Origin of the sequence: Arthrobacter sp. V1I7 (assembly GCF_030817015.1) — a bacterium.
In the GTDB taxonomy this organism is placed as follows: domain Bacteria; phylum Actinomycetota; class Actinomycetes; order Actinomycetales; family Micrococcaceae; genus Arthrobacter.
Window position 1 is genome coordinate 3,022,689 of sequence record NZ_JAUSYS010000001.1, and the last position, 114,375, is coordinate 3,137,063.

The 114,375-nt window shown below is 67.6% G+C and carries 101 protein-coding genes, 3 tRNA genes and 2 riboswitches (2 of these 106 running past the window's edge); of the genes, 28 read left to right on the forward strand and 76 right to left on the reverse strand.

All coding sequences use genetic code 11. The features are described from left to right. From QFZ69_RS13945 to QFZ69_RS14010, 14 genes are all read right to left on the reverse strand, one after another. Positions 1-713, reverse strand: the 5' portion of a protein-coding gene (locus tag QFZ69_RS13945) for a TSUP family transporter (protein WP_306919694.1). Its footprint begins 82 nt before the window's first position; only the first 713 of its 795 coding nucleotides appear in the window; its start codon is at positions 711-713; its stop codon lies off the left edge, out of view. A 19-nt stretch (positions 714-732) separates the two neighbouring features. Beyond that, entirely contained in the window at positions 733-2,544 is a 1,812-nt protein-coding gene (locus QFZ69_RS13950; protein ID WP_306918993.1) for a proline--tRNA ligase, read from the reverse strand. A 143-nt stretch (positions 2,545-2,687) separates the two neighbouring features. Next, positions 2,688-3,575: a DUF4081 domain-containing GNAT family N-acetyltransferase gene (locus QFZ69_RS13955; RefSeq protein WP_306919695.1), complete on the reverse strand. Its 888-nt coding sequence runs from the start codon at positions 3,573-3,575 to the stop codon at positions 2,688-2,690. Further along, the gene (gene ispG / locus QFZ69_RS13960; protein WP_306918995.1) at positions 3,538-4,704 is read right to left on the reverse strand and encodes a flavodoxin-dependent (E)-4-hydroxy-3-methylbut-2-enyl-diphosphate synthase; all 1,167 of its coding nucleotides are present in this window, start codon (positions 4,702-4,704) and stop codon (positions 3,538-3,540) included. Before ispG ends, QFZ69_RS13955 begins: the two co-directional genes overlap by 38 nt. A gap of 49 nt (positions 4,705-4,753) precedes the next feature. Further along, entirely contained in the window at positions 4,754-5,047 is a 294-nt protein-coding gene (locus QFZ69_RS13965) for a YciI family protein (RefSeq protein WP_306918996.1), read from the reverse strand. 104 nt (positions 5,048-5,151) lie between these two features. After that, positions 5,152-5,715: a hypothetical protein gene (locus QFZ69_RS13970; RefSeq protein WP_306918997.1), complete on the reverse strand. Its 564-nt coding sequence runs from the start codon at positions 5,713-5,715 to the stop codon at positions 5,152-5,154. Beyond that, positions 5,712-6,497 (reverse strand): MarR family transcriptional regulator, encoded by a 786-nt coding sequence (locus QFZ69_RS13975; protein ID WP_306918999.1) that lies wholly within the window; start codon positions 6,495-6,497, stop codon positions 5,712-5,714. Before QFZ69_RS13975 ends, QFZ69_RS13970 begins: the two co-directional genes overlap by 4 nt. Before the next feature lie 161 nt (positions 6,498-6,658). Continuing rightward, on the reverse strand, positions 6,659-7,990 hold the full coding sequence (locus tag QFZ69_RS13980; protein ID WP_307000183.1) for an RIP metalloprotease: 1,332 nt from the start codon (positions 7,988-7,990) through the stop codon (positions 6,659-6,661). Positions 7,991-8,008: 18 nt separating this feature from the next. Then, positions 8,009-9,193, reverse strand: a complete 1,185-nt coding sequence (dxr, locus tag QFZ69_RS13985) for a 1-deoxy-D-xylulose-5-phosphate reductoisomerase (RefSeq protein ID WP_306919001.1) — start codon at positions 9,191-9,193, stop codon at positions 8,009-8,011. A 357-nt stretch (positions 9,194-9,550) separates the two neighbouring features. Continuing rightward, positions 9,551-11,308, reverse strand: coding sequence for a thiamine pyrophosphate-dependent enzyme (locus QFZ69_RS13990; protein WP_306919002.1), 1,758 nt, complete (start codon positions 11,306-11,308; stop codon positions 9,551-9,553). A 268-nt stretch (positions 11,309-11,576) separates the two neighbouring features. After that, a complete protein-coding gene (locus tag QFZ69_RS13995; protein ID WP_306919004.1) occupies positions 11,577-13,091 on the reverse strand; it encodes an amino acid permease in 1,515 nt (504 codons plus the stop codon). Positions 13,092-13,165: 74 nt separating this feature from the next. After that, complete coding sequence (locus QFZ69_RS14000) at positions 13,166-14,110, reverse strand: glutaminase (protein WP_306919006.1); 945 nt, start codon at positions 14,108-14,110, stop codon at positions 13,166-13,168. Further along, positions 14,107-15,705, reverse strand: a complete 1,599-nt coding sequence (locus QFZ69_RS14005) for a CdaR family transcriptional regulator (RefSeq protein WP_306919008.1) — start codon at positions 15,703-15,705, stop codon at positions 14,107-14,109. The genes QFZ69_RS14000 and QFZ69_RS14005 overlap by 4 nt, the downstream gene beginning before the upstream one ends. A gap of 204 nt (positions 15,706-15,909) precedes the next feature. Further along, the gene (locus QFZ69_RS14010) at positions 15,910-16,653 is read right to left on the reverse strand and encodes a sulfite exporter TauE/SafE family protein (protein ID WP_306919010.1); all 744 of its coding nucleotides are present in this window, start codon (positions 16,651-16,653) and stop codon (positions 15,910-15,912) included. Between the two features lie 122 nt (positions 16,654-16,775). Here QFZ69_RS14010 and QFZ69_RS14015 point away from each other — a divergent pair, with 122 nt between their 5' ends. Beyond that, positions 16,776-18,251: a lipase maturation factor family protein gene (locus tag QFZ69_RS14015; protein WP_307000185.1), complete on the forward strand. Its 1,476-nt coding sequence runs from the start codon at positions 16,776-16,778 to the stop codon at positions 18,249-18,251. 116 nt (positions 18,252-18,367) lie between these two features. Here the strand turns inward: QFZ69_RS14015 and QFZ69_RS14020 are convergent, their stop codons facing one another. The 3 genes from QFZ69_RS14020 to QFZ69_RS14030 are packed head-to-tail and all read right to left on the reverse strand — an operon-like array spanning position 18,368 to position 21,433. Next, positions 18,368-19,900: a tripartite tricarboxylate transporter permease gene (locus QFZ69_RS14020; RefSeq protein WP_307000188.1), complete on the reverse strand. Its 1,533-nt coding sequence runs from the start codon at positions 19,898-19,900 to the stop codon at positions 18,368-18,370. Beyond that, positions 19,893-20,414: a tripartite tricarboxylate transporter TctB family protein gene (locus tag QFZ69_RS14025; protein ID WP_307000190.1), complete on the reverse strand. Its 522-nt coding sequence runs from the start codon at positions 20,412-20,414 to the stop codon at positions 19,893-19,895. Before QFZ69_RS14025 ends, QFZ69_RS14020 begins: the two co-directional genes overlap by 8 nt. A gap of 2 nt (positions 20,415-20,416) precedes the next feature. Continuing rightward, entirely contained in the window at positions 20,417-21,433 is a 1,017-nt protein-coding gene (locus QFZ69_RS14030) for a tripartite tricarboxylate transporter substrate binding protein (RefSeq protein ID WP_306919018.1), read from the reverse strand. Positions 21,434-21,605: 172 nt separating this feature from the next. Between QFZ69_RS14030 and QFZ69_RS14035 the strand changes: the two genes are divergently transcribed. Both QFZ69_RS14035 and QFZ69_RS14040 read left to right on the forward strand, forming a co-directional pair. Then, on the forward strand, positions 21,606-23,186 hold the full coding sequence (locus QFZ69_RS14035; RefSeq protein ID WP_306919019.1) for a sensor histidine kinase: 1,581 nt from the start codon (positions 21,606-21,608) through the stop codon (positions 23,184-23,186). Next, complete coding sequence (locus QFZ69_RS14040) at positions 23,183-23,956, forward strand: response regulator (protein WP_306919021.1); 774 nt, start codon at positions 23,183-23,185, stop codon at positions 23,954-23,956. The genes QFZ69_RS14035 and QFZ69_RS14040 overlap by 4 nt, the downstream gene beginning before the upstream one ends. Here QFZ69_RS14040 and QFZ69_RS14045 read toward each other — a convergent pair. The 7 genes from QFZ69_RS14045 to QFZ69_RS14075 all read right to left on the reverse strand — a co-directional run bounded on the left by QFZ69_RS14045 (position 23,953) and on the right by QFZ69_RS14075 (position 32,132). Beyond that, positions 23,953-24,795 (reverse strand): CoA ester lyase, encoded by an 843-nt coding sequence (locus tag QFZ69_RS14045; protein ID WP_306919023.1) that lies wholly within the window; start codon positions 24,793-24,795, stop codon positions 23,953-23,955. The genes QFZ69_RS14040 and QFZ69_RS14045 overlap by 4 nt on opposite strands. Before the next feature lie 31 nt (positions 24,796-24,826). Next, positions 24,827-25,384, reverse strand: a complete 558-nt coding sequence (locus QFZ69_RS14050; protein WP_306919025.1) for a MaoC family dehydratase — start codon at positions 25,382-25,384, stop codon at positions 24,827-24,829. After that, on the reverse strand, positions 25,381-26,133 hold the full coding sequence (locus tag QFZ69_RS14055; protein ID WP_306919027.1) for a CoA transferase subunit B: 753 nt from the start codon (positions 26,131-26,133) through the stop codon (positions 25,381-25,383). The genes QFZ69_RS14050 and QFZ69_RS14055 overlap by 4 nt, the downstream gene beginning before the upstream one ends. Before the next feature lie 2 nt (positions 26,134-26,135). After that, on the reverse strand, positions 26,136-26,951 hold the full coding sequence (locus QFZ69_RS14060; protein ID WP_306919029.1) for a CoA transferase subunit A: 816 nt from the start codon (positions 26,949-26,951) through the stop codon (positions 26,136-26,138). A gap of 39 nt (positions 26,952-26,990) precedes the next feature. Further along, positions 26,991-28,154, reverse strand: coding sequence for an acyl-CoA dehydrogenase family protein (locus tag QFZ69_RS14065; RefSeq protein ID WP_306919030.1), 1,164 nt, complete (start codon positions 28,152-28,154; stop codon positions 26,991-26,993). 125 nt (positions 28,155-28,279) lie between these two features. Then, complete coding sequence (locus QFZ69_RS14070; protein WP_306919031.1) at positions 28,280-30,517, reverse strand: biotin carboxylase N-terminal domain-containing protein; 2,238 nt, start codon at positions 30,515-30,517, stop codon at positions 28,280-28,282. A gap of 7 nt (positions 30,518-30,524) precedes the next feature. Continuing rightward, positions 30,525-32,132: a carboxyl transferase domain-containing protein gene (locus QFZ69_RS14075; protein WP_306919032.1), complete on the reverse strand. Its 1,608-nt coding sequence runs from the start codon at positions 32,130-32,132 to the stop codon at positions 30,525-30,527. Positions 32,133-32,396: 264 nt separating this feature from the next. Here QFZ69_RS14075 and QFZ69_RS14080 point away from each other — a divergent pair, with 264 nt between their 5' ends. Continuing rightward, entirely contained in the window at positions 32,397-33,068 is a 672-nt protein-coding gene (locus QFZ69_RS14080) for a TetR/AcrR family transcriptional regulator (RefSeq protein ID WP_306919696.1), read from the forward strand. A 381-nt stretch (positions 33,069-33,449) separates the two neighbouring features. On the opposite strand, the gene QFZ69_RS14085 is transcribed toward QFZ69_RS14080, so the two are convergent. Genes QFZ69_RS14085 through pdhA form a run of 3 tightly spaced genes read right to left on the reverse strand, consistent with a single transcriptional unit; the run spans position 33,450 to position 37,170 of the window. Next, positions 33,450-34,985 (reverse strand): dihydrolipoamide acetyltransferase family protein, encoded by a 1,536-nt coding sequence (locus QFZ69_RS14085; RefSeq protein WP_306919034.1) that lies wholly within the window; start codon positions 34,983-34,985, stop codon positions 33,450-33,452. Continuing rightward, entirely contained in the window at positions 34,982-35,992 is a 1,011-nt protein-coding gene (locus QFZ69_RS14090; protein ID WP_306919035.1) for an alpha-ketoacid dehydrogenase subunit beta, read from the reverse strand. Before QFZ69_RS14090 ends, QFZ69_RS14085 begins: the two co-directional genes overlap by 4 nt. Then, positions 35,992-37,170, reverse strand: a complete 1,179-nt coding sequence (gene pdhA / locus QFZ69_RS14095; RefSeq protein WP_306919037.1) for a pyruvate dehydrogenase (acetyl-transferring) E1 component subunit alpha — start codon at positions 37,168-37,170, stop codon at positions 35,992-35,994. The genes QFZ69_RS14090 and pdhA overlap by 1 nt, the downstream gene beginning before the upstream one ends. A gap of 196 nt (positions 37,171-37,366) precedes the next feature. Here pdhA and QFZ69_RS14100 point away from each other — a divergent pair, with 196 nt between their 5' ends. Further along, a complete protein-coding gene (locus QFZ69_RS14100) occupies positions 37,367-37,840 on the forward strand; it encodes an Lrp/AsnC family transcriptional regulator (protein WP_306919039.1) in 474 nt (157 codons plus the stop codon). Between the two features lie 178 nt (positions 37,841-38,018). Here the strand turns inward: QFZ69_RS14100 and QFZ69_RS14105 are convergent, their stop codons facing one another. Both QFZ69_RS14105 and QFZ69_RS14110 read right to left on the reverse strand, forming a co-directional pair. Continuing rightward, complete coding sequence (locus QFZ69_RS14105) at positions 38,019-39,638, reverse strand: cation acetate symporter (protein WP_306919041.1); 1,620 nt, start codon at positions 39,636-39,638, stop codon at positions 38,019-38,021. Further along, complete coding sequence (locus tag QFZ69_RS14110) at positions 39,635-40,015, reverse strand: DUF485 domain-containing protein (RefSeq protein ID WP_306919043.1); 381 nt, start codon at positions 40,013-40,015, stop codon at positions 39,635-39,637. Before QFZ69_RS14110 ends, QFZ69_RS14105 begins: the two co-directional genes overlap by 4 nt. A gap of 209 nt (positions 40,016-40,224) precedes the next feature. On the opposite strand from QFZ69_RS14110, the gene QFZ69_RS14115 reads away from it, so the two are divergent. The 4 genes from QFZ69_RS14115 to QFZ69_RS14130 are packed head-to-tail and all read left to right on the forward strand — an operon-like array spanning position 40,225 to position 44,103. Then, a complete protein-coding gene (locus QFZ69_RS14115; RefSeq protein WP_306919044.1) occupies positions 40,225-41,442 on the forward strand; it encodes a histidine kinase in 1,218 nt (405 codons plus the stop codon). Positions 41,443-41,490: 48 nt separating this feature from the next. Further along, a complete protein-coding gene (locus QFZ69_RS14120; protein WP_306919046.1) occupies positions 41,491-42,210 on the forward strand; it encodes a LytTR family DNA-binding domain-containing protein in 720 nt (239 codons plus the stop codon). Next, positions 42,207-42,629 carry a hypothetical protein gene (locus QFZ69_RS14125; protein ID WP_306919048.1) on the forward strand — a complete coding sequence of 141 codons (423 nt, stop codon included), beginning with the start codon at positions 42,207-42,209 and terminating at the stop codon, positions 42,627-42,629. The genes QFZ69_RS14120 and QFZ69_RS14125 overlap by 4 nt, the downstream gene beginning before the upstream one ends. 7 nt (positions 42,630-42,636) lie before the next feature. Further along, on the forward strand, positions 42,637-44,103 hold the full coding sequence (locus QFZ69_RS14130; protein ID WP_306919050.1) for a cation acetate symporter: 1,467 nt from the start codon (positions 42,637-42,639) through the stop codon (positions 44,101-44,103). Positions 44,104-44,115: 12 nt separating this feature from the next. Here the strand turns inward: QFZ69_RS14130 and QFZ69_RS14135 are convergent, their stop codons facing one another. The 6 genes from QFZ69_RS14135 to rpsB all read right to left on the reverse strand — a co-directional run bounded on the left by QFZ69_RS14135 (position 44,116) and on the right by rpsB (position 49,264). Beyond that, positions 44,116-44,694: a DivIVA domain-containing protein gene (locus QFZ69_RS14135; RefSeq protein WP_306919052.1), complete on the reverse strand. Its 579-nt coding sequence runs from the start codon at positions 44,692-44,694 to the stop codon at positions 44,116-44,118. Positions 44,695-44,785: 91 nt separating this feature from the next. Next, complete coding sequence (locus tag QFZ69_RS14140) at positions 44,786-45,706, reverse strand: phosphatidate cytidylyltransferase (RefSeq protein WP_306919054.1); 921 nt, start codon at positions 45,704-45,706, stop codon at positions 44,786-44,788. Next, on the reverse strand, positions 45,706-46,263 hold the full coding sequence (gene frr, locus QFZ69_RS14145; protein ID WP_307000193.1) for a ribosome recycling factor: 558 nt from the start codon (positions 46,261-46,263) through the stop codon (positions 45,706-45,708). Before frr ends, QFZ69_RS14140 begins: the two co-directional genes overlap by 1 nt. Positions 46,264-46,394: 131 nt before the next feature. After that, positions 46,395-47,132 carry a UMP kinase gene (gene pyrH / locus QFZ69_RS14150; protein ID WP_306919056.1) on the reverse strand — a complete coding sequence of 246 codons (738 nt, stop codon included), beginning with the start codon at positions 47,130-47,132 and terminating at the stop codon, positions 46,395-46,397. A gap of 218 nt (positions 47,133-47,350) precedes the next feature. After that, positions 47,351-48,187, reverse strand: coding sequence for a translation elongation factor Ts (gene tsf / locus QFZ69_RS14155; RefSeq protein WP_306919058.1), 837 nt, complete (start codon positions 48,185-48,187; stop codon positions 47,351-47,353). 156 nt (positions 48,188-48,343) lie between these two features. Next, positions 48,344-49,264: a 30S ribosomal protein S2 gene (rpsB, locus tag QFZ69_RS14160; protein WP_306919060.1), complete on the reverse strand. Its 921-nt coding sequence runs from the start codon at positions 49,262-49,264 to the stop codon at positions 48,344-48,346. Positions 49,265-49,866: 602 nt separating this feature from the next. Between rpsB and QFZ69_RS14165 the strand changes: the two genes are divergently transcribed. Next, positions 49,867-50,499 carry a M23 family metallopeptidase gene (locus QFZ69_RS14165; RefSeq protein WP_306919062.1) on the forward strand — a complete coding sequence of 211 codons (633 nt, stop codon included), beginning with the start codon at positions 49,867-49,869 and terminating at the stop codon, positions 50,497-50,499. A 66-nt stretch (positions 50,500-50,565) separates the two neighbouring features. Here the strand turns inward: QFZ69_RS14165 and QFZ69_RS14170 are convergent, their stop codons facing one another. The 6 genes from QFZ69_RS14170 to QFZ69_RS14195 all read right to left on the reverse strand — a co-directional run bounded on the left by QFZ69_RS14170 (position 50,566) and on the right by QFZ69_RS14195 (position 56,119). Next, positions 50,566-51,756 carry an acyl-CoA dehydrogenase family protein gene (locus tag QFZ69_RS14170; protein ID WP_306919064.1) on the reverse strand — a complete coding sequence of 397 codons (1,191 nt, stop codon included), beginning with the start codon at positions 51,754-51,756 and terminating at the stop codon, positions 50,566-50,568. 400 nt (positions 51,757-52,156) lie between these two features. Further along, positions 52,157-52,230: transfer RNA gene (locus tag QFZ69_RS14175), tRNA-Ile, on the reverse strand. Between the two features lie 100 nt (positions 52,231-52,330). Beyond that, the gene (locus tag QFZ69_RS14180; protein ID WP_306919066.1) at positions 52,331-53,527 is read right to left on the reverse strand and encodes a glycosyltransferase; all 1,197 of its coding nucleotides are present in this window, start codon (positions 53,525-53,527) and stop codon (positions 52,331-52,333) included. A 102-nt stretch (positions 53,528-53,629) separates the two neighbouring features. After that, positions 53,630-54,535: a DMT family transporter gene (locus QFZ69_RS14185; protein ID WP_306919067.1), complete on the reverse strand. Its 906-nt coding sequence runs from the start codon at positions 54,533-54,535 to the stop codon at positions 53,630-53,632. Next, positions 54,535-55,185, reverse strand: a complete 651-nt coding sequence (locus QFZ69_RS14190) for a CDP-alcohol phosphatidyltransferase family protein (protein ID WP_306919069.1) — start codon at positions 55,183-55,185, stop codon at positions 54,535-54,537. Before QFZ69_RS14190 ends, QFZ69_RS14185 begins: the two co-directional genes overlap by 1 nt. A 55-nt stretch (positions 55,186-55,240) precedes the next feature. Then, positions 55,241-56,119, reverse strand: a complete 879-nt coding sequence (locus QFZ69_RS14195) for a phage holin family protein (protein WP_306919071.1) — start codon at positions 56,117-56,119, stop codon at positions 55,241-55,243. Positions 56,120-56,300: 181 nt separating this feature from the next. On the opposite strand from QFZ69_RS14195, the gene QFZ69_RS14200 reads away from it, so the two are divergent. Both QFZ69_RS14200 and QFZ69_RS14205 read left to right on the forward strand, forming a co-directional pair. Next, positions 56,301-57,524 carry a multidrug effflux MFS transporter gene (locus QFZ69_RS14200; RefSeq protein WP_306919073.1) on the forward strand — a complete coding sequence of 408 codons (1,224 nt, stop codon included), beginning with the start codon at positions 56,301-56,303 and terminating at the stop codon, positions 57,522-57,524. A gap of 420 nt (positions 57,525-57,944) precedes the next feature. Then, positions 57,945-58,352 carry a hypothetical protein gene (locus QFZ69_RS14205; protein ID WP_306919076.1) on the forward strand — a complete coding sequence of 136 codons (408 nt, stop codon included), beginning with the start codon at positions 57,945-57,947 and terminating at the stop codon, positions 58,350-58,352. Positions 58,353-58,534: 182 nt separating this feature from the next. On the opposite strand, the gene QFZ69_RS14210 is transcribed toward QFZ69_RS14205, so the two are convergent. From QFZ69_RS14210 to QFZ69_RS14240, 7 genes are all read right to left on the reverse strand, one after another. Next, positions 58,535-58,607 (reverse strand) — tRNA-Asn (locus tag QFZ69_RS14210). Between the two features lie 136 nt (positions 58,608-58,743). Beyond that, positions 58,744-58,816, reverse strand: a tRNA-Asn gene (locus QFZ69_RS14215). Positions 58,817-58,892: 76 nt separating this feature from the next. Then, the gene (gene dnaG / locus QFZ69_RS14220) at positions 58,893-60,830 is read right to left on the reverse strand and encodes a DNA primase (RefSeq protein ID WP_306919077.1); all 1,938 of its coding nucleotides are present in this window, start codon (positions 60,828-60,830) and stop codon (positions 58,893-58,895) included. Between the two features lie 64 nt (positions 60,831-60,894). Beyond that, positions 60,895-62,184, reverse strand: coding sequence for a deoxyguanosinetriphosphate triphosphohydrolase (locus QFZ69_RS14225; RefSeq protein WP_306919079.1), 1,290 nt, complete (start codon positions 62,182-62,184; stop codon positions 60,895-60,897). Then, entirely contained in the window at positions 62,177-63,358 is a 1,182-nt protein-coding gene (gene dusB / locus QFZ69_RS14230) for a tRNA dihydrouridine synthase DusB (RefSeq protein ID WP_306919081.1), read from the reverse strand. Before dusB ends, QFZ69_RS14225 begins: the two co-directional genes overlap by 8 nt. Before the next feature lie 65 nt (positions 63,359-63,423). Next, positions 63,424-64,953 (reverse strand): YibE/F family protein, encoded by a 1,530-nt coding sequence (locus tag QFZ69_RS14235; RefSeq protein WP_306919083.1) that lies wholly within the window; start codon positions 64,951-64,953, stop codon positions 63,424-63,426. Between the two features lie 27 nt (positions 64,954-64,980). Next, positions 64,981-65,139 (reverse strand): hypothetical protein, encoded by a 159-nt coding sequence (locus QFZ69_RS14240; protein WP_306919085.1) that lies wholly within the window; start codon positions 65,137-65,139, stop codon positions 64,981-64,983. A 67-nt stretch (positions 65,140-65,206) separates the two neighbouring features. Here QFZ69_RS14240 and QFZ69_RS14245 point away from each other — a divergent pair, with 67 nt between their 5' ends. After that, a complete protein-coding gene (locus QFZ69_RS14245) occupies positions 65,207-65,965 on the forward strand; it encodes an alpha/beta hydrolase (RefSeq protein ID WP_307000195.1) in 759 nt (252 codons plus the stop codon). A gap of 147 nt (positions 65,966-66,112) precedes the next feature. Here the strand turns inward: QFZ69_RS14245 and QFZ69_RS14250 are convergent, their stop codons facing one another. From QFZ69_RS14250 to QFZ69_RS14260, 3 genes are all read right to left on the reverse strand, one after another. Beyond that, entirely contained in the window at positions 66,113-67,114 is a 1,002-nt protein-coding gene (locus tag QFZ69_RS14250) for a GNAT family N-acetyltransferase (protein ID WP_306919088.1), read from the reverse strand. Between the two features lie 2 nt (positions 67,115-67,116). Then, the gene (locus QFZ69_RS14255; RefSeq protein WP_306919090.1) at positions 67,117-68,502 is read right to left on the reverse strand and encodes a glycine--tRNA ligase; all 1,386 of its coding nucleotides are present in this window, start codon (positions 68,500-68,502) and stop codon (positions 67,117-67,119) included. A 167-nt stretch (positions 68,503-68,669) separates the two neighbouring features. Then, the gene (locus QFZ69_RS14260; protein ID WP_306919092.1) at positions 68,670-69,638 is read right to left on the reverse strand and encodes a DMT family transporter; all 969 of its coding nucleotides are present in this window, start codon (positions 69,636-69,638) and stop codon (positions 68,670-68,672) included. Between the two features lie 33 nt (positions 69,639-69,671). On the opposite strand from QFZ69_RS14260, the gene QFZ69_RS14265 reads away from it, so the two are divergent. Next, positions 69,672-69,908 (forward strand): RNA-binding S4 domain-containing protein, encoded by a 237-nt coding sequence (locus QFZ69_RS14265; protein WP_306919094.1) that lies wholly within the window; start codon positions 69,672-69,674, stop codon positions 69,906-69,908. Between the two features lie 128 nt (positions 69,909-70,036). On the opposite strand, the gene QFZ69_RS14270 is transcribed toward QFZ69_RS14265, so the two are convergent. Next, positions 70,037-70,690 carry an alpha/beta hydrolase gene (locus tag QFZ69_RS14270; protein WP_307000197.1) on the reverse strand — a complete coding sequence of 218 codons (654 nt, stop codon included), beginning with the start codon at positions 70,688-70,690 and terminating at the stop codon, positions 70,037-70,039. Between the two features lie 94 nt (positions 70,691-70,784). Between QFZ69_RS14270 and QFZ69_RS14275 the strand changes: the two genes are divergently transcribed. The 3 genes from QFZ69_RS14275 to QFZ69_RS14285 all read left to right on the forward strand — a co-directional run bounded on the left by QFZ69_RS14275 (position 70,785) and on the right by QFZ69_RS14285 (position 73,464). Next, entirely contained in the window at positions 70,785-71,636 is an 852-nt protein-coding gene (locus QFZ69_RS14275) for an SGNH/GDSL hydrolase family protein (protein WP_306919698.1), read from the forward strand. Between the two features lie 25 nt (positions 71,637-71,661). Then, on the forward strand, positions 71,662-72,768 hold the full coding sequence (locus QFZ69_RS14280) for a winged helix DNA-binding domain-containing protein (protein WP_306919096.1): 1,107 nt from the start codon (positions 71,662-71,664) through the stop codon (positions 72,766-72,768). Positions 72,769-72,846: 78 nt separating this feature from the next. Then, positions 72,847-73,464, forward strand: a complete 618-nt coding sequence (locus QFZ69_RS14285) for an SHOCT domain-containing protein (protein ID WP_306919097.1) — start codon at positions 72,847-72,849, stop codon at positions 73,462-73,464. 72 nt (positions 73,465-73,536) lie between these two features. Here the strand turns inward: QFZ69_RS14285 and QFZ69_RS14290 are convergent, their stop codons facing one another. Both QFZ69_RS14290 and mmsB read right to left on the reverse strand, forming a co-directional pair. Continuing rightward, a complete protein-coding gene (locus QFZ69_RS14290) occupies positions 73,537-75,021 on the reverse strand; it encodes a CoA-acylating methylmalonate-semialdehyde dehydrogenase (protein ID WP_306919099.1) in 1,485 nt (494 codons plus the stop codon). 47 nt (positions 75,022-75,068) lie between these two features. Continuing rightward, complete coding sequence (mmsB, locus tag QFZ69_RS14295; protein WP_306919101.1) at positions 75,069-75,971, reverse strand: 3-hydroxyisobutyrate dehydrogenase; 903 nt, start codon at positions 75,969-75,971, stop codon at positions 75,069-75,071. Positions 75,972-76,133: 162 nt separating this feature from the next. Between mmsB and QFZ69_RS14300 the strand changes: the two genes are divergently transcribed. Next, complete coding sequence (locus tag QFZ69_RS14300) at positions 76,134-77,033, forward strand: LysR family transcriptional regulator (RefSeq protein ID WP_306919699.1); 900 nt, start codon at positions 76,134-76,136, stop codon at positions 77,031-77,033. Positions 77,034-77,189: 156 nt separating this feature from the next. Here the strand turns inward: QFZ69_RS14300 and QFZ69_RS14305 are convergent, their stop codons facing one another. The 3 genes from QFZ69_RS14305 to QFZ69_RS14315 all read right to left on the reverse strand — a co-directional run bounded on the left by QFZ69_RS14305 (position 77,190) and on the right by QFZ69_RS14315 (position 81,504). Beyond that, a complete protein-coding gene (locus QFZ69_RS14305; RefSeq protein ID WP_306919102.1) occupies positions 77,190-78,569 on the reverse strand; it encodes an MFS transporter in 1,380 nt (459 codons plus the stop codon). Positions 78,570-78,769: 200 nt separating this feature from the next. Beyond that, the gene (locus QFZ69_RS14310; protein ID WP_306919104.1) at positions 78,770-79,948 is read right to left on the reverse strand and encodes a homoserine O-acetyltransferase; all 1,179 of its coding nucleotides are present in this window, start codon (positions 79,946-79,948) and stop codon (positions 78,770-78,772) included. Between the two features lie 10 nt (positions 79,949-79,958). Further along, positions 79,959-80,074: riboswitch (SAM riboswitch) on the reverse strand. A 113-nt stretch (positions 80,075-80,187) separates the two neighbouring features. Next, the gene (locus tag QFZ69_RS14315; protein ID WP_306919106.1) at positions 80,188-81,504 is read right to left on the reverse strand and encodes a bifunctional o-acetylhomoserine/o-acetylserine sulfhydrylase; all 1,317 of its coding nucleotides are present in this window, start codon (positions 81,502-81,504) and stop codon (positions 80,188-80,190) included. A gap of 62 nt (positions 81,505-81,566) precedes the next feature. After that, positions 81,567-81,682: riboswitch (SAM riboswitch) on the reverse strand. Between the two features lie 204 nt (positions 81,683-81,886). Here QFZ69_RS14315 and QFZ69_RS14320 point away from each other — a divergent pair. Then, on the forward strand, positions 81,887-82,525 hold the full coding sequence (locus tag QFZ69_RS14320; protein ID WP_306919108.1) for a VOC family protein: 639 nt from the start codon (positions 81,887-81,889) through the stop codon (positions 82,523-82,525). 85 nt (positions 82,526-82,610) lie between these two features. Here QFZ69_RS14320 and QFZ69_RS14325 read toward each other — a convergent pair whose 3' ends face one another. Further along, a complete protein-coding gene (locus QFZ69_RS14325) occupies positions 82,611-83,402 on the reverse strand; it encodes a CPBP family intramembrane glutamic endopeptidase (RefSeq protein WP_306919110.1) in 792 nt (263 codons plus the stop codon). Positions 83,403-83,490: 88 nt separating this feature from the next. On the opposite strand from QFZ69_RS14325, the gene QFZ69_RS14330 reads away from it, so the two are divergent. Further along, a complete protein-coding gene (locus QFZ69_RS14330) occupies positions 83,491-84,171 on the forward strand; it encodes a histidine phosphatase family protein (protein ID WP_306919111.1) in 681 nt (226 codons plus the stop codon). A 36-nt stretch (positions 84,172-84,207) separates the two neighbouring features. On the opposite strand, the gene hutI is transcribed toward QFZ69_RS14330, so the two are convergent. From hutI to tdh, 4 genes are all read right to left on the reverse strand, one after another. Continuing rightward, a complete protein-coding gene (gene hutI / locus QFZ69_RS14335) occupies positions 84,208-85,416 on the reverse strand; it encodes an imidazolonepropionase (protein ID WP_306919113.1) in 1,209 nt (402 codons plus the stop codon). 11 nt (positions 85,417-85,427) lie between these two features. Further along, positions 85,428-86,555, reverse strand: a complete 1,128-nt coding sequence (locus QFZ69_RS14340) for an FAD-binding oxidoreductase (protein WP_306919115.1) — start codon at positions 86,553-86,555, stop codon at positions 85,428-85,430. A gap of 79 nt (positions 86,556-86,634) precedes the next feature. Continuing rightward, positions 86,635-87,843, reverse strand: coding sequence for a glycine C-acetyltransferase (locus QFZ69_RS14345; protein ID WP_306919117.1), 1,209 nt, complete (start codon positions 87,841-87,843; stop codon positions 86,635-86,637). 81 nt (positions 87,844-87,924) lie between these two features. Next, positions 87,925-88,971, reverse strand: coding sequence for an L-threonine 3-dehydrogenase (tdh, locus tag QFZ69_RS14350; RefSeq protein ID WP_306919119.1), 1,047 nt, complete (start codon positions 88,969-88,971; stop codon positions 87,925-87,927). Between the two features lie 160 nt (positions 88,972-89,131). On the opposite strand from tdh, the gene QFZ69_RS14355 reads away from it, so the two are divergent. After that, positions 89,132-90,037: a LysR family transcriptional regulator gene (locus tag QFZ69_RS14355; protein ID WP_306919120.1), complete on the forward strand. Its 906-nt coding sequence runs from the start codon at positions 89,132-89,134 to the stop codon at positions 90,035-90,037. A 22-nt stretch (positions 90,038-90,059) separates the two neighbouring features. Here QFZ69_RS14355 and gatB read toward each other — a convergent pair whose 3' ends face one another. The 4 genes from gatB to QFZ69_RS14375 all read right to left on the reverse strand — a co-directional run bounded on the left by gatB (position 90,060) and on the right by QFZ69_RS14375 (position 95,173). Beyond that, a complete protein-coding gene (gene gatB / locus QFZ69_RS14360; protein WP_306919122.1) occupies positions 90,060-91,565 on the reverse strand; it encodes an Asp-tRNA(Asn)/Glu-tRNA(Gln) amidotransferase subunit GatB in 1,506 nt (501 codons plus the stop codon). Continuing rightward, positions 91,565-93,157, reverse strand: coding sequence for an Asp-tRNA(Asn)/Glu-tRNA(Gln) amidotransferase subunit GatA (gene gatA / locus QFZ69_RS14365; RefSeq protein WP_306919124.1), 1,593 nt, complete (start codon positions 93,155-93,157; stop codon positions 91,565-91,567). Before gatA ends, gatB begins: the two co-directional genes overlap by 1 nt. A 4-nt stretch (positions 93,158-93,161) precedes the next feature. After that, on the reverse strand, positions 93,162-93,458 hold the full coding sequence (gatC, locus tag QFZ69_RS14370; RefSeq protein ID WP_175323093.1) for an Asp-tRNA(Asn)/Glu-tRNA(Gln) amidotransferase subunit GatC: 297 nt from the start codon (positions 93,456-93,458) through the stop codon (positions 93,162-93,164). Between the two features lie 242 nt (positions 93,459-93,700). Next, the gene (locus tag QFZ69_RS14375) at positions 93,701-95,173 is read right to left on the reverse strand and encodes a CitMHS family transporter (protein WP_306919127.1); all 1,473 of its coding nucleotides are present in this window, start codon (positions 95,171-95,173) and stop codon (positions 93,701-93,703) included. A gap of 172 nt (positions 95,174-95,345) precedes the next feature. Here QFZ69_RS14375 and QFZ69_RS14380 point away from each other — a divergent pair, with 172 nt between their 5' ends. Further along, a complete protein-coding gene (locus tag QFZ69_RS14380) occupies positions 95,346-97,124 on the forward strand; it encodes an ATP-binding protein (protein WP_306919129.1) in 1,779 nt (592 codons plus the stop codon). 12 nt (positions 97,125-97,136) lie between these two features. After that, positions 97,137-97,808 carry a response regulator gene (locus tag QFZ69_RS14385; RefSeq protein WP_306919131.1) on the forward strand — a complete coding sequence of 224 codons (672 nt, stop codon included), beginning with the start codon at positions 97,137-97,139 and terminating at the stop codon, positions 97,806-97,808. On the opposite strand, the gene QFZ69_RS14390 is transcribed toward QFZ69_RS14385, so the two are convergent. From QFZ69_RS14390 to QFZ69_RS14435, 10 genes are all read right to left on the reverse strand, one after another. Continuing rightward, positions 97,805-98,188: a RidA family protein gene (locus QFZ69_RS14390; protein ID WP_306919133.1), complete on the reverse strand. Its 384-nt coding sequence runs from the start codon at positions 98,186-98,188 to the stop codon at positions 97,805-97,807. The genes QFZ69_RS14385 and QFZ69_RS14390 overlap by 4 nt on opposite strands. Positions 98,189-98,314: 126 nt before the next feature. After that, complete coding sequence (locus QFZ69_RS14395; protein ID WP_306919136.1) at positions 98,315-98,836, reverse strand: hypothetical protein; 522 nt, start codon at positions 98,834-98,836, stop codon at positions 98,315-98,317. Positions 98,837-98,977: 141 nt separating this feature from the next. Continuing rightward, positions 98,978-99,481, reverse strand: a complete 504-nt coding sequence (locus tag QFZ69_RS14400) for a GNAT family N-acetyltransferase (RefSeq protein WP_306919137.1) — start codon at positions 99,479-99,481, stop codon at positions 98,978-98,980. Between the two features lie 111 nt (positions 99,482-99,592). Beyond that, a complete protein-coding gene (locus tag QFZ69_RS14405) occupies positions 99,593-100,432 on the reverse strand; it encodes an inositol monophosphatase family protein (protein ID WP_306919139.1) in 840 nt (279 codons plus the stop codon). Then, entirely contained in the window at positions 100,429-102,741 is a 2,313-nt protein-coding gene (gene ligA / locus QFZ69_RS14410) for an NAD-dependent DNA ligase LigA (protein WP_306919142.1), read from the reverse strand. Before ligA ends, QFZ69_RS14405 begins: the two co-directional genes overlap by 4 nt. A 14-nt stretch (positions 102,742-102,755) precedes the next feature. Next, positions 102,756-103,547: a PP2C family serine/threonine-protein phosphatase gene (locus QFZ69_RS14415; RefSeq protein ID WP_306919144.1), complete on the reverse strand. Its 792-nt coding sequence runs from the start codon at positions 103,545-103,547 to the stop codon at positions 102,756-102,758. A gap of 124 nt (positions 103,548-103,671) precedes the next feature. Then, positions 103,672-105,057 (reverse strand): adenylate/guanylate cyclase domain-containing protein, encoded by a 1,386-nt coding sequence (locus QFZ69_RS14420; protein WP_306919145.1) that lies wholly within the window; start codon positions 105,055-105,057, stop codon positions 103,672-103,674. Then, entirely contained in the window at positions 105,047-105,655 is a 609-nt protein-coding gene (locus tag QFZ69_RS14425) for a PH domain-containing protein (protein ID WP_307000200.1), read from the reverse strand. Before QFZ69_RS14425 ends, QFZ69_RS14420 begins: the two co-directional genes overlap by 11 nt. Continuing rightward, complete coding sequence (locus QFZ69_RS14430; protein WP_306919149.1) at positions 105,648-106,592, reverse strand: biotin--[acetyl-CoA-carboxylase] ligase; 945 nt, start codon at positions 106,590-106,592, stop codon at positions 105,648-105,650. The genes QFZ69_RS14425 and QFZ69_RS14430 overlap by 8 nt, the downstream gene beginning before the upstream one ends. An 82-nt stretch (positions 106,593-106,674) precedes the next feature. Beyond that, positions 106,675-107,565, reverse strand: a complete 891-nt coding sequence (locus QFZ69_RS14435) for an NAD(P)-dependent oxidoreductase (RefSeq protein ID WP_306919151.1) — start codon at positions 107,563-107,565, stop codon at positions 106,675-106,677. A 207-nt stretch (positions 107,566-107,772) separates the two neighbouring features. Here QFZ69_RS14435 and QFZ69_RS14440 point away from each other — a divergent pair, with 207 nt between their 5' ends. From QFZ69_RS14440 to QFZ69_RS14460, 5 genes are all read left to right on the forward strand, one after another. After that, on the forward strand, positions 107,773-109,356 hold the full coding sequence (locus QFZ69_RS14440) for an acyl-CoA carboxylase subunit beta (protein WP_306919153.1): 1,584 nt from the start codon (positions 107,773-107,775) through the stop codon (positions 109,354-109,356). Continuing rightward, positions 109,353-109,616 carry an acyl-CoA carboxylase subunit epsilon gene (locus QFZ69_RS14445; RefSeq protein WP_306919154.1) on the forward strand — a complete coding sequence of 88 codons (264 nt, stop codon included), beginning with the start codon at positions 109,353-109,355 and terminating at the stop codon, positions 109,614-109,616. Before QFZ69_RS14440 ends, QFZ69_RS14445 begins: the two co-directional genes overlap by 4 nt. A gap of 71 nt (positions 109,617-109,687) precedes the next feature. After that, a complete protein-coding gene (locus tag QFZ69_RS14450) occupies positions 109,688-111,379 on the forward strand; it encodes a DUF885 domain-containing protein (RefSeq protein ID WP_306919156.1) in 1,692 nt (563 codons plus the stop codon). Positions 111,380-111,670: 291 nt separating this feature from the next. Continuing rightward, complete coding sequence (locus QFZ69_RS14455) at positions 111,671-113,239, forward strand: glycoside hydrolase family 71 protein (RefSeq protein ID WP_306919158.1); 1,569 nt, start codon at positions 111,671-111,673, stop codon at positions 113,237-113,239. A 183-nt stretch (positions 113,240-113,422) separates the two neighbouring features. Next, positions 113,423-114,375, forward strand: the 5' portion of a protein-coding gene (locus QFZ69_RS14460; RefSeq protein ID WP_306919160.1) for a dicarboxylate/amino acid:cation symporter. 499 nt of this gene lie beyond the right edge of the window; 953 of the gene's 1,452 nt are visible here — the first part of the coding sequence; it begins with the start codon at positions 113,423-113,425; the stop codon falls past the right edge of the window.

Consider the following 114,375-nt stretch of genomic DNA (forward strand, 5'->3'; position numbering starts at 1 on the left):
AACCTGCTCCCTTGCTTGACCGCCGTCCGGGCGCCAAGGTAACCACCGGCCATGTTCGCCAGACCCAGTACCAGCCCGAGTCCCCACAGCAGTGAACCATGCGGAAGGAAGAACAGCAGGGCGCCGGCGTTGGTGGCCATGTTCACGATCTTGGCCTTGGCACTGGCCTCCAGGAACGCATAGCCCATCGCCGAAACAAGCGCGATGATGAGGAATGAGCCTGTTCCCGGGCCGATCAGTCCGTCGTAGAAGCCGATCACGCCTCCGATCAGGCAGGCCACCACATAGTGCCGGTGGCCTTCATGGCGCAGTCTGGTCAGCTCCCCCACGCTCGGGCGGAGCGCCGTGAACAATGCGACGGCGACGAGCGCGGCCACGATGATCGGTTTGAAGACGCTTGCCGGGAGCGTGGCCGCGAGGACTGCCCCGCCGAAGCTCCCGGCCAGCGCGATCGCCGCCATGGGCAGGGCCGTGCGCAGGTCCGGCCGGACCCGCCGGTAGAACGTCACGGCACTCGTTGTGGTGCCGAAGATCGATCCCATTTTGTTGGTGGCCAGTGCCTGCACCGGGCTGATGCCCGGTACCAGCAGCATGGCCGGGAGCTGGATCAGTCCGCCGCCGCCCACGACGGCATCGACCCAGCCCGCGGCGAAGCCGGCCACCACGATCAGGATGAGGGTGCTGAGCTCGATCGACTCGAGTCCCGAGATCACGCCTGCCTGGGAGGGCGGGTCAGCTGTTGCGGACGGCGTTGACCACGTAGTCAACCGCCTTCTCAACGGCAATGTTTTCGGCATCACCGCTGCGGCGGTCCTTGATCTCCACGACGCCGTCCACCAGCCCGCGCCCGACGGCGAGGATGGTCGGCACGCCGACGAGCTCGGCGTCGCCGAACTTCACGCCCGGGGACACCTTGGGACGGTCGTCGTAGATGACGTCGAGGCCGGCGGCTTCGAGCTCGAGGGAGAGCTTTTCGGCAGCGGCGAAAATCTCCTCGCCGCGGCCGACGGCCACCACGTGGACATCTGCCGGGGCGACGGCCCGCGGCCAGACCAGGCCCCTGTCATCGTGGTTGGATTCTGCCAGGGCGGCAACGGCGCGGGTGACACCGACGCCGTAGGAGCCCATGGTCACCACGACCTGCTTGCCGTTCTGGTCCAGGACCTTGAGGTCGAGGGCTGCGGCGTATTTGCGGCCGAGCTGGAAGATATGGCCCATCTCGATGCCGCGTGCGGTTTCCAGCGGACCGGATCCGTCCGGGGCCTCGTCGCCGGCGCGCACCTCGGTGGCTTCGATGACGCCGTCCCAGCCGAAGTCGCGTCCGGCGACCAGGCCGAAGACGTGCTTGCCGGCCTCGTTGGCGCCCGTGACCCAGGCGGAGCCGCTCACGACGCGGGGATCCACGAGGTACAGCAGCTTGGCGGCGCCTTCGGTGCCCAGCAGGGGCGCGTCGATGGACAGGCCCGGGCCGAGGTAGCCCCTGACGATGAGCGGCTGCTTCTTGAGGTCTTCCTCGTTGGCGGCCTCGAGCGTGATTTCGCCGGCAATCGGCAGGAAGGACCCGATGTTCGCCTCCACGCGCTTGAGGTCGACGCCGCGGTCGCCGGGCACGCCGATGACGAGGATCTGGCGTTCCCCGGTCGGCAGAGTCACGGCGAGCACGACGTTCTTGAGCGTGTCCGCGGCAGTCCACGCGCCGCCGTCGGCCTCGGTGCGGGGCACCAGCGCGTTGGCGGCGTCCACGAGCGTCTCGATCGTGGGGGTGTCCGGGGTGTCCCGGACTTCGGCTGCGGGGGCGTTGCTGAAGTCGATGTCCGCGGGGACCACCGTGGTGACGGCTTCGACGTTGGCGGCGTAGCCTCCGGCGGAACGGACGAAGGTGTCCTCGCCGATCTCGGTGGGGTGCAGGAATTCCTCGCTCTTTGAGCCGCCCATGGCGCCGGCGGTGGCGGACACCGGCACGACCTCGAGGCCCAGGCGCGCGAAGATGTTCAGGTAGGCGCCGCGGTGCGCCTCGTAGCTGGCGTCCAGGCCGGCGTCGTCGACGTCGAAGGAGTAGGAGTCCTTCATGATGAACTCGCGGCCGCGCAGCAGGCCCGCCCGGGGACGTGCCTCGTCGCGGTACTTGTTCTGGATCTGGTAGAGGCTCAGCGGCAGGTCCTTGTAGGACGAGTACAGGTCCTTGACCAGCAGGGTGAACATTTCCTCGTGGGTCGGCGCCAGCAGGTAGTCGTTGCCCTTGCGGTCCTTGAGCCGGAAGATACCCTCGCCGTACTCGGTCCAGCGGTTGGTGGCCTCGTAGGGCTCCTTGGGCAGCAGCGCCGGGAAGTGGACTTCCTGGGCGCCGATGGCGGACATTTCCTCGCGGATGACCTGCTCCACCTTGCGCAGCACGCTCAGTCCCAGCGGCAGCCAGGTGTAGATGCCCGGGGCGGCCCGGCGGATGTACCCGGCGCGGACCAGGAGCCGGTGGCTGGCCACTTCGGCGTCGGCGGGATCTTCACGCAGGGTGCGCAGGAACAGCTTGGAAAGTCGAAGGACCACTGGAGGGATTTCCGTTTCTGGGAGGTGCCGGGAAACTCAGTAAAACCGAGCAGAACTGGGGGGAAAAGCATCTACGTACTAATCTACCGTCAGCCCGGACGCAGCAGAGCCACGCCCCGACCGGTGGCCGATGCAGGGCCGAATTAGAAGAGGACAGTCGCGAATGTTCCCACCTGGCGGAAACCCACCCGCTCGTAGGAGGCACGGGCCCGGGCATTAAAGTCGTTGACGTAGAGGCTGGTGACCGGGGCGAGGATCCGGGCAAGGTCCACGACGGCGGCCATATAGCCGGCACTCTGACCCCGTCCACGGTAGGCCGGATTCATCCAGACCCCCTGGACCTGTGTCACTTCCCGGGTGACCGCGCCCAGCTCGGCCTTGAAGACGACCTCGCCGTCGGGGTTCAGGTGGACCAGCGAATGTCCCTGGCGGATCAGGCCCTTCACCCGGCGGCTGTAATACTCCCGTCCGCCAAGATAGGGCGAGTAGCCCACTTCCTCCTCGAACATCGCCGCGCAGGCGGGCAGGATCCTGTCAAAATCCGCGAGCTGCCCGAAGCCCAGCGCCGGGTTCGCCGGGATGGCAGGCGGACCGGAGATGGACATCAGCGGCTGATCATCCCGGAGTTCGTGGGCCTGGTGGCCCAGCTGCGCCAGGCCGGCATTGAGGGCCAGGACCGTCTCGGCCGGACCGAAGATGGACGCATAGCGACGCCCGGAGGTGTGCGCGGACATCGCCACGAGGCCGGCGAATTCCGGGTCGAGCTGCACCGGCACCAGGTTTGCACCGGCCCAACAGGCCCCCAAAAGGATCGTTCCGTCAAACACGCCGAGGATGCTGGCTCCGCCGGCCGTGGGAGCAGCCGAGCCGGCGCCCTCCAGGTGGGAGAGGATGAAGACGTTGGCGACAGGGTCCTGCTCGGCCAGGTCCAGCAGTTGTTGGGTGTCCGAACCGGTCAGGGTCCGGACGGCGACGCCGGAAGCGGCGCCGTCCCTACGAGACGCTAACCACGGGGCTACCCTTGACAGCATCTTCGCCATCGGCCTCCCCCATCTCTTCAGCGATACGCATGGCTTCTTCGATCAGTGTCTCAACAATCTGGTCCTCGGGGACAGTCTTGATGACCTCGCCCCTGACGAAGATCTGGCCCTTGCCGTTACCGGAGGCCACACCGAGATCGGCCTCCCGGGCTTCGCCGGGGCCGTTTACGACGCAGCCCATGACGGCTACGCGCAGCGGGATCTCCATGCCCTCGAGCCCCGCCGTGACCTGCTCGGCGAGGGTGTACACATCCACTTGGGCCCGGCCGCAGGAAGGGCAGGACACGATCTCGAGCTTGCGGGGCCGCAGGTTGAGCGACTGCAGGATCTGGTTGCCGACCTTGATTTCCTCGACCGGCGGTGCGGACAGGGAGACCCGGATGGTGTCTCCGATGCCGCGCGAGAGCAGGGCACCGAAGGCGGTGGCTGACTTGATCGTGCCCTGGAACGCCGGACCCGCCTCGGTGACGCCGAGGTGCAGCGGCCAGTCGCCCTTCTCGGCAAGCATTTCGTAGGCTGCAACCATGATCACCGGATCATTGTGCTTCACCGAGATCTTGAAGTCGTGGAAGCCGTGTTCCTCGAACAGCGAGGCTTCCCAGACAGCGGATTCCACGAGGGCTTCGGGGGTTGCCTTGCCGTACTTCTTGAGGATGCCGGGCTCAAGGGAACCGGCGTTGACGCCGATCCGGATCGAGGTGCCGTGGTCCCTGGCGGCCCGGGCGATTTCCTTGACCTGGTCATCGAACTTCCGGATGTTGCCCGGGTTCACGCGGACCGCGGCGCACCCGGCTTCGATCGCGGCGAAGACGTACTTCGGCTGGAAATGGATGTCCGCGATCACCGGGATCTGGGACTTCCGGGCAATGATGGGCAACGCCTCGGCGTCGTCCGCGGACGGGCAGGCAACACGCACGATATCGCAGCCGGAGGCGGTGAGCTCGGCGATCTGCTGCAGCGTGGCGTTGATGTCCGTGGTCGGCGTGGTCGTCATCGACTGCACGCTGATCGGGGAATCGGAGCCGACACCTACCGAGCCCACCTTGATCTGGCGGGTCTTCCGGCGAGGAGCGAGGACGGGGGGCGGTGCCGACGGCATTCCCAGGCTGACCGAGGTCACATGGACTCCTTAGAGAGCGAAAAATCGATGGTGTCTGTGGCGGAACCGGTCAGGCAGCGTGGCCGGCCAGGAGGCCGGTCAGGGGCGCCCAAACAGTCGTGCGCGTGCCGGAGATGGCGCCGGCGGCGGCGAACGGATCCTGCTTGAGGATCTCGTTCAGGGCCGCCTCATCGGCCGCCTTGAAGATAAGGAGCGCGCCCGCGCCGTCGCCGTAGGGGCCGCTGGCGAGCAGCGTGCCCTCCTGCGCCAGTCCCGCGGTCCATTCGCGGTGCGCAGGGCGGCTGGCGTTGCGGGCTTCGGTGGATTCGGCGTCGTACACATACTCAACAGCAAAAACAGTCATACGGATACACTATCGCCCCGGCGGCCAGGTACCCATCCGGCAGCCGGCCAGGCGGCACAGGCTGTAGCTGCAGAGACCGCGGCCGAACCCGGGCACACCCGCGATCAGCCCAGGAAGAACACCTTGGCCAGCGCGGCGATCCCCGCCGCCCACAGCATGGAGGTCAGAGTTCCGATAATGAATCTCTCGGCTGCCACCGGCGTCTCCTTAAGCTCGGCGAAACGCCCCAGACCCTTGATGGCGACGACATACGCGATCGCGACGGGCTGGCCGGCCAGGATGGCCAGGCAGACAGCCAGCCGTTCCAGGATGCCGATAATCGCCCCTCCACGCAGGATCCGGGCGGTGCTGACTATGTCTGTGCCGGCCGCTGCTTTCCCCGCGGAGCCTGTGCCGGCGGCCGCAGCGGAGCCGGCGGCGCCGGCAGCGGCACTTTTGTCGGCGTCGGCGTCCTGACGGTCCGGCTGTGCGCTGACGGCGTCGGTTGTAGAGTCGGCCGCGGGATCCTCGGCGCCGGCGTCCTCGGCTGACGGCTGGCCGACGGCGTCACCGGCGCCGGCGTCGGCCCGTTCGTCGATGGTCCGGGCCAGGCGGAAGACCAGGGCCGTGACGGGCCAGCCGACGAATCCGGCCGCGAGCAGGGCCAGGGTGATCCAGAGGGCGTTCACCGGTCTCCTTCTGCGTTGCTGTCTGCACCGGGGCGGTCCGTTCCGGCGATCAATCCGTGTGCGAGGGACAGCAGCATCTCGGCGGCCGGCCTCGCCGCCCATTCTTCCTGCCAGCCGGAGCGCAGGAGTGCGCGGCTCACCGATTGTTCGGTGATTCCGAGTTTTCGGGCCGCGATTTTCTGGGTGCCATGGGTGCTCGACTGGCCGTGTTGGACAGAGCGCAGCATGTCCGCAACTTTCCACTGCGCGTCGGTCCGGTCCTGGACGAGGCGGCCGATCAGTCGCAGCACAGCTTCGGCGTTGGCGCAGGCCCTGGCGCCGTCTCCCCCGGTTCCGGCTCCAGCTCCGGCGTCGGCTCCGGCTCCGGTTCCGGTGCCTCCGGCGCCGTCTCCTCCGGTGGATGCTTCGGAAGACGGCGGAGTCTGTCCCCGGCGGGCGCCGCCGGGGACGACCGCGAGCGGCACGCGGGCCGCCGAGGCCTTGGCGCGGTCCACCGCGAGCCGGGCCGCGACGAAGGCCGGTCCGGATCCTTCGCGCGGGCTGGCCGGCAGCGGCAGGTCCACGGCTCCCACTCCGATCCCGACATACCAGCGGTCGCCCCGCAGGGCATGCAGGGCGATTTCCACGACGTCCGCAGGGCGTTCAAGAACGCCCTGCACCTCGTCGCCGACCGAGCGTTCGAACCGCCCGGCACTGGAGAGAGCAGACAGTTCGGCGAGCAGCCCCGGAACACGGTCGACGTCGGAAGTGCTCCCGCGCTGGTCGATGGTCATTACGTACATGGGCTTAGCCTAAACGGCTGATTCTCTATGATCAATCGATTTCAACTGATTAGCCAAAATTAGCCACTTTGGGCTGATAATCGGATATCAGCCGTCTTCCGGTTCGACACCGGCGTCCGGAACCGGAAGGGGCCGGATCCTCCCGCGCTGGGCGGGCCAACCTAGCCGAAGAGGTTGACCGGCTTGACGATGTCCGCGTAGATCAGCAGCGCGCCCATGCCCATCAGCAGCACCGCGACCACGTAGGTCACCGGCAGCAGCTTGGCGATGTCGAAGGCGCCGGGGTCCGGGCGGCCGAAGAGCCTGGCGATCCTGCGCCGGGCGCCCTCGTACAGCGCGCCGGCGACGTGGCCGCCGTCGAGCGGCAACAGCGGAATCAGGTTGAACACGGCCAGGGCGAAGTTGAGTCCGGCCAGCAGGCCGACCAGGGCGGCCAGCCGGGACTGCAGCGGGACCTGTTCCATCGCGGCGACCTCACCGGCCACCCGGCCCACCCCCACCACGCTGATGGGTCCGTTCGGGTCGCGGGGTACTTCGCTGAAGGCGGCCTGCGCCACGCCGGCCACCCGCGCCGGGAGGTTCACCACGACGCCGGCGACCTGCCTGATGTTCTCGCCCGCCATCGGAAGCACCGCCGTCGCCGGCTGCTGCACGAGCGTGGTCTGCGCGCCGATGCCCAGGAAACCGACGTCCTGGTAGAGCAGTGTCCCGTCGGCGTCCTTGGCCTGCCGGCCGTCGTCGCCGATCACCGGACGGGCCGAGAGGACAGGGGTGACGCTGGTGCTGACGGGGGCGCCGTCGCGCTGCACCGTGATGCTGACCTGCCTGTCCGCCGACGCGCGGATCCAGCCGGTCAGCTCATCCCAGCTGCTCACCGTCTTGCCGTCGAAAGCCGTGATGACGTCGTTGGGTTTGAGCCCGGCGGCCGCGGCGGGCGTGAGCTTGCAGTCGGCGGAGTCCGGGTCCACAGTCTCGCCGGCCTTGACCTGGCACTTGGAGACATCGGCGATGGTGGTGGTCTGCGTTGCGATGCCGAAGCCCATCAGCAGCACGGCGGTGAGGACCACGCCGATCAGGAGGTTCATGACCGGGCCGCCGAGCATGACGATGACCTTCTTCCAGACCGGGAGCCGGTAGAAGACACGGTTCTCGTCCCCGGGGCCGACTTCCTCGTGCGCCATGGAGCGGGCGTCGCTGGCGAGCGACTCGAACATGCCGGTGCTGGAGGGGCGGACGGTTCCGTCCTCCTTGTTCGGCGGATACATGCCGATCATGGAGACGAAGCCGCCCAGGGGGATGGCCTTGAAGCCGTATTCGGTCTCGCCCTTCTTCCTGGACCAGAGCGTGGTGCCGAAGCCGATCATGTACTTGGTGACGCGGACCTTGAACAGCTTGGCCGGCAGCAGGTGGCCCACCTCGTGCAGGGCGATGGACACGGCGATGCCGATCGCCACAAAGACGACACCGAGGATAAAGAGGAGGACGGGGCTCATGCTTGAATCTGCTGCTTCCTAGACGCTTCTGACGGCTAAACGTTCGTGGGTGCGGGCGCGTGCCCATCCTTCAGCATCCAGCACGGAGTCCACCGTCAGCCCGGAGGAACCTGTGTGTTCGCTGAGTACGGCTCCGATGGTATCGACAATGTCGGTGAAGCGGATCCTGCCCGCATGGAACGCCATCACGGCCTCCTCGTTGGAGGCGTTGAACACTGCGGGGTAGGTGCCCCCCCGCCTGGCGGCGTCCTTGGCCAGCCCGACGGCGGGGAAGGCCGCCGTGTCCAGCGGTTCGAAGGTCCAGCTGGTGGCCCGGCTCCAGTCGCAGGCCCGGGTGGCTCCGGCGACGCGGTCCGGCCAGCCCAGGCCCAGCGCGATGGGCAGGCGCATGTCCGGCGGGGAGGCCTGGGCGATGGTGGAGCCGTCGATGAACTGGACCATGGAGTGCACCACGGACTGCGGGTGGACCACGACGTCGATCCGGTCCAGCGGGATGTCGAAGAGCAGGTGCGCCTCGATCACTTCGAGGCCCTTGTTGACCAGGCTGGCGGAGTTGGTCGTGACCATCAGGCCCATGTCCCAGGTGGGGTGGGCGAGGGCGTCCTGCGGGGAGACATCGTGGAGCTCCTCGCGGGTCTTGCCGCGGAAGGGTCCGCCGGAGGCCGTGAGGATCAGCCGGTCCACTTCGGCGGCGGTGCCCGAGCGCAGGCACTGGGCGATCGCCGAATGTTCGGAATCCACCGGGACAATCTGCCCTTCGCGGGCGGCGGCCTTGACGAGGGAGCCGCCGACGATCAGCGATTCCTTGTTGGCCAGCGCCAGGGTTGCGCCGGATTTGAGCGCGGCAAGGGTAGGGGCCAAGCCGATCGAGCCGGTGATGCCGTTCAGCACGACGTCGGCATCGGTCTCCGCGATCCGGGTCGAGGCGTCGGGGCCGGTGATGATCTCCGGACGGTAGCCGTGCACTCCGGCCGCGCGCGCGGCGTCGTCAATCAGTTCCTGGAGCGCGGCCGCATCGCCGCTGGCGACGCCGACCGCCTGGGCGCGGGTGTGCACCGCCTGCCGGGCGAGGAGCTCGGGGTTGCCGCCGCCGGCGCTGAGGGCCACGACGTCGAACAGGTGCGGGGCGCCGTCGACGACGTCAATCGCCTGTGTGCCGATGGAACCGGTGGACCCGAGGAGGACGATCTTGCGCGGCTGCATGGCTTAAGTATCCCGCACCCGGTGTTTTTGCGACGCCTGGCACTCCCCCGGCCTGCGTCGACCCATGCCCGGCCGCGGCCATTTGGAAGCCTGGGACCGCGGCCATTTGCCACATCTGGCCGCTACCGGCCCGTCCGTTCCGGCCAATTGTGGCGAATCGCTGGCCACGGAGTGCCCCGGTGTGCCCCGGTGTGCCCCGGTGTGCCCCGGGGGCCCGGAGTAGTCCTGGGCCCCGGGAAGGCCTAGCTAGGCCGATACCGCCGAGGACGGCACCGCAGAGGACGACGGCGTCCCGCCGTCGTCCTCCTTGCGTTGCGTCCGGGCCGGCCGTGCTGTCCGGGCCGGCGCGCGGAACGGTCAGTAGGCTTTTACGCGCTGTTCCACGATGAGGTGGATCAGGGCAAACACCCCGTCCTGGTCGATGGTCTGGAACGCGGCGTCGAGGGCCGCCGGCACGTCCTGGTCGCGGGTGACCGTGATGCCGAAACCGCCGAAGGCCTGGGCCATGAGGCCGAAGTCGGGGTTTTTCAGCTGCGTGCCCGAAACCCGGGACGGGTAGTGCCGTTCCTGGTGGGTCCGGATGGTGCCGTATTCCTGGTTGTCCATCACGATGATGAGCGGCGTGGCCCCGTACTGTGCGGCGGTGGCCAGCTCCTGGCCGTTCATGAGGAACTCCCCATCACCGGCGATGGTGACCACCCGCCGCTGCGGACTGGCCAGTGAGGCGGCGATGGCCGACGGAACCGAGTAGCCCATTGAGCCGTTCCTGGCACTGATCATGGAGGCGTAGCGCCGGGTGGGGAAGTACCGGTGCGCCCAGTTGGTGTGCTCGCCCGCCCCGAATGTCACCATGGCGTCCTCGGGCAGCCGCGGGACCAGGTTCGCCATGAGGGTGTCCATCTTTGCCGGCCCGTCGCCGGGTGTGGCCGGAGGCAGGCTTGCGAAGGACGTCTGCTCGGCGCGCATCCTGGCCGTCCACGCTTTCCACTCCTCTTTCACGGGCAGGTCGACTTCAAGCAGGTCCCGGACGAAGGCGTCCGGTTTTGCCACAATCTGCCGTGAGACCGGGCCGGAGCGGCCGCGCAAAGAGGGATCTATGGTGACCAGGAAGTTCGTCTTGTTCCAGTCCTGCCTGCAGACAAAACCGTCCGTGATCACATCGCCCGGGACCGTCCCGACGAAAACGAGCAGGTCGGTTTCCTCGAACAGGTCGTACGTGGGGCGGGGGCGGCCGTAGCCGATCGGGCCCACATAGGACGGGGAGTCGAAGGGTACTGTTCCCTGCGTGCGCCATTCCGCGGCGGCCGGGATATGGTGCTTTTCGAGCCATCCGGTGAGCTGATCGGCCGCGTCCTGGGTCCAGTCGTTGCCGCCCGTGACAAAAAGGGGCTTCGAGGACTTTGCAAGGGCGGCGGCCAGTGCTGCGGCATCGGTGGTGCTCATGCCGCCCGTGGCCACCGGGACGGTGGGGTGCAGGGCAGGATCCACCAGTTGGCGGATGATGTCTTCCGGCAAGCCCACCACAACCGGGCCGGGCCGACCGCTCATTGCCGCGAACATGGCTTCGGCAACGATCTCGGACGCCCGCTCGGCGTGATCGAGGACCATGACGCGCTTGGCTCCTGTGTCGAACCAAGCCTTGATATCAAATTCCTGGAACGCTTCCCGGTCCCGGTGCGCAAACGGGATCAGCCCGACGAAGAGCAGCATCGGGGTGGAGTCCTGCCAGGCCGTGTGCAGGCCAACGTGGGCGTTTGCCGCGCCAGGCCCGCGGGTGACCATGGCCACGCCCGGACGCTGGTTCATCTTGCCGTCCGCTTCGGCCATGTAGGCGGCGCCGCCCTCATGGCGGCAGACCACGGTCTCGATGTCGGAACCGTGCAGCCCGTCGAGGACGTCCAGGAAGCTCTCGCCGGGAACAACGAAGGTGCGTTCGACGCCGTGGGCCACGAGGGAGTCAACAATTACGTGCCCGGCGGATTTCAGGGTACCGCCGCCATTCAGGTTCGCCGGGATAGTCGATGGGACGGGCTGTACGGGGCCTTGGTTGATAGTGTCGCCTTCGAACGGCTGCGTGTCGGTTGCGGTCATGATTGCTGCGGACTCCGTTGTCATCACTTCTTGTCTTCTCGGATTGGGTTGGGTTTGGTTGCGTTGAGTGAGGGTGCAGGGCAGTTCCGCTGGAACCAGCGGAACGATTGGTGGTGCCTAGTCTGTTTCCGGTCCGGTGCAGAAGAAGCAGCCGTCCTCGCAACTGTCTGTCGCCTGGCTTTCCGTAGGCGAAGTGTTGGGACTCAGCGGATTTAGTAGCTTCATGGGGGCTTTCAGTCCTTTGGTGAGGGGATTGGGCAGCCGAACCGGGGGGCGGTGGCAGGGTAATCGCTTAGCGGATTGGAGTCCGGTTGGCCACCACGGGGGCGGCGCCCGTATAGCCCTTCCGGGTCTCGGCGATCTCGTGGACCCGCTTCCGGCAGGCATACCAGCCGGCCACCATCAGGGCAGAGGCCACGAGGGTCACCAGCAGCGTGAGCGGCGAATCGATGAAGACCATGATCAGCACGCCGAGCAGGAACAGAAGCGACAGATAGCCGGTGTAGGGCGCACCGAACATCCGGAAGGAGGGGCGTTCCACCCAGCCCCTGTCCGCCCAGCGCTTGAGCTGGATCTGGCACACCACGATGGTGGCCCACGTGACGACGATTCCCACCGAGGCCACGTTCAGCACGATCTCGAAGGCCTGCGCGGGCACCAGATAGTTCAGCGGCACACCCAGCAGCGAGACCACTGCCGTGAGGGCGATGCCGCCGTAAGGGACGCCTGCCCTGTTCATGCGCTGGGCGAACTTCGGCGCCGAGCCGGCCATGGACATGGAGCGGAGGATGCGGCCCGTGGAGTAGAGGCCCGCGTTGAGCGAAGACAGGGCGGCGGTGAGGACCACCAGGTTCATGATGACGTCCACGCCCTGGATCCCCAGCGAGCCGAAGAACGTCACGAAGGGACTCACACCCTTCTCGTAGGACGTGTACGGCAGCAGCAGCGCCAGCAGGATGACGGAGCCCACGTAGAACACGGCGATGCGGAACACCACCGAGTTGATGGCCTTGGGCATGATCTTTTCCGGGTTCTCGGTCTCACCCGCGGCCGTGCCCACCAGCTCAATCGAAGCGTAGGCGAACAGCACACCCTGCATCAGGATGATCATCGGAAGCAGGCCGTTGGGGAAGATGCCGCCGTTGTCGGAGAGCAGGCTCAGCCCGACATCCTGGCCGTCCACCGGCGTGCCGAAGATGACAAAGTACGTGCCGATGATGAGGAACGCCCCCAGCGCCGCCACCTTGATCAGGGCGAACCAGAACTCGAGTTCGCCGAAGACCTTGACCGAGACGAGGTTGAGGCAAAGAACCACCACCAGCGCGATCAGTGCCCAGGCCCACTGCGGCACCGCCCCCATCCAGGGGACGTACTTGCCGAAGAAGTTCATGTACAGCGCGGCGGCGGTGATGTCCACGATGGTGGTGGTGGCCCAGTTGATCCAGTAGAACCAGCCCGAGATGAAGGCTGCCTTCTCACCGAAGAACTCACGGGCGTAGGACACGAACGAGCCCGACGACGGGCGGTGCAGCACCAGTTCGCCCAGCGCACGCAGGATCAGGAAGGCGAAGAATCCGCAGACCGCGTAGGCGATGACCAGCGACGGGCCGGCGGCGTTGAGCCGTCCGCCCGCGCCGAGGAACAGGCCGGTGCCGATCGCGCCGCCGATGGCGATCATCTGGATCTGGCGCGCCTTGAGGCCCTTGTGGTAGCCGGCGTCTTCGGCATGGATCAGGGCATCCGGGGCATGGGCGTGGCCGCCGTCGGCCTCGTACAAACCAACCGCGTCATTGGGGTTGCTGGGCATGGGTGTTCCTTTCGACCTGTCAAAGATCTAAATGGGGGTACTAGCGGGAAATTGTGGGGACAGCTGGGGTCAGGTCAGAAGACTGACCACCCGGTGCGGTCGGACAGATCAGCGAGGGCCGCTGTCCCGGCCAGGGAATTGCCTTTGGAATCCAGCCGGGGGCTCCAGACACAGATGGCGCACTCGCCGGGGACGATGGCCAGGATGCCGCCGCCCACGCCGCTCTTCCCGGGAAGCCCCACGCGGTAGGCGAACTCGCCGGCCGCGTCATACATGCCGCAGGTCAGCATGATGGAGCCGATGCGTTTGGCCTCGCTCCGGGAGACCACGGTTCCCCGCGCTCCCCGCCCGTCCTGCGCGAGGAAGAGCCCGGCCTGGGCCATTTCCACGCAGCTCATCATGATGGAGCACTGCCTGACGTAGTTTTCAACCACTGCCTGGGCGGGCCGCCGCAGGTTGCCGAAGTCCTTCAGGAAGTGGGCGAGGGCCAGGTTGCGGCTGCTGTTGGCGAGCTCACTCTTTGCGGCCACCTCGTCGATGAACGGACTCTGTCTTCCATTCTGGTGACCCACCTGACCGGCGAGGAAGCGCAGGACCTGGCCGGCGGCGTCGGGAAATCTTTCCATCAGATGGTCCGTGACCACCAGGGCGCCCGAGTTGATGAACGGGTTCCGCGGGATGCCGTGCTCCACTTCAAGCTGCACCAGGGAGTTGAAGGACGTTCCTGACGGTTCGCGGAGCACCCGGGACCAGAGCGCATCGGGGTCATCGGCGCTGAGCGCCATGGCCAGGGTGAAGACCTTCGAGATGCTCTGGATGGAGAAGGGAAGATCGGCGTCACCGGAGCTGAACACGTCCCCGGACGTGGTGGCCACCGCAATTCCGAAACGGTCGAACGGCGGCGATGACAGGTGGGGGATGCTGGCGGGAACCGACCCTGCTTCACTCCGGGGCCGGTGGCTGCGGACAATTTCATCCAGGACCAGGCCAAGGGGCGGCGAATCGAGTGCTGTCATCATTTCTTGCCCAGATGCTCCTTATGCGTGCCGGCCCACTCCTGAATGTGAAGGAGGGCGACCAATGAATGGCGGGGATCGCTGAAATTCAGACCGGTAACCCGGCTGACCTTGCTGATCCTGTAGTAGACGGTGTTCTTGTGCAGCTTCATCCGCTGGGCGCATTCGGCCACATCCAGCGACACCTCGAAATAAGCCCGAAGCGTTTCGGCCAGCTCGCCATCGTCGCGGAGGAGAGCCCAGAGGCTGCGATGGCGGAAGTCCGAGGCCGTGAAGTTCTCAACTGCTTCGTGGAAAAGGATGTCCGTTTCGAAATCGTCCACAGTGGCCACGGAAGCGGTCCCCGAGCGCCGCATGCAGCCGAGCAGTGCCTCCGTTTTGGCGGTCACCGAATGAATCGACAGCAGATCCGGTGCGATTGGTCCCACCGCTGCGAACGGAGTGATGCCAAGGTGCTTCCCGGCGTCCCTGACGACGGCCTCGGCAAGGCTCCGAAGCCCGGCTTCGGCATTGGAGGACTGGAGTGCCGGGATGATCACGGCGGTGTCGCCGTTGAACTGTCCTACGATGGCTGACGATTTGTAGGCTGCCGCATGGATGGATGCGAGGTTGGCGAGTTCCCCATGTTTGAGGGCTGCATCGTCTTCCTGCGCTTCAGCGGCCGACATTCCTATCAGGATAAGGGCTGTTGGGCGGTCCGCGGGGATTTTCTCGCTGTGGGCGCTCGCCGCGGCTTCTGCCGCGCCGGAGAGGATCCGGACAATCCGGTCCTCGCGCATGTGCACCGACTGCTGGTTGCGGTAGCGGATCAACTCGGCCGACGCCCGAGCGGCTGATCCGTTCAGCACATAGTCAACGTCGGCGCCGAAGCCGTCCCCGGTTTCCTGCAGCCAGATGTACCCCATGATCCGGTCGCCTGCGAACAGGGTGATGGCGACGCGCTCCCGCAGCCCGTCCTGGGGCCGGGCCGGAACCCGGACAGGCAGGCGGGTCCGGTGCAGTTCACGGTAGGCACCCAGGTCCTTGAGGAGGAGTTCGTATTTGCGCGGACCGCGCCGGGCCAGAATCGACGCCTTCCGCAGTTCGTCGATGTCATTCGTCACCGTGGAGTACGCCAATACCTTGTTGGCGGCGTCCTCGATGACCACGTGGCTCGACGTCAGGCGGGCGGTCGTCTGCGCAATGGCGAACAGGTCCTCTTCCAGCAGCGTGAGCACTTCGCTCTGGTAGCTGCGTGGCTGGATGCGGTCCTTGGCAATTGAGAGGAGCCGGTCCCAGTCCGCGGCCGGGTCCACCAGAAGGAGGCCCGTTCCGGCGGCCCGGAGCAGCTCTTCGGCTTCCCCGAGTTCCCCGGGACTGCCTTTGACGGCCAGCACCAGGGGAGGATTCTTCAGAAGGCGCCGCAGCGCCGGCAAGGCGGAGCGTCCGCGAACGCCGATCAGCAGGACGAACGCCGCCCCGCCGTCGGAAGTCTCGTCGTCGGCGTCAACGATCAGAAATCGTTCGATCGGAGAATCAGCGCGGGACGGCCGGAGCATGAGGCTGGCGAAACCCAGAGGGAGATCCGACAGGATGTCGTCCACTGTAGCTGCGGCCATGAGCTTCCTTCTGACATCGACACCAGACCGGACGGCTCTGTCCGGTCACCCAATGCTATCCAGTGCAAATCCCGGAAAATATGGAAGCCGACCTAAAATCAGTGGCGTCTTTTAGGTCGCGGGACCAATGCACGCAGTAAAGCGGACGACGGCGGGAGGTCCCGCCGTCGTCCGCCTACTTGGTGGCCAGCGCCGTCCGACTAGCTAGCCGAACGCCAACTCCAGCACGCCCTTGGCCATGGTGGAAACGGCACCGGCGTAGGCAACGCCGACAACAATTCCCCGGACGACCCCGGGGCGGATCCGTCCGGACAGGACATCACCGGCCGCGATGCCGACCACCATGGCCGTCAGGATGCCCAGCCATTGCCAGGTCTCCAGGGCCGGAAGGTGGCCGCCGGAAAAGAGGTATTTACTGAGCAGCGAGGACAGGCCGGTGGTGACGAAGTAGGGCTGCAGGGTCGCACCGAAACTCTTCTGCTCCCAACGGGTGGCGACGGCATACGCGGTGATCGCCGGGCCGCCGACACCGGCCGCCGCATTCATGAGTCCGCTGGAAAATCCCAGGGCAACCATGGGGACCGGGCCGGTGGCGCGCCATGAGCTGCGCTTCAGCCGCTGCGATGCCAGCAGGGCAATGACGAGCAGCACCCCGATGCAGATTTCCAGCGGCGCCTCCGGGACGTTGCTGGCCAGCCACGCACCGGGAACCACCCCCAGCAGCGCAGCGAGGGCAAGGCCTGCGTAGCGCCGCCAATCAACGTGCCGCCACACCCTGGACAGGATCAGCAGCGACGACGCCGCACCACAGAGGTTGATGATCATGACGCCGTCAAAGGGGCCCAGCAGCACCACGAGGACCGGGGATACGAGGAGGCCGAAGCCGAGGCCGGCCAGCCGCTGAGCCAGTGCCCCGGCCACCACGGCGATGAGTACCAGGGCAAACATGATTCGATCCTAGCGCCGTGGCTGCTGGCCCGGCTTGACCAGGCGGACCGACGCAGGCGGACCGACTCCGGATAGTCCGCCCGCGGATTGACGGCCTGCGCGGCAGGCGTAACGTGTGACTCGTGGAGTGGACCGCATGGTTCGACGCGCCGGACTACGAGTTCGCCCGGCAGGTACTGCAGCGCGGCATCGCGACCATCTACTTCGTGGCCTTCCTCTCCTCGCTCAACCAGTTTCCTGCCCTCCTCGGCGAGCGCGGCCTGTTGCCGGTGCCGGAGTATCTGGAGGGGTTCCGCCGCCTGGGCAGGCCCAGCCTGTTCCGCTGGCGCTACTCGGACCGGCTGCTGCGGGCGGTCTGCTGGAGCGGCATGGCCATCGCGGCCACCCTGGTCCTCGGCCTGCCGCAGCTCGGCCCGCCGTGGGTTCCGCTGCTGGCGTTCCTGGCCCTGTGGCTGTTGTACATGTCGGTGGTCAATGTCGGCCAGACGTTTTACGGCTTCGGCTGGGAGATGCTGCTGCTCGAGGCAGGGTTCACGGCGGCCTTCCTGGGCTCTGACCAGACTCCCCCGCCATGGCCGATCCTGATCCTGCTGGTGTGGCTGGTGTTCCGCCTGGAATTCGGCGCCGGCCTGATCAAAATCCGGGGCGGGTCCGAGTGGCGGGATCTGACGGCCCTGTACTACCACCACGAGACCCAGCCGATGCCGGGGCCGTTGAGCCGGCAGGCGCATCTGCTGCCCAAGGCGTGGCACCGGCTGGAGGTCCTGGGCAACCATTTCGCCCAGCTGGTGGTGCCATTCTTCCTTTTCGCCCCGCAGCCGCTGGCGAGCGCCGCGGCCGGGATCATCATCTTCACCCAGCTCTGGCTCGTGGCCAGCGGGAACTTTGCCTGGCTCAACTGGATGGCAATCCTGCTCGCCTTCGCCGCAATCAGCGACCCGGTGGCGCACGCCGTGGTGCCGGCGATCCCGCTCGACTGGCACGCCGCGTCCGCAGGAGTGGCCGGTGCACCGGCCGGCAGCCAGGCGCCCGTGCCGTGGCTCGTGGTAGTCCTGTTCGCCACCGTGCTGCACGTGGTGTTGAGCTACCGGCCGATCGAGAACCTCTTCTCGCACTATCAGCTGATGAATGCCAGTTTCAACCGCTGGCAGCTGGTCAACACCTACGGCGCGTTCGGCACGGTCACTAAGCGGCGGATCGAGATCGTGGTGGAGGGAACCCTCGACGCGGACCCGGGGGACGACGCCGACTGGCGGGAATACGAATTCAAGGGAAAGCCCGGGCACGTCCGCCGCCTTCCGCGGCAGTACGCGCCCTACCACCTCCGGCTTGACTGGCTGATGTGGTTCCTGCCGCTGCGTACGGTGCACGAGGAGTGGTTCTACGCGTTCCTGGCCAAGCTGCTGGAGGCCGACCGGCCGATGTTGCGGCTGCTGCGCCACGACCCGTTCGACGGCGGACGCCCCCGCTGGGTGCGGGTCCGCAGTTACCTCTACCGCTTCTCCACGCGGGCCGAGTTCCGCGCTACCGGCCAGCGCTGGATCCGGACCCCGCTGTATGTGGCCATCCCGCCGGTGTCCCTGCCCGCGAAAGATTGATACCGGCCGGCCGTCTGACGCAAATGGCCGGAATGGATTCACCATTCCGGCCATTTGCGGCAGATACTGCGGGTCCGGGCCGACGCGACCCGGGCACCAACTTCCCGGCTAGACGCCTAGACTGACACGTCGTCCTTCACGGGCAGGGCCTCAAGCGCGGCCTGGCGGCGGCGAAGCCACCAGGAACCGGCGAAGATCAGGGCCATGCAGAGGTACACAACCACCGCGAAGGGTGAGGAGAACAGCGTCATGGGGTCGTTCTGCGAGAGCTGCAACGAGCGGCGCAGCTGCACTTCGAACATCGGCCCCAGGATCATGGCCACGACCATCGGCGCCACTGGATAGCCGTAGCGGCGCATGAAGTAGCCCAGGATGCCCACCACCAGCAGGATGCCCACGTCGGTCGCGGCGAAGTTCACCGAGAAGGCGCCCAGCGCGGCAAAGACCAGGATGCCCGCATACAGGTAGGGCCGCGGGATCTGAAGAATCTTCACCCACAGGCCCACCAGCGGCAGGTTCAGCACCAGGAGCATCAGGTTGCCCACGTACAGCGAGGCGATCAGGGTCCAGACGAGGGCACCCTGGTTCTCGAAGAGCAGGGGTCCGGGCTGGATCTGGTAGCGCTGGAACGCGGTCAGCATCATGGCTGCCGTCGCCGTCGTCGGAATGCCGAGGGTCAGCAGCGGCACCAGGACACCCGCGGCCGCGGCGTTGTTGGCCGCTTCCGGACCCGCCACGCCTTCGATCGCGCCCTTGCCGAACTGCGCCTTGTTGGCGCCCTTGGCCAGCTTCCGCTCCGCGGCGTAGGACAGGAAGGTGGAAACGTCCGCCCCGCCCGCAGGCACCGTCCCGATCGGGAAGCCGATGAAGGTACCGCGCAGCCAGGGCTTCCAGGACCGCCTCCAGTCCTCCTTGGACAGCCAGGCGTTCTTGCCTTTGCTGACCGGGATGACCTCGATCGGCCCGTGCCGCAGCTTGGACGCGACGTAGAGGGCTTCGCCGAGGGCAAAGAGCCCCACAGCCACAAGGACCATGTCCACGCCGTCCACCAGGGTGGGGTTGTCGAAGGTGAAGCGCTGCTGCGCCGTGCTGTCGTCGATGCCGATCATCCCGATGAAGAGCCCGAGCCCCAGGGAGGCCAGGCCCCGCAGTACGGACGCCCCAAGCAGTGCGCCGACGGTGAGGAAGGCCACCACCATGAGCGCCACGTAATCCACCGGCCCGAGGCCGACTGCAAGCTCCGCGATGACGGGAGCCAGGAAGGACAGCAGCACAGTGGCGATGGTGCCGGCGATGAACGAACCGATGGCCGCCGTCGCCAGAGCCGCGGCGCCGCGCCCTGCCTTGGCCATCTTGTTGCCCTCCAGCGCCGTGACAATCGAGGAGGACTCCCCCGGCGTGTTCAGCAGGATGGACGTCGTGGAGCCGCCGTACATGCCGCCGTAATAGATACCGGCGAACACGATCAGCGCGGCCGCCGGATCCAGGGCGTACGTGATCGGCATGAGCAGGGCCACCGTCATCGCCGGACCGATGCCCGGCAGGACACCGACGGCGGTGCCGACGAAGACGCCGCCCAGGGCGTAGAGCAGGTAGACCGGCTGCAACGCCGTCGTAAAGCCCTCAAGGAGCAGCATGAAACTATCCATGGAAGAACGGCACCCCCTCAAGCAACGGTCCCGGCGGCAGGGAAATGCCCAGCAGCCCGCCGAAGACGTACTGCAGCACGAGTGCCAGGACAACGGAAATGATGATCGCCTTCCAGAGCGGCTTCGCCTCGAGGGACCAGGCGGCCCCGCTGAACAGCACCGCGGCGGCCACGGGCCAGCCTGCCGGCTCGATCAGGAAGATGTGCAGGACGACGAAGCCGACGAGCTTTGCCAGCGCCACCCAGTCGGTCTTGGCGGTCACGTCCAGGTCCTCGCCCTCTTCGGCCTGCCCGACCTTGCCGCGGAGGACCTGTACGACAATGCCGGTCCCCACGATCACGAGCAGCCCGCACACGATGTAGGGGAACGCCCGCGGGCCGATCCCCGTCTCCGACGGCGGGATCGGGATGGAGCCCGCCGTCAGGAGACCGGCTGCGCCCACGCTGACGAACAACAGGGCGAACAAAATCTCCCCGATCGGCCGTTTGGCGGGCATTGCTGCATGAGCGGACATTGTTACTTGACCAGGCCGATCTCGGTCAACGTGGTCTTGACCTTGGCGATGTCCTCGGTCAGGAAGGTCTTGAAATCGTCACCCGTGAGGAAGGCATCGTCCCAGTTGTTCTTGGCCAGGGTGGACTTCCAGGCCTCCGACTCGTGCAGCTTCGTGACCACATCGGTCAGCTTGGCCTTCTGGGCCTCGTCAATGGAGCCCGGTGCCACGACTCCGCGCCAGTTCGTCAGCACGACGTCGACGCCCTGGTCCTTGAGCGGCTTGACGCCCGGCAGCGCCGGCGCCTCGGCCGGGCCCGAGACGGCGAGAGCGCGGACCTTGCCGGCCTTCACCTGTTCGGCGTACTCCCCCACACCGGAAATGCCGGCCTGGACCTTGTTGCCGAGCAGCGCCGCGATCGATTCGCCGCCGCCGGAGTAGCCGATGTAGTTCAGCTTGTCCGCCTCGACGCCCTGGGACTTGAGGATCTGACCGGCCAGGATGTGGTCCGCGCCGCCGGCCGAGCCGCCGGTGATGGCGACGCCCTTGCCGTTGGCTTTGATGTCTTCCACGAGGTCGGTGACCGACTGGTACTTCGACGATGCCGGCACCACCAGCACCAGCGGCTCTTCGGTGAGCCGCGCGATCGGCGTGGTGTCTTCCAGCCGGGTCTTTGCGGCGTTGGTCTCGACGGCACCCACCATGACGTAGCCCATGACCATGAGGGTGTTGACGTCCTTCTCGGTCGCGAGCTTGGCGAGCCCGTTGGTCCCGCCGCCGCCGCCGATGTTCGTGACCTGGGCAGAGGTGACGAGCTTGTTCGACTGCAGGTCCTGCTGCATCGCGCGTCCCGTCTGGTCCCAGCCGCCGCCCGGGTTGGCGGGGACAATGATACTGAGTTTCTTGAGCGGCTCAGCGGCTGCGGACTGGGTGGAAGCGGCGCCGCTTCCACCGCCGGCACAAGCGGACATTGCCAGGACGACGCCGGCAGCTCCCGCGGCGAGGGCGGCCCGGCGGGTGAAGTTGAACTGGGAAGTCATTTCTCTCCTTGAATGAATGTGATGCACGTCATCGTCAATCACTTCCCCGACCTTAAACGCGGACTTCGGCCGTGGCCAGAATTTGGCCGTAGAGATAATAGTGGTCATATTGGTCACAGCAGGAGCACGCTTTTTGGCGGATAGCAACAATTTTAGATGGGAAACTTGTGACATGCTTCACACGATTCCGCTCCGTTTCCAGCTGATCGCGCTGCAGTTGGGCATCGTCCTGGCTGTTCTCACCGCGGTCGGGGCCGTGACCATCCGGATGCAGGAGCAACAGCTCAGGGATGCCTACAAGGGCCGGCTGATCGGCGTGGCCGAAAGCGTGGCCCGGCTGCCGTCCGTGGTCGACGCCTTCGGCACGCCGGTCCCGGCGGAGACCATCCAGCCCATCGCCGAAGTCATCCGGCAAGCCTCCAACGTCACCTACGTCGTCGTGACCGACCGCAACGGGGTCCGGCAGTCGCACCCCAACCCGGCCGAAATCGGAAAGCCCGTCTCCACGGACCCCTCGGTCCCGCTGTCCGGGGAAATCTACGTCGGCACCCAGACCGGGACGCTGGGCGAATCCTGGCGGGTGAAGGTGCCGATCTTTAATGGCACCGGCACTGTGATCGGCTCGGCCTCGGTAGGGGTGCTGGAGAGCACCCTCGCCCAGGACCTCCACGAGGACCTGCCGCAGTTGTTCGGCTGGCTGCTGGTGGCAGCCGTGCTGAGTTCGCTGGGGGCTATGTACATCTCGAAAATGGTGTGGCGGCGGATCTACAAGCTGGAGCCCGAGGACATTGCGGCCCTGCTGGAAACCCGGGACGCCATGCTGCACGGCCTCGGCGAAGGACTCGTGGCGGTCGACGCCGACGGAAAGGTCGCGCTGGTCAATGATGAGGCACGGCGGCTGCTTGGCGTCGGCGAGGAGATCACCGGTTCGCCGGCCGCCGCCTACCTGGAACCGGGCATCCAGCGCCTGCTGGCCGCGGGGTCCGCGACGGATGAGCTCGTCCTCTCCGGCGAGAGGATCCTGCTGGGCAAGGTCAACGCCGCCACCGTGGACGGCCGCGAGGTCGGCAAGGTCCTGATTCTCCGCGACCGCACGGAGTTGCACGCCATGCTGCGGGACCGGGACGGTGCCCTTGACGTGACCCAGGCGCTGCGGGCCCAGGCCCACGAATTCGCCAACAAGCTGCACGTTATTTCCGGGCTCCTGGAGCTGGGCGAGCGAGACAAGGCGGTCGAGTACCTGGGCCGCAGCCACAGCGACGCGGCCTTCGCCAACCGTCCGCTGGCCGCGGGCATCACGGATCACGGTGTGCAGGCGCTCCTGATCGCCAAGTCCACGGTCTGCGCCGAACGCGGCATCGAGATCGTGGTCAGCCCGGGTTCGGTCTGCTCGCCCGATGGCAGCGGAGACGTCATCACCGTCCTCGGCAACCTGATCGACAACGCCGTGGACGCCGCCGGCTATGACAGCACCATCGCCGTCCGGCTGGCCGAGACGTCGGACGGCACCCGCACCATCATGGTGGAGGACGAAGGACCCGGAGTCCCCGAGGCCGAGCGCGCCCGCGTCTTCGAGGCCGGCGTCACCACCAAGGAGGCGGAGGGGATCAACAGCCGCGGCTTCGGCCTGGCCCTGGTCCAGCGAGTTGCCCGTCGCAGGGGCGGCCTGGCGGAGGTATCCTCCTCGGCGTTGGGCGGCGCGTGCTTTACGGTAGTGCTCAGGACAAAAGAGGCGGAACTCCAGAGACAATGAACGCAATACGCACCCTCATCATTGACGATGACGTGGCAGTGGCCGGGATCCATCACGGCTTCCTGCTGGCCCGCGGCGGCTTCGAGGTAGTGGGCATGGCCCACACCGGCCAGCAGGGCCTGGACCTGGCGGCGGAGCTGTTGCCGGAGCTGGTCCTGCTGGATATCCACCTGCCCGATATGTCCGGCCTGGACGTTCTGCAGGTGTTGCGGAACCAGCCCAGCCAGCCCCTGGACGTGCTGATCATCACGGCGTCCCGGGAACTGGACACAGTGCGAGCCGCCATGGCCGGCGGCGTGCTGCACTATCTGGTCAAGCCCTTCACTTCCCAGGCCCTGAACGACCGGCTGGACGAGTACCTGGCTCTTCGCCGCGAGCTGGCCGCGGGAACGTCCGCGGGGCCGTTGGACCAGGAGAGCATCGACCGCTTGGTCGCTCCGTCCCGCCGCCCGGCGTCCTTGGCGGCTACCGCGGCCACGGTGGATGTTGCGGCTGAGCCGGCGGTGCGGCTGCCGAAGGGGCTTTCCCGGCCGACTCTCGACGCCGTGGTCGAGGCCCTCCAATCCGGCCGGGAGGATGTCTCCGCGGCCGGCCTGGCGCTGCAGCTCGGATTGTCACGGGTCAGCGCCCGGCGCTACCTGGAGTACCTCGTGGTACAGGGTTTTGCCCGGCTGACCCCGCGCTACGGAGCGGCCGGCCGGCCCGAGAACCGGTACCTGTGGAAGCACGGGGCCGGCACCCTGCAGCAGCAGCCCGACCGGCAGCCCTAGACCGGCGAGTGCCCGGCGCGGCGGAGCGTGGACTCGGCGTGCTTGAGGATGGGCCCGTCGATCATCTTGCCCTTGTGCTGGAACACCCCCGCGCCCGCCCCGGCGGCGGCGTCGAGCAGCTCCGCGGCGGCGGTGACGTCGGCCTCAGAGGGAGCATAAGCCCCGCGGACCACCGCCACCTGGTTCGGGTGGATGCAGGCTTTGGAACCGAAGCCTGAGGCGACGGCGTCGCGGGCTTCGACGGCCAGGCCGTGAAGGTCCGGGATGTTGACATACACGGAGTCGACGGCTTCCTTGCCGGCGGCCCGGGCGGCCAGCAGCACCGTGGAGCGGGCGTGCACCGCCACGGCACGGTAGCCGCCGTCGTCGGTCCGGCTGGAGGTGCCGCCGAGGGAGGCGAGCAGGTCCTCGGCGCCCCACATCAGGCCCACGACGTTCGGCTCGGCGGCGATGGCGGCGGCGTTCAGGATCCCGGCGGCCGTCTCGCAGAGCGCAAGCACGCTGTAGCCCTCCAGCGCCCTGAGCTGGGCCGCGCTCTCCGCCTTGGCCAGCATGACGTGCCGGTACGGGGTGTGCTTGAGGCAGTGGAGGTCCTTCTCGAACTCCTCTGTCCCCGCCGGGTTGACCCGGATGATGGTCCGGCTCGGATCCAGTTCCGGGACATCGCCGGCGGAGCCCAGCTGGGCGAGAATGGCGCCGCGGGCGCGCTGCTTGTCTGCCGGCGCGACGGCGTCCTCCAGATCCACGATGACGGCGTCAGCACGCTCGGCAGCCTTCTGGTAGCGCTCGGGACGGTCGGCCGGGCAGAACAGCAGGGCGGGGCCCATCAGGAAAGTCATGTGTCTATTCTCCCCTCTTGAGCGCGTTCTTTCAGGGCAGTTTCTTTCCGGGCAGTTTCTTTCCGGGCAGGTCTTTTTGCTGCGCGGCGGCGTGGGCCGCGCGCGTCCACATCAGGCAGCTGCGCGTGGCGAGGGCCACGACGTCGCCGTGCTGGTTGCGGCCGGTGTGCTTCATGGTCACGACGCCCTGGCCGGGGCGCGATGAGGACAGCCGCCTGCCGGTCACAAGGGTCTCGGTGTACAGCGTGTCGCCGTGGTACAGCGGGTGCGGGAAGGACACATCCGTCATGCCCAGCTGGGCGATGATGGTGCCCTGCGTCAGTTGCGGGACGGACTGCCCGACCACGGTGGCCAGGGTGAACATCGAATTCATCAGGCGCTGGCCGAACGGCTGCCCGGCGCTCCAGGCGGCATCGAGGTGCAGGGCCTGGGTGTTCATGGTCATGGTGGTGAACAGGACGTTGTCCGTCTCTGTCACGGTCCGGCCGGGCCGGTGCGCGTACACCACGTCCTCCTCGAGCTCGTCGAAGTAGAGGCCGCGCTGTTCGATGACCCGCGGTCCGGCACCCTCCGATGCGTCCGTTGTCATACGGTCAGTTCCTGGTCTTCCTCGAAGAGTTCGGCGCCGGTGGCCGCGGCCACGTCCTCGGGGGTCACGTTGGGGGCCAGTTCACGGAGCACCAGGCGGGACTGCCCGCCCTCGGCCACGACGTCGATGACGGCGAGGTCGGTGATGATCCGGTCCACGCAGCCCTTGCCGGTCAGCGGCAGCGAGCAGCGCTCCACGATCTTGGGCCTGCCGTTCCGGTCCACGTGCTCCATCATCACGATCACCTTCTTGGCGCCGAAGACGAGGTCCATCGCCCCGCCCATGCCCTTGACCATCTTGCCCGGGATCATCCAGTTGGCCAGGTCGCCGTTGGCGGCGACCTCCATCGCGCCGAGCACGGCCACATCCACGTGGCCGCCCCGGATCATGCCGAACGAGGCCGCGGAATCGAAGAACGCCGCGCCCTTGTTGACCGTGACGGTTTCCTTGCCCGCGTTGATCAGGTCCGGATCCACCTCGTCCTCGCGCGGGTACGGTCCGACGCCGAGAAGGCCGTTCTCCGAGTGCAACACCACCTCCACGCCGGGCGGAATGTAGTTGGGAATCAGCGTGGGCATGCCGATGCCGAGGTTCACGTACTGGCCGTTGCGCAGTTCCTGCGCCACCCGGGCGGCCAATTCGTTGCGGGTCCAGCCCTTGACTTCGGGATGTTCGACGGCGGAGCGCCGGTATTCGTGCCGGACGGCTTCCGGGCGGGGAGGTTCGCCCTGCGGGCTGAGGGTTTCCATGGCTAGGCTCCTGCCTGCTCGGTTGCTGAGGCAGCGTCGCCGACGCCGCCGGCGGCAGTGCCAGCCCCGGCCGCCGCGATCGTCCGCTTTTCGATGCGCTTCTCGGTCTGCGGCGCGAGCACGACGCGCTGGACGAAGATCCCGGGTACGTGGATATGCTCCGGGTCCAGTTCCCCGGGTTCCACGAGCTCCTCGACCTCGGCGATCGTGACCTGTCCTGCCATCGCACACAGCGGGTTGAAGTTCATCGCGGTGGCATGGAACATCAGGTTGCCGTGCCGGTCGCCCTTCCAGGCGTGCACGAGGCCGAAGTCGGGGTTCAGTGATTCCTCCAGGACGTAGTCGGCGCCGTGGAAGCTGCGGACCTCCTTGGGGGCCGACGCGATCGCGACGTTGCCCCCGGCGTCGTACTTCTGCGGCAGGCCGCCCTCGGACACCTGGGTACCGACGCCCGCCGGCGTGTAGAACGCCGGGATGCCCGCGCCGCCGGCACGCAGCTTCTCGGCGAGCGTGCCCTGCGGGGTGAGGACCACCTCGAGTTCGCCGGAGAGGTACTGCCGGGCGAACTCCTTGTTCTCCCCCACGTAGGAGCTGACGGTGCGGCGGATCCGGCCGTCCTTGAGCAGGATCCCGAGGCCCCAGTCGTCGACGCCGCAGTTGTTGCTCACGGTTTCCAGGTCCTTCGTGCCGTGCTCGTGCAGGGCATCGATCAGGGCCACCGGGATGCCGCAGAGCCCGAACCCGCCGACGGCGAGCGAGGCACCGTCGGGGATGTCCGCCACGGCCTCGGCGGCGCTGGCAACAACTTTGTCAATCATCGTTGGTCCTTCTCTCGACGGGTCCGGCCAGCGGGCGGGTTAGAGCCCCAGTTCGCGGGCGATCAGCATCAGCTGCACCTCCGTGGTGCCCTCGCCGACCTCAAGGATCTTGGAGTCGCGGTAATGGCGCGCCACGGTGAATTCGTTGATGAAGCCATAGCCGCCGAACACCTGGGTGGCGTCCCGCGCGTTGTCCATGGCTGCCTCGCCTGCGACCATCTTAGCGATGGCCGCCTGCGTCTTGAACGGCTTGCCGGCGAGCATCCGGGCGGCCGCGTCGTAGTAGGCCAGGCGGGCCGTGTGGGCGCGGGCTTCCATCCGGGCGATCTTGAATGCGATGGCCTGGTACTTGCCGATGTTCTGCCCGAAGGCGCTGCGTTCCTTGGCGTATTTCACCGACTGGTCCACGCAGCCCTGTGCCGCACCGACGGCGAGGGCCGCGATCGCGATCCGGCCCTCGTCGAGGATGGAGAGGAAGTTGGCGTAGCCCCGGCCCTGGGTGCCGAGCAGGTTGGCTTCCGGGACGCGCACGTCGTTGAGCGTCAGCGGGTGGGTGTCCGACGCGTTCCAGCCGACCTTGTTGTAGGCCTTCTCCGCCGTGAACCCCGGGGTGTTGGTGGGCACCAGGATGGTGGAGATCTCCTTTTTAAGGCTGCCGTCCGGGCGTTCCTCCTGGCTGGTCACGGCGGTGACGGTGACGAGCCTGGTGATGTCGGTGCCGGAGTTGGTGATGAACTCCTTGTTGCCGTTGAGAACCCATTCCCCACCCTCCAGGCGGGCCGTGGTCTTGGTGCCGCCGGCGTCGGAGCCGGCTTCCGGCTCGGTCAGGCCGAAACCGGCGAGCGCCTTGCCGGAGGCCAGCAGCGGCAGCCATTCCTCTTTTTGGGCCTCGTTGCCGAAACGGTGGATCGGCATGGCGCCGAGTGAGACGCCGGCCTCGAGGGTGATCGCGACGGACTGGTCCACCCTGCCGAGCTGTTCGAGCGCGAGGGACAGGGCGAAGTAGTCCCCGCCCATGCCGCCGAACTCCTCCGGGAAGGGCAGGCCGAAGAGGCCCATGTCCGCCATCTGGGAGACGATCTCGTAGGGGAAGCTGTGTTCCTCGTCGTGCTTGGCGGAGACCGGGGCCACGACTTCGTCGGCGAACTCGCGGACGGTGTCGCTGAGCTCCTGGTATTCCTCGCTGAGTTCAAAATCTGCCATTGGGGGTAACTCCTCTGTCTGTCCTGCTGGTCTACTGCGTGTCTGTGGCCTGTACTGCGGAGCTGTGGTCTGTGGAGCTGTGGTCTGTACTGCTCCCGGTCGTCCGGCGTCGGCTTGGGCGCTTGCTACTCGGCGGCGCCCAGGGCGACGGCGGCTTCCTCGATCGCGTCTTCCGCCGTGGAAGGCACGCGGGGATGGTCCCCGGCGTGAATGGTGGCAAGCACCTGGTCCGCCTTGACGAGGTCACCGGACGCGACGCTGATGTGGACGGTTCCGTCCAGGGGGGCCACCAGCTGGTGTTCCATCTTCATCGCCTCCACCGAGACCAGCACCTGGCCGGCTTCCACGGCGTCGCCGTTGCGGACGGACACAGAGACCACGGTGCCGGGCATCGGCGAGCGCACCGCCGGGTCGGCGGCGCCCTCAACGCGTTCAATGGCTGCCAGCACCCGGGCCAGCTTCGCTTCGCGGCTGAGCACCTCAAGCCGGCAGGACCAGCCCTCATTGCCGACGTAGACAGCCTGTGGCCTGCCCGCCGGCGGGTGATCCGCCCAGGCGGACGCCCGCGCGAACCGTCGTTCCCCGCCGTCGACCTCCAGGAGCACGTCGGAGCCGGACAGTCCGAGGACCTTCACCGGATGCTCAGGCCCGCCGTCGACCCTGACGCGGGCGTGCCCCAGATCCAGGTTGCTTTGCCAGGTGACGGCGACGGTGGCGAGTCCCCCGCCGGGAACACCGAAGCTGATCGTCCACGGCGCCGGTGCGCCCAGGCGCCAGCCGGTGGTGCTGGCCCAGGGGGACCCCGCCGTTGCCAGGCCCAGGGTGTGGCCCCGGGCCTGAGCCTGAACCCAGAAGGGCATCGCCGCGGCAATAAGCTCGGCATCCCCGACGCGCCGGAAGCTGAAGTCCGGCATCCTGCGTTCGATCAGGCCGGTGTCCAGCCGGCCGGCCCGGACGTCGGCGTCGTTGATCAGCAGGCGCAGGTACTCGACGTTCGTCTCGACGCCGAGCACGGTATACCGGGCGAGGGCCGCGTCGAGCTTGTCCAGCGCGGCCGCGCGGTCCGCTCCCCAGGCAATGACCTTGGAGAGCATGGGGTCGTAATCACTGGAGATTACGAGCCCTTCCCGCAGTGAGGAATCGATCCGGAGGGCCGGATCCGCTGACGCCGGGCTGAGGGCCGCACGGTCTTCCTTCGCGGTGAAGACCGTGCCCCGCTCATCCAGGAGCGCCACCTCGCCGCCCGAGGGCAGGAAATTCCGTTCCGGAATCTCCGCATAGACGCGCGCCTCGACGGAATGACCGTTGAGTACGACGTCGTCCTGCGTCACCGTGAGCGCCTCGCCGGCGGCGATCCGGACCTGCCATTCGACGAGGTCGACGCCCGTCACCATCTCGGTCACCGGGTGCTCGACCTGCAGGCGGGTGTTCATCTCCATGAAGAAGAACTCGTCCGGCGCGTTGTCCGAGACCAGGAACTCCACGGTACCGGCGCCGCTGTAATGAACGCTGCGTGCCGCGTTGCAGGCGGCTTCGCCGATCCGGGCGCGGGTGGCGCCACCGTCGTCCAGTGCCTCCAGCAGCGGCGATGGTGCTTCCTCGATGACCTTCTGGTGGCGGCGCTGCAGCGAGCACTCGCGCTCCCCCAGATGGATGACGTTGCCGTGGTTGTCCGCCAGGACCTGGACCTCGATGTGGCGCGGCGTGAGGACCAGCCGCTCCAAGAAGAGGGTGTCGTCGCCGAAGGCGCTCGCCGCGACCCGGCGGGCGGTGGCCAGGGTGGCCTCCAGCTCGTCGGGCCGCTCCACGATGTGCATCCCCTTGCCGCCGCCGCCGGCGGAGGGCTTGATCAGCAGCGGGAAGCCGACGCCGGCCGCGGCCCCGATCAGCTGCGCGTCGGTCATCCCGGGTTCGGCGGCGCCCGGGACGACCGGAACGCCGTAGCCCGCGACGTGGTTCTTGGCGCGGATCTTGTCGCCCATGACGTTGAGGGATTCGACGCCGGGGCCGATGAAGGTGATGCCGGCGTCCGCCAGGGCCCGGGCGAAGTCGACGTTTTCGCTCAGGAAGCCGTAGCCCGGGTGCACCGCTTCGGCGCCGGTGCCGCGGCAGGCCTGGATGATGGCCTCGATCTTGAGGTAGCTCTCGGCGGCGGCCGCCGGGCCGATCCGGACGGCGACGTCGGCCTCGTGCACGTGGCGGGCGCCGGCGTCGGCGTCACTGTAGACGGCGACCGATCGGATGCCGAGGGCACGCAGGGTCCGGATCACGCGGCAGGCGATCTCGCCGCGGTTGGCCACCAGGACGGTGCCGAACAGGGGCTTCGGGGGTGTTGGGGTACGGCTCGGTGCTGGGGAAGTCACTGCTGGCTCACATCCGGAAAAGGCCGAAGGAGGTCTCCGGCAGCGGGGTGCGGGAGACGACGTCGAGCGCCAGTCCCAGGACGGTGCGGGTGTCCGCGGGGTCGATCACGCCGTCGTCCCAGAGGCGGGCGGTGGAGTAGTACGGGCTGCCCTGGTCCTCGTACTGCTGTTTGATCGGGGCCTTGAAGGCTTCCTCGTCCGCGGCGGACCATTCCTCGCCGCGGGCCTCGTACTGGTCGCGCTTCACGGTGGCGAGCACGCTGGAGGCCTGGTTGCCGCCCATCACGGAGATCCGGGAGGCCGGCCACATCCAGAGGAACCGGGGCGAGTAGGCCCGCCCGCACATGGAGTAGTTGCCGGCGCCGAAGGACCCGCCGATCACGACGGTCAGCTTGGGGACCCGGGCGGTGGCGACGGCGCTGACCATCTTGGCGCCGTTCTTGGCGATGCCACCCTGCTCGTAGTCCTTTCCCACCATGAAGCCGGAGAGATTCTGCAGGAAGATCAGCGGGATCCCGCGCTGGTCGCAAAGCTCGATGAAGTGGGCGCCCTTGAGCGAGGACTCGCTGAAGAGCACACCGTTGTTGGCCACGATGCCCACGGGGTGGCCGTGCACTTTCGCGAAGCCGGTGGCGAGCGTGGTGCCGTAGTTCTTCTTGAATTCGTGGAAGCGGCTGCCGTCCACGAGCCGGGCGATCACCTCGCGCACGTCGTACTGGGCGTTGACGTCGGTGGGGACGGCGCCGTAGAGCTCGTCCGGATCCGCCACGGGTTCGACGGCGGTGTCCACGTCCCAGGCGGGGGCTGTCGGCCTGGGCAGGGTGGAGACAATGTCCCGCACGATCTGCAGGGCGTGCTCATCGTTCTCGGCCAGGTGGTCGGTGACGCCGGAGATCTTCGAGTGCACCTCGCCGCCGCCGAGCTCCTCGGCGGTCACGATTTCGCCGATGGCCGCCTTCACCAGCGGTGGCCCACCGAGGAAGATGGTGCCCTGGTTCCGGACAATGACGGTTTCATCGCTCATGGCCGGGACGTACGCGCCGCCAGCGGTGCAGGAGCCCATCACCGAGGCGATTTGCGGGATTTTGGCCGCGGACATCTTGGCCTGGTTGAAGAAGATCCGCCCGAAGTGTTCCTTGTCCGGGAAGACCTCGTCCTGCTTTGGCAGGAAGGCGCCGCCGGAGTCCACCAGATAGATGCAGGGCAGGCGGTTCTCCAGCGCGATTTCCTGCGCCCTCAGATGCTTCTTCACGGTCATCGGGTAATAGGTGCCGCCCTTGACGGTCGCATCGTTGGAGATGACGAGGACCTGCCGGCCGTGGACCAGTCCGATGCCGGCAATGACCCCGGCGCCCGGGGAGTCATCGCCGTACATGCCGTTCGCAGCCAGCGGTGCGATTTCCAGGAACGGGCTGCCGTCGTCGAGCAGCTGGTCGATGCGTTCCCGCGGCAGCAACTTGCCGCGGGCCACATGGCGTTCGCGGGACTTCTCCGGCCCGCCCTGCGCAGCCCTGGCGAGCCGTTCCTTCAGCTCGCGGGCCAGCCCCAGCTGGGCTGCCCGGTTCGCGGCGTAGGCGGCGCTCGTGGCGTCCACCTGGCTGGCGATTGTCTCCATTGACTGCTTCCGTTCCCGGGCTCCGTGCCGGAGGCCCACCTTGCGGCCTTGCAGCCGCTTCGGTTAGTGACGCATAACTGAAATTTAGGTTAGTCTATATTAACTGTGATGTCCAACACGGGGCCACGTGAACAGCTGGATTTTGAGATGAGGGATGTGCCGGTGACCGAGCCCAGCCAGACTGCCCGGGTTGCGCAGCGGCCCACAACCCCGGCCGCGCCGGCCCAGGCCGCGGCAGCCCCGCCGGTGCAGGCCCAGGCCGCGCTGGCAACCGCGTCCGCGCCGACCCCGTCCGCGCCGGCCCAGGCCCCGCCAACCCAGGCCCCGCCAACCCAGCGCGGCCAGGCCAAGGAGAACAGACGGCAGGCGCTGCTCTCCGCTGCCGCCGCCCTATTCGCCGCGGATGGTTTCAACCGGGTGTCCCTGGAGGATCTCGGTTCGGCAGCGGGGGTCAGCGGCCCGGCCGTTTACCGGCACTTCGCCGGCAAGCAGGCCGTCCTCGGTGCCCTGCTGTTGAGCGTCAGCCAGGAGCTGCTCGACGGCGGCCGGCGGGTGGTAGCGGATTCCGACGGCGCCGCAGCGGCGTTGAGCGGCCTCGTCGAGTTCCATGTCGACTTTGCCTTGAGCAACCCGGACGTCATCCGGGTCCAGGACCAGGACTTCAGCAACCTCGCCCCGGACGACCAGGCCGAGGTGCGCACGCTCCAGCGCAACTACGTGGAACTCTGGGTCGAGGTGCTGGCAGGGCTGCACGTCGACACCGAGGCCGCCGAACTGCGGATGCGGGCGCAGGCCTCCTTCGGCCTGATCAACTCCACGCCCCACTCGGTCCGCAGCCACGGTCGCCGGATCGCCACCAAGCGAGCCCGCCCGCTGCTGGAGAGCATGGCCCTGGCCGCCCTGATGGCCCCCGCCGTCCCCGCTCCGCTCAACTGACCCGCCCCTTTCGCTGAGCCTCGCACACACGCTTCGAGCTGCGCCTCCGGGGGCACTTTGGCGCGGACACGCCGGGAATCAGCGGGCCGCCGTCGAACATTGCACTCAAAGTGCCCCCGGACGGATGCAACCCCGCACAGAACAAACTGCCAGCCGCCCCACCGGCTCAGCCACCCACGGCCCAGCCACTCCACGGACCTGCCGGGCGCGCTCCCGGGGGCACTTTGGCGCGGACACGCCGGGAATCAGCGGGCCGCCGTCGAACATTGCACTCAAAGCCCGGACGGATGCACACCCGCACAAGCAACCCCGAACAGAAAAAAGCTGCCGGCCGCCCCTCCTTCTCGGGAGGAACGGCCGGCAGCTTGCGAGCTGGGAATGCTAGGCCATGGCCAGGGCCATGCCCGGGTCGGCCAGGATGGTGCCGAGATCCTGCAGGAACCGTGAGCCCTGCTCGCCGTCGACCAGCCGGTGGTCGAAGGAGAGGCTGAGGGTCATGACCTGGCGCAGGGCCACGTCGTCCTGGTACTCCCAAGGCATCTTCCGGACGGCACCGAGGGCAAGGATGGCGGCCTCGCCCGGGTTGAGGATCGGCGTGCCGGCGTCGATGCCGAAGACACCGATGTTCGTGATCGAGATGGTTCCGCCGGAGAGCTCGGCGGGCGCAGTCCTGCCGTCGCGCGCCGTGTCAGTGAGTTCGGTCAGAGCCGTGGACAGTTCCTTCAGGGACAGCCGGTCCGCGTCCTTGATGTTCGGCACTGTCAGTCCCCGCGGAGTCGCCGCGGCAATGCCCAGGTTGACGTAGTTGAACTGGACGATCTCCTGGTTCGCCTCGTCCCACCGGGTATTGAGCGTGGGGTGGTTCCGCAGCGCGATCAGCACGGCCTTGGACACCAGCGTCAGCGGGGTGAGCTTGTAGCCGGCGAAAGCGCGGCTGGCCTTGAGCCGGGCCAGCAGTTCCATGGTCGCGGTGACATCGACGGTCAGGAACTCGGTGACGTGCGGGGCCGTGAAGGCACTGGAGACCATGGCGGCGGCGGTGAACTTGCGGACGCCCTTGATCGGTGTGCGCGTTTCCCGCGAAGCCTGCGCCTGTCCCAGGGCCGGGGCCGCCGCGCCGGCCAGGTCATGCGGTGCTACCGGCAGGTCCCCGCCGCCGACGAAATTCCGGACATCGTCCCGGGTGATCAGCCCGTGTTCGCCGGTGCCGGAAACGTCCTCCAGGTTGACCCCAAGGTCCTTCGCGAGCTTGCGGACCGGCGGCGTCGAACGCGGGCGCTCAGCCGGGCGGCCCGTTTCCGGGGCGGCGGGACGTTGTCCGGCCGGCCCGGCCACGGGGGTCGGCTGTACCGCCGGAGCCGGCTGTACCACGGGGGCCGGCCGTACCACCGGAGCCGGCCGTACCACCGGAGCCGGCTGTACCACCGGGCCGGGCACGGCCGCCGCCTCGGGCAACGGTACGGACGCAACGGCCGGCAACGGTTCGGACGCAACGGCCGGGGACGGTTCGGACACAACGGCCGGGGACGCGAAGTTGCGGACGCGGCGGGACGGACGGCCGGAGGCCTCGAGGACGGCGCCGTACCCGACCAGGTTCGGCTCGCGCTTGGCCGCCTGGCTGTCAGCCGAGTCAGCTGAGGCGGCTGAGGCGGCGGCGCCGTCGTCGCCCTCGACTTCGATGGACACGATCGGTTTCCCCACTTCGACCACGGTGCCCGGCTGCTCGTGCAGAGCAGTGATCACGCCAGCAAACGGGGAGGGCAGCTCGACGACTGCCTTGGCTGTCTCCACCTCGGCGATGATCTGGTTGAGCGAGACGGTATCCCCCACCCCGACCCTCCAGGCAACGATTTCCGATTCGGTGAGACCTTCGCCGAGGTCCGGCAGCCTGAATTCCTTAATCATGGCGGCGGTCATCCTTCCAGCCCGCTGAGGGAGTTGGGCCGGCCAAGGGCACGGTCGACGCCGTCCAGGATCCGGTCCAGGCCCGGCAGATGGTGCATTTCGAGCTTGGAGTATGGGTACGGGACATCGAAGCCGGTCACCCGGACCGGGGCGGCTTCGAGGTGGTAGAAGCAACGTTCGGTGATGCTGGCAGCCACTTCGGCGCCGAGCCCGCCGGACTGGCCCGCCTCGTGCGTGATGACGAGCCGCCCGGTTTTGCGGACCGAAGCTTCCAGCGTGACGAAGTCCAGCGGGGCCAGCGAACGCAGGTCGATGACTTCAACGGAAACGCCTTCATCCGCAGCGGCGAGGGCTGCGTCCTTGGCGGTCTTGACGAGGGGACCGTACGCCACCAGGGTCACGTCCTTGCCCTCGGTCACCACGCGGGCCTTCTCCATGGACAGCGCGGCACTGAGATCCAGGGACTCATCCACGTCGCCCTTGTCGTGGTAGCGGCGCTTCGGCTCGAAGTAAAGCACCGGATCGTCGCACGCAATGGCCTGCTGGATCATCGTGTGGGCATCCTGCGGGTTGGAGACGCTGACCACGCGAAGGCCGGAGGTGTGCGTGAAGTACGCCTCCGGGGATTCGGAGTGGTGTTCCGGCGAGCCAATGCCGCCGCCGAACGGAACGCGGATGGTGATCGGCATCTTGACGGCACCCTGGGTGCGGTAGTGCATCTTGGCGACCTGGCTGACGATCTGGTCGAACGCCGGGTAGATGAAGCCGTCGAACTGGATCTCCACCACCGGGCGGTACCCGCGGTACGCCAGGCCCACGGCGGTGCCCATGATGCCGGACTCGGCGAGCGGGGTGTCGACCACGCGGTGCCTGCCGAAGTCTTTCTGCAGGCCGTCAGTGACCCGGAAGACGCCACCGAGCGCGCCGATGTCCTCCCCCATCAGAATGACCTTGGGATCGTTTTCAAGGGACTTGCGCAGGCCCGAATTGATGGCTCGGGCAAAGGTCATCTGCGTCATCAGCGTGCACCTTCTTCAGAAGCGGCCTCTGCGGGATCGCCGAAGGAAGCCAGGTAGCGGGAATAGTGGTCCTGCTGGCGGTCGAGCCAGGAATTGGAGGTGCTGTAAACGTGCCTGAAGATATCCAGCGGCTGCGGCTCGGGCATGTTGATCGTGCCGGCCCGCAGCGCCTTGGCCACGGCGTCCGCCTTTGCGCTGACGGCGGCTTCGAACTCCGCGGTGAGCAGGCCCTTGCGTTCCAGCAGGGACTTCAGCCGGGAAATCGGATCCTTGGCGGCCCAGTCCTCGAGCTCGTTGGCGTCCCGGTAGCGGGTGGGATCATCCGCCGTCGTGTGCGGGCCCATCCGGTAAGTGACTGCCTCGATGAAAGTGGGACCTCCCCCGTGGCGTGCCCGGTCGAGGGCGACGCGCATCGCGGCCATCACCGCCAGGACGTCGTTGCCGTCCACGCGCATGCTGGGGATGCCGAAGCCGGCGGCCCGGTCCGCGATCTGGATGTGCGACTGCAGCCTGACCGGCTCGGAGATGGCCCAGTGGTTGTTCTGGCAGAAGAAGACCACGGGCGCCTGGAAGCTCGCCGCGAAGACCAGGGCTTCGTTGACGTCGCCCTCACTCGTGGCGCCGTCGCCGAAGTAGGCCACGGCCACCGAGTCGGCGCCGTCGTTCTGGATGCCCATGGCGTAGCCCGTGGCGTGCAGGGTCTGGGAGCCAATGATGATCTGCTGCGTTGCAACGTTCACGGTGAACGGGTCCCAGCCGGAAAGGGCGTTGCCCCGCCAGGCCCGGACGATGTCCTCCACGTTCACCCCGCGGCAGTAGGCGACGCCGTTGTCGCGGTAGCTGGGGAAGACGAAGTCGTCGTCCCGGAGGGCCCGGGCCGAGCCGATCTGCGATGCTTCCTGGCCCAGCAGCGGAGGCCAGAGGGCCAGTTGACCCTGGCGCTGAAGGGCGGTCGCCTCGGCGTCGATCCGGCGGATCACCACCATGTCTTCGTAGAGTGCGCCGAGCTGCTCGTCGCTGACATCCTGGACCCAGGAATCGAACTCGGGATGGCTGACCCGCTCACCCCCGGGGGTGATCAGCTGGACGAGGTCCCCACCGGTCCGCCTGTTTGATTCTGCGCTGTTCCCGGGGCCGCCGGCGGCGATGCCGCCCTTGCCCGCGTCGTCGGTAAACATGTTGTCCGCAACCTTCTGACGTCGTCTGACCAGTGCTCCGGAAGACTTGTGATCCCCGTGCAAGCCGGCCGCCCGGGCGCCGTTGCCCCGGATAATTGTGACCCTACTCACAATGCACAGGGGGTACAACCACCTACGAAAAAACTGAGCATTATGCCCTGCCCGGGCGGTCATGACCGTGCTAATCTTGCGCATTATGCAAACCTTGGATGGCACCGACACCCGGCTGCTTTCGGCCATGGCCCGTGATCCGCGGCGCACCGTGGTTGCCTTGGCCCAGAAGCTTGGATTGTCGCGCAATACCGTGCAGGCCCGGATGGCCCAGCTGGAGAGGAAGCACGTCTTCCTGTCTTTCGAACGGCGCATTAATCCGGCCTCGCTGGGCTACCCGCTGATGGCCTTCATTTCGGTGCACGTCCAGCAGCAGAAACTGGGCACCCTGGCGGTGGAGCTTGCGGGCATCCCGGAAATCCTGGAAGGCTATGGCCTCACCGGCTCTGCGGATCTGCTGCTGCGCGTCGTGGCCCTGGACGCCGAGGACCTGTTCCGGATCAACGGAAAGATCCTTGCCTGCGACGGCGTGGACCGGACGGATACGGCACTGGCCATGAGCGAGCTGATTCCGTTCCGGATCCAGCCGCTGCTCGAGCGGGGCTCTGCGGAAGGCTGAGCGCCCGACGGCGTGGCAACGCGCGTCTGCGGGACCCGAGGGCACGGACGAGCTCAAGATGGGCAATGTCCGCCTCAGGCTTCCGGCCTGAGCAGGGCGTACCCACGACAGGAGCTCCCGTGCGTTGCACGGGAGCTCCTGTTGTTCTGGCCGGCCGATGCCGCCGGCGTTGACGGATCTAGTGCTCGGTGGCCTTTTCGGCGCCCACACCCGTGAGGGAGCGCACTTCCATCTCGGCCTGCTTGGTGGTGTCTTCCAGCTTCTTGTCCAGCACCGTACCGAGCCAGCCCAGGAAGAAGGCGAGCGGAATGGAGACAATGCCGGGGTTGCTCAGCGGGAAGATCGCGAAGTTGGCGCCCGGGATCATTGAGGTCGTGGTCCCCGAAACCACCGGGGAGAGCGCGATCAGGATCATCGCCGAGCCAAGGCCGCCATACATGCTCCAGATGGCACCCTGCGTGGTGAAACGGCGCCAGAACAGCGAGTAGACGATCGTCGGAAGGTTGGCCGAGGCGGCCACGGCGAACGCGAGCGCCACGAGGAATGCGATGTTCTGGCCGTTCGCGAAGATGCCGCCGACGATGGCCAGGACTCCGATGACCACGACGGTCCGGCGGGCAACCTTCACCTCGGTATCGGCGTCGGCCTTGCCCTTGGCGATGACGTTGGCGTAGATGTCATGGGCAAAGGATGCCGCCGCGGTAATGGTCAGGCCGGCGACAACAGCAAGGATGGTGGCAAAAGCCACGGCCGAGATGAAGCCGAGCAGCAGCGGGCCGCCAAGGTAGAAGGCGAGCAGCGGTGCGGCCGAGTTGACCCCGCCGGGGGCCGACTTGATCGTTTCAGCACCGACCAGCGCCGCAGCGCCGTATCCGAGGACCAGCGTGAACAGGTAGAACAGGCCGATCAGCCAGATGGACCACACCACGGATTTGCGGGCTTCCTTCGCGGTCGGAACCGTGTAGAAGCGCATCAGCACGTGCGGCAGGGCGGCGGTGCCGAGGACCAGGGCGAGCCCGAGGGACATGAAGTCGAGCTTGGAGGCTTCGGACTTTCCGTACTGCAGTCCCGGGTTGAGGATCGCCGGGTTGTTTGCGGTCTCCACGGCGCCGCCGAGCAGCGCCGACAGGTTGAAGCCGTAGATCGCCAGGACCCAGAAGGTCATGACCGCGGCACCGGCGATGAGGAGGATCGCCTTGATGATCTGCACCCAGGTGGTGCCCTTCATGCCGCCGATCAGTACGTACATGATCATGAGGGCGCCGACGACGATGATGACCAGGGCCTGTCCGCCCCAATCGCTGATGCCCAGCAGCAGGGAGATCAGGCTGCCCGCACCGGCCATCTGGGCCAGGAGGTAGAAGAAGCAGACCGCAAGGGTCGAGATGGCGGCAGCGATGCGCACCGGGCGCTGCTTGAGCCGGAAGGAGAGCACATCGGCCATCGTGAACTTGCCGGTGTTGCGCAGCAGTTCGGCGACCAGCAGCAGGGCGACGAGCCAGGCGACAAGGAAGCCGATGGAGTACATGAAGCCGTCATAGCCGTTGATCGCAATCGCGCCGGTGATGCCGAGGAAGGAGGCGGCGGAGAGGTAATCGCCGGCGATGGCCGTTCCGTTCTGCGAACCGCTGAAGGAACGCCCGGCGGCGTAGTAGTCGGCCGCCGTCTTGTTGTTGCGGCTCGCGCGGAAGACGATCACCATGGTGACCGCCACGAACAGGCCGAAGATGGCCATGTTCAGCAAGGTGGTGTCTTTGAGGGCGGCGACGTCGACCGCCGCGGGAACCATTACTGTCATGTCGCTGATCCGCTCACTTGGTTGCCGTGCTGGTCAAATTCATGGCCTTCGATTTCGTGGCGGATTTCCGCGGCAATCGGGTCAAGCTTCCGGTTCGAGTAGCTGACGTACCAGCTCGTGATGGCGAACGTGGAGACGAACTGCAGCAGGCCCAGGATCAGGCCGATATTGATGTTGCCCCACACCTTGGTGGACATGAAGTCGACCGCGTAGTCGGCCAGCAGAACGTAGGCGAAGTACCAGAGCAAGAACGCTATGGCCATCGGAAAGACGAAGCTGCGGTGACGTTTGCGTAGTTCCTGGAACCGCTCCGTCGATTGGACTTCCTTGAAGTCCACGGCCGCCGCTGCGTCCGTTTCTTGGGCGTCATGACCCATCGTTCCTCCTCCTTGAGACTGGTGAGTCCACACCGGCTGCCATGGCTGCATTGGAACAGTCCTCCGCCAATGTGACTCCTATCACTGTGCACCGTGACCTGCCCAACATGCCATCTCTGCCGGACCCTGCGTCGCTCAGTGGTCCTGATGCTGCGCCCAACGGCGGTGCCGGAGCCGCACGCCACCGGTGCCCGCGCTACGCTGGCAGCATGCCGGACTCTCCGCTGTACACCGCTGCCGCCATCGCCGTGATCGCGATGGCGATCGCCGTCGTCGTGGCGGTCGGACTCAAGGTTCTCCGCTCCTTCCGGGAGCTGGGCACCGACGCGGAGCAGGCCACGTACAAGACCCTGCATGCCGCCTCCCGGGCCGGACAGCACCTGCGGACCGGCCTCAACCCCACCGGCGCGGCCAAGGCCAGCCGGCAGCTGCGCAGCCTGCTGGGCTGCGATGCGCTGGCGATCACCGACACGACGGGAGTACTCGCCTGGGACGGGGCCGGAGAGGAACTGAAGCCGGCGCTGATGGGGCTCGCGGCCCGCGTGCTCGACGGCGGCCACACCGCCGTGATCCCGGCCGGTGAGCTGCAGCTGCTGGCCGACGGCGACGCCCCCGGGAGGCTGCCGCCCGAGGCGGAGCGCGCCGTCGTGATCGCCCCGATCAAGGCCGGCGCGCGGGTGGTGGGCGTCGTGGCCGCCTTTGCCCCCTCCGCGGGCGCCGGGCTGGTGCGCGCCACGGGTGAGGTAGCCGACTGGGTAGCCACCCAGGTGGAACTGGCCGAACTCGACGCCTCGCGAACGCTCCTGATGGAGGCCGAGGTCCGGGCACTCCGGGCCCAGATCAGCCCGCACTTCATCTACAACTCGCTGAACGCGATTGCCTCCTTCATCAACACGGACCCCGTTCGGGCCCGCGAGCTCGTGGTGGAATTCGCGGACTTCACCCGCTATTCGTTCCGCCGGCACGGCGATTTCACCACCCTGGCCGAGGAACTGCGCTGCATCGACCGCTATCTACTGCTGGAACGTGCCCGGTTCGGCGACCGGGTCCAGGTGAGCCTGCGGATCGCGCCCGAAGTGCTCAGCACCGTGATCCCCTTCCTGAGCCTGCAGCCGCTCGTCGAGAACGCCGTCCGGCACGGGCTCGAAGCCAAGGAGGGTCCGGGGCACATCTCCATCACGGCCAATGACTCCGGGGCCTTTGCCGAGGTCACCATCGAGGACGACGGCGTGGGCATCGACCCGGACCAGCTCCGCTCCGTTTTGGCCGGGCACAGCGACGGCGACCACGTCGGGCTCCGCAACGTCGACGCCCGGCTGCGCCAGGTCTACGGGGAGGAGAACGGGCTCGTGATCGAAACGGCTCCCGGGGAGGGGACCCTGATCACCATGCGGGTGCCGAAATCTCAGCCCCGTCACGACGCCTGATCCTGTGCCTGATGCAGGCCAAAATGCCCTCGGCAGTAGTCTTGAACCATGATTAACGTCCTCGTGGCAGACGACGAGCTGCCCGCCGTCGAGGAACTGGCATTCCTGCTTCGAAAAGATGACCGGATCGGCAGGATCCACCGCGCCTCCTCCGGCGCTGAGGCCCTCCGGGCGCTCGCAGTCGAAGAGGTCGACGCCGTCTTCCTCGACATCCATATGCCGGCGCTGTCCGGACTCGACATCGCCCGCGCCATTTCCCGCAGCGCCCACCCGCCGGCCGTTGTGTTCGTCACGGCCGACGAGGACCGCGCGCTGGAAGCGTTCGAGCTGGCCGCGGTGGACTACCTGCTGAAGCCCGTCCGGGCGGAGCGGCTGGCAAAGTCCATCGGCCGGATCAGCGAACTGATCAAGGACGGCGCGCCGGCGCCGGAGATGATCACCGTGGACCTAGGCGGCAACACCAAGATGATCCGCCGCGAGGACGTCACCTACGTCCAGGCGCAGGGCGACTATGCCAGGCTCCACACCGCGGATGCGAGTTATCTGATCCGGGTTCCGCTGGCCGATCTCGAGCAGCAATGGTCCGACGCCGGCTTCATCCGCACGCACCGCTCCTACCTGATCGCGCTGAACCACGTCAGCCATTTGAAGCTCGCGGCGGCCCGCCCCAGCGTCACCGTGGCCGGCGCCGAGCTGCCCATCAGCCGCCGGCACCTGCCGTCGGTGCGGGAGAAGCTTGAGTCGACGCGGATCCGGCCGCAGGTATGACGCGCGTCCGCGTGACCGCACCGCGCGGTATCCCGCTGAACGGCACGGCACTGCACGGCACGGCGGTGCACGGCACGGCACTGCACGGCACGGCGGTGCCTGCCGCCCGTTCATCCGCCGATGCCCGCGACGCTGCGGAGGAATCCGACGCCGGGCAGGTCTTCGTCCGCTCGCTGATCCGCTCCCAGCTGCGGCTGGGTCTCGTTGTGGCTGGCGGGTTCCTGCTGATCCTGCTCGCCTTTCCGCTCATGCTCGGGCTGGTTCCCGGGCTGGCGCAGTCGACGATCGCGGGCCTGCCGTTCGACTGGGTCCTCCTGGGGGCCGGGATCTACCCCGTGATCGGCCTCAGCGCTTGGCTCTACGTGCGGACCGCGGCCCGGAACGAGGCCCGCTACCGGGACCTGGCCGGGGACAAGTGAGGCGCCGGTGAACCCGGTCGTCGGCATCGCGGCGTTCGCCGGCGTCTCGCTGGCGACGGCGGTAATCGGTTTCTATGGCCTCCGGATCTCACGCACCACCGGGGATTTCTACGTGGCTTCGCGCACAGTCCGGCCCTGGTGGAACGCCTCGGCGATCGGCGGGGAGTACCTCTCCGCCGCCAGCTTCCTCGGCGTCGCCGGGCTGATCCTGCTCTCCGGCACGGATGCCCTGTGGTATCCGGTGGGCTACACCGCCGGCTATTTGATGTTGCTGCTCTTCGTGGCGGCCCCCTTGAGGCGTTCGGGCGCCTACACGATTCCCGATTTCACCGAGGCCCGGCTCGATTCACGGGCGGTCCGACGCGTCACCAGCGTGGTGGTGGTGCTGGTCGGCTGGCTGTACATCGTCCCGCAGTTGCACGGGGCCGCGCTGGCCATCCGGATCACCACCGGCCTGCCGGCCTGGGTGGGCCCGGTGGCTGTCGTTGCCGTCGTCTGTGTGACCGTGGTGGCCGGCGGGATGCGCTCCATCACCTTTGTCCAGGCCTTCCAGTACTGGCTCAAGCTGACCGCGCTGGCCGTGCCGATCCTCTTCATCCTGTTCGTGCTGGCCGGCAACGGCGCGCCCGCCGTGGCCGAGGCCGGGGCGAATCCCACCGCGGCCGTCCCGGCGGATCCCTACCAGAACATCTCCCTGCTGGTGGCGTTGCTGTTCGGGACCCTGGGGCTGCCCCATGTTTTGGTGCGGTTCTACACCAATCCGGACGGCCAGTCCGCCCGGCGGACCACCTTGATTGTGCTGGGTCTGCTCTCGGTCTTCTACCTGTTCCCCACCGCCTACGGGCTGATCGGACGCCTCTTTGCCCCCGGACTGGCACAGAACGGCCAGGCCGACGCGCTGGTGCTGCTGTTGCCGGGCCGGATGATCGGCGGCCCCGCCGGGGACCTGTTGTCCGCCCTCGTCGTGGCCGGCGCCTTCGCGGCCTTCCTTTCCACCACGTCCGGTCTGGTGGTCTCGCTCGCGGGCGTGATCAGCCAGGACGTGCTCGGCGGCAGCGTCCGGGGCTTCCGGCTCGCGGCGGTCATCTCCGCCGTCGTGCCGTTGGGGATCGCGTCCATGACGGGCTCCCTGGCCCTGGCCGGAAGCGTGGGACTGGTGTTTGCCTTCACGGCCTCGACCATCTGCCCGGTGCTGCTGCTGGGGATCTGGTGGCGGGGACTGACGGATGCTGGGGCAATCGCCGGGATGGTGACCGGCGGTCTGCTGTGCGGCGGGGCGATGGTGGCCAGCTCCGTGCTGGGCGGCGCCGGAACGCCGTCCTGGCTCGCGCAGCCCGCCGCCTGGACGGTCCCGGCGGCCTTCGCCGTCATGGTTCTGGTGTCCCTGGCCACGAGGCAGCGGGTGCCGCGGGCCATCACCCGGCTGATGACCCGGCTGCACACCCCCGAAAGGCCGCTCGCGACCGAGCGGTAAAACGGGAGCCCGTCAGTCGATGGCGGCCATCAGCTGGACGACGCGGTCCAGGAAGGCGTCCACCTGGCTTTCCTCGTAGCCGTCGCGGCCCACCGCCGGCCGGAACACGGCCCGCCGGACGTTGTCCACGCTCAGCGGCCGGTCCTCTTCCAGGTACCCGATGAGCTCATGGCACAGGTCATCGACGTCGCTGGCGTTGTAGCTGCGCACTTTGGCTTTGCCGGGACGGCGGAAGCGCTGGCCGTCGGGCCGGTGGAGCCGTCCGCGCAGCAGGCCGGCCAGCCGGCCGATCTCCCGGAGCCACGCTTCCTCGCCGCGTTCCCCGATCAGTTCATCGCGTTCCCGCAAGGCAAGCGCGTCCTCGAGCCGGTCCAGGGCGGCGTCAACGCCGGACGCGGTGTAGCCGCCCTTCACGGGGTCGAACGTGACCGCGCGGACGTCGGCACTCTTCACCGGGCGGCCCCCGGAGCTCGGGGATTCGAACGACACCCGCGCGCGCTGCAGGAACTGATCAACCTGCTTGGCGTTGTACCCGTACTGGTTCCGCTGCACGCGGTCAAAGGAAGCAGGAATCTGCCGTTGAATGTCCACTGTAACTATGTTTCCTTCAATGCCGTTCGGCTGGTTGGCTGGCACGATTCTACGGGCCGGGAGTTGGAACGAAGTTGGAACCGGGGCTGCGCTAGGTGCCGGCGACGGCGGAAAAGAGGATGAACGCCACCGGCGAGGCGAAGACGATCGAGTCCAGCCGGTCCATCACTCCCCCGTGGCCGGGCAGGATGCTGCTCATGTCCTTGATGCCCAGTTCCCGCTTCACCATGGATTCGGCCAGGTCCCCTGCCGTGGCGGCGGCGACCATGCCGACCGCGAGCACCGCCCCCACCCACCAGGGCTTGTCCAGCACGAAGAGGCTGGCCAGCACGCCAATCGCCATCGCGCCGGCGATGGAGCCACCGAAGCCCTCCCAGGTTTTCTTGGGACTGATTTTCGGGGCCATCGGGTGCTTGCCAAGCGAGGCTCCGACGAGATAGCCGAAGGTGTCATTGGAGACCACCAGCAGCAGCAGGGTGGCGATCTGCCAGGCACCTGGCGGAATGACGCCGTCGGGCCAGAGCCCCACCGGCGTCTGGCCGCCGCTGGCATGCAGGGGCAGCACGGCGAAGCTGATCAGGAACGGAACCCAGGCCAAGGTGAAGACGCCGGCGAAGATGCTCCGCGCCGAACCGGCGGCACCCTCCAGGGAGCGCCACAGCAGAATGGCCACGCTGCTGAGCAGCATGGCGAAGAGCAGGCTTTCCGGGCCGCCGAAATAGGCGGCGAGCGGCATGGCAACCGTTCCGACCAGCACCGGAATGATGGGCAGCCGGGTTCCGGCGGCTTCCAGCGCCCGGAAGATCTCCCAGACGCCGAAGACCGCGAAGGTAGTGGTGACGAGCACGAAGCCCAGCGGCAGGAACAGCAGTCCGGCAAGGACGAGGAAGAGCATGCCAAGGCCCACCGCAGTGGCGGCAGGAAGGTTCCTGCCGGCTTTGGGCGTCAGGTTGCTGCGTTGCTTCCCCGGCCCCCGGACGTTTGGTCCGGGGGCCTGCTGTGCCTGACCCATCAGACCTCGAGAAGCTCGGCTTCCTTGCGCTTGAGCAGCTCGTCGATGCCGTCGACGTGCGCTTTGGTCATGGCGTCGAGTTCCTTTTCGCCGCGGCTGCCCTCGTCCTCGCCGGCTTCGCCGTCCTTGACAAGTTTGTCCAGGGTTTCCTTGGCCTTGCGGCGGATGTTGCGGATGGAGACCTTGGCGTCCTCGCCCTTGGTCTTGACGATCTTGACGTATTCCTTGCGGCGTTCCTGCGTGAGGTCCGGGATGGTGATCCGGATGACGTTGCCGTCGTTGGAGGGGTTGGCTCCCACCTCGGAGTCGCTGAGGGCGCGCTCGATGTCCCGAAGGGCGGTCTTGTCGAACGGCGTGATGAGGATGGTGCGGGCGTCCGGGATGGCAAAAGAGGCCAGCTGCTGCAACGGCGTAGGTGAACCGTAGTAGTCCACCAGGACCTTGTTGTACAGGCCCGGGTTGGCGCGGCCGGTACGGATCGAGGCGAAGTCTTCCTTGGCTACCTCAACCGCCTTGTCCATCTTGTCCCCGGCTTCGAGCAAGGTTTCTTCGATCACGGTCTCTCCTCAGAAATTGGTGTGCATCCCGGCGGGCGGGAGTGCTGCACGGTCGTGCTTCCGTCTGTGTTTCCGCCTGCTGGTCCCCTGGTCCGGGGAACGGAACTCTCCTCAAAACATCCTAGCCGTTGCTAGGGGGTGACCACGGTGCCCAGGTCCTCGCCAAGGATGGCCCGGGTGACATTGCCTTCACCTTCCATGCCGAAGACCACCATGGTGAGGTTGTTGTCCTTGCACATGGTCATGGCGGTCTGGTCCATCACGCGGATGTCGCGCCGGAGGGCGTCGTCGTAGCTGAGGCGGGAGAGCTTCTCGGCCGTCGGGTCCTTCTTCGGGTCCGCGGTGTAGACGCCGTCGACCCCGCTCTTGGCCATCAGGACGACGTCGGCGTGGACCTCCATGGCCCGCTGCGCCGCCACCGTGTCGGTGGAGAAATACGGGAGTCCGGCCCCGGCACCGAAGATGACGACGCGGCCCTTCTCCATGTGGCGGATGGCGCGGCGCGGAATATACGCCTCGGCGACCTGGCCCATCGTGATGGCGCTCTGCACGCGGGTCTCAACGCCGGCCTGCTCGAGGAAGTCCTGGAGCGCCAGGCAGTTCATCACGGTGCCGAGCATTCCCATGTAGTCGGCGCGGGAGCGGTCCATCCCGCTCTGCGACAGCTCTGCGCCGCGGAAGAAGTTGCCGCCGCCGACGACGATTGCGACCTCGACGTCGGGCACCGCCGCGGCGATCTGCTTGGCCACGCCGCGGACGGTATCCGGGTCAACACCGAGTTTCCCGCCGCCGAAGACCTCGCCGGAAAGCTTCAACAGGACTCTGCGCCGGCTCTTCTTTGGCTGGGCTGAAGTGGTGACGGTTTCCATGGTGCCTTCCCGTTGGTGAACTCTGAGCTAGATTATCGTGCCGGGGGCCAAAGGCGGTCATTCCGCCCTGGCCGGTGCCCCGGATGGGTACTGCCGGCGCATGCCCGGCTGCTGCCTTCGGCGGGGGTTACATGCAAAGAGGTTGCATGCAAAAGGGAGTGGCCACCGCAGTGACCACCCCCTTTAGCGTGTCTGACTAGTGTCTGACGGTTATCGAGCTAGGAACCGACGCGGAAACGCGCGAAGCCGGTGCCCTTGACGCCGGCCTCTTCGAGGACCTGAGCGACAGACTTCTTGGCATCCTTGGCGAACGCCTGGTCGAGGAGGACCTCGCCCTTGTAGAAGCCCGTGACGCGGCCTTCCACGATCTTGGTCATTGCAGCTTCCGGCTTGCCTTCAGCCTTGGCCGTTTCCTCGGCGATCCGGCGCTCGGACTCGACGAGCTCGGCCGGAACATCCTCGCGGGAGAGGTAGTTCGGGGACATCGCGGCGATGTGGACGGCGACGTCGTGGGCTGCGGTAGCAGCTGCTTCGCCTTCGCCGTCAACGGCGAACAGGACGCCGACCTGGGCCGGGAGATCCTTCGAGGTCTTGTGCAGGTAAGCGTCGACCGTTGCGCCCTCGATGCGGGAGATGCGGCGGACAACAACCTTCTCGCCCAGAACGGCACCCTCTTCGACGACGACCTCGGACAGCGGCTTGCCGTCGACCTCGGTGGCCAGCAGGGTCTCGAGGTCCGCAGCGCCGGACTCGACCGCAACGGCGAGGACCTTGTCGGCAAGCTGGATGAACTTGTCAGCCTTGGCGACGAAGTCGGTCTCGCAGTTAACTTCGATCATCACGCCGACGCCGCCGTCGACCTTGGCAGTAACCAGGCCTTCTGCGGTGGAGCGGCCTTCACGCTTGGTAGCGCCTTTCAGGCCCTTGATGCGGATGATTTCGATGGCCTTCTCGGCGTCACCGTTGGCCTCGTCAAGAGCCTTCTTGACATCCATCATGCCGGCGCCAGTGCGCTCGCGCAGAGCCTTGATATCAGCGGCAGTGTAGTTCGCCATGTGAACCCCTCTGTCTAGAAATGTGTGTGGTGTACGGACCGACAGGACAGCTGCTCACCCCGTGAGCGGCCATCCTGTCGGTACCCCTACGCTGCGGACAGCGTGCGGGGAGGTCCAGATTTACTTGTCAGTGAGCCAAGCAGAGTTACTGACGGACTACTTCGCTTCGCCAGCGGCGTCGTCAGCAGCCGGGGTGGCCTCGGCAGCTGCCGGGGCTTCCTCTGCAGCGGGTGCTTCTTCTGCAGCGGGTGCTTCTTCGGCGGCGGCGGCCGGAGCAGCCTCGGCTTCCGGAGCGGCTGCGGCTTCGGCCTTGCTGCCTTCGAGGAGCTCGCGCTCCCACTCAGCCAGCGGCTCTTCCGGAGCTTCGGTGGTGCCGGTTGCGCGCTGGTTGCGGGCGATCAGGCCCTCAGCAACGGCGTCGGCCACAACGCGGGTCAGGAGGTTGACGGAGCGGATGGCGTCGTCGTTGCCCGGGATCGGGAAGTCGACTTCGTCCGGATCGCAGTTGGTGTCCAGGATGGCAACAACCGGGATGTTCAGCTTCTTGGCCTCGTCAACGGCGAGGTGTTCCTTCTTGGTGTCCACGATCCAGAGCACAGAAGGTGCCTTGGTCAGGTTGCGGATACCGCCGAGGTTGGTTTCGAGCTTCGTGAGCTCGCGGCGAAGGAGCAGCAGTTCCTTCTTGGTGTACGCGGAGCCGGCGACGTCGTCGAAGTCGATCTCTTCGAGTTCCTTCATACGCTGGATGCGCTTGGAGACCGTCTGGAAGTTGGTCAGCATACCGCCGAGCCAACGCTGGTTGACGTACGGCTGGCCGACGCGGGTGGCCTGCTCGGCGATGGATTCCTGCGCCTGCTTCTTGGTGCCGACGAAGAGAACGGTGCCGCCGTGTGCAACGGTGGCCTTCACGAACTCGTAGGCGCGGTCGATGTAGGACAGCGACTGCTGCAGGTCAATGATGTAGATGCCGTTGCGCTCCGTGAAGATGAATCGCTTCATCTTCGGGTTCCAACGACGGGTCTGGTGTCCAAAGTGGACGCCGCTGTCAAGCAGCTGGCGCATAGTTACGACGGGCATGCCGGCGCTCCTTCCGGCAGGTCATTCATGAGAGAGCCCATGAGCTCTCTTACCCTGCCAATTGTTGACGGTTGATAGCAACACCCAGGCGGGCGCCGCTCCTGGCATCCACTGCGCTTCTTATCCGGACCTGGGGTCCGGACCGCAAGAGGCACAGTCCTCCGCACGCTGAAGAATTTCGGCTTCGAATGACGAGGGCTGGATACGCGTAGTCAGCCACTGCTCCCCCGCACCCCTGAATGAGGCGTGCCGGCTTAACAAGCATGAGGGCACAGCAAACTGCTCCACCAAGTGTACTACAGGAGCATTGCCGGATTGGACGGGTTTCGGCGGCCGGAGGGGCCTCGAGCTGGGGTGATCCGGGGGGCGATACAAGGGACGATCCGCGGGCGGTGGAAGGAAAGGTCCTTGGGCGGTGGAAGGGACGATCCGCGGGCGGTATCTGGGCGATATAAGGGACGATCCTTGGCTGATTCTTGAGCCCGCCCGGGCGCTTCGGTAGGTGCTGGCTAGCCTCGCCATCCGGACCTGCGCGGGAGCTTTGTCCACATAGCCGGGTCGGCCGCTTTCGGGCGGCCCGGAAGCGGGGCAAGGGTGGGTTCATGAAAACTCCGGCCCTGCTTGCAGCCCTTGTCCTGGCCCTCTCCGCCGTCGCGTCCGGTGCGGGCGCTCTCTCACCGGCGGGGTCGGTATCGGCGGTGCCCGCACCCGCAGGGTCCACAGCTGCAGGATCCAAGCCTGCAGGGTCCGCAGGCTGGAGCTGGCCGCTGAATCCGAAGCCCACGGTGCTGCGGGCATTCGACCCTCCGGCCAAGCCTTGGCTGGGTGGTCACCGCGGCGTGGACCTTGAGGCGGCATCCTTCGGCGCCCTGGTCACCGCTCCCGCATCAGGAACAGTGAGCTTCGTTGGGGTCGTCGTGGACCGGCCGGTGATCACGATCGACCATGGCGACGGCCTGAGGAGCAGTTTCGAACCGGTCGCGAGCGAGCTCGTCAAAGGCGCCTATGTGGCAGAGGGCGGGATGCTGGGCAAAATACTTCCGGCCCACTGCGGCCCAACTCCCTGTGTCCACTGGGGCGTCCGGCGCGGGGAGAACTACGTCAACCCGCTGGCCTTCGTGATGGACCTGCGTCCCTCCATCCTGCTGCCGCCCCTGGATCCGGCGCCGGGATATGGGTCCGAGGGACGTGCAGGGACGAAGGCTGCAGGCGACGGGCTGTGGTTAGCGGGCTGAGTTCAGGCGCGGTGGCCCGGATCCAGGAATCTGCCGGCGCGCCCGGCCGCAGTGGACGGGCGGGACCTAGACGATCGCCGAAATCCCGGTGATGGCCCGGCCGGTGACGAGGGTGTTGATCTCATGGGTGCCTTCGTAGGAGTAGATGGCTTCCGCGTCGGCGAACACTTTGGCCATCTCGTAGTCGGTCACAATCCCGTTGCCCCCGAGGAGGCTGCGGCCGATGGCCACGCTCTCGCGCATGCGGGCCGTGGTGAAGGCCTTGGCCAGCGCCGACTGCTCGTCCTTGGCTTCACCGGCGTCCTCAAGCTGCGAGAGCCGCGCCATCATGCCCATCGAGCTCACGGCGTTGCCGAGGATCTGCACGAGCTGGTGCTGGACCAGCTGGAAGGAGGCAATCGGGCGGCCGAACTGGTGGCGCTCGACGGCGTAGCGGCGGGCAACGTCGAAGGCGGCCAGCTGCTGGCCGACGGCCTGCCACGCGACGGCCAGGCGGGTGACCTTAAGAACTTTGTTCGTGTCCCGGAAGCTGTTGGCGTTGGCCAGCTTGAAGAAGTCCGGCACCACGACGTTCTCGAGGGTGATGTCGGCATTCTGCACGGTGCGCAGCGAGATTTTGTTCTCGATCTTGGTGGCGCTGTAGCCCTCCGTCTTGGTGTCCACGAGGAAGCCCTTGACCTGGTTATCGGCAAGGTCACGGGCGTAGACGACGACCCAGTCGGAGAAGGTGGCGTTGCCGATCCAGCGCTTGGCGCCGTTGAGGATCCAGCTGTCACCTTCACGGCGGGCCGTGGTGCGGGTGCCGCCGGCGACGTCGGAACCGCTGAGCGGCTCGGTGAGGCCGAAGGCGCCGATTTTCTTGAGCGAGTAAATGTCCGGAAGCCAGGCGTCCTGCTGTTCCTGCGAGGCGAGGGCCTCGATGGAGCCGGTAAAGAGGCCGTCATGCACGCCCATGAAGGTGGCAATGGACGAGTCGGCGCGCGTGGCTTCGGCGTGCAGGATCCCGGCGAACAGGTTGGAGTGACCCTGCCGCCTGACGGGGCTGACGAGGTCGATCTCCGCGAGCTTCGGAATCAGCTCCATCGGGAACTCGCCCCGGTTCCAGCAGTCCACCGCAATCGGCTTGACCTCACGCGCCAGGAACTCGCGAACCTCCGCCAGCCGGTCCTGCTCTTTGCCGCTGAGCAGCTGCTCGAAAGCGAAGAAGTCCCCGTCGGCGTATGGGAGGTTGTTGATGTCGACTGCAGCTTTGGACATGGTGTTCCTTCACTTGAGATCAGCGGTGACCACAAGACGCGCGCAGCTTCCTGAGGTATGTTACTGACCAGTAACATACCTCAGGGAGCGTGGGTCCGCAAAGCGCCCGGCCGGGTGCTGGGCTTGGAATGAGGGTTCGGCCCCCTTGAGAAGCTCGCGGCCGGAAAGCGCGGGGCCGGGATGAGGCGGCCGAGCCAGCCGGAGTGAGGATGGCCGGAGCGGAGCCGGCCGTAGGCGGCTGCAGCCGGGCAGTAGGGCGGCCGCAGCCAGGCCGTAGGGCGGCCGCAGTGAAGATGACCGGAGGCTCCGGAAGGTGCCCAGGCAGACGAAAGAAGCCGTGGCCGACGTCGTAACATCGGCCACGGCTCCGCGGGCCCGGAAACGGAGTCCCGGGGAAATGTAGGGCTACTCGGACTTGAACCGAGGACCTTAGGATTATGAGTCCCGCGCTCTAACCAGCTGAGCTATAGCCCCCTGCGCCCGGAAAGACGCCGGCCCACGAGGAACCGGACCGCAACCGGGCAAAAACACTCTAACAACATTAATCGCTGTTGCCCGCCAGGGGCCATCCTGATCAGACGACCAGGTCGTCGTAGCTGGCTCCGCGGTAAAGGTCTTCGAACGCTTGCAGCGTCCGCTCGAGGCTGTGGTTCTCCACCATCTCCCGGCTCGTCTTGCCCATGGCCGCAAGCTCATCTTCGGGAAGCGTGAACAGCCGGACCAGCTTTGCGGAAAGATCGTCGCTGTCATTGGGCGTGAACAAGTAACCGTTCTCGCCGTCGTGCACCAGGTGCGGCAGCGCCATCGCATCGGCGAGCAGGACCGGCGTGGACGCCGACATCGCTTCGAGGGTGACCAGGGACTGGAGCTCGGCGGTTCCGGGCATGCAGAAAACATCCGCCGCAAGGTAGGCCTTCCGAAGCTCAGTGTCGGTCGCGAGGCCGAGAAACTTAACCCGGTCCTGCAGCCCGAACCGGGCCACCTGGGCCTCGAGGCCCTGCCGGACTTCCCCGCCGCCGACAATTTCGAGGTGGATGTCCAGCTCCGCGGGCGTCTTGGCGATGGCCTCGATCAGCACGTCGACGTGTTTTTCTTCGGCGAGCCTGCCGACGAAGAGCACCGTGGGGCTGGTGTGGCGTTCGAGGGTCTCGCCGGCTTGGAGCTCATAGGCGGCGGCGTCGATTCCGTTCGAAAGCGGGAGGACCGTGCGGAGGAAGGCATGCTGGTGCATCGCCTTGGCAGCCAGCGGCGTGGGGGTTGTCACGACATCGGCCTGGCCCATGACCTTGCCCATGTCTTTCCACGAGATGCGGCCGATGATGTTCTTGAACCATTGCGGGAAGGGAAGGAACGGGTTCAGGTTCTCGGGCATGAAGTGGTTGGTCGCAACAATCCGGATGCCGCGTTTCACCGCCTCATAGAGCACATGCTCGCCGATCATGTAGTGGCTCTGGATGTGCACGACGTCGGGCTGGACGTGGTCGAACAGAAGGCTGATTTCCTTCTTGATCTCCCACGGGAAGGTGACGCGGAAGTACTCATGGGTGGGCACCGAATGGGAGCGCAGCCGGTGGACCGTTGCCTCGTCACTGAATTCGCTGAAGCTCTTGCCCTTGCCAGGACGGCAGGCGAGGACATGCACATCGTGCCCCCGGGCTGTCATCCCTTTGGACAGGCGGTAACCGAACTGAGCGGCACCATTGACATGCGGCGGGTAGGTGTCCGCGGCGATCAGGATGGTCAGCGGGCGCTGGGTGTCAGGCATGGTCACGTGGGGAGCTCCTGGTGGTCACGGTGCGGGCAGCTGGGAATGTGGTGGCCGGTTGGCCGTCGGCGCAGCCGCCGGCCTACTGCGAAGTCTGTTGCGGATGCCCTAGGACAACCGGCCCGCGGCCTTCCGCGCGTCCTTCTTGCGCTTGGTCACCTCGGGGTGGTGTCTGGACAGGGCTATAACTCCCACGATAGCAAGGGAAGCGGCCGTCCCCATCGCAATTGCCATTACGGCGTGGACATCCGGCCGGAGTTCGCCCAGGATCGCAATGCCGATCGCGATGCCCACAATCGGGTCAATCACGGTCAGCCCTGCGATCACAAGATCGGGCGGACCACCCGAGTAGGCGCTCTGCACAAACCATGAGCCGAGACCGCCGGCTGCCACTATCGCAACGAAGGAATACCATGGCACGTTCAGCAGGCCCAAACCGTTCGGATCCAGCAGGTGCTTGCCGATGATGCGGGTCAGCACGGCCACGAAGCCGAACAGCACACCCGCGCCGAGGATGTAAATGAAAGCGCTCATCCGGTGCTTGAACATCAGCGTAAGCGTGCCGAACAGGCCGACCGCCAGGGCCAGCAGCAGCACGATCGTCAGCTCGTCCGAGGCACTGACGTGATGGTTCTCCTGAGTAACATTGACGGCCAGGACGACGAACAGCGCAGAACCCGTGACACACGCCGAAATGGCGACCACCGTGGCCCGGTTGATGCTCAGTCCCTGGTCTTTGGCGTTCACGATCGTGGTGATAACGAGGGCTATCGCCCCGATCGGCTGGACAACGGTGAGGGGCGCCGAAACCAGGGCGATGGCATTCATCACCATGCCTATGCAGAGCAGCAGCAGGCCGAACACCCAACGGGGACTGCGGATCAACCGGAACAGGCCGTGGCTGCTGAGCGCCAGGCCCCCGGTGTCCGCCTTGACCGCGCTACCTTGGCGCTGCGCACCGAACGCGAGGAAGAAGGCGCCGAGGACCGCGAGAAGTACCGCAATCCAGACCATCAGCGGACGCCGCCGTCGTCGGAGGTATCTGCGCTGCCGGCGCTGCCGGCTTTAAGGCGCTTGCCTTTGCGGACGATGGCCCGGAAATAGTTGTAGCCGGCGACCCAATGTCCCACGAGGCCGGGGGCCAGGAAGATCCAGGCGACGACGGCGTAGATTTCGGTGGCGGGGACAGGCAGTTTGGAGAGCACAAGCAGCGGCGTTCCGACCAGCAGGAGGGCGGTGCGGATCTTGCCAACCCGGCTCACGGGCAGGTCCGGGTGACCGCGGAAGTAGTACAACGACACCGCGAGCAGGATGGCGTCGGGGACGAGAAGGGCCGCCAGATACCACCACTCCACGACGCCGGCGATCACCAGGGTCACGGCGACGGCGATCAGCGCCAGCCGGTCCGCGATGGGGTCCATGATCCGGCCGAGGTGGGACATCTGGTTGAAGCGGCGGGCGATGTAGCCGTCCACCCAGTCGGTGCCGGCCATGATCGCCAGGACGAGGGCCCCGTAGCCGTATTCCCGCGGTCCGAGTACGAGCCAGATGAAGAGCGGGACCCCAAGGAACCGGACCACGGTCAGCACATTGGGAATGGTGAAGACCGCGTCGTGGTGGATCTGGGGCTGCCCTGGCCGGGCGCCAGCACCGATGAACTTCATCCATTCCCCCTTTCCGTGGCCGGCAAAGTTTGGGCGTCGCAGTTCAGCGGGCTGCCTAGCCCTTGAGCAGTTCTCGCAGGAGGAACAGGAGAGCGGCACTGGAGGCGGCAAGGGCAGCAAGGGGCTTCCAGCGCTGGCCCAGTTGATCCGCCGCGCCACGGGCGTTCATCACGGCGGGATTCTTCGCCGAGCGACCGGCAGAGGACTTGAAGCCGGCGACTTTGGCGCTCAGTTGCTCCTTGCCGTCCTGCAACCGGGCCTGGGTCACGGCCAGCAGAGCCTGCGCCTGCGTCTTGACGTCCAACTCCTCGGCGAGTTCGTCGCGGACTCCGGTGAGGTGCGTGCGGCGCTGGACCACCCGGCGTCGAAGTTCCGCTTCGGTGGGCTGCGGTCCGAAGTCCGGCTCGGCGGCCTTCTTGGCTTCCTTCTCGGCCTTCGCCTTGGCGTCGGCTTCAGCCTTCGCGGCCTTGGCGGCTTTGTACTGCTTGGAGTCGGGGTCCAGGACCGCCGCATCGAAGGCGGAGCCCTCCTTCGCGATGCCGAGGTCGTATTTGAGGCCGCGGACAGTCTCTTCCGGCATCAGGGGCATCGCTTTCTTGAACTTCCGGAATCCCACCAGACCAACGATCAGGGCAATCAGCAGGAAGACTCCGCAGACCAGCAGGGCGGCGAGCCAGGCGGGCATGATCGTGGCCAGACCCATGATGGCGGCCACGACCAGGCCGATCAGCAGGAACGCCACAAACACGAGCGCGACGGCGAGGAAGGCGGCAGCGACGCCGAGCTGGATGCCCTTGCGCTTGATTTCAATCTTCGCGAGGGCAATCTCGTCATTGAGCTGCCGGGGCGCCAGCTTGAAGATCAATTTCACGGTCCTGGACAGCGCGGAAATCCGCAGCCCGCCGCTTGTCCCGCCGCTGTGACGTCCGCTCATCGGTCCCGCCTAACTGGTTACACCTGTGATTCCGCTTGCGCGGGCTTGCCGGTCTGCGCCGCTTGACGCACACTCCGGTGTCAAAACTACCATTCTGGCTCCCGGCCGGGCCCTGCGGGCAAGGTGTGGCGCGACTGGGCTGCCGCGGCCGGCCAGTGTCCCGGGCCTAGGATGGAGCACTGTGACTACAGCCTCCAATCCCGGCGATTCCCTGAGCCGCCGCCGTAAGCTCCTCTACATCCTGATGCTCGGCGCACTGACCGCCTTGGGGCCTTTCACGGTGGACCTCTACCTGCCGGCTTTCCCGGCGCTGGAGGCCGACCTCGGTGTCTCCGAGGCGGCCGTGCAGTTGACGCTGACCGGCACGACGCTGGGCTTTGCCCTGGGCCAGCTCGTGGTGGGGCCGTTGAGCGACAAGTTCGGCCGGCGGATGCCGTTGATCCTGGCGACGGCGTTGCATATTGCCGCCTCCTTGGGGGCTGCCCTGTCCACAGACATCGCCACACTGGGGCTCTTCCGCGTCCTGATGGGCATCGGAGCGGCCGGCGGAGGCGTGGTTGCAATGGCGATGGTCCGGGACCTCTTCAGCGGCTACGCCATGGTCCGGATGTTCTCGAGAATGGCCCTCGTCAACGGCCTCGCACCAATTCTGGCCCCCGTGATCGGCTCGCAGCTGCTGCTACTGACACCGTGGCCGGGCATTTTCATCTTCCTGGCGGGCTACGGGACCTGCGTGATCATCGCGGCGGTCTTTGTGGTCCGGGAAACCCTCCCCCGGGAGCTGCGCGGGAAGACCGGGATGACAGCGCGGCAGCGCTACGGTGTCCTGTTCCAGGACCGGGTGTTCGTGGGCCTGCTGATGGTGGGCGGCATGAACTTCGCCGGCCTGTTCACCTACCTCTCTGCGTCGCCGTTCCTCTTTCAGGACGTCTACGGCTTCAGCCCCCAGGAGTACGGCCTGCTCTTCGGCGTCAACTCACTGGGCATCGTCGCCGGCGTCCAGACCAGCTCGCGGCTTATCCGCCGCGTCCCGCCGCAGTGGATCCTGGCCTGTTCCACGGCGTGGATGTTCCTCACGGCCGTGCTGATCGTCGTCTTCGACCAGCTGGGCTTCGGTCTTTGGGGCGTCATGGTGCCGCTCTGGTTCTACATCCTCGGCGCGGGCTTCACGTTCCCCTGCGTCCAGGTCCTGGCGCTGGCTAAGCACGGCGCGCAGGCAGGAACCGCCGCTTCCCTGCTTGGCGCGGCGACGTTCATGATGGCCGGCCTGATCTCCCCGGTGGTCGGCTGGCTCGGCCTTGGTTCCTCCACACCGATGGGAGCGGTACAGGCCGCCTGCATCTTCCTGGCCGCGGCCGCCCTCTGGCTCGTTGTCCGGCCCCGGACCGTGCCCTCGATCCAGTAAGGACCACCGGGTCCTCCGCAGCCCCGGGAGGACATGCCCACCCCCGGGACCAGGACTGGACATACCGGGCCTATGTCCACCCGCCACCCCCAGCGCCGAGCATGTCCACCGGCAGCACGGAGCACCCAGGGCAGCTCCCCCGGGAGGACATGCCCACCCCCCGGGACCAGGACTGGACATACCGGGCCTATGTCCACCCGCCACCCCCAGCGCCGAGCATGTCCACCGGCAGCACGGAGCACCCAGGGCAGCTCCCCCGGGAGGACATGCCCACTCCCCGCGACCAAGACTGGACATACCGGGCCTATGTCCACCCGCCACCCCCAGCGCGGAGCATGTCCAGTCCTGGGGTGCGCCCGCGCCGGAGACCCCGTCGTGGCGGCCCTGTTCCGGGTTCGCTGCGGGCGATAAAGTTGGTACGTGCCCCACCGGCAGGACCCTCAGCCCCTCCCGACCACGTGGCAGCGGTGTGACGCCGGAATCCTGCCCCTGTGGTGGGATCGCCTGTGCAGCCAGACGAGCAGCCAATCGGCGGCCCTCTTCGCCGGAGGGCTGTTCACGGAGGACCGGCGGCGCCCGATCGCGCAGTGGTACAACCCGGCCCACGACTCGGCGCTCCTGGTTGCCCCGGAGACCTCGCCGGAATGGCCGGTACAGCGGTTCGGCATCTTCTACGCCCCGCCCGGCGGCGGCTTCACCCAGGTCCATTCCGCCCCGCACGAGTGGCATCCGCGCGAACCCCGGAAGTCCCCCACCGAGCTCGAGGCGTTCCAGGCCGCCGTCGCCGAAGCGGAACGGTTTCTTCAGGTGGAGATGTACTTCGTTTGAGGAACGGTACCCGCGCAACGGTGCCAATGCACCGCGACGCTCGCGGCCGCGACGCATGCCCGCCGGCTGCGTCCATGCCCCCCGGTTGCGGCCAGGCCCATCATGGCAAGAAGCCCACCCCAATCCTCAGGGCATAAAAAAGGTCCCGCGGCCGGTTCTTCACCGGCCGCGGGACCTGTCCGCTCCTCCTGCTGGACTTGAACCAGCAACCCTTCGATTAACAGTCGAATGCTCTGCCAATTGAGCTAAGGAGGAATGAAGCAGGTATGACATTAGCAAAGGTTTTGCCGCTAAGGAAATCGGCCGCCGGCCCTGCCTGGGGAACGCCGGAAATACCCCCTCCTGGTATGAAAAAGTCCCCGCCCCGGGAACCCGGGACGGGGACTGCGCGCTCCTCCTGCTGGACTTGAACCAGCAACCCTTCGATTAACAGTCGAATGCTCTGCCAATTGAGCTAAGGAGGAATGAAGCGGGTATAAGCCTAGCAAACACTCTGCCGGGAAGTGAAATTGCCCCCGCGGGACGACCGAGCGGGACAAATTAGGCGTCCGAACGCAGCGACCGCCGCTGCACCTCGAGCTGCATGAGCTCCCGGTTCAGCCGCTGGAACTCTTCGGGATCCGCCGAGGCGTCCAGGCGCTGCAGCTGGCCCATCTTGTCCGCCTTGACCCGGGTGATCTGGAGCTCGAACAGCCGCGCCAGGATGTCCTTGCAGTACCGCTGCACGCCCTCGGCCGTGCTGGCCGGCAGGGGCACCACGGCGAGCTCGGACACGAGCGGACGGAGCGGCTCGGGAACTTCCTGCAGCAACTGCTCCACCCAGCGCACCGGGTCCCCCGTGAAGCCCAGACCGGTCGCGCGGATGGCCTGATGGACGGCCAGGTACGCCGGCGTGGAGAAGCGGGACTCGGAGAACCGCTGCCACGTTTCGCCTTCCAGCATTCCGGGCTCGTGAAGGGCCACCTCGAGCGCCTGGCGCTCCATCGTGGCCACCGGGTCGCGCGGATCCGGCCGGTTGAAGGACGGCAGAACGGCCGACGCCGGCGCGGCACCCGGCGCTGGTCCGGCGCCGGGTCCTGCACCATAACCGTCCCCCTGTCCGCGGCCCTGCGCCTGCACGGCACCGGAGCCTCCGGCGGGACCGATCGCGGCACGCTTGGCGGCCGCTCCGACGGCCCTGCTGACTTCCTCGACCGGCATGCCCAGCCAGCCGGCGAGCTCGCGGGCGTAGGCAGGGCGGATTCCGGCGTCGCGGATCTGGGCAACCACGGGCGCAGACTCGCGCAAAGCGGCGATCCGGCCCTCGACGGTGTCCAGGTTATGCCGCTTCAAAGCGGCACGGATGGCGAATTCAAAGAGCGGTCGGCGGGTGCCGATCAGGTCGCGGACGGCGGAGTCGCCCTTGGCCTGGCGCAGCTCGCAGGGGTCGGCCCCGCCGGGTTCCACGGCCACGTAGGTCTGGGCCACGAAGCGCTGGTCCTCTTCGAACGCCCGCAGCGCCGCCTTCTGCCCTGCGGCGTCACCGTCGAAGGTGAAGATGACCTCGCCGCCGCTGCCGTCGTCGGACAGCAGCCGCCGGGCGATCTTGATGTGCTCGGTTCCGAACGCGGTACCGCAGGTTGCCACCGCCGTCGGGATTCCGGCGAGGTGGCAGGCCATCACGTCGGTGTAACCCTCCACCACGACGAGCTGGCGGTCCTTGGCGATGTTCCGTTTGGCGAGGTCAATCCCGTACAGGACCTGGGACTTCTTGTAGAGCGCAGTCTCAGGAGTATTGAGGTACTTCGGACCCTGGTCGTCCTCGTAGAGCTTGCGGGCCCCGAAGCCGATCGTGTCCCCGGCGATGTCCCGGATGGGCCAGATCAGCCGGCCGCGGAAGCGGTCGTAGATTCCCCGCCCGCCCTCGGAGAACATACCCGTAAGTTTGAGCTCGGCATCGGTGTACCCACGTCCGCGGAGGTGCTTGAGCAGCGAGTCCCAGCCCTGCGGGGCGTAGCCGACGCCGAACTGTTCGGCGGCGGCGCGGTCAAAGCCGCGGCCATGCAGGAAGTTGCGGCCCTCGGTGGCGCCAGGGGTCAGCAGCTGGGCGCGGAAGAACTCGTCGGCGACCTTGTGGGCGTCCAGCAGACGCTGGCGCCGGCCGATGTCCTCCCGGTTCGGGCCGGAACCGCCGTCCTCGTAGCGGAGCTCGAAGCCGATCCGGGCCGCCAGCTTTTCGACGGCCTCGTGGAAGGAGGTGTGGTCCAGTTTCTGCACGAAGGAGATGACGTCGCCGTCCTCGCCGCAGCCGAAGCAGTGGTACCTGCCGACCTGGGGGCGGACCGTGAACGAGGGCGAACGCTCGTCGTGGAAGGGGCACAGACCTTTGTAGGAGCCCAGTCCCGCGACCTTGAGGGTCACATAGCCGTCAACGACTTCCTTGATGTCGGTGCGCTGGCGTACCTCATCGATATCTTCGCGTTTGATCAGGCCGGCCACAGTGCCATCCTAATGCCGGGTCCAACGCCGAGGCTCCGGTTATGGTGCCGGCCGCCGTATCCGGTCACCACAGGGAGGGCAGGCTGCCGACGAGCCGCTCGTACATGGCCAGCGCCGAACCGTCGGTCAGCGAGGCGACCTGGTCGATCACGACGCGCAGCCGCGCGCCGTCGTTCTCCGCGTCGCGCCAGTCGGCGGCGAACATGGGTTCCAGATGGCGGTCGCCGGTGGCGCTCAGCGCCGTGACGAGGGCGTGCAGGATCTCGCGCTGCCGCTCGTAGATCGGCTGCCGGTGCTCCGTGGTCATCACGAAAGTGGTGGCCAGGCCCTTCATCACCGCGATTTCCATCACCGTTTCATCAGGGACGATCAGTTCGGCGTTGTAGCGGGTCAGGTCCTCCGGCCCGTAGAGGGCGCGGGTGGTCTCCAGTGCCCTCTGGCAGAAGCGGCCGATGAGCTGGCTGGTCATGTCCTTGAGGGCGGCCATCGACTTGCGGCTGCCGTCGGCCTCGCGCACCCAGACGCTCGTGGCCTCCAACCGGGCCAAGGCGGCGTCGATCGCGGCGGGATCGTTGTGCGGGAGGTACCACTGCTTGGCGTAGCCGACCACCCTGGCGCGGTGGTCCGGGTTGTCCATCCAGCGCAGCTGGAAGTGGCCGGCGACGATCGCGTCCTCGACGTCGTGCACCGAGTACGAGATGTCGTCCGCGAGGTCCATGACCTGGGCTTCGAGGCAGGAGCGCCGGTCGGGGGCTTCCTCGCGGATCCAGTCGAAGATCGGCAGGTCGTCCTCGTAGGCTCCGAACTTGCTGGTTCGCTGGCCATGGATGACGGGAGCGTTGGCGGCGGACCACGGGTACTTGGCGGCGGCGTCGAGGCTGGCCCGGGTGAGGTTCAGTCCGGCCGGGCGTCCGTCCGCGGCCAGCACCTTGGGCTCCAGCCGGGTCAGCAGGCGGAGGGTCTGGGCGTTGCCTTCGAAGCCGCCGATCGCGTGCGACACCTCGTTCAGGGCAGATTCACCGTTGTGCCCGAAAGGCGGGTGGCCGAGGTCATGACTGAGGCAGGCGGTGTCCACGACGTCGGGATCGCAGCCGAGCGCGCGGCCGAGTTCCCGGCCGACCTGCGCGACTTCCAGGCTGTGCGTGAGGCGGGTGCGGACGAAGTCGTCGGTGTCCGGTGCCACGACCTGGGTCTTGGCGCCGAGCCGGCGCAGTGCCGAGGAGTGCAGGACCCGGGCGCGGTCGCGTTCGAAGTCGGAGCGGTACGTGCTCTTGGCCGGCTCCTCCACCCAGCGGGCCCAGTCGCGTCCGGTGTAGCCCGCCAGGACGGGGGCAGTGGTTCGTGTCTCAGCCACCGGACACGTCCAGTTCGGCGTGGCAGATCTCGCGCGACTGATCGGCGTCCATGTTGCGGTCCAGCAGCCAGTCCTTGGGCAGGGCGGGCTTCTTGGGCGAGCCTGCGCGGCCGCGGGGGCCTTCGGCGTCAACACCGGGGTACGGCGACTCAAGGTCCAGCTGGTCCAGCGTTCCGCGGAGCACTTCGAGGCTGGTCACCATCGCCAGTTTGGTCCGCAGTTCACTGCCGACCACATAGCCCTTGAAATACCAGGCCATGTGCTTGCGGATCTCGCGGAGCGCCTTGCCTTCATCGTTGCCGAAGGTTTCGACCATGAGCTCAGCGTGGCGGTACACACCTTCCGCCACCTGGCGCAGGTCCGGCTTATGGCGCTCGTCGCTGCCTTCGAAGGCGGCCATGAGGTCGCCGAACAGCCACGGGCGGCCCTGGCAGCCGCGTCCGATGACGACGCCATCGACGCCGGTCTCGCGGACCATGCGGACCGCGTCCTCGGCGGACCAGATGTCGCCGTTGCCGAGCACCGGGATATCCGGCAGCGCCTCGCGCAGCCGGGCGATCGCGGACCAGTCGGCCTGGCCGGAGTAGAACTGGGCCGCCGTGCGGCCGTGGAGCGCGACGGCGGCGACCCCGGAATCGCGGGCGATCCGGCCGGCGTCAAGGTAGGTGAGGTGGTCCTCATCGATGCCTTTGCGCATCTTGATGGTCAGCGGGACGTTGCCCCTGGAGGCTTCCTTCACGGCGGTCCGGACGATCGAGGTGAACAGGTCGATCTTCCAGGGCAGGGCCGAACCGCCACCGCGCCGGGTCACCTTGGGCACCGGGCAGCCGAAGTTGAGGTCGATATGGTCTGCCCGGTCCTCCTCGACGAGCATCCGTACGGCCTGGCCGACGGTCACCGGATCCACGCCGTACAGCTGGACGGACCGGACTTTCTCGTCGTCGTCGTGCGAAATGATGCGCAGTGATTCGGGCGTGCGCTCCACGAGGGCGCGCGAGGTGACCATCTCCGCGACGTACAGGCCGCCGCCGTATTCACGGCACAGCCTGCGGAAGGCGGAGTTGGTGATACCCGCCATCGGGGCCAGGATCACGGGGGTGTCCACCGTGAGGTGGCCCAGCTTCAGGGGCGGGAGTTCCAGCTTGGGGGCGGGAGGCGTTGCTACAACAGTCACCAGAACATTGTCTCAAAGCCGGGCAAATCGGGCGGATCCCGGCCGGCTATGTGGACAAGCCGCCGTCAGCCCCGTGCCGCCGCCCGCCGTCCGCGGCGGGTTTCCGGGGGCGTGGGCCCGCTGTCGGCAGTGAAGCCGTCGGGCCCTACACCGTCGGGAGTGACGGCGTCGGAAGCGCCCGTGGCGGGACCGTCCCCGTCCGCGGAGCCCGTGTCGGCAACCGTGGCGGGCGCGACGGCCGCGGGCGCGACGGCCGCGCCCGGCGCGGGAGCGGGGGTGCTGCCACGCGCCATCGTCGTCGCGCTCCTGAGAGCAGGTCCTTTTACCCCGGTTGCCTTGACAACCAGCACCGCGATCAGCGTGGTGACCGGGATGGCCAGCACCAGTCCGACCGAACCGACCAGGGTGCGGATCACTTCCTCGGAGAGCTCTGCGCTCGTCAGGGCGTCGCCGAGCGGCCGCTCGTAGAGCATCACCAGGATCAGGACCGGCAGGGCCGCGCCGGCGTAGGCGAAAGCGATGGTGTAGACCGTCGAGGCGATGTGGTCCCGGCCGATCCGCATCGCCGAGGAGAACAGCTGCCGGGCGGAAGTTTCCGGGGCGAGTTCCCACAGCTCCCAGACGGCGGAGGACTGCGTGATGGTGACATCGTTGAGGACCCCGAGGCCGGAAATGATGAGACCGCAGAGGATGATGCCGGAGATCGAAATGTTGTCCGAAATATTGGTCAGTGCGGCGGCATCGTGGCTGCCGACCCCGGCGAGGTTGGCGGCGTCGGTGGCCCACGCCGCCAGCAGGGCGGTGATGCCGAGCCCGAACATGGTGCCGAGCAGCGCCGTCGAGGTCCGGGCGGAGAAGCCGTGGGCGAAGTAGAGCACCCCGATCATGATCACGGTGGATCCCACCATTGCCAGCAGGAGCGGCGGTTTGCCTTCCACCAGCCCGGGCAGCATGAAGGTCACCAGCACGGCGTAGGCACCGACCAGCCCGATCAGTGCCCGCAGCCCGCGCCAGCGTGCCACGGCAATGACGACGACGGCGTACAGCACCGCCAGGAAAATGATCGGCAGGGTCCGGACGAAGTCGACGAAGACGTACGCCGGGGTGCCCTGGGCCTCGGACGCACCCTGGGCCTTGGATAGATTCAGGTAGCGGATGTTGTCCCCGACCTTGACGCCGTGGGATTTGGCGATGTCGGGGTTGATGACCACCTTGACCGGGTTGCCGCCCGTGTCCGGCTCGGTGAACGCGAAGGTGCACACGGAGCCCTGCTGGGCGCCCTCCCCGGCGGCCGGGACCTGGCCCGAAGCGCCAGCCTGCCCGCCGGGCTGGGCGACGTCCATGCAGTTGCCGGTAACGACGCGCTGGATCTTGCCGGTGTCGAAGGTGACCCCGGGCGCGGCGGCGTAGGGGCTGGCCAGCGTAATGCCCTCCTTGCTGCCGGAGGGCCAGAGCATGACCATCGCCGCAAGCGTCAGCAGGGTCAGCGGGATCAGGACGGCGGCCAGGATCCAGTTCGCCTTCTTCCGGGCCGCGAGCGCCTGGGGCGTCGGCGCCGCGTGTTCCGTGGGAGCGTGTGAATGTCCGGCACCCATCAGCAGTTCAACCTCATGCCGAAAACTTTACGGGGTCCACGGCGCCTGTCCTGCCCCGATGAAGCGGATGACGCCGATGACGTGGAAGAGGTTCCGCGGATCGTATTTGGCCTTGATCCCGGTCCCGGCGCCAATCCCTCGGAGCCCCGGCTCCGGATGTCCCGTGGGAATGGTCGAAGGAACCACCGGTCGGGAACGCCGTCGGGCAGCCTATCGTTGGGGATTGACGGATGATGATGTGGAGGACGCCGGCGTGGCGATACGCAAGGAAGACGACCGTGAAGCCCAAGAAGCAGGTTCCGGAGCCGCAGCGAAGGCCGTGCTGAGCGTTGCCCCGGCCCGCGGCGAAACCCGGGGTGTCGCTCTGGTCCTGCACGGGGGCACGGCCAACAGCTATGAATTCGTCCGGGGCCGGCATCTCAGCCCGGCCCGGATGGTTCCGTTCGCCCAGACCCTCCGGGCCAGGGGCGGGCTGCACGGTCTGTCCGTGTGGACCCTCCGGAACCGGTACCGCGGCTGGAACGGGGCGGACATGTCCCCCGTCCAGGATGCCCGCTGGGCCCTTTCCCACATCCGCCGGGAACATCCGGACCTGCCCGTCTACCTGCTGGGCCACTCGATGGGCGGATTGACTGCGCTGTGCGTTGCCGATGATCCGCAGGTGCGGGCCGTGGTTGCCCTTGCCCCCTGGCTGAACCGCGACACCCCGGTGCAGCGCGTCGCCGGGCGCCGGGTGCTGATCGTCCACGGCACCGAGGACCGCTGGACCAGTCCTTCTAACTCGCTGGCCTACGCCCGGCGCCCCAAGGGCGTCGCGGAGTCAGTGGACTACGTGTCACTGACAGGGGCGGGGCACTTCATGGTCCGCCGGCTGGGCCTCTGGAACTCACTCGCCAGCGGCTACATCCTGGACGCGTTCGCTGACGACAGCGGCGCCGAGGTGCAGCGCAGCAGGGAGGCCTTCCGCACCCTCCTGCCGGCCGCCCGCGCCAGCCTCCCGGTGGTCCTGTGATGCCGGTCTTCCCGCTCGAGGCTTTCCTGTCCAGCCTTCCCTGGGTAGCGGCCGTGTCGCGCTGCTCGCCCTAACACGGCTGACCCGCAGTGGTTGCCGATGCCAGCAGGCAAACGGCAGCCACTGCGGGCCAGTTGCTGTCAGGGTTTAGGCCGGGTCGGAGACGACCAGGGTCTCGGCACCCTGGACCCGGGCCTTGCCGCTGTGCAGCAGCGGCTCGACGACGCCGAGCAGCGCCGTCATGGAATCGTCCAGTTCCAGCAACACCGGGTGCTGGAAGGCAATCAGTGCCAGCAGGTCCCGCACCGCGGCCCGGGCCTCCTCCAGCGAGAGCTGCGGCTCGTGGCCCAGGAAGACATCGGTCGGCTGGCCGGACGAAGCCTGCGCCGTGTCCTCCCCCGCGGCGGGGGCAAGCTCGGCGTAGCTGATCGCAAACGCCTCAATCCGGCCCTTCTTGCTGGCCGGGACTCCGTCGCCGAAGGCGCTGGACATCGGAGCCCGCAGCACGATCGCGCCGTGGGCGCCGCTGAGTTCATCCAGGAACAACCGCTGGACGGTGGCGATGCCCAGGTCCCCGGGGCTGTCCCAGGCGTGCGCGACCGTGTAATACCGGCCCACGACGTCGCTCAGCTCCACCGAGCCGGTGGCGAGGTCCTCGACCTGCTCGGCGGCGGCAGCCTCGGAACCGTCGCCAAAGACCGGCAGCTTCAGGGCTCCAGGCTCCACCACGATGAGGCGGGAGCGCTGGATCGATTCCAGGCCCGCCGCCGCGGCGAAGGCAGCGCCGGGCGTGCCCGGTTCCACCTTGCACCGGAGCCGGGAAACGCCCGACGGCGACTGCTCTGCTTCGCGCCGGAGCATGGTCAGCAGCGTGGAGCCGACGCCGGCGCGGCGGTGCTGCCGGTCGACTTCGATGTAGGCCCAGAGCCGTTCCGGGTGCAGCGAGGCCTCGTGGATCACGCCGGCGGCGACCGGAATCGCCACGCCGTCGACGACGTCCTCGGCCACGATGCAGCGGCGCCACGGCGAGTTGCCCGAGGGCGCCAGGGTGGCGCGGAACTGTCCGGCCTGGACTGTTTCCGGGTCGCCCCAGATTTCCAGCAGGGCAAGGTCATCGCCCTCGCGCCACTCACGGTATTCGATGGCCATGATCAGGCGCCGATCAACCGTGCGGCCAGGTAGCCTTCAACCTTGTCCAGCGAGACGCGGTCCTGGCTCATGGTGTCGCGTTCGCGGATGGTCACGGCCTGGTCGTCGAGCGTTTCAAAGTCCACCGTGATGCAGAACGGGGTTCCTATCTCGTCCTGGCGGCGGTAGCGGCGGCCGATGGCGCCGGCGTCGTCGAACTCGATGTTCCAGTTCCTGCGCAGCTGGGCGGCGAGGTCCTTGGCCTTCGGCGACAGGTCCTCGTTGCGGCTCAGCGGCAGCACCGCTGCCTTGACCGGCGCGAGCCGCGGATCGAGCTTGAGCACGGTGCGGATGTCGACGCCACCCTTGGCGTTGGGTGCCTCGTCCTCGGTATACGCGTCGATCATGAACGCCATGAAGGAGCGGGTGAGGCCGGCCGCCGGTTCGATCACGTACGGTGTGTAGCGCTCGTTGGTGGCCTGGTTGAAGTAACTCAGGTCCGTGCCGGAGGCCTTGGCGTGCGTGGAGAGATCGAAGTCGGTGCGGTTGGCGATGCCTTCGAGCTCGCCCCACTCCGAGCCCTGGAAGCCGAAGCGGTACTCGATGTCCGTGGTGCCCTTGGAGTAGTGGCTGAGCTTGTCCAGCGGGTGCTCGAAGAACCGCAGGTTTTCCTCGCGGATGCCGAGGGAGGTGTACCAGGACATGCGCTCCTTCATCCAGTACTCGTGCCACTGCTCATCCGTGCCGGGCTCGACGAAGAATTCCATTTCCATCTGCTCGAACTCGCGGGTGCGGAAGATGAAGTTGCCCGGCGTGATCTCGTTGCGGAACGACTTGCCGATCTGGCCGATGCCGAACGGCGGCTTCTTCCGGGACGTGGTGAGCACGTTGCTGAAGTTCACGAAGATGCCCTGGGCGGTCTCGGGGCGCAGGTAGTGCAGGCCCTCGTCGCTGGCGACGGGGCCCAGGTAGGTCTTGAGCAGGCCGGAGAATTCCTGCGGCTCGGTCCATTCCCCGCGGGTGCCGCAGTTGGCGCAGGCGATGTCCTTGAGGCCGTTCTCGGCGGGGCGGCCCTTCTTTTCCTCGAATTCCTCCAGGAGGTGGTCCGCGCGGTAGCGCTTGTGGCAGGAGAGGCACTCGACCAGCGGGTCGGAGAAGACGTCGACGTGTCCGGAGGCTTCCCAGACCTGGCGGGGCAGGATGACCGAGGAGTCCAGGCCCACGACGTCTTCGCGGCCGCGGACGACCGACTGCCACCACTGGCGCTTGATGTTTTCCTTGAGCTCGGCGCCGAGGGGCCCGTAATCCCAGGCAGAACGTGAGCCACCATAGATTTCACCGGCCTGGAATACGAAACCCCTGCGCTTGGCGAGGGAAATGATCTGGTCGAGGACGGATTTTGCTGCCATGGGAACTCCACTTTCTACAGGGCCGCTGGGTGCGGTCCGCGGTCTCAGCCCCGGAACCCCGGCTGGTTGCCGGACGGGGCACTAAAACGCAAACAGTTCGCAAACGAATAAGCACAGGATGATTGCGTGCAGGAAGCTGCGCCTAACAGCCTACCGGGCCGCCGGAGTCACCGCTTCAGGGCGCCCTTTGGCCAGGGCAGCGTGGCCAGGATGATGGCGGCGAGGGTCAGCATGGTTCCCAGCACGGTTGGCAGCGCCACCACGGTGCCCGGCGCGGGGAAGGCCAGGTCCAGCCCGAGCGAGCCCAGCAGCTGGCCGGAAATCATGCCGAGTCCCGTCACGAGCACGCCGAGGCTGCGCACCAGCAGGGCGCCCACGGCGATGAAGACGCAGCCCATCGGCCCGCCGAGGTAGTACCACCACTGCCCCGGCAGCGGATTGCCGGCGCCGGCGACTGCGAGCTTGACCAGCCAGGCAAGCCACAGCACGGTCGTGCCGGAGACGAAGTTCACCAGGGTGGCGGTGATCGGGGTGCCGTAGTGGACCGTCGCCGTGCCGTTCATGGCCTGCTGGAAGCTCATCAGGAAGCCGGCGAGTACCGGCAGAAGCACCGGAGCGAGCAGCTGCACGAGCTCCGAACCCGCTCCGCCGAGCCGCGGGGACACGGCCCAGGCGACGGCGGCGACGGTCAGGATGCTGCCCAGCACCCTGATGCCGGTGATCGGCTTCTTGCCGGCGGGACCGATCCCCATCCGGTCGACCAGCAGCCCGCTCAACGTCTGGCCGGTCACCGCCGCCACGGTGAACAGTGCGACACCGAGCAGGCCCACGGTGAAGGACTGGGTGAACACGAAGAACGCCCCGATGCAGCCGGCGAGGACGTAGTACGGCGGGAACTCCCGGTTCCGGACGGCCGGCAGGATCCGCGCCAGGCCGGCCCGGCCCTTCGGCAGCAGCAACGAGACCGCGGTGATCACCACCAGCCCCGTGCTGAAGCTGACCACGGCCGCGGCGATGCCGTCCGCGAGCGCCACGCCCAGCGCGCCGTTGATCCTGCCCTGGACGGGGATGAGGAGACCGGCCGCGACGGCCAGTGGCAGGCCGGCGAGGAGCGGCAGTCGGGGTGTGTGGGTCATCGGTGTCACCTTACGTCGGGCATTATTGCTTGTATGAGCAACCCGGAAATTGAAGAAATCCCCATCCGCGACGACATGATCCGGCTGGGTCAGCTGCTGAAGCTGGCCAACCTCGTCGAGGACGGCGTGCAGGCGGCGGAGCTGATCAAGGGCGGGCTCGTCAAGGTCAACGGTGATATCGATGACCGCCGTGGCCGCCAGCTCCACCACGGTGACACAGTGACCGTGAGCGGCCGTACCGTGCGGATCAGCACCCCCGCCGGCGCCTAGGTTTCCGGCGCCCGGGTTCCCGGCGCCTAGATTCCGGCGCCTAGGTTTCCGGCGCCGGGCGCCGGACGCCCGGCTGCCCGGCGCCTAGATTCCGGGCGCCGGGCGCCCGGCCGCCCTGCGCCCGCGCCCTATTTGTTCAGCACTTCGTGGGTGAGGAACTCGGAGACATGGCCCACTTCCTGCTGGTTGATGCCATGCCACATTCCGGTGTAGAGCACCTTGGTCAGCTTTACGTGCTTTCGCACCCAGCCCATGGTGAAGTCGATCTTGTCCGGCGTGATCACCGGGTCCTGCTGGTCGCGGCCCCAGAACATCGGCACGGTTCCGTCGAGTTCGGCGTCGCGGAAGCTCGGGTCCGAATCGGCGTCAACGGCAAATCCGGACAGCCCGACGACGGCGGCGAAGTCCGCGGGACGCTGTCGCAGCATCGTAGTGGCCATGGCCATGCCCATCGAGAAGCCCAGCAGCGTCACCGAGGGATGGTTGGCCTTGACGGAGTCGATCCAGTCCAGCGCATACCCTGAAGCGGCTTTGACGGCGTCGAGCGAATAATCGATGGAAGCCGTCAGCGGGAACCAGGTGAAGCCGGCGCCGGAGACGAGGGGGGCGCGCACGGACGCCACCGCGAATTCCCGGGGAAGCATGTCCGCCACGCTGAGCAGGTCCTGTTCGTTGGCCCCGTAGCCGTGCAGCAGGACGAGGAGCGGCTTGCCGGCGCGCTCCTCCTCGGGCTGGGACCACAGGACAATGGGCGGCGCGGGAAAGGCAACGGCGTGAGTCATGGGTCCATTCTTGCAGTTACCCGGCAGTAACAAGCTACGGTGGCGTAGCTTTGCGGGAAGAGGAAGGGATACGAAGGTGAGCGAATCCGAAGGAATGGACAATTCATCAGTAGGCGCCGTCAGGCACCCGTGGAGCCGGTACGTGGCCATGGGTGACTCCTTCACTGAAGGCATCGGCGATCCCGAACCGGCGAGTCCGGGCGGTTACCGGGGCTGGGCGGACCGCGTGGCCGAGGAACTGAGCCGCGGCCACGAAGACTTTGCCTATGCCAACCTGGCCGTCCGCGGCCGGCTCCTGCAGCAAATCGTCGACCAGCAGTTGGCGCCCTGCCTGTCCCTCAGGCCGGACCTCGTGACCCTTTCCGCCGGCGGGAACGACCTGCTCCGGCCCGGCGGCGATCCGGACGTGCTGGCGGAGAAGCTGGACTCGGTGGTGCAGATCCTGAGCCTGGCCGGCGCCACGGTGGTCCTGTTCAACGGCCCGGACACGGGCTCTTCCGTACTGGGGCGGATCCGCAGCAAGGTGGCCATCTATAACGAGAACCTCCGCACCGTCGCCGCCCGGCACGACGCCGTGATCGCGGACATGTGGTCCTTGCGGCAGCTGAACGATCCCCGGATGTGGGAACCGGACCGGCTGCATTTCTCGCCGCTGGGACACCACACGATCGCGGCCATGGTGCTCGACTCGCTGAATGTCCAGCACACCCTGGAGCCGCTGTCCCCCAAGCCGCTTCCGCCCCGCAGCTGGCGCGAAGCCCGTACCGGGGACCTGGTCTGGGCGCGTGAACACTTAGTGCCGTGGGTGATCCGCCGCCTGCGGCACCGGTCATCCGGCGACGGCATGACGGCCAAGCGCCCCCTGCCGGGTCCGGTCTTCGGCCCCGGGGTGCCCCTGGGCTCGGGCGAAGGCCCGCCGGGCGCCTCGGAAGCGGTGCGGTCCTGACCGCCTGAGGCTGCGGTTAGCAACGATGGACGCCGACGACGTCGTTCGGCTGCGGCTCCGCCGGCAGCAGCTGCGCGAGCCGTTCGCCGCGACGGCCGAGGACGCGCTGCAGAATCTCCTCGCGGTGCAGTCCCAGGAGTTCCCGTACGCGCGCTGGTCGCTGGCGCAGCGCACCGTGGGCGGCTCGGCCGCCGGGATCGAACAGGCGGTGTCCGAGGGCACCGTCCTGCGCACCCACATCCTGCGGCCCACCTGGCACTTCGTGCACCGGGACGATCTGCGCTGGCTCCTGGCGCTCTCGGCCCCCCGCCTGCATCAGGGCAACGCCGGGATGTACCGCCGCACCGGGATCGACGCCGCCAACGCGACCAGGAGCAGCGACGTCCTGGCCGGCGCCGTGGCGGGCGGCGCGCACAAAACGCGGGAGCAGCTCGCGGCTGAACTCCGCAGGGCCGGGTTCGGCGCCGAAGGCCTGGAGCTCGCCTACCGGATCATGTTCGCCGAGGCCGGCGGCGTCCTGGTCAGCGGTTCCCCCGTGCGCAGCGCCGGCGGAGCGCTCAAGCAAACGTATGCCCTCTTTGACGAGCGGGTCCCCTCCGCACCGGCCGGCCTGATGGACCGGACGCGGGCGCTGGCTGAGCTGGCCCGCCGGTACTTCACCAGCCGAGGCCCCGCGACGGAAAAGGACTGCGCCGACTGGTCCGGACTGACACGCTCGGACGTCCGGACAGGGCTGCATCTCGCCCGGGAGACAGCCCCCGGAGCACTCGAAACTGCAACGGTCGACGGCGTCGCCTGCTACTTCAGCCCCGCCCCGGACGCCGGGGGCGGCGCCAGCGGGCCGGGTCGCCTTGACCTGATCCAGTGCTACGACGAATACGTGATGGGGTATTGGAAGACGCGGCATTTCCTCGGCGGGCCGGCACCGTTCGTGCCCGTTGCCGGCGAGCCTCTGCATCTGGTCCTGCGGAACGGCCGGCTCGCCGGGGCCTGGCGGCACAACCTGGTCCGCGGACGGTGCGAGCTCGACATCCGGCTGGACTCCGACCACCACCCCGATGATGAGCACGAGATCAGCCGGGCGGTGGCGGCCTACGGCAGGTTCCTGGGGATGCCGGCTGTCCGGCTGTAACGCCCTGCGCGGAACGTGGGTGGTCCGGGACCGGTCCGGGCTTAAGCTGGAAGGACACTTTCTGAAAGGCGCCGTACCGTGAACAATTTGTTCTTCTGGCTCATCGTTCTGTCCTTCCTGGTCCCTATGGCGTTGCGCCTGTACCGGAAATCCGTGCGCGGCAGGAACCAGAACCAGGGCAAGCCCGGCGGGTTCCTGGGGAAGTTCGGTCAATTTCCCGGAGACAGTTCCGGAAGCTATCCCGGCCAGCAGAACAACCAGCCCAGGGACGGCTTCACCCAGCGGGACTACTTCGGCGGCTTCGGCCAACTGGGCGCCCCTCAGCAGCCCATCCCGCCGGCGAACCAGCCGTACCCCGGCGAGCAGTTCCCGGGCCAGCCGTACCCCGGCCAGCCCGGCCAGCCGTACCCCGGCCAGCCCGGCTACCCGCCGCAGGGTTATCAGTCCCCCGTCCCCTACGAGGACAGCCCGGAGTACCCAGGCAACCGGCCCCAGCCCAGCCAGCAGCCAGACCGGCAACAGCCCGCCCAGCCCCAGTCCGGCCCGCGGCCGTCCGGCCCGTCGGTGCCCCCGCCGCCGTCGGCCCCGCAGGGCTTCCGGGCGCGGAAGCTGGCGGAACTCGACCAGCGGTACAGCGACGGTGAACTGACCATGGAGGACTACATGGCCCAGCGCGCGGAGATCATGAAGGGCTAAGCACCGCAGGCATGCCAGAGAGGGGCCCCGCAGCACAGCTGCGGGGCCCCTCTCTGTGGTGTGTTGTTCGGGTCAGTCGACCTGCGGGAAGCCGAGGTCGATCACCGAAGTGGACGGGTCCGGCCAGCGGGTCGTGACGACCTTGCCGCGGGTGTAGAAGCGGATGCTCTCCGGCCCGTACATGTGGGTGTCACCGAAGAGCGAGTTCTTCCAGCCGCCGAAGGAGAACGTTCCCACCGGCACCGGGATCGGCACGTTCACGCCCACCATGCCGGCCTCGACGTCGAACTCGAACTGCCGGGCCGCGCCGCCGTCGCGGGTGAAGATCGCCACGCCGTTGCCGAACTCATTGTCGTTGACGAGCCGGACCGCGCCGGCGTAAGTATCGGCGCGGACCACCGACAGCACCGGGCCGAAAATCTCGTCGTCGTAGACCTTCATGCCCGGCTTGACGTGGTCGATCAGGCTGACGCCGATGAAGAAGCCGTTGGAGTCGAACTCCTGCGTCCGGCCGTCCACCACCACGGTGGCGCCTTCGTCGGCCGCTCCGGCGACGTAGGACGCGACCCTGTCGCGGTGCTCAGCCGTGATGAGCGGGCCCATCTGCGAGGCGGGATCCGTGCCGGGTCCGATCTTCAGCGTCGCCATCCGGGTGGTGATGGCGTCCACGAGTTCGTCGGCGATGTTGCCGACGGCGACGAGCACGCTGACCGCCATGCAGCGCTCCCCCGCTGAGCCATAAGCGGCGGAGACGGCGGCGTCGGCGGCCATGTTCAGGTCCGCGTCGGGCAGGACCACCATGTGGTTCTTGGCACCGCCGAGGGCCTGCACGCGCTTGCCGTGATCAGCGGCGCGTTTGTAGATGGACTGGGCGATCGGCGTCGAGCCGACGAAGCTGATGGCCTTGACGTCCGGGTGCTCCAGGAGCACGTCCACAGCTTCCTTGTCCCCGTGCACCACGTTGAGCACACCGGCGGGCAGGCCCGCCTCGGCAAAGATCTCGGCGATGAAGACGGCGGAGGACGGGTCCTTCTCGCTGGGCTTGAGCAGCACGGTGTTGCCGCACGCCAGGGCGCTGCCGATCATCCAGAGCGGCACCATGGCCGGGAAGTTGAACGGGGTGATGCAGGCGACCACGCCGACCGGCTGGCGGACCGAGTGGACGTCGACGCCGCCGGCGACCTGCTCGGAGCGCTCGCCCTTGAGCATGTGGGACAGGCCGGTGGCGAATTCAATGTTCTCCAGCCCGCGGGTGATCTCGCCTTCGGCGTCGGAGAGGACCTTGCCGTGTTCGCTGGTCAGCAGGGCGGCCAGTTCGGGGCGGCGCTGCAGCAGCAGTTCACGGACCTTGAAGAAGATGTTGGTGCGCTTGGCCAGGCTCGTGGCGCGCCACGCCGGCAGCGCGGCCCGGGCGGCCCGGACGGCCTCCTCGACGCGCGCGGCCGAGGCCAGGGCGACCTCTTTTTCCTGCTCGCCGGTGGCCGGGTTGAAGACCGGGCCGAAGCGATCGGCGTCGGAAATCAGGGCGCCGTTGATGAAGTGCGGAATACGTTCCATGGGGTTGGTCTCTTTCGTGTGCTGCAGGTAGTGAGGGTGCCGGGAGGCTACTTGGCGGACTCGAGGGAGCCGTCGATGAGTTTGATGATCATCGAGCAGTCCTTGCCGGACTCGCCGGAGTCGATGAGGCGCTGGAACAGCTGCTGGACGTGCTCGCCGATTTCCAGCGGAGTGCCGGTGTCACGTGCGGCGCTGATGGCCAGTCCGATGTCCTTGTTTGCCAGCTCCGTGGTGAAGGTCGGGGTGAAGTCGTTGTTGGAGGCGGCGGTCGGCACGACGCCGGCCACCGGATACCAGGTGCGCAGGGCCCAGCTGTCGCCGGAGGAGACGGAGGCGATGTCCCAGAAGACCTGCTTGTCCAGTCCGAGGCGGTCCGCCAGGACGGCACCCTCCGCGGTCGAGGCCAGGTTGATGAAGAGCATGAGGTTATTGCAGATCTTCGCGGCCTGGCCGGTGGTCGCGCCGCCGGTCGGGATGATGTTCGCCGCCATCGGACGGATGTATTCGGTGGCCTCGGCGACGGCGCCTGCCTCGCCGCCGATCATGAAGGTCAGGGTTGCCGCCTTCGCGCCGCTCATGCCGCCGGAGACCGGGGCATCGACGAAGCGGAAGCCGGCGGCAGCCGCGGCGTCGTGCAGCGCCTGCGCGGAGGCGATATCGATCGTGGAGGAGTCCACCAGGAGCGTCCGGGTGTCCGCGTGGGCCAGGACGCCGTCCTCGCCCAGGTACACGGCGCGGGCGTGCTCACCCTTGGGCAGCATCGTGAACACGACGTCGGCGCCCTCGACAGCCCCGGCGATGCTGCCGGCCGGCTTCACGCCACCTGCTTCGGCGGCCGCGACGGCCTCCGCGTTGAGGTCGAAGCCCCTGACCTCGTGCCCGGCCTTCGCCAGATTCACCGACATGGACCCGCCCATGTTCCCCAGTCCGATCCAAGCGATTACTGCCATGGCATAAGCTCCTTTGCTTTGTCTGCTGCTGCGCGATCCTCGTGCGCCGAATTCGTGTTCCGTGTCCAGCATCACATCCTGTTACAGTGCAATCAAGGCAAAAAACTACAGATGGCATGTGCATGGATGCACATGATGTACCGGAGGAGAATTCTTGTGGACTTGAGGCGGCTTCCGAGCCCCGATGACCTGCTGATCCTGCTGACCGTCGCCCGGCTGGGTCGGTTCAATGCGGTCGCGGAGACACTGGGCACCACCCACACGACCATCTCCCGCCGGATCCTCGCCCTGGACAAGCAGCTTGGCGGGCGCACCCTGGAGCGGAGCCCGCACGGCTGGGAGCTGACCGAGCTCGGCAGCCAGGCGGTCGCCGCGGCGGAAGCCATCGAGGGCACGCTGGGAGCGCTGTCCAGCACCATCGCCCGGACCGGAGATCTGCTGGCGGGCATGGTCCGGATCGCGACGCCGGACGGTTTCGGTGCCGCTTTCGTCGCTCCGGCGCTCGTGCGCCTGCAGCAGGAACATCCCCTGCTCAACGTGGAGATTCTCAGCGCCACCCGTAAGGTCAGCCAGAACCGCTCCGGAGTGGACCTTGAAGTGGTGGTAGGGAACCTGGACGTGACCAATGCGCAGACCATTTTCCTGAGCAACTACTTTCTGCGGCTCTACGCCAGCCCGCAGTACGCCCGGGAGCGCGGACTGCCGCTCACGCTCGACGACGTCCGGCAGCACGGTTTTGTCTCCTACGTGGAGTCCGCGCTCCAGGTTGCGGAACTCGGCCACCGCTCAACCCAGCTCCCGGTGCCGCGCAACAGTTTCCAGGCCACCAGCATCTTCGCCCAGCTCGAGGCCGTCCGACGCGGCGCGGGTATCGGGCTGCTGCCCAATTTCATGGTGGTGGGGAACCCGGACTTCCTGCCGGTCCTGCCCGACGACTTCCAGCGCCAGCTTCCCATCTGGGCGGTGGCACGCTCGGAATCGCTGCGCTCCGCCCCCGTGCAGGCCGTGATCGAGGCGGTCCGGATCGAGATTTCCGAACGCCAGGCAGTGCTCGCCGGCTGAGGCCGTGCGACGAGGAAACCGCAACCCGACAACAACAGCCCTCGTCCCCGCGGAACGGGGACAAGGGCTGTTGTCGTCTGTTGGAAGTTACCGGCTGCTGGTTACTTCCTGGCTGCTACTTCCTGACTGCTGTTTTTGCCGTTCATTTCTTGCCGATTATTTCTTGCCGGTGGCAAGCAGGTCCGCGGTGCCCTGGGCATCGGCGGCGTCGACGTCGTGGAGCGAGATCCCGCGGGTTTCCTTGAGCATGAACACCGCGAAGACGGTCACCATGCAGGCGCCGAGGAGGTAGAGCGCCACCGGTACGGAGGACTTGAACTGGCTCAGCAGCGCGGTGGCGATGATCGGAGCCAGCGAACCGGCCACGATCGAGGTGACCTGGTAGCCGAGCGAGACGCCGGAGTAGCGCATCCGGGTCGGGAACATCTCCGCCATGATGGCCGGCTGCCCGGCGTACATGAGGGCATGGAACAGCAGGCCGATGGTGATGGCGGCCAGGATGATGAGGTCGTTCTTGGTGTCCATCATCGGGAAGGCGAAGAAGCCCCAGGTGCCGCCGAGGATGGCGCCGGCCATGTAGACCGGCTTGCGGCCGTAGGCGTCCGAGAGCTTGCCGACCATCGGCACCGCGCAGAAGTGGATGAAGTGCGCGATCAGCAGGAGCAGCAGGATCCGGGACGTGTCGGTCTGGACGATGATCTTCAGGTAGGTGATGGAGAAGGTGACCACGAGGTAGTAGAGGATGTTCTCCGCGAAGCGCAGGCCCATGGCGGTGAAGACGCCGCGCGGGTAGCGGCGGAAGACCTCGGCGACGCCATAGCCCTTGTGCTCAACGACAACTTCCTTGCGGGCCTCCAGGAAGATGGGGGCGTCCTGGACCTTGGTGCGGATGTAGTAGCCGACGATCACGATCACGGCGGAGAGCCAGAACGCCACGCGCCAGCCCCAGCTGAGGAATTCGGCGGGAGAGAGCAGCGAGGACAGCGCGAAAAGCACACCGGTGGCGAGCAGGTTGCCCATCGGAACTGCGGACTGCGGCCAGGAGGACCAGAAGCCGCGGGACTTGCTGGGGCTGTGCTCGGCCACGAGGAGGACCGCGCCGCCCCATTCGCCGCCGACGGCGAAGCCCTGGACGAAGCGGAGGAAGACGAGCAGGGCCGGCGCCCAGTAGCCGATCTGCTGGAACGTCGGGAGGCAGCCCATGGCGAAGGTAGCGACGCCGACCAGGATGATGCTGAGCTGGAGGAGCTGCTTGCGGCCGAACTTGTCGCCGAAGTGGCCGAAGACGATGCCGCCGATGGGGCGGGCCACGAAGCCGACGGCGTACGTCACGAAGGCGGCAATGATGCCGTCCAGCTCGGTGCCGGAATTCGGGAAGAACAGCTTGCCGAAGACGAGGGTAGCGGCCGAGGCATAGAGGAAGAACTCGTACCATTCAACAACGGTGCCGGCCATGGAGGCCGTCACCACCTTCCTCAGGCCGGACGACTTGACGTCGGGCTCTTCGGGGCGCCTGGCGGCGTTTTGCGTGCTCATTTCGACTCCTTCGGTGTCTCCGTCGACACACTATGGACCAGCGGGAGGACGACGCCTGTGATTTGGACCACCCGGCGTCATTCTCAACGAGTATGGTCCCTCCCGGCCTCAGCCTCAACGGCCATTAGTGCAGAGCGCGTCTGCAAAAATGCACAAGTTCGCCCGTTTTGCTTGAAGCGGTGGCGGTTTTAGGGCAGGGCCTAGCCGAAGAAGTTCTCCCGGAGCTGCCCGTTGAGCTGGCCGATCTCGGTCAGGAAACCGTCGTGGCCGATCGGTGCCTGGATCACCTGCACCTCCACGGTCCCGGGCAGGGCCTCCGCGAGGGCGCGGGACTGGGCCGGGAAATACAGCCGGTCCGAGTCCACGGCTGCCACCAGGAACTCCGCCGTGGACGGCGCCAGGGCCTCCTCGAGTGCCCCGCGGCCGCGGCTGACGTCGTGGCTCATGAGGGCCTCGGTGATGGCGATATAGCTGTTCGCGTCGAATCGCCGGACGAGTTTGTTGCCCTGGTGGTCGAGGTAGCTTTCCACCTGGTAACGGCCCCGGCCGGACAGCGACCCGGCCTGCAACGGGGCCTCTGATTCCTGGGCATTCCGGCCGAAGCGTCCGTCCAGCTCGGCCGCGGAGCGGTAGGTGATGTGCGCGATGCGCCGTGCCAGGGCAAGGCCCGCCTCGGGTCCCGGGCCGCCGTAGTAGTCCCCGCCGTTGAAGCCGGGATCCTGGCGGATGGCGAGCGTCTGGGCCTGGGCGAAAGCGATCTGTTCGGCGGTGCTGCTGGCTCCGATGGAAATCACGGCGCAGCGCCGGACCCGCTCCGGGAAGGTCACGGCCCACTCCAGGGCGCGGGCCCCGCCGAGGGATCCGCCCAGGACCGCGTACCAGCTCCGGATGCCGAGGGCGTCCGCCAGCCGGGCTTCGGCTGCCGTGGTGTCGCGCAGGGTCACCAGCGGGAACCGGGAGCCCCAGGGTTTTCCGTCCGGAGCGGTCGTGGAGGGCCCGGTGGAGCCGTAGCAGCCGCCCAGGATGTTGATGGAGACCACGAAGTACCGGTCGGTGTCCACTGGGGCTCCGGGGCCGGCGAGCTGTTCCCACCAGCCGGGCTCCTCGCTGGCACCGCGGGTGACGTGGGTGTCGCCGGTGAGCGCATGCTCGATCAGCACCGCGTTGGAGCGGTCCGCGTTGAGGGTTCCCCAGGTTTCATAGGCGAGGGTGACATCGGGCAGCCGGGAGCCGGACTCGAGCTCAAGGTCACCGATCCGGAGATATTGCACCGTCCCGTCAGGAACGGTGCCAGGACCTGCCACCGCTGCTGGGCGGCTGGCCGGCGTGTCGGCGGTGATGCTTATGGGTGCACCCGTGCGGGTGGCGGCAATCGTCATGTGGGACCTCACTTCGCGCTTGCCCGCCGTCGGCAGACCGGCAGGCCAGGTCTTCACCCGGGGCACCCCGCCGCAAAAGGAGGGTTGCCGGCCAGCAAGCCGGGGCTGTCACTGGCACTCATGACCTGCCTCGAGTTTACGAAACGTTGCGCCGTTGTGGCGAAGATTGTGACGGCTATGTGACTCCCGGCCTGGTTCCGGTGCCCCAGCGCGCGGCCGCGGCACCGGAAACCGGCGAATCAGCCGGCCTTGGCCGCGCGGAAGCCGGCGTCGAGGTCGGCGAGGATGTCGTCAATGTGCTCCAGTCCCACGGAAAGCCGGACCAGGCCCGGATGGACGCCTGCGATGGTCTGCTGTTCGGGCGAGAGCTGGCTGTGGGTGGTGGAGGCCGGGTGGATGACCAGCGAACGCACGTCGCCGATGTTCGCCACGTGGGAGTGCAGCTCAAGGGCATCGACGAAGCGCTGGCCGGCCTCCGCTCCCCCGGCGAGAATGAACGAGACCACGGCTCCGGTGCCTTTAGGCCCATACTTGCGGCCGCGCTCATACCAGGGGCTGGATGGCAGCCCGGCGTAGGCAACCGATTCGACGTCGGCCCGGGCTTCGAGCCATTCGGCGACCCTGGTGGCGTTGGCAACGTGGCGCTCGACGCGCAGGCTCAGGGTCTCGATGCCCTGGGCGATGAGGAAGGCGTTGAACGGCGAGACGGCGGAGCCCAGGTCGCGCAGCAGCTGGACGCGCGCCTTGAGGATGTAGGAGAGGTTTGCGCCGAGCGCGCCGTCCTTGCCGAGGTCCCGCGCGTAGACGATGCCGTTGTAGGTCGGGTCGGGGGTGTTGAAGCCCGGGAACCGCTCCGGCTCGGCGCCGAAGTCGAAGTTGCCGGAGTCGACAATGACGCCAGCGATCGCGGCGCCGTGGCCGCCGAGGTACTTGGTGGCGGAGTGCACCACGATGTCCGCACCCCACTCGATCGGGCGGATCAGGTAGGGCGTGGAGAGGGTGTTGTCCACGATCAGCGGCACGCCGGCGTCGTGGGCCACGGCGGAAATTCCCTCAATGTCGAGGACGTCCTGGCGCGGGTTGGAGACCACCTCGCCGAAGAACAGTTTCGTGTTGGGCCGGACCGCACCGCGCCACTGCTCCAGATTGTCCGGATCCTCCACGAACGTCACGGAGATCCCGAATTTCTTCAGCGTATGGGCCAGCAGGTTGTAAGTTCCGCCGTACAGGCTGGGGCTGGCGACGACATGGTCACCGGCTTCCGCGATGTTGAGGATCGCGAAGGTCTCGGCGGCCTGGCCGGAGCTGAGCAGCAGCGCCCCGAGTCCGCCCTCCAGGCTCGCCACCCGCTGCTCCACGGCATCCTGGGTGGGATTGCCGATCCGGGTGTAGATCGGCGCAAGTTCGGCGAGCGCGAAGCGATTGGCTGCGCTTTCGGCGCTGGGAAACACGAACGACGTCGTCTGGTAGATGGGCAGGGAACGGGCGCCGGTGGCACTGTCCGGCTGCTGGCCGGCGTGGATCTGGCGGGTTTCAAAGGACCAGGCGTTGGACATCGGGATACTCCTCAGGACCGGGCACAGGCCGCCCCGGAGACCGTCGGCCCGGGTCGGTGCAGGCGCCGCGCTTGCCGGCCGGCGGGTGCCGGACGGCCAGGTCTTCACCCGGGGCACCCCACCGCGAAACGAGGGTTGCCGGCCAGCGAGCCGGGGCTGTCCGCTGGCACTCATGACCTGGCTTCAGTGTAGGAACGGCTTGCGGGCCCTGGATAGCTTTGTGACGAAGATGAAGTCTGCGCTCCGGTCCTGGTCCGGTCTTCGTCCGGCCGCCATGATTGGCCGCACGCAGCCAGGCAGTCCGACACCGTCAAAACGGCATCCCACCTCACTTAGGGTCACCTAAGCTGAGAGCCCCATCACAAAGTGCCAAGATGAGGGCATGCGCATGGATCACGTCTCTTACGCCTGTGAACGAGATGGCTTGGCAGCCACCACCGAACGTATTGCAACTGCCCTCGGCGTCGACGCCGTGAAGGGCGGAGTACACCCCCGCTTCGGGACCCGCAACATGATCATCCCCCTCGCGGGACACAAATACCTCGAAGTCGTCGAGGTCCTGAACCACCCCGCCTCGGACAAGGCTCCGTTCGGCCAGGCCGTACGCGCCCGCTCCGAATCTGGCGGCGGCTGGATGGGCTGGTGCGTCGAGGTTGACGACCTGGCACCGTTCGAGGACCGGCTCGGCCGCGCCGCCGTCAACGGCAACCGGAAGTTCCCCGACGGCCGCGAGCTTGTCTGGAAGCAGATCGGCATCCTGGGGCTCATCGCCGATCCCCAGGTTCCCTACATGCTCAAGTGGGAGGGCGATCCGGAACTGCACCCGTCCAACGCCTACCCGAGCGACGTCAAGATGACTGCGCTGACCATCGCCGGCTCGGCGGACCGCGTCACGGAGTGGCTGGGCGAACCGGTGGAGAAGCCGCTGGAAGATGTCGCCGTCAACTGGCTGGCCCCGCACGGCACGCCCGGCATCCTGTCCGTCACCTTCGAGACGTCTGCCGGAGCCGTCACCATCTGAGGCCCTTCACGGCCCTGACACTTCGGCCGCCATCAGCGGGTGCCAATGACGTCACCCACCGATGGCGGCCGAATTCTTTTAAGGCTCAGCCCAGGCCGATGGCCTTGCCGAAGAGGCTGAAGCCGACGAACGCCACGATGTCCAGCAGCGCATGGGCAATGACGAGCGGCATCACCCGGCGGGTCCGGGTGTAGACCAGGGCGAAAACCACGCCCATCACCGCGTTGCCGATGAACGGGCCGAAGCCTTGGTAGAGGTGGTAGCTGCCGCGGAGCATGGCGCTCGCGAAGATGGCCAGGGGCATGCTCCAGCCGAACTTGCCCAGCCGGTCCAGCAGGTAGCCCACCACGATGACTTCCTCCACAATCCCGTGCCGCACCGCGGAAAGGATCAGCACCGGCACCGTCCACCAATAGGCGTCCAATGCGCTCGGGATGATCGTCGTCGTGATCCCCAGCGCCCGGCCCGCAGCGTAAAGGCCCAGCGAGGGGATTCCGATCAGCGCCGCCAGGCCCAGTCCCTGCAGCAGGTCCTTTCCGGGCCTGGCAAAGTCGAAGCCCAGCTTACGGAAGGCTGTGCCGCCGGACCCGCTGTTTCCGGACAGGCCGCCGCTTCCGGGCAGGCGGTGCTCGGTGAGGAAGTAGATCACGAGGACCACCGGCACCAGCGCAAAGACGATGTCCAGCAGCTGGTAGGTCAGGTCGAAGTACTCGCGGCTGCTTTGCGGGCGGTTCAGCGTGGAGGTCCCCTCCGCCAGCGGCGCCCTGGTCATCTTGTCCAGCAGCTGCACCACGGAGTACACGGCCGACTGCCCCAGCGACAGACCCAGGACAATCCAGACTTCGATCCGAAGCCGGCGGCGTGAAGGAACCAACATGTTCCTATCTTGCCTGCAGTTGCTGGCAGTTGCTTGCTTCCGGGCTCTTCCCCGGCCGGCGCCCCAGGCGGACTTATGCTTGGGAGCTATGAGTGCGCCCGGCAAAATCATTATGATCCGGCACGGCCAGTCCGCCGCCAACGCCGACACCTCGATCTACAACCGGGTGCCGGATTACCGGATTCCGCTGACCGAGCTGGGCCTCGGGCAGGCCCGGGCTGCCGGCGAACAGGTCCGGCGCCTGCTGGACGGCCGGCGGGTCTGCGTCTACGTGTCCCCCTACCTTCGGGCCTACCAGACCCTGGAGGCACTCGACCTCGGGCCGCTGACCGAACGGGTGATCGAGGAACCGCGGCTGCGGGAGCAGGACTGGGCGAACTTCCAGATCGCCGGCGACATCGAAGACCAGAAGGAGCTCCGGAACGCCTACGGGCACTTTTTCTACCGCTTCCGGGAGGGCGAGTCCGGCTCCGATGTGTACGACAGGATCTCCTCGTTCATGGAAACGCTGCACCGGCACTGGTCCAAGCCCAACTACGCTCCGAACGCCCTGTTCGTCACGCACGGGCTGACGATGCGGCTGTTCTGCATGCGCTGGTTCCATTGGTCCGTGGAGTACTTCGAGTCCCTCAACAACCCGGACAACGCCGAGGTCCGCACCCTGCTGCGGACCGGCGGCGGCAAATATGAGCTGGACAAGCCCTTCAGCCAATGGGTGGACCGACGCGTGGACGAAACCGTCCTGGATGCTCCGCCGATGTTCTTCTAGGCTCGCTGCGCCGCTAGTCACGGGCGGCGCGGCGGATCAGCGGGCCCGGACGCCTGCCCGCCAGACCGCGTGGGTGAGCGGGATGCCGGGCCGGTAGGCCAGATGGGTGGCGGAAGGCGCGTTGAGCAGGTGCAGGTCCGCGCGGTGCCCGACGGCGATCGACCCCACCGCGCGTTCGCCGTCGGCGTCGTTCCCGGTGTCCCGGCCAAGCGCCAGCGCCCCGCCGAAGGTCGCGGCGCGCACGGCCTCGTGCACGCTGAGGCGCATCTGCAGCACGGCGGTGGTGACGCAGAACGCCATCGAGCTCGTGTAGGAGGTCCCGGGGTTGCAATTGGAGGCCAGCGCCAGCTGCACCCCGGCGTCCAGCAGTTCCCGGCCCGGAGCCAGCGGCTGCCGGGTGGAGAGGTCGCAGGCCGGCAGGCACGTCGCCACCGTTCCGCGCCTGGCGCCGGCACCGGCGTCCCAGCCGGCCCAGCTCCCGGCGAGGGCCCCGACGTCGTCGCCGGAAAGGTAGTTCACGTGGTCCACGCTAGCTGCGCCGAATTCCACGGCAAGCTGCACGCCCGGGCCCTCGCCCAGCTGGTTGCCGTGGACGCGCAACCCCAGTCCGGCATCCCGGCACGCCCGGAGCACCCGCCGGGACTGGTCTTCGGTAAACGCGCCCCGCTCGCAGAAGACATCGGCCCAGCGGACGTAGGGGCGGACCGCGGACAGCATCGGGCCGCACACCAGCTCCGTGTACTCCTCGGGATCCATCCCGGCAGGGACCAGGTGCGCCCCGAGGTACGTCACTTCGTCCGCCACTGAGGACGCGATGCGGGCGCTCCGGGCCTCGTTTTCCACGTCCAGGCCGTACCCGGTCTTGGTCTCCAGATAGGTGGTGCCCTGCGAGACGGCCTCGGCCACGCGGCCCAGCGCCAGCCGCGTGAGGTCGAAGTCGCTGGTGCTCCGGGTGGCGCCGGTGGTGACGGCGATGCCGCCGGCGCTGTAGCTCTCGCCCGCCATCCGGGCCTCGAACTCCGCAGTGCGATCCCCGGCGAAAATCAGGTGGGTGTGCGAATCGACCCAGCCCGGCAGGACGGCGCGGCCGCCGGCGTCCACGGCCTCGTCGGCGGCGGGTGCGTCGGCGGCGGCGCCGAGCCAGGCGATGCGCTCCCCCTCGATCACCACGGCCGCGTTTTTCAGGACGCGGTGCTCCACGTCCTGGGTCATCAGTTCCGCGATGTTGGTGACGAGGGTGCTCATGCGTCCATTCTTCAATGCCGGATGGACCAGCGCGTCGCTGCCAGCGCCTCCGCTGTCCGGGATGCCGGACCCGCGGCGGTTTCGGTTCCGGCCGCGGCCCCGCCGGCGCCCTGGCCGGCCAGAATCAGTCCGGCGGCCAGTTCCGCGATGCCCGAGGAGGTCTGGAACCCGTACCCGCCCTGGCCCGCGAGCCAGAAGAATCCGGGGGCCTCGGCGTCGAACCCCACCACCGGGACGCCATCGGCCGCTTCCGTCCGCAACCCGGTCCAGGCCTTGCGCACGCCGCGGATACCCAGGGTGGTGATGCCGTTGAGCCGGGCAATCAGGGCCTCGACGTCGCCCGGGAGCGGCTGGGCGTCCTCGGGCGGGCTCGGCACCGACTCCGAGGGCGAGATGAGGACCTGCTCGCCGTCGCGGCGGAAGTAGAAGCTCTCATCGGCGGCCGCCACCATGGGACAGTCCGCCGGGAGCGGGCGGTCGACGTCGACGACCGCCGCCGTCCGCCGGTACGGCTGCAGGCCGAGCTTCTCGACCCCGCTGAGGACGGCGAGCTCGTCCGCCCAGGCCCCGGCCGCATTCACGACGACGGCGGCCTGGAAGCCCTCCTGCCCGGCCCCGAGTTCCCAGCCTGAGCCGAGGCGCTGGGCGGAATGGACCTTGGCTCCGGTTATGATGTCCACGCCGCCGGCCTCGGCGCGCTGGCGGTGGTCCTCGAGCAGCATGGGGGCATTGCAGGCGAAGGAGCCAGTGTCCAGGCCCGCGGCGCTGAAGGACTCCGGCACCAGGACCGGGCAGAGCTCCAGCGCCTCGGCATGGGTGATCCGGTGCATGTGGCCGCTGGCTTCCGCCCGGACCGTGGCTTCGTCCCCGATCAGCATGAAACCGCGCGGGCTGAGCACCGGTTCGGTCCGGCCGGCGTCCCGGGCGGCGATGAGTTCCAGGGTGCGGACGGTGAGCTCCTGGACCACGGCCGGGCCGTAACTGGGGATCAGCTGCCGCGCCGAGCGCGCCGAGGTGTGGTAGGCCAGCGTCTGCTCGGCTTCGACCAGGGCAACGCTGCATTTTCCTGCTAGGGCGGAAGCAAGGGACAGGCCGGCGATCCCGCCGCCGACAATTACGACATCGTAATGAGCTGACATGGTTCCATCCTTGCAGACGGGCCGGTTGTGGCGCCGCAGCCGGCCCGGGCGCGACGGCGCCGCTATGCGGTGGCCCGGGCTAGGCCGCGACCGCGGCCCTGCTGCGGACAAACGCCTGCACGCAGGCCTCGACGTCTTCGGCGCTGTGCGCGGCGGAGAGCTGCACCCGGATCCGGGCGGCGCCCTTGGGCACCACGGGGTAACTGAATGCCGTCACGAAGACTCCGTGATGCAGCATCTCATCCGCGACGTTGGCGGCCATCACCGCGTCGCCGAACATGACCGGGACAATCGCATGTTCACCCGGAAGCAGCTCGAAGCCTTCCGCCGCCATCCGGTTCCGGAACAGCCCGGCGTTGGCAAAGAGCTTGCTGCGCAGTTCCCCGGATTTTTCGACCAGGTCCAGGGCTTGCAGGGTAGCCGCGACGATGGCCGGGGCCAGTGAGTTGGAGAACAGGTACGGGCGGGCCTTCTGGCGGAGCATCGCCACAACCTCGCGGCGGCCGGAGACATAGCCGCCGGACGCGCCGCCGAGGGCCTTGCCGAATGTTCCGGTGTAGATGTCCACGCGCTCCGAGACGCCGGCGTGTTCGGGCGTTCCGGCCCCGGTGGCGCCCATGAAGCCCACGGCGTGGGAGTCGTCCACCATCACCATGGCGTCGTACTTTTCGGCGAGGTCGCAGATCGCTTCGAGCGGGGCGAGGAAGCCGTCCATGGAGAAGACGCCGTCCGTGACGATGATCGCGCGGCGGGCGGGGTTCTCCTGCGTCGTGGCCTGGATCAGCTTGGCTTCCAGGTCCGCCATGTCCTGGTTCGCGTAGCGGAAACGCTGGGCCTTGCAGAGCCGGATGCCGTCGATGATGGAGGCGTGGTTCAGCGCGTCGGAGATCACGGCGTCTTCCGGGCCGAAGAGGGACTCGAACACGCCGCCGTTGGCGTCGAAGCAACTGGAGAACAGGATGGTGTCCTCCGTGCCGAGGAACCTCGAGACACGCTCCTCCAGGGCCAGGTGCAGGTCCTGGGTGCCGCAGATGAAGCGCACGCTGGCCATCCCGAAGCCGCGGTCGTCCATCGCGGCCTTGGCGGCGGCAATGATCTCCGGGTGGTCCGCGAGGCCCAGGTAATTGTTGGCGCAGAAGTTCAGGACCTCCGCGCTGGAACCGCCGATCTGCCCGGCCTTGATGCGGTTGGCCTGCGGGGAATCAATGTGCCGCTCGGTCTTGAACAGGCCGGCGCTGCGGATCTCGTCCAGTTCGTGCTGCAGCTGGTCCTTGATGGCTGAATACATGGGTTGTGCTCCTCAGCTGGGGTGAATTCCTGGTTCGGGGGCGGAAAGTCGTGGGAACGCGGCTCGAAAAAAGGGGAGAGCCTAGAAACCGGTCCAGTCCAGGACGACCTTGCCGGCCACGCCGGCGCGGGCGATCTCGAAGCCCTTCTCCCAGTCCGCGGCGGGCAGGGTGTCCGTGACGACGGCGGAAATGTTGGCGTGCAGTATCGGGTTGGAGGACAGCATGGCGCTCATGGCGTACCAGGTTTCGAACATTTCGCGGCCGTAGATGCCCTTCATGGTCAGCATGTGCGTGACCACTTTTCCCCAGTCGATGTCGATCGACTGGGTGGGCAGTCCCAGCATCGCGATCCGGCCGCCGTGGTTCATGTTGTCGATCATCTCAGGCAGCGCGGTAGGGTGTCCGGACATTTCCATGCCGATGTCGAAACCTTCGCGCATGCCGAGTTCACGCTGGGCGTCCTTGACGCGCATCCTGGAGACGTCGATCGCGAGGTCGACGCCGAGCCTGCGGGCCAGTTCCAGCCGCGGGGCGGAGACATCGGTGATGGCGATCTTGCGGGCGCCGGCATGGCGGGCGACGGCGATCGCCATCAGCCCGATGGGCCCGGCGCCGGTGATCAGCACGTCCTCGCCGACGAGCGGGAAGCTGAGCGCGGTGTGGACGGCGTTGCCGAACGGATCGAAGATGGCGCCCAGTTCCGGCGTCACGGACGGGTCCTGATGGACCCAGACGTTGGTTTCCGGGAGAACGATGTACTCGGCGAACGCGCCGTCGCGCTGGATGCCGACGCTGACGGTGTGGATGCACATCTGCTTGCGGCCGGCGCGGCAGTTGCGGCAGATGCCGCAGACGATGTGGCCTTCTCCGGAGACGCGGTCGCCGACCTTGACGTCGAGGACGTCCTCGCCGATCTCCACGACCTCGCCGTAGAATTCGTGGCCGGCGATCAGCGGCGTGTTGATGATGCCCTGGGCCCAGGCGTCCCAGGACTGGATGTGCAGGTCCGTGCCGCAGATGCCCGTGGTCATCACCCGGATCTTGACATCGCCCGGGCCGGTTTCCGGCTCCGGCCGGTCCACCAGCTCGAACCCTGCGTGGGCGCCGGATTTGTAGAGAGCCTTCATGGCCTTCCTAACTGTGCTTGTTACTCGCTGTCCGGCGACCGGTGGTCGAGGACAGGCGTGGGGGACAACTCACCCTATTAGAGCCCCTTGCAAAGCATTAGCACAACCGAATTTTTCTCAATCGACGATTTAGCATTACCTTGCGAATAGAATGGGCGGCATGGAAATCCACCAGCTGGAGATGCTCCGCGAACTCGGGGCTTTGGGCAGCGTCAAGGCCGTCGCCGAAACCCTGCTCGTGACGCCGTCGGCCGTGTCCCAGCAGCTGGCCGCCCTGCAGAAGTCCGTGGAGGTTCCCCTGACCCGCAAGGAAGGCCGCAACCTGGTCCTGACCGAGGCGGGCCAGGTGCTCGCGGATGCCGGGGCCGCCGTCGTCAGCGCGATGGCCGACGCCCGGACGGCAATCGGCGCGTACCACGGCTCCCCCGTGGCTCCGGTGACCCTCAGCGGTTTCCACAGTGCCGGGCAGGCGCTGTTCGCGCCGCTGGCCCGGCTGCTGGCCGCCCCGGACCAGCCGCGGATCCTGCTCTCCGACGAGGATGTGGCCCAGCAGGACTTCCCGGCGCTGACGGCCCGCTACGACCTGGTCCTGGCGCACCGGATGGACCACAGCCCGCGCTGGCCCGAGGAGCGCGTCGCAGTGATCCCGCTGGCGCATGAGCCGCTGGATGTGGCACTGCCTGCCGGACACCGGCTGGCCAGCCAGCGGGCGGTCACCGCGGACGACGTCGTCGGCGAACCCTGGGTGACCAGCCACGCGGGCTACTCCCCCGCGGACGTGCTCTCCGCCGTCGCCGCCGTCTCCAGCCGGGAACTGAACATCGTCCACCGGATCAACGACTACTCCACGGTGGCCATGCTGGTGGCGACGGGGAATGTGATCGGCCTGCTGCCGCGGCATACCGCGCGGCCGGTGCTGAACCCGGAGATCGTGCTGCGCCCGCTCGAGGGCATCAGCACCCGGCGGCGGATCGACATCCTGGCCCGGCCGGAGAACCTTAAACGCAGATCGGTCATGATGGTCTGCGAAGCACTGCAGACCATCATGACCGATTTGGTGAGCTAACCCAGCGGGCTACGCGGGTTCGTCAGCCTTCCACTCCCAGTTTCGCCAGGATCAGCTCGCGGACCCGGCCGGCGTCGGCCTGGCCGCGGGTGGCCTTCATGACCCCGCCCACGATCGCGCCGATCGCCTGGACCTTGCCGCCGCGGATCTTGTCCGCGACGCCGGGCTGCGCGGCGAGGGCCGCATCGATGGCCTCCAGCAGGGGGCCGTCGTCGGAGACCACGGCGAGGCCGCGCTGCGCCACGATCTCCGCCGGGGTGCCTTCGCCGGCGAGCACGCCGTCGAGGACCTCGGTGGCCATCTTGTTGTTGATCTTGCCGTCCTCGACCATCCGGTTCAATTCCACTATGGTGGCCGGTGCGACACCGAGCTGGCCGGGATCGACGTCGGCGTTCTTGGCCCGTCCGACGATCTCGCCCATCCACCATTTGCGGGCCACCGTGGGCGTGGCGCCGGCGGCGATGGTTTCCTCGATCTCGTCCATCACGCCGGCGTTGACGACGTCGCGGAACTCGAGGTCCGAGTAGCCCCAGTCGGCCTGCAGGCGCTTGCGGCGGGCGGCCGGCGGCTCGGGCAGGGTGGCGCGCAGTTCCTCGACCCACTCGCGGGACGCGGTGATCGGCACCAGGTCCGGTTCCGGGAAGTAGCGGTAGTCGTCGGCGTCGGACTTGGCCCGGCCGGACGTCGTGGTGCGCGTGTCCTCGTGCCAGTGCCGGGTTTCCTGGATGACCGGCTCGCCGGAGTCCAGCACCGCGGCGTGCCGCTGGATCTCGTAGCGGACGGCGTGTTCGACGGCGCGCAGCGAGTTGACGTTCTTCGTCTCGGAGCGGATGCCGAAGCGTTCGCGGCCGTACGGGCGGAGCGAGACGTTGGCGTCGCAGCGGACGTTGCCGCGTTCCATCCTGGCGTCCGAGACGCCGAGGTTCTTGACGATTTCGCGGACCGCGGCGACGTAGGCCTTGGCCAGTTCGGGGGCACGGCTGCCGGCGCCCTGGATGGGCTTGGTGACGATTTCGACCAGCGGCACGCCGGAGCGGTTGTAGTCCACGAGGGAGTAGTCCGCGCCCTGGATGCGGCCGGTGGCGCCGCCCATGTGGGTCAGCTTGCCGGCGTCCTCCTCCATGTGGGCGCGTTCGATCTCGACGCGGAAGACCGTGCCGTCGGAGAGCTCGACGTCCAGGTGGCCGTCGTACGCGATGGGTTCGTCGTACTGGGAGGTCTGGAAGTTCTTCGGGGTGTCCGGGTAGAAGTAGTTCTTCCGGGCGAAGCGGCAGTACTCGGCGATCGTGCAGTTGAGCGCCAGGCCGATCTTGATCGAGGACTCGATCGCGGTCTTGTTCACCACCGGCAGCACGCCGGGCATGCCGAGGTCCACCTCATTGACGTTGGTGTTGGGCTCATCGCCGAAGACGTTGGGCGCGGAGGAGAACATCTTGGTCCTGGTGTTGAGCTCCACGTGGACCTCGAAGCCCAGGACCGGATCGTACTTCTCCATCGCCTCTTCAAAGCTCAGGGTTGCGTCAGTCATTAGTGGGAACCTCCGTGGCTTGCCGGGGCGCCAGCAGCGACCGCCGGTGCAGAATCGTCCAGTGTTGGGGCCGTCAGTGAAGGCGCCTTGTCCAGCAGCGGCCCGCCCCACTGTGCCTCGAGCAGGGACTCCAGCACGGCACCGACGCGGTAGAGCCGGGCGTCCTGGCGGGCCGGGGCCAGCAGCTGGATGCCGACCGGCAGTCCGTCCTCGTCGGCCAGGCCGCCGGGCAGGGACAGACCGGGGACCCCTGCCATGTTGGCGGGGATGGTGGCGACGTCGTTGAGGTACATGGCCAGCGGGTCGTTGAGCTTCTCGCCGAGCTTGAAGGCCGTGGTGGGGGCCGTCGGGGAGATCAGGACGTCCGCCTTGGCGAAGGCGGCGTCGAAGTCGCGCTGGATCAGCGTGCGCACCTTCTGGGCCGAGCCGTAGTAGGCGTCGTAGTAGCCGGCGCTCAGGGCGTAGGTGCCCAGGATGATCCGGCGCTTGACCTCGTCGCCGAAGCCGGCGGCGCGGGTGGCCCCCATGACGCGCTCGATCGTCATCGGACCGTCTTCGGGCAGGACCCGCAGGCCGTACCGGACGCCGTCGAACTTGGCAAGGTTGGAGGACGCCTCGGAGGGCATGACCAGGTAGTAGGCGCCCAGCGCGTACTTGAAGTTGGGGCAGGAGACCTCGACGATTTCGGCGCCCGCGGCCTTGAGCAGCTCAAGGGATTCGTTGAAGCGGTTCTCGACGCCGGCCTGGTAGCCCTCGCCGTGGAGCTCCTTGATGATGCCGATCTTCATGCCGTCCACGTTGCCGGTCCGGGCGGCCGCGACGAGGTCCTCCAACGGGTCCGGCAGTGAGGTGGAATCGTGCGGATCGTGCCCGCCGATGACCTGGTGCAGCAGGGCGGAGTCGAGCACCGTGCGGGACACCGGGCCGATCTGGTCCAGCGAGGAGGCCATGGCGATCGCGCCGTAGCGGGAGACGCCGCCGTAGGTGGGCTTGACGCCGACGGTGCCGGTGACGGCGCCCGGCTGGCGGATGGACCCGCCGGTGTCGGTGCCGAGGGCCAGCGGCGCTTCGAAGGCGGCCACGGCGGCTGCGGAGCCACCGCCCGAGCCGCCGGGGATGCGGTCCAGGTCCCAGGGGTTGCGCGTGGGGCCGTAGGCGGAGTGCTCGGTGGAGGAGCCCATCGCGAATTCGTCCAGGTTGGTCTTGCCCAGGATCGGCATCTTCGCGGCGCGCAGGCGCTTGACCACGGTGGCGTCGTAGGGGCTGTGCCAGCCCTCGAGGATTTTCGAGCCGGCGGTGGTGGGCTGGCCGACCGTGACGATGAGGTCCTTGACCGCAATCGGCACGCCGGCGAGGGAGTGCAGCTCGGCGGCGGCGGCACCGCCGGCGGCGCGGATGGCGTCCACCTCGGCGGCGACGGCGAGCGCCTCATCGGTGTTGACGTGCAGGAAGGCGTGGACCTTCCCGTCGACGGCGGCGATGCGGTCCAGGTGCGCCTGGGTGACCTCGACGGCGGAGACCTCGCGGGCGGCGAGCTTCCCGGCCAGCTGCGCGGCGGAGGAGCGGATCAGTTCGGAGTTGGTTTCAGTCATGTTCTTAGTCCTCGTCCAGGATTGCCGGGACCTTGAAACGGCCTTCGTACGCGTCGGGGGCGCCGGACAGTGCCTGCTCGGCCGTGAAGGTGTGGCCCACGACGTCTTCGCGGAACACATTGGTCAGCGGAATCGGGTGGGATGTGGCCGGGACGTCATCACCGGCGGCTTCACTGACGGACTTCACTGAATCAACGATGACGGCGAGTTCGCCGGCCATCCTGTCCAGCTCTTCAGCACTCATCTCGATGTGCGCGAGACGCGCGAGATGCGCGACGTCGTCGCGGTTGATCGCAGCCATGGATCTCCCCTGCAAGTTCGGATTATTTTCCGTCCCAGTCTACGTGTCTGAATGCCCTGCCGCCGTCCGTCGCGAGGCCGGACGATCCTTTGGCTGCTCGCTCGTTCCTCGCTTAGACGCAGCTTGCAGGATGTCCGTCCCGTCGCCGTCGAGCCTCCCTCACCAAACGAGACTGTCGGGTCCGGAAAATCTCCGGATCCGACAGTCTCGTTGTATTTTCTGGTGGTGCGCCGGGGGTTTGGTTAGCCGATGCCGATGGCTCCGGTGAGGACTCCGGTGGCCAGCATGACCAGAGAGATGACGGCGGTGCGCCAGAGGACCTTCTTGTGGTGGTCGCCGAGGTCCACCTTGGCGAGGGAGACCAGGAGCAGGATGGCGGGGACCAGCGGGCTCTGCAGGTGGAAGGGCTGGCCGGTGATGGAGGCCCGGGCCATGTCCGCGGCGCTGACGCCGTAGTGTGCCGCGGTCTCGCTGAGGACCGGCAGGACGCCGAAGTAGAAGGCGTCGTTGCTCATGAAGAACGTCATCGGGATGCTCAGCACGCCGGTGATGATGGCCATGAACGGGCCCATGTCAGCCGGAATGATCTGGACCAGCCACTCCGACATGGCCTTGACCATGCCCGTGCCGTTCAGGACACCGGTGAGGACGGCGGCGGCCATAACCATGCTGACGACGGCGACGATCGACGGTGCGTGGGCGATCAGCTGGGCACCCTGGTCCTTGACCTTCGGGAAGTTGACCAGCAGGGCGATGGCGGAACCCACCATGAAGACGAACGGGAGCGGGACGACGTTGGCGACGAGCGTCACCATGACTGCAACCGTCAGGCCGAGGTTGAACCAGAACAGCTTGGGACGCAGTGTCTTTCGGTTGGGGTCCAGTGCGGTGTCCGCCATTGCGGAATCGCGCTCGTCCACGAGCTCCTCGGTGCGTTCCAGGACAGCGACCGAGCCGCCACCTGCGGGGAGCCCGGCGGTGGGGGTGCCGCCGGCAGGGGTGGAACCCTGGCGTCCGAAACCGAAGCGGCCGGTGCCGTTGCCGGTGCGGGAAGAGCCGCCGTCGAACTCAACGCCCCCGCCCCAGATCTCCGGAGCGGTGGCGCGGAGCCGGTTGCGCTCCTGCAAGCCCAGCAGCCAGGCGAAGACGAATACGACCACGAGGCCGGTGATCAGCGAGGGGATCATCGGAACGAAGACATCGTTGACGTCGAGCTTCAGCGCGGTTGCTGCACGGGCGGTGGGGCCGCCCCACGGCAGGATGTTCATGGTGCCGTTGGCCAGGCCCGCCACGCAGGTCAGGACCACGGGGCTCATCTTGAGGCGCAGGTAGACCGGCAGCATGGCCGCGGTGGTGAGGATAAAGGTTGTGGAGCCGTCGCCGTCGAGAGACACTGCCGCTGCGAGGATGGCGGTGCCGAGGACCACCTTGGCGGGGTCGTTGCCGAGCTTGCGCAGGATGAACCGGACCAGGGGGTCAAAGAGCCCGACGTCGATCATCAAGCCGAAGTAGATGATGGCGAACATCAGCAGGGCTGCGGTGGACGTCATCGACTTCATGGAGTCCATGACCATGGGGCCGATGCCGAGACCGGCGCCGGCGAAAAGTCCGAAGACGGTGGGGACGATGATGAGCGCCAGCACCGGCGTCAGCTTCTTCGTCATGATCAGCACCATGAATACCGCGATCATGGCGAATCCTAGTAATACCAGCACGGCCGGCTCCTTCTATGTGTTCGGCACCACCCCGGTGTGATGCGTACTACAGACGTTAGAGTGGCCCCTGTCACGGCGGTGCCTTTGGCTCAATTGATTGGCATACTGCTTATTGGAAGCATTTTGCTCATTTTGCTCACCGGTTTCGAAGACCCGGAGAAGGAGGACCGCCGTGACGCGCCCGACTGGCCGGACTCCCCTGCGTTTCTCCACCCAGACCCTCCTGCTGCAGCTGGGCGTTGTGGCGCTCGTCGTCCTCCTCAGCGCGGCCGTCCATGCCTGGCTGACCTACGAGCGGCTGGGCCGTGAGGCCGAGAACCAGGCCCTGACGCTGGCCCGGACCGTGGCCTCGGACCCCGAGGTGCGGGCGGAGGTGCAGCAGATCAGCGCGCTGCCCGGCGCTCCCCCGGCGCCCGAGCTTCTGGCCGGTCCCCTGATGGCCACTGCCGAGGGGGCGCGCACCCGAACCGGGGCGTTGTTCGTTGTCATCACCGATGAGACCGGGCTGCGGCTGGCCCACCCCGACGCCGGGCGGCTGGGCGAACGGGTCAGCACGGACCCCTCCGAGGCACTGGCCGGCAGGGAGGTCACGACCCGGAACACCGGGACCCTGGGACCTTCCGCCGGCGCCAAGGTCCCGGTGTTCGCCCCGGGCTCGGAGGCGGTGATCGGCGAGGTCAGCGTGGGCTACTCCACGGAAACCATAGGCCAGAGCCTCGCTCGGGACATCATCCCCATAGCCCTGACCGCCGCCGGGGCCCTGCTCGCCGGGGTGCTCGCCTCCTTCCTGCTGCGCCGCCGCCTGCAGCGGCTCACACTGGGCCTGGAACCGGAGGAGATCAGCACGCTGGTCCATGACCAGGTGGCCGTCCTCCAGGGCGTGGACGACGGCGTCATCGGCGTCTCCGCGGATGGGCGGATCAGCGTCTTCAACACCGCGGCCCAGCGCCTCCTGGGCAGGCCGGATCTGGCCGGAACAGCGTGGGCCGCCGCCCCGGTCCCGGCCCGGCTCAAGGCCCTGACCCGCGCCGATGCCGCGGAGGGCGATGCTGTGGAGTTCGTGGCCGGCGCCCGGGTCCTGGTGGCGAGCGCGCGCAAGGCGCTGCACGGCCGGGAGGACCTCGGCTGGGTGGTCATGCTCCGGGACCGCACCGAACTCCAGCAGCTCACGCGCCAGCTCGACGCCGTCGGCACCATGTCCACCGCGCTTCGGGCCCAGCGCCACGAATTCGCCAACCAGCTGCACACGATCGCCGGATTCATGAGCATCGGGCAACACCAGCAGGCGCGCGAGTACGTGGCCCGGCTGGCGGCCACTGGACCGCTGAAGTTTCCGGTGGACCAGGCCGAGCTGCTCCAAGACCCCTACCTGCAGGCGTTCCTCGGGGCCAAGGGCGTGGAGGCCGACGAGCGCGGCGTAAACCTGCGGCTGGGCCCGGAAACCCTGGTCCGGGGCCAGGTCACCGAGCCGCAGGAGGTCACCACCGTCCTCGGAAACCTGATCGACAACGCGGTGAACGCCGCTGTCGCCGGCTCGGCCGCCGAGCGCTGGGTGGAGGTGGAGGTGCTGGACGGACCCGGTGAAGGCGGTACGACCGCCGGACCGGGGACCTTGCACATCGTCGTCGGGGACTCCGGCGACGGGCTGCCGGCAGCGGCGTCCGGAGGGGCGGGCCGGGACGACGTGTTCACCGAAGGCTTCACGACGTCGGAACGGCCGGTCCGGGCGGGCGCCGGGCAGGGACTGGGGCTGGCCCTCGCCCGCCAGCTGGCACGCCGCCGCGGCGGGGATGTGCGGGTGCTGGAGCGCGGCTCCCCCGGCGGCCCCGGGGCGGTGTTCATGGCGACCCTGCCGGGAACGACGTCGACCGGGGCCTCGGCCCGCCGGAACGGCAGCCCCGGACCCGCTGAAAACTTCCGAAAGGACCCGGATGAAAAAGGACCCCGATGAAAAGGGACAATGATGTCTGACGACTTCCGCGTGCTGATTGTGGATGATGATTTCCACGTCGCCAAGCTGCACGCGGCCTATGTTGATTCGGTGGCGGGGTTCCTGGCGCTGCCCCCGGCCGGTTCTGCTTCCCTGGCGCTGCAGGCCATCCACAGCCTGCGCCCGGATTTGATCCTACTGGACGTGTACCTGCCGGACGCGTCGGGCCTGGACCTGCTGCGCCAGCTGGATGTGGACACCATGATCCTCAGCGCGGCCTCGGACACGGCGTCCCTCCGGCTCGCCTTCCGGCGCGGGGCGCTCGGCTACCTGCTCAAGCCGTTCACGGCCGAATCCCTCTCGCAGCTGCTCCGCTCCTACGCCCGCTACCGGCGGATCCTGGCCCAGCCCGGGTCGGTCAGCCAGGAGACGGTGGAACGGGCCAAGCGCGCCCTGATCCCGGGGGACGTCATCGCCTCGGCCAAGCCCCGGTCCGCCACCGAGGCGGCCGTGCTGGAATCGCTGGAACCGGGGGAACAGTATTCGGCGGCCGAGGTCGCCACCCGGGTGGGCGTGTCCCGGGCGACGGCCCAGCGCTACCTGTCGTCACTGGCGGACGACGGCGCCGTCGACATCCAGTTGCGTTACGGCACCACCGGACGGCCCGAGCACCGCTATGGACTGCCGGCCCGCACGGGCGGCTAGCTGGCGCCCTTCTGGGCAACCAGTTCGATCTCGACCAGCATCTTGGCGTCGAGGAACGGCAGCACATGGACCAGGGCCAGCGTGGGGCGGATGTCACCGAACACCTCGCCATGGGCGCGTCCGGCTTCCTCCCACTGGCTGATGTCCGTCAGGTACAGCTTCGACTGCACGACGTCGGCGTAGCCGAAGCCTGCATCGGCCAGCACGGCCCCGAGCTTGTCCAGGATGTACCGGGTCTGGGTGTAGAAGTCATCCCCGACGACGCCGTCCTCGCCGCTGGCGGCCGTAGCGGAGATGTAGAGCGTGTTGTCCACCTGGACCGCACGGGAGTAGCCGAGCTTTTGTTCCCAGACGGAGCCGGTGCCGAATGTCTTGCGCATTGTCTTGCCTTTCGCGGTGGACGGGGGAGCCGGCACCACTCTAGGTCGCAAGGCGGTACCGCCGCCAAAACCGGTGGCTTTGTGTCAGGGCGGGGTCCGTGCGGGACCGGTACGGTCAGGGGTGGGTCAGGTGGTGATGTCCCCGTGCCGGCGGAAGGCGTTCCGGCGGGCGTGTTCGTGGACGCGTCCCAAAGCTTCAACCTGGCCCCGGGCATCGTCGCCGAGTTTCCGGAAGGTGGCCCGGTCCAGCCCGAGGTCCGGCGCCAGCTCTTCGAGGGTCTCCCAGCCGCCAAGTTTTCCCAGGACCGCGGCGCGCATCAGCTCCGCCTCCAGGACCATGGTCATCGGAGAACGCCGGACAATCCGACCGTTGAGCTTGAGCCGCCCGGCATGTTCCGCCAGCCATGCCGCAGCTTGCCGGTGCGGCCGCTGCCGCACCCCCAGGTCCCGGATCAGGCCCTGCAGCAGGTCCCGCTCATGTTCGATTTGGGCGCTGACGCGTGCGATGTCCGCCGATACCGGAGTGTCGGCGTATGCCTCGGTCATCCGCTGGATCCGGGAGACTCCGGCGGTTGCGCCGGTCAGGTGGTCGGACAGGTAAAGGCCGAGGAGCTTTGCGTCGATCGAGCCGGGGATGTGCGGGGCCATGGAACCTCCAGGGTGTGTCTGTTGCCTGAGCGGGTCGGTTGAGCAAAACCCTACCGCACGTCGACTGGCCTTCCGGGGTGTTCATCTCTCCGGGCCGCAGGTCTACGGTGCCGGTCGATCGGCAGTCCAGCGGCAGCTCTCTTACAGCTCCTGGCGGTAAACGAGCAGTTTGATCTCGGTGTCGGGCACCAGCCAGTCCCGTTCGGGCACCCGCACGAATCCGGTTTTCGCATAGAGCCCGTGCGCGCTTTCCCAGGTCATCCCCGTGGTGAGGGCGACGGCACGGATTCCGGGCAGGGACCTGCCGTGCTCGAGGATGGCGCGGACCATGGCCAGCCCGGCGCCGCTGCGCTGGACGGCCGGGTCCACCACGAGCATGCGGAACTCCAGTTCGTCGCTCCGGGCAATGTCGGCGTAGGGCTCTCCCGCGACGGCGAGCGTTACGGAACCCACGATCACGCCGTTCCGCTCCGCGACCCAGATCGTCGCTTGCGCGGCCCGTCGGGCGACGTCCTGGATCTGCCGCATGTACGGGTGCTCGGCGCTCTCGAAGTAGCCCGCGGCCAGGTAGGCGTCCCGGGTGATGCACGCTATGGCGTCGAAATCGGCCGGAACGGCGGGGCGGATGCGGATCTGCGAAGGCACCTGTCCATGGTACGGGCGGACGCTGCAGGGAGCCCTTGGAATGGTGGTTTCCGTGACTGAACTATCAGTACCGCCCGGCCGCGAGGCAGTTGCGTCCAGCCGCGAGGGCGCTCAGAGCGGGAACTTGCCGGAGAATTCCAGGCTTCCGGCGCAGGTCCAGGCCGCCAGGCGTTCGTCGTCCGAGGGACCGCCGGCCAACGGGCTGGTCAGCCGGGGCCGGCGGACCCAGCAGCCTGCCTCCTCGGCGATCAGGGCGCCGGCGGCGAAGTCGTGTTCATTGAGGCCGCGTTCGCCGAAGGCATCGAGGGTGCCCTCCGCCACGAGGCAGAGGTCCAGGGCCGCGGAGCCGAGTCGGCGCACGTCGGCGAAGCCCTCCATCAGGCTGCCCAGGCCGCCTGCCTGTTCGGCGCGGACCTCGGGGTCGTAGTTGAAACCCGTGGCCAGGATCTGCCCGCTGCGCCCGGGGACCGGTCCGAACAGCTGTGTCTGCCGGCCGTCATGGTCAAGCCAGGCCCCCCGGCCGCGGGACGCGTAGTAGCTCCGCCCCAGTGCCGGGGCGTTGACGACGCCGGCCAGCCAGACGCCGTCGGGATCCGCCACGGCCACCGAGGTGCCGTAGTAGACGATGTTGCGGATGAAGTTGGTGGTGCCGTCCAGCGGATCGACGGACCAGCGGTAGCCGCTGGCGTCGTCGGGCAGGACGGTGCCGCCCTCTTCTCCGGTGATGATGTCCCGCGGCCGGGCAGCGCTAAGCACCGCGAGGACGGCTTTCTCCGCGGCGAGGTCGAACGCTGTCACCCAGTCCCCCGCGTCGCCCTTGTTGCTGACCGCGAGTTCGGCCGCGCTCCGGCCCGCCAGAACCGCGGCCCCGGCCGCCGCGGCCGCCTGAGCCAATTCGAGCAGTGCGCCCAGCTCCGGACCGGAATCGGCCCCACCCGGGACGGCACTCATACGGACACCGCTTCCTGGTGGTCCTCCCCGTTGTCCTCGCGGGCGCCGTCGCCGGCGTCTTCCGGCTCCGCGGCGCCTGCTGACCCGCCCGGAACGCCGGTACTGCCGGCCGGGCCGCTGGCCGGACCACCGGCCAGCAGGGCGCGGAAGCCGTCCTCGTCCAGGACGGGCACGCCGAGCTGTTCGGCCTTGTCCAGTTTGGTCCCTGCGTTCTCGCCGGCCACCACGTAGTCCGTCTTCTTCGAGACCGAACCGGACGCTTTGCCGCCGCGGATCAGGATGGCTTCCTTCGCCTCGTCCCGGCTGAAGCCCTCGAGGCTTCCGGTGACCACGATGGTGAGACCTTCCAGGGTCCGGGGCATGGACGCGTCCCGTTCGTCTTCCATCCGGACGCCGTCGGCGGCCCAGCTGTCGACGATCTCGCGGTGCCAGTCCTCGGTGAACCATTCGGTGAGGGCCTGCGCGATGACCGGACCGACGCCGTCGACGTGGGCCAGCTCCTCCTCGGACGCCTGCCGGATGGCGTCCATGGTCCCGAACGCGGTTGCGAGCGCGCGGGAGGCCCGCGGCCCGACGTGCCGGATGGACAGCGCCACCAGGACGCGCCAGAGCGGCTGCGTCTTGGCCTTTTCCAGTTCCCGGAAGAGTTTTTCGGTGGTCGCCGTCGGTTTGGACGGAGTCTTCGCGGTGCCCTTGCTGTAGAAGTACGGCACCAGCTCGAACTCGCCGGTGGGCACACCCTTGCTGCGCTTTTCGCGCCGGATGCGCACGGCAGCGAGGTCTTCGGGCTTCAGCCGGAACAGCGTCGCCTCCGTGGTCAGCGGCGGGGTCTCCGGCTCCGCCGGCTGGGTGAGGGCGATGGCGGCTTCCCAGCCGAGGGCCTCGATGTCGAAGGCGCCGCGGCCGGCTAGGTGGAACACGCGTTCGCGCAGCTGCGCCGGGCAGGAGCGGGAGTTGGGGCAGCGGATATCCACATCCCCCTCTTTCGCCGGCGCCAGGGGCGTGCCGCAGGCGGGGCATTCGGTGGGCATCACGAAGTCCCGGACCGGCGGATGCTGCTGGTCCCGGAGGGCCAGCACCGGACCGACGATCTCGGGGATGACGTCCCCGGCCTTGCGCAGCACCACGATGTCACCGATCTTGACGCCTTTGGCCTTGACGACTTCCTGGTTGTGCAGGGTGGCCATTTCCACCGTGGAGCCGGCGACCTTGACCGGCTCCATGACGCCAAAGGGCGTGACGCGGCCGGTGCGGCCGACGTTGACGGCGATGTCCAGCAGCTTGGTGTGGACTTCCTCCGGCGGATATTTATAGGCCACGGCCCAGCGCGGCACGCGGGTGGTGTAGCCGAGCGCCCGCTGCGTGGCGAAGTCGTCCACCTTGACCACGATGCCGTCAATCTCATGGGTAAGGCTGTGCCGCTTGTCCCCGTAGCGCTGGATGAACTCCAGCACGTCCTTCAGCCCCGGCAGGACCTCGACGTACGGGCTGGTAGGCAGTCCCCACTCGGCGAGCTGGCGGTAGGTATCGGACTGGCTGACGGTTGCCAGGCCTTCGCGGGCGCCGATGCCGTGCACGTACATCCGCAGCGGTCGTTTAGCGGTTTCCGCGGGGTCCTTCTGGCGCAGCGATCCGGCGGCGGCGTTGCGTGGGTTCGCCAGCGGCGCCTTGCCGGCCTCGATCAGGGCTTCGTTGAATTCCGCGAACGCCTCGGAGGGGATAAAGACCTCGCCGCGGACCTCCATCTCCGCCGGAAAGCCCTCACCGCTGAGTTGCTGCGGGATTTCCTTGATGGTCAGGACGTTGTGCGTGATGTCCTCACCCGTCGTGCCGTCGCCGCGGGTGGCGGCGCGGACCAGTTCGCCGTCGCGGTACAGCAGGTTGACTGCCAGCCCGTCGATCTTGAGCTCGGTCAGCCAGGACGGCGTCCCGTTCCCGAGCTTGGCGATGCCGGCCTCGGCCTTGGTGATCCAGGCCTCCAGTTCTTCGAGCGAAAAGACGTCCTCGAGGCTGTACATGCGCTGCAGGTGTTGGACGGCGGCAAACGCCGCCGACACCTCACCGCCCACCTCCTGCGTGGGCGAATCGTTGGCGACGAGTTCGGGGTGCAGTGCCTCGAGCGTTTCCAGGCGCCGGAAGAGCTCGTCGAATTCGGCGTCGGAAATGGTCGGCGCGTCCTCCTGGTAGTACGCGAACCGGTGCCGGCGGACCTGTTCCACGAGGTCCTCGTACTCCTCGCGCACGGCCCCGGAGGGGACCTGCTCCCCGGCGGGGCTTTGGGCGTCGGTTTCAGTGTTCCCTGTGCTCACAGACCTATCCTGCCCTACATCCGGGGTGCTGTGTGGACACCGTCGTCGGCAGCCGGAACGTTGGTGGCGTCCACCACTATGCAGGTGACGTTGTCCCGTCCGCCGCAGCGCAGGGCCGCCTGGATGAGTTCGTCGACAGCCGCCTGCGGGTCGGCTTCGGCGGCGAGGATGCCGGCGATCTGCTCGTCGTCGAGCTCGCCGTTGAGTCCGTCGGAGCAGACCAGCATCCGGTCCCCGTCCTCGACGGGCAGGAGCCAGAAATCCGCCTCGGTCTCATATCCGGTGCCCAGGGCTCGCGTGACCACGTGGCGGCGCGGATGCACAGCCGCCTCGGCCCTGCTGATCTGGCCCGCGTCCACCAGTTCCTGCACTTCGGAATGGTCCACGCTGATTTGGCTGAGACTGCCCTGGCTGAACCGGTAGGTCCGGGAGTCCCCGATGTTCAACACCAGCCAGTACGGCATGCCCAGCTGCTCCACCACCACCACGCCGGCCAGGGTGGTTCCGGCCCGGGATCCGGTTGCCTCCCGGATACTTTGGTCGGCGCTCAGCAGGTACTCCTGCACGACGCCGGCCGTGGCGTCGCGGCCGCCGCTCGCCAGCTGGGGCATCGCGGCGAGGGTGCGGACGCAGATGTCGCTGGCAATCTCGCCGGCCTCGTGCCCGCCCATGCCGTCGGCGACGGCGAAGACCGGGTCGGCGGCGATGAAGGAATCCTCGTTCATCTCCCGGCGCAGTCCGCGGTCGGTGCCGTAGCCGGCAATGAGCCGCAGGGCGGAGGGAACGGCGGCCGGTTGTGGTTTCATGCCTGTCCTAGGTAGAAGGCTGCGTTACGGGGATACTACCCGGGATCGGGACGGTGTCCACCGTACTGCGCCCCTGGCCATGGGCGGGACGCTGCCCGGCCCTGGCGTGCACTGCCGGCAGGGGTTAATCCAGGACCAGGCCCCGGCCGCTGCCGCGCTGCAGTTTTACCGGGTGGATCTCGCCGAAGCCACGGACGTCTTCTGCGGGGCGCGGGAGGAGGACGAAGCGTTCATCCCGTCCCAGGGCGGCGGCGGTCATCGAGTCCACGAGGACCGTTCCCGGATCCGCCAGCGCCGTGAGCCGTGCCGCCAGGTTGACGGTCGGGCCGTAGATGTCCCCCAGCCGGGACAGGATGCGGCCCCACACCATGGCGACCCGGGCCTGCGGCAGGATCTCGTCTTCGGTGAAGGCCTGGCACAGGGCGAGCGAAATCTCGGCGCCGGCCGCGGGTGTTTCGGCAATGTAGAGGACTTCGTCGCCCACGGTCTTGACGAGGCGGCCGCCGCCGACGGAGATGATTTCGGCGCACTTGTTTTCGAAGCGTTGCACCAGCTGGGCGAGCGTTTTTTCGTTCATGCGGCGGGACAGGCTCGTGTAGGAAACCAGGTCGGCGAAACCCACGGCGCGGGCAAGCGGCAACGGGGCGTCGTCCTCGTCCCCTTCGCGGCCTTCCTCGCTGGACTGGAGCCCGGCCTCGGCCCGCACGGCCAGGCGCTGGACGCCGGCGTTGAGCTGGCGGCGCCAGGAGTAGACCAGCATCTCTTCCAGGGCATCCACCAGGGAGGGCAACTCGCTGACCAGGCGCTTGCGGGCCACGGAGTCGGGAACGCCCTGCTGGTGGACCAGGTCCTCCACCAGCGCCTCGACCTGCCACACCACCATGCGGTCGGTCATCTGGCCGATGGCCCGGGTGACGGAGATGGCGGCTTCCTCGGTCAGCTTGCCGGACCGGACCAGGTCCACGACGGTGTTCAGTGCGGCCTGGTCGCGTTCGGTGAAGGCGACATCCTCGTCGCCCAGGTTGGGAAAGCCCAGGGCGCGCCACAGTTTCCGGGCGGAGAGCAGTGAAAGCCCGGCCCCGGCCGCGACCTCGCGGCGGCGGAGTTTGCGTTCCCCGCCCAGCAGCCGGTGCTCCAGGGCCTTCAGGGCGAGGCGTTCGGCGGAAATCGCACCGGTGGGCGGTGCGGCCGCGGCCGCGGCGGCAGCGATGTCGACGTCGTCGGCGTCGTCGGCTTCGGAATCCGCGTCGGCGTCGTCGGCGTCGTCGTCGGCCGCAGCGTCGGCGTCGTCGGCATCCGCGTCGGCGTCGGCCGTGCCGGGTTCTTCAGCCTGCCTACCGCCAACCCCACCGGTGAAGCCGGTGGGGGTGTCGTTGCCCTGCTCGCGGCTCGCGGCAACGGAATCGAGGACGGCTTCTTCGAGTGAGGCGGACTCAATGACGGCGTCTTCAACGTGCGACGGCTCCTCGGCCAGGAGTCCCGTGTCCTGGTCGACGTTCTCAGCGCTCATCTCTTCCACCTTCTCTCGTCTCCCACGGCTCGGCGCCGTTCCGGCTGCCCTCAGGGTGATGCATCGTCCCCTCGGCCCTGAATCCACCCTGCGGGAGTTCATTGATGGCCTCGAGTATGAAGTTTCGGAACGTTGCGACCTCCGGAACGTCGGGCACCACCGTGCTGGAGGGGTACCCGGTATCCAAGGATATATTCCCCGAACGCAATACGCGTTGGAGCAACGACTGCCGGATCTCGACATTTCGAACGGCTGCCAGATAAACCTGCTGATCGCGCCGCCGTAGCATGCCGTAACGGGCAACTAAGCGCTGGCTCGTCAGCGTGTACCGGGTGGCGTGCCAGGTCAGCGCCCGCGGCAGGCAGTAGCCAAGCAGCACCCAGGCCGCCAGCACCACGCAACCGCCAATAAGCCATGCCGTCCACTCGGGCCTGACCAGCGGGACCAGCTTGGCCGGCCCGCCTTTCACGATCCACGCGCACGCATAGGCAGTGAGGGCGGGAACAGCAATGAACAACAGCGCCGGGACGATCAGCATCCTGGGCTGGGGCCGGGTCGCGGCAATCACTTGCTCGCCCGGGAGAAGCTCCTTACGCATAGCCGCTTTCGGCGCCGGCGGGTCGGCCCTCGAGGCCCGCGGGCTCGTCGCCGGGCGGCGTCCAGGGCCGCAGATGCACCACGTCCCCTGCCGTGATGACATGCTCGTGGCCTCCGGAGTCCACCACCATCAGGGAACCGTAGTCATCCAGGCGCGAGGCATGGCCAATGATTTCATGGTCGCCGGGGAGGTGGGCGCGCACCTGCTTGCCGAGCGTGGTCAGCACGGCCTCGACCCGCTTGTGCAGCGAGTGGCCGCCCGCCATCCCGGCGGCGGGGTCGCCGTCGGCGTTGCAGAAGCTGCGGTACAGCGTGGCGAAACGCGACAGGTAGCTCTTCAACAGCACGGTCCGGTCCACCGTGGCCGGGTGTTCCAGCAGCACGGAGGTGGCGGTGGGAACGGGCAGTTCGGCCGCAGTGAGGGAGACATTGAGTCCGACGCCGAGCACCACGGGCGGGACGGCACCGCCCTCCAGCGGTCCAAGTTGGGCCAGGATGCCGGCGATTTTCCGGCCGCGCACCAGGACGTCATTGGGCCATTTAAGTTCTGCGGGGATGCCTGCCGTGTCCAGCAGTGCTTCGCGCAGAGCCAGCGCCGCGAGCAGCGAGAGCCAGGAATAGCTCTGGGTCGGAAGCGGGCGGCCCTCGGCATTGACGGGCCGGAGAACGAGGGAGACGGACACGGAGCCGCGGGCGGGGGCTTCCCAGCGGCGGTCCAGCCGTCCGCGGGCAGCGGTCTGGTATTCGGCGGTGAGTACGGTCAGGTCCGGGTAGGCCGCCGGATCCTCGCTGGCGCCGCGGAGCAGGTCCGCGTTTGTGGAACCGGTGGACTCCACCACGGTGAGTTGCGGGATGCCGTTGGCGGCCAGGAACGATTCAGCACTGAGGGCGTTGACGTCGAGGGGCGGACGGTCCGGTGTTTCCTGGGCGGCTTCCATGTTTGAATCCTACCGAGGAACGGCCACCGCGGCTCCGGTGCCGCCCGGCCGGAAGCCGCAATCCGCACAACACTCAGAAGAATCAGAGGAAGATGTCAGGGGCCAGCCGGTTCTCCGGGGCGCCGAGGCTGTACGGCGTGAAGTCGGTGACCCCGGCGGCGGCGAGGACCTGTTCATCGGTGTAGAAGTTCCCGCTCCGGCTGCCGGAGTCCGGCTTCGCGTGGCCGCCGGTGAGCACCGCGTGGGCCGCATCCGCCATGATCTGTGGGCCCCGGGCTCCCCGGACGATCTTCTCGCCGCCGGGCATGTTCCTGATCGCGGCGGTGTCGATCAGGGTGCACGGCCACAGCGAGTTCACGCTGATCCCGTCCCCCTTGAGTTCTTCGGCCAGGCCCAGGGTCGTCAGGCTCATGCCGTACTTGGCCATGGTGTAGGCCAGGTGCAGGCCCGCCCATTTGGGGTCCAGGTTGAGTGGCGGAGACAGCGTGAGGATGTGCCCGGCCTCCGATTCGCGCAGCGCGGGCAGCGCTAGCTTCGACAGCAGGAAGGTGCCGCGCACGTTGATGTCCTGCATGAGGTCGTAGCGCTTCATGTCCACAGCGTCGGTCTTTGCGAGGTCGATCGCGGAGGCGTTGTTGATAACGACGTCGATCCCGCCGAAGCGCTCGACGGCGGCGGCAACCGCGCCGGCGACGTCGTCGTCATGGCGCACGTCGCCGACGAGCGGGAGCGCTTTCCCGCCTGCTGCCTCGATCTGTTCCGCGGCGGAGTAGACGGTACCTTCCAGCCTGGCGTGCGGCTGGCCGGTCTTGGCCATCAGGACAATGTTGGCGCCGTCCCGCGCGGCCCGGATGGCGATCGCCAGGCCGATGCCACGGCTGCCTCCGGAGATCAGGATGGTGCGGCCGTGGAGGGAACCGGTGGCCTTGTAGGGCCCTGCGGCGGCGCCCGAAGCATCATTGCTTGAAGTCATGAGCACACTCTAGCCGAATCATGTTACCGGTGAGTAACATTGGCGCACCGGGGACAGGAGCGAGGGAAAATTGTAGGTTTTCTACAGCGGAATCGACCGATACCGTCACTAGACTTGCCACCAGGGCCCTGCCTTTGTGTGGAATCTACTTAAGTCCCCGCGCTGTATTGGGCCAGCGACTATCAGCAACAGAGCCGGAGAAACTTGATGAGCCACGATCTGACCACGACCGCGGGAAAGATTGCCGACTTCCGCGACCGCCAGGCCCGTGCCGAGCAGCCCTCCGGCCCGGAAGCGATCGAGAAGCAGCATGCGCGCGGCAAGAACACCGCCCGCGAGCGCATCGACCTGCTGCTGGACGCCGGTTCCTTCGTCGAGTTCGACGCACTGGCCGTGCACCGCTCCACCGCCTTCGGCATGGAGAAGAAGAAGCCGCTCGGCGACGGCCTCGTCTCCGGCTACGGCACCGTGGACGGCCGGCCCGTAGCGGTCTACAGCCAGGACTTCTCCGTGTACGGCGGCTCGCTGAGCCAGGTGAACGGCGAGAAGATCGTCAAGGTCCAGGAATTCGCGCTGCGCAACGGCTGCCCGGTCGTGGGCATCCTCGACGGCGGCGGCGCCCGGATCCAGGAAGGCGTCGCGTCGCTGGCGATGTTCGCGGACATTTTCCGCAACAACGTCCACGCTTCCGGCGTGGTGCCGCAGATCTCCCTCATCATGGGCCCCTCCGCCGGCGGCGCCGCCTACTCCCCTGCCCTGACCGACTACGTGGTCATGGTGGACAAGACCTCGCACATGTTCATCACCGGCCCGGACGTGATCAAGACCGTCACCGGCGAGGACGTGGACATGGAAACCCTCGGCGGCGCCCGCCAGCACAACGCGAACACGGGCACCTCCACCTACCTCGCCTCCGACGAGACGGACGCCATCGAGTTCGTCCGAGAGCTCCTGGACTTCCTGCCCTCCAACAACCTCGCCGAGGCCCCCGTGCTGGAGCACACCCAGGAGCTGGAGCTCGACGACGACGACCTCGCCCTCGACGCGCTCATCCCGGACTCGGCCAACCAGCCCTACGACATGCGCAAGGTCGTCGAACAGATTGTCGACGACGCGCACTTCCTGGAGATGCAGTCCCTCTACGCCCCGAACGTGATGATCGGCTACGGCCGGGTGGAGGGCCACACGGTGGGCATCGTGGCCAACCAGCCCATGCAGTTTGCCGGGACCCTGGATATCGCCGCCTCGGAAAAGGCCGCCCGCTTCGTCCGGCACTGCGATGCCTTCAACATCCCCATCATCACGCTCGTTGATGTGCCCGGCTTCCTGCCCGGCAAGGACCAGGAGTTCCAGGGCATCATCCGCCGCGGAGCCAAACTGCTTTATGCCTACGCCGAGGCCACCGTGCCCAAGCTGACCGTCATCACCCGGAAGGCCTACGGCGGAGCGTACATCGTGATGGGCTCGAAGAAGCTCGGGGCGGACCTGAACCTGGCCTGGCCCACCGCCCAGATCGGCGTCATGGGCGCCCAGGGTGCGGTCAACATCCTCTACCGCCGCGAACTGGCGGCCGTCTCAGCGGATGGCGGCGACGTCGAGGCCAAGCGCGCCGAGGTCATCCGGCAGTACGAGGAAGAGCTGCTCAACCCCTACCAGGCCGCCCAGCTCGGCTACGTGGACGCCGTCGTCGCCCCGTCCGAGACGCGGGTGCAGATCATCAAGGGCCTGCGCGCCCTGCGGGACAAACGCGCCAGCCTGCCCGCCAAGAAGCACGGGAACATCCCGCTGTGAGGGAGTCCAGCGAGAGCCCGGCCGAGTCCGTCGCGGACGCCGCGAAGGGCGGCGAGGCCCCCGGCGAACCGCGGCTCTCCGTCGTCAAGGGCGAGCCGACGGCAGAGGAACTGGCGGCGCTCACCGCCGTCGTCCTGTCCCTGGGCAACGGCGATTCCGCGGCGCCGGCGAAGCCCAGTGTCCGGCACTGGCTCCGGCGGCAGCAACTGCAGCTGGCGCCGAAACCCGGCCCCGGGGCGTGGAAGCGCAGCCGCGGCTGAGCCCGCCCCGAACGGCTGAACATAGTTCAGCATCCCTTTCAGAACCGCCGGGCCCCGGCTAGTCTCTTCGGGTGACTGAAACTACTGAACGTGCCGCCACCGTGCGCCCGCAGACCGCCATCGACGCCGTCGCCGACGCCTACACGGACACCCTGATCCGGCTTAACCCGAGTTTTGCCACGGAGCTCGGCCTGCCCGGCCACGAGACCGAATACCAGGATTTCTCCCGTACGGGCCAGGAGGCATCCGCCGCCGCCGCCCGCGAGGCCCTGGCCGCGCTGGACGGGCTGGATCCGGCCGACGACGTGGACGCCGTCACCCTTGACGCGATGCGCGAACGCCTCGGCCTGCAGCTGGAAATCCACGAATCCGGCTGGTATGCCGCCGAGCTGAACAACATCGCCTCCCCCGCGCAGGATATCCGGGCGATCTTCGACCTCATGCCGACGGACACCCCGGAGCAGTGGGACCATATCGCGGGCCGCGCGCGCAACGTCCAGGCCGCGATCGACGGCTACATCGAGTCGCTGCGCTCGGCCATGGAGGACGGCAAGGTTGCCGCCGCGCGCCAGGTGTCGATCGTGATCGAGCAGATCACCAGGTACGCCGCGGAGGACGGCTTCTTCGCCAAGCTCGCCGCCCACGCCCGGACGGCAGAGGGCCCGCTGCCCGCAGACCTGCAGTCCACGCTCGACGCCGGAGCCGCTGCCGCGCGGGTGGGCTACTCCCGGCTGGCCGGCTTCCTGGAAGCCGAGCTGCTACCGGTCGCCCCCGCCGCGGACGCCGTCGGCCGGGAGCGTTACGCGCTGGCCTCGCGGTCCTTCCTCGGCGCCACGGTGGACCTCGAAGAGACGTATGCCTGGGGCGTGCAGGAACTCGACCGCCTGATCGCCGAGCAGGAGCGGGTGGCTGGGGAAATCCGTCCCGGCGCCTCCATCGAGGAAGCCAAAGAGCTCCTGAACAGCGACCCCGCCCGTCAGCTGAAAGGCACGGACGCCCTCCAGGCCTGGATGCAGGGGCTTTCCGACAAGGCCGTGGCCGACCTCGCCGGAGTGCACTTCGACATTCCGGACGTGATGAAGACGCTGGAGTGCAGGATCGCACCGACCGACGAAGGCGGCATCTACTACACCGGACCCTCGGACGACTTCAGCCGGCCGGGCCGCATGTGGTGGTCCGTGCCTGCCGGCGAGGACACATTTACCACCTGGGCCGAGACCACCACCGTCTACCACGAGGGCGTGCCGGGCCACCACCTGCAGGTCGCGACCGCCACCTACCGCCGCGAGCTGCTCAACAAGTGGCGGCGCAACGTCTGCTGGACCTCCGGGCATGGCGAAGGCTGGGCGCTCTACGCCGAGACCCTCATGCAGGAACTGGGGTACCTCAAGGACCCTGGCGACCACATGGGCATGCTGGACATGCAGCGCATGCGGGCGGCCCGCGTGGTGTTCGACATCGGCGTGCATCTGGAGCTGGAGGTTCCCGGGCGCTGGGGTTCCGGCGCCTGGACACCGGACAAGGGCTACGGTTTCCTCAAGGCCAACCTGCCGATCAGCGAGGGGCAGCTGAAGTTCGAGTTCACGCGCTACCTCGGCTGGCCCGGCCAGGCCCCGTCGTACAAGGTGGGCCAGCGGCTCTGGGAGCAGATCCGTGCCGAACTCGAATCCCGGCCCGGGTTCGACCTCAAAGAGTTCCACACCAAAGCGCTGAACATCGGCTCGGTAGGCCTCGACACCCTCAGGAGCGCCCTGCTCGGCTAAGACTGTGGGCGTCTCGATGGACCTCGGTGTGATCTTGGACTAGTCCCAGCGGGAACATTTGTTGGGTTTTCGAAAGCCCGTGTCGGAGGCTGGGGCCACGACGCAAATGCCGGGCATTCCTGGGCTCTTCGGCGGGACCGCCTGTAGTGCAGGCGCCTCCTGGCGCCATCCAGCACCTCGGTCTCAGGTGTGCACCGTTGAAAATGAACCTGGCCCGAAACGATCAGCACATCACGTGCTTACCGAACCCTGCCGGGCAAATGCACAGAAAATCCGATATTGGAGCCTTCCATGCGGAAATTTGCCTCAGACGCGAGACCCCCGACCCTTCGCGCACCCCGGGCGCGGACCCCCGGCCGGACGCGGACCGCTGCTTCCCTAGTAGCGACCGCGCTCCTCGCCGCTGTAGCGACGATCGGCGCCCCGTCCCCCCTGACTGCGGCAACAGCGCCAGCCTCAACATCGGCTGCATCTCTGGCCACGACCGCAGCCTGCAATCCCCTACCGATCAACCTGCCTGCCCCCGCGAACCGGCACACCTCGGCGAAGAAGGTCTGGGCCTTCTACTTCCCGCCGTTCCCGCTCGCCGTGGACAGCCCCGATCCGAGCCGGGACGTCTACCCGCGCTGGCTGAACACCTATAACTCCACCGGCGGCGCCTATGACCTGCGGGACCGTCCGCAGCTCCCCCAGCGGACCACCCAGACGAATTGGCGGCAGACCGATTTCGAACAGGAGGTCCGGCAGGCTGTCGGGGCGGGCCTGGACGGCTTCATCTGGGAATACCACACCTCGAGCGACCAGCGCTGGAACCAGCTACCGGCCATGCTGGCCGCCGCCAAGAAGGTGGACCCGGGCTTTAAGATCATGCTGAGCCCGGACTTCAATACGGCGGCGGGCTCCACGTCGGACAGTGTCTACAACGACGTCATGAAGGTGAAGGACGACCCCTCGATTTACCGGAACAGTGCCGGCATCGTCCTGGCGCCATTCTTCCCTGAGCGCAAGACTCCCTCCTGGTGGGACGGGCTCAGGAACCGCCTCGCCTCCTCCGGCGTGAAATCGAACCTCGTTCCGATCTTCATTTCCTGGGGCGGAGGAACCCAAAAGATGGACTGGAACAACTCCGTGTCCGGGTATTCGCACTGGGGAACGCGCACCGCCAGCGGCGTTCCGAACCTCGCAAAGGAAAGCGCCGAGGCCCACCGCCGCGGTAAGACGTGGATGCAGCCGGTAGCGTTCGAGGATTCGCGGTCCTACGACGGCCGCTACTGGGAGTCATCCAACAGCTCCACCCTGCGGGATTCCCTGATGTCCGCAATCACCAGCAACGCAGACTCGATTGCCTTCATCACCTGGAGCGACTACACCGAATCCTGGGTGGCGCCCTCCAAACAGCGCGGTTTTGCGGTGATGGACATGGCCGCCTACTACATCTCCTGGTTCAAGAGCGGGGTCAAGCCCACGATTACCCAGGACGCGCTCTACTGGAACCACCGCTCGCACCCCACGAACGCGCCGTATTCGAAGCTGCCCGTCGGCCGCAACGGCAAACCAACGGCCATGTACGTACCCAACGGTGACGCGGCCAGGAACGAGGTGGAACTGGTAGCCGTGCTGAAGTCCCCCGGACGCCTCACCATTACGCAGGGCGGCAACGTCAAGACCATGGACGCCCCGGCGGGACTCACATCCTTCAAGGTCCCGCTGGTGGCCGGCACCACTCCGGCCTTCAAGCTCGCCCGCAGCGAGGCGACGGTGCACACCGTCACCAGCAACACCCCGGTGCGGTCCTCGGTGGTGTACCAGGACATGATCTACCACGCAGGCGGCGGCGTCGCGGCCACCTGCCCGCGCTAGCTCGTTCCCGCCCGCCAGAGGACAGTTCGAGACAATCCCCACATCCGCCGCAGGAATAACTTCATAAAGTTCCGGCCTGGCGCCGGATTTCCGAGAACTCCGCCCCGCAGCGCCGAATGTTACGTCGTAACATTTCTCAACATCCGTTCGCCGTGATAACCGGACCGGTCCTAGCGTGTTCGAGTGAGCACTCAGACAAGCACCCCCGCACCCGCTGGAAAGACCGGCTTCCAGCTGCCCAAATGGGCCGGCTCGTTCGGCTTCCAGATCATCGCCGCCCTGATCGTTGGACTGGGACTCGGCCTGCTGGCCAAGTACACCGGCAGCACCAAGGCCACCCCCAACGCCCTCGGCACCACCCTGCAGACCATCGGTTCGAGCTACGTCTCGCTGCTGCAGACCGCCGTCGTCCCCCTCATCTTCACCGCCGTCGTCAGCTCCATCTCCAACCTGCGCGCCGTTTCAAACGCCGCCAAGCTGGCCTGGAACACGCTGCTGTGGTTCGCGATCACCTCGCTGATCGCCGTGCTGATCGGCATCGGCCTGGGTGTGCTGCTGCAGCCCGGCGCCAGCACCGGCATCACCCAGGAGGCCAAGTACGCCGGCAAGTCCGGTGACTGGTGGGCCTTCCTGACCGGCCTGTTCCCGAAGAATTTCCTCGGCCTGGGCGCGAACACCACCGTCACCGAGGGCGTCGCCACCACCGCCGTGAGCTTCAACGTCCTCCAGATCCTGGTGATCGCAATCGCCGTCGGCATCGCGGCGCTCAAGGTGGGCAAGGCCGCCGAGCCGTTCCTGAACCTCAATGCCTCCGCCCTGGCCGTGATCCAGAAGGTCCTCTGGTGGATCATCCGGATTGCCCCGATCGGCACCGTCGGCCTGATCGGCAACGCTGTGGCTGTCTACGGCTGGGACACGATCGGCTCGCTCGGCAAGTTCACCTTCGCCATCTACGTGGGCCTGGCCCTGGTGCTGTTCGTGGTCTACCCGGTCCTGATCCGCGCCCACGGCCTGTCCATCAGGCAGTACTTCTCCGGCGTGTGGCCGGCCGTGCAGCTGGCCTTCGTCTCCCGCTCCTCGGTGGGCACCCTGCCGTTGACCCAGCGGGTGACCGAACGCAGCCTGGGTGTCCCCCG

Coding starts and splice junctions, on each gene's coding strand:
- QFZ69_RS13955 (WP_306919695.1), bottom strand. CDS start 3,575: ATGCTGTCAAGGGTAGCCCCGTGGTTAGCGTCTCGTAGGGACGGCGCC.
- QFZ69_RS13965 (WP_306918996.1), bottom strand. CDS start 5,047: ATGACTGTTTTTGCTGTTGAGTATGTGTACGACGCCGAATCCACCGAA.
- QFZ69_RS13975 (WP_306918999.1), bottom strand. CDS start 6,497: ATGTACGTAATGACCATCGACCAGCGCGGGAGCACTTCCGACGTCGAC.
- QFZ69_RS13980 (WP_307000183.1), bottom strand. CDS start 7,990: ATGAGCCCCGTCCTCCTCTTTATCCTCGGTGTCGTCTTTGTGGCGATC.
- dxr (WP_306919001.1), bottom strand. CDS start 9,193: ATGCAGCCGCGCAAGATCGTCCTCCTCGGGTCCACCGGTTCCATCGGC.
- QFZ69_RS13990 (WP_306919002.1), bottom strand. CDS start 11,308: ATGACAACGGAGTCCGCAGCAATCATGACCGCAACCGACACGCAGCCG.
- QFZ69_RS13995 (WP_306919004.1), bottom strand. CDS start 13,091: ATGCCCAGCAACCCCAATGACGCGGTTGGTTTGTACGAGGCCGACGGC.
- QFZ69_RS14000 (WP_306919006.1), bottom strand. CDS start 14,110: ATGATGACAGCACTCGATTCGCCGCCCCTTGGCCTGGTCCTGGATGAA.
- QFZ69_RS14005 (WP_306919008.1), bottom strand. CDS start 15,705: ATGGCCGCAGCTACAGTGGACGACATCCTGTCGGATCTCCCTCTGGGT.
- QFZ69_RS14010 (WP_306919010.1), bottom strand. CDS start 16,653: ATGTTTGCCCTGGTACTCATCGCCGTGGTGGCCGGGGCACTGGCTCAG.
- QFZ69_RS14020 (WP_307000188.1), bottom strand. CDS start 19,900: ATGGATAGTTTCATGCTGCTCCTTGAGGGCTTTACGACGGCGTTGCAG.
- QFZ69_RS14025 (WP_307000190.1), bottom strand. CDS start 20,414: ATGTCCGCTCATGCAGCAATGCCCGCCAAACGGCCGATCGGGGAGATT.
- QFZ69_RS14030 (WP_306919018.1), bottom strand. CDS start 21,433: ATGACTTCCCAGTTCAACTTCACCCGCCGGGCCGCCCTCGCCGCGGGA.
- QFZ69_RS14035 (WP_306919019.1), top strand. CDS start 21,606: ATGCTTCACACGATTCCGCTCCGTTTCCAGCTGATCGCGCTGCAGTTG.
- QFZ69_RS14040 (WP_306919021.1), top strand. CDS start 23,183: ATGAACGCAATACGCACCCTCATCATTGACGATGACGTGGCAGTGGCC.
- QFZ69_RS14045 (WP_306919023.1), bottom strand. CDS start 24,795: ATGACTTTCCTGATGGGCCCCGCCCTGCTGTTCTGCCCGGCCGACCGT.
- QFZ69_RS14050 (WP_306919025.1), bottom strand. CDS start 25,384: ATGACAACGGACGCATCGGAGGGTGCCGGACCGCGGGTCATCGAACAG.
- QFZ69_RS14055 (WP_306919027.1), bottom strand. CDS start 26,133: ATGGAAACCCTCAGCCCGCAGGGCGAACCTCCCCGCCCGGAAGCCGTC.
- QFZ69_RS14060 (WP_306919029.1), bottom strand. CDS start 26,951: ATGATTGACAAAGTTGTTGCCAGCGCCGCCGAGGCCGTGGCGGACATC.
- QFZ69_RS14065 (WP_306919030.1), bottom strand. CDS start 28,154: ATGGCAGATTTTGAACTCAGCGAGGAATACCAGGAGCTCAGCGACACC.
- QFZ69_RS14075 (WP_306919032.1), bottom strand. CDS start 32,132: ATGGAGACAATCGCCAGCCAGGTGGACGCCACGAGCGCCGCCTACGCC.
- QFZ69_RS14085 (WP_306919034.1), bottom strand. CDS start 34,985: ATGACCGCCGCCATGATTAAGGAATTCAGGCTGCCGGACCTCGGCGAA.
- QFZ69_RS14090 (WP_306919035.1), bottom strand. CDS start 35,992: ATGACGCAGATGACCTTTGCCCGAGCCATCAATTCGGGCCTGCGCAAG.
- pdhA (WP_306919037.1), bottom strand. CDS start 37,170: ATGTTTACCGACGACGCGGGCAAGGGCGGCATCGCCGCCGGCGGCCCC.
- QFZ69_RS14100 (WP_306919039.1), top strand. CDS start 37,367: ATGCAAACCTTGGATGGCACCGACACCCGGCTGCTTTCGGCCATGGCC.
- QFZ69_RS14105 (WP_306919041.1), bottom strand. CDS start 39,638: ATGACAGTAATGGTTCCCGCGGCGGTCGACGTCGCCGCCCTCAAAGAC.
- QFZ69_RS14110 (WP_306919043.1), bottom strand. CDS start 40,015: ATGGGTCATGACGCCCAAGAAACGGACGCAGCGGCGGCCGTGGACTTC.
- QFZ69_RS14115 (WP_306919044.1), top strand. CDS start 40,225: ATGCCGGACTCTCCGCTGTACACCGCTGCCGCCATCGCCGTGATCGCG.
- QFZ69_RS14120 (WP_306919046.1), top strand. CDS start 41,491: ATGATTAACGTCCTCGTGGCAGACGACGAGCTGCCCGCCGTCGAGGAA.
- QFZ69_RS14125 (WP_306919048.1), top strand. CDS start 42,207: ATGACGCGCGTCCGCGTGACCGCACCGCGCGGTATCCCGCTGAACGGC.
- QFZ69_RS14140 (WP_306919054.1), bottom strand. CDS start 45,706: ATGGGTCAGGCACAGCAGGCCCCCGGACCAAACGTCCGGGGGCCGGGG.
- pyrH (WP_306919056.1), bottom strand. CDS start 47,132: ATGGAAACCGTCACCACTTCAGCCCAGCCAAAGAAGAGCCGGCGCAGA.
- tsf (WP_306919058.1), bottom strand. CDS start 48,187: ATGGCGAACTACACTGCCGCTGATATCAAGGCTCTGCGCGAGCGCACT.
- rpsB (WP_306919060.1), bottom strand. CDS start 49,264: ATGCCCGTCGTAACTATGCGCCAGCTGCTTGACAGCGGCGTCCACTTT.
- QFZ69_RS14165 (WP_306919062.1), top strand. CDS start 49,867: ATGAAAACTCCGGCCCTGCTTGCAGCCCTTGTCCTGGCCCTCTCCGCC.
- QFZ69_RS14170 (WP_306919064.1), bottom strand. CDS start 51,756: ATGTCCAAAGCTGCAGTCGACATCAACAACCTCCCATACGCCGACGGG.
- QFZ69_RS14185 (WP_306919067.1), bottom strand. CDS start 54,535: ATGGTCTGGATTGCGGTACTTCTCGCGGTCCTCGGCGCCTTCTTCCTC.
- QFZ69_RS14190 (WP_306919069.1), bottom strand. CDS start 55,185: ATGAAGTTCATCGGTGCTGGCGCCCGGCCAGGGCAGCCCCAGATCCAC.
- QFZ69_RS14195 (WP_306919071.1), bottom strand. CDS start 56,119: ATGAGCGGACGTCACAGCGGCGGGACAAGCGGCGGGCTGCGGATTTCC.
- QFZ69_RS14235 (WP_306919083.1), bottom strand. CDS start 64,953: ATGGGTGCCGGACATTCACACGCTCCCACGGAACACGCGGCGCCGACG.
- QFZ69_RS14250 (WP_306919088.1), bottom strand. CDS start 67,114: ATGGCCATCGAATACCGTGAGTGGCGCGAGGGCGATGACCTTGCCCTG.
- QFZ69_RS14255 (WP_306919090.1), bottom strand. CDS start 68,502: ATGGCAGCAAAATCCGTCCTCGACCAGATCATTTCCCTCGCCAAGCGC.
- QFZ69_RS14260 (WP_306919092.1), bottom strand. CDS start 69,638: ATGACCCACACACCCCGACTGCCGCTCCTCGCCGGCCTGCCACTGGCC.
- QFZ69_RS14265 (WP_306919094.1), top strand. CDS start 69,672: ATGAGCAACCCGGAAATTGAAGAAATCCCCATCCGCGACGACATGATC.
- QFZ69_RS14270 (WP_307000197.1), bottom strand. CDS start 70,690: ATGACTCACGCCGTTGCCTTTCCCGCGCCGCCCATTGTCCTGTGGTCC.
- QFZ69_RS14275 (WP_306919698.1), top strand. CDS start 70,785: ATGGACAATTCATCAGTAGGCGCCGTCAGGCACCCGTGGAGCCGGTAC.
- QFZ69_RS14280 (WP_306919096.1), top strand. CDS start 71,662: ATGGACGCCGACGACGTCGTTCGGCTGCGGCTCCGCCGGCAGCAGCTG.
- QFZ69_RS14290 (WP_306919099.1), bottom strand. CDS start 75,021: ATGGAACGTATTCCGCACTTCATCAACGGCGCCCTGATTTCCGACGCC.
- mmsB (WP_306919101.1), bottom strand. CDS start 75,971: ATGGCAGTAATCGCTTGGATCGGACTGGGGAACATGGGCGGGTCCATG.
- QFZ69_RS14305 (WP_306919102.1), bottom strand. CDS start 78,569: ATGAGCACGCAAAACGCCGCCAGGCGCCCCGAAGAGCCCGACGTCAAG.
- QFZ69_RS14310 (WP_306919104.1), bottom strand. CDS start 79,948: ATGACGATTGCCGCCACCCGCACGGGTGCACCCATAAGCATCACCGCC.
- QFZ69_RS14315 (WP_306919106.1), bottom strand. CDS start 81,504: ATGTCCAACGCCTGGTCCTTTGAAACCCGCCAGATCCACGCCGGCCAG.
- QFZ69_RS14320 (WP_306919108.1), top strand. CDS start 81,887: ATGCGCATGGATCACGTCTCTTACGCCTGTGAACGAGATGGCTTGGCA.
- QFZ69_RS14325 (WP_306919110.1), bottom strand. CDS start 83,402: ATGTTGGTTCCTTCACGCCGCCGGCTTCGGATCGAAGTCTGGATTGTC.
- QFZ69_RS14330 (WP_306919111.1), top strand. CDS start 83,491: ATGAGTGCGCCCGGCAAAATCATTATGATCCGGCACGGCCAGTCCGCC.
- hutI (WP_306919113.1), bottom strand. CDS start 85,416: ATGAGCACCCTCGTCACCAACATCGCGGAACTGATGACCCAGGACGTG.
- QFZ69_RS14340 (WP_306919115.1), bottom strand. CDS start 86,555: ATGTCAGCTCATTACGATGTCGTAATTGTCGGCGGCGGGATCGCCGGC.
- QFZ69_RS14345 (WP_306919117.1), bottom strand. CDS start 87,843: ATGTATTCAGCCATCAAGGACCAGCTGCAGCACGAACTGGACGAGATC.
- tdh (WP_306919119.1), bottom strand. CDS start 88,971: ATGAAGGCTCTCTACAAATCCGGCGCCCACGCAGGGTTCGAGCTGGTG.
- QFZ69_RS14355 (WP_306919120.1), top strand. CDS start 89,132: ATGGAAATCCACCAGCTGGAGATGCTCCGCGAACTCGGGGCTTTGGGC.
- gatB (WP_306919122.1), bottom strand. CDS start 91,565: ATGACTGACGCAACCCTGAGCTTTGAAGAGGCGATGGAGAAGTACGAT.
- gatA (WP_306919124.1), bottom strand. CDS start 93,157: ATGACTGAAACCAACTCCGAACTGATCCGCTCCTCCGCCGCGCAGCTG.
- gatC (WP_175323093.1), bottom strand. CDS start 93,458: ATGGCTGCGATCAACCGCGACGACGTCGCGCATCTCGCGCGTCTCGCG.
- QFZ69_RS14385 (WP_306919131.1), top strand. CDS start 97,137: ATGTCTGACGACTTCCGCGTGCTGATTGTGGATGATGATTTCCACGTC.
- QFZ69_RS14390 (WP_306919133.1), bottom strand. CDS start 98,188: ATGCGCAAGACATTCGGCACCGGCTCCGTCTGGGAACAAAAGCTCGGC.
- QFZ69_RS14395 (WP_306919136.1), bottom strand. CDS start 98,836: ATGGCCCCGCACATCCCCGGCTCGATCGACGCAAAGCTCCTCGGCCTT.
- QFZ69_RS14405 (WP_306919139.1), bottom strand. CDS start 100,432: ATGAGTGCCGTCCCGGGTGGGGCCGATTCCGGTCCGGAGCTGGGCGCA.
- QFZ69_RS14415 (WP_306919144.1), bottom strand. CDS start 103,547: ATGAAACCACAACCGGCCGCCGTTCCCTCCGCCCTGCGGCTCATTGCC.
- QFZ69_RS14420 (WP_306919145.1), bottom strand. CDS start 105,057: ATGAGCGCTGAGAACGTCGACCAGGACACGGGACTCCTGGCCGAGGAG.
- QFZ69_RS14425 (WP_307000200.1), bottom strand. CDS start 105,655: ATGCGTAAGGAGCTTCTCCCGGGCGAGCAAGTGATTGCCGCGACCCGG.
- QFZ69_RS14430 (WP_306919149.1), bottom strand. CDS start 106,592: ATGGAAGCCGCCCAGGAAACACCGGACCGTCCGCCCCTCGACGTCAAC.
- QFZ69_RS14435 (WP_306919151.1), bottom strand. CDS start 107,565: ATGACTTCAAGCAATGATGCTTCGGGCGCCGCCGCAGGGCCCTACAAG.
- QFZ69_RS14440 (WP_306919153.1), top strand. CDS start 107,773: ATGAGCCACGATCTGACCACGACCGCGGGAAAGATTGCCGACTTCCGC.
- QFZ69_RS14455 (WP_306919158.1), top strand. CDS start 111,671: ATGCGGAAATTTGCCTCAGACGCGAGACCCCCGACCCTTCGCGCACCC.